General features: G+C 67.7%; 109 protein-coding genes and 1 tRNA gene (1 of these 110 only partly in view). 54 read left to right on the top strand and 56 right to left on the bottom strand.

The features are described 5' to 3' along the window. Window positions 1–105 precede the first annotated feature (105 nt). From OC184_RS01955 to OC184_RS01945, 3 genes are read left to right on the top strand one after another with little or no spacing between them, the layout of a single operon-like run. Window positions 106–1,479, top strand: coding sequence for an MATE family efflux transporter (locus OC184_RS01955; protein ID WP_265505529.1), 1,374 nt, complete (start codon window positions 106–108; stop codon window positions 1,477–1,479). A gap of 23 nt (window positions 1,480–1,502) precedes the next feature. After that, entirely contained in the window at window positions 1,503–1,739 is a 237-nt protein-coding gene (locus tag OC184_RS01950) for an Lrp/AsnC ligand binding domain-containing protein (protein ID WP_103171752.1), read from the top strand. Between the two features lie 43 nt (window positions 1,740–1,782). Then, on the top strand, window positions 1,783–2,886 hold the full coding sequence (locus OC184_RS01945; RefSeq protein ID WP_265505492.1) for a pyridoxal phosphate-dependent aminotransferase: 1,104 nt from the start codon (window positions 1,783–1,785) through the stop codon (window positions 2,884–2,886). Here the strand turns inward: OC184_RS01945 and OC184_RS01940 are convergent. The 3 genes from OC184_RS01940 to OC184_RS01930 are packed head-to-tail and all read right to left on the bottom strand — an operon-like array spanning window position 2,873 to window position 6,830. Further along, window positions 2,873–3,196: a DnaJ family domain-containing protein gene (locus tag OC184_RS01940; protein ID WP_265505528.1), complete on the bottom strand. Its 324-nt coding sequence runs from the start codon at window positions 3,194–3,196 to the stop codon at window positions 2,873–2,875. The two genes, OC184_RS01945 and OC184_RS01940, sit on opposite strands and share 14 nt — an antisense overlap. A 58-nt stretch (window positions 3,197–3,254) precedes the next feature. Beyond that, window positions 3,255–6,344: a valine--tRNA ligase gene (locus OC184_RS01935; protein ID WP_265505491.1), complete on the bottom strand. Its 3,090-nt coding sequence runs from the start codon at window positions 6,342–6,344 to the stop codon at window positions 3,255–3,257. A gap of 54 nt (window positions 6,345–6,398) precedes the next feature. Further along, the gene (locus tag OC184_RS01930) at window positions 6,399–6,830 is read right to left on the bottom strand and encodes an Lrp/AsnC family transcriptional regulator (protein WP_265505490.1); all 432 of its coding nucleotides are present in this window, start codon (window positions 6,828–6,830) and stop codon (window positions 6,399–6,401) included. Window positions 6,831–6,983: 153 nt separating this feature from the next. On the opposite strand from OC184_RS01930, the gene OC184_RS01925 reads away from it, so the two are divergent. Both OC184_RS01925 and OC184_RS01920 read left to right on the top strand, forming a co-directional pair. Further along, window positions 6,984–8,138, top strand: coding sequence for a type III PLP-dependent enzyme (locus OC184_RS01925; protein WP_265505489.1), 1,155 nt, complete (start codon window positions 6,984–6,986; stop codon window positions 8,136–8,138). Window positions 8,139–8,288: 150 nt separating this feature from the next. Further along, window positions 8,289–9,269 (top strand): glycosyltransferase family 8 protein, encoded by a 981-nt coding sequence (locus tag OC184_RS01920; protein WP_265505488.1) that lies wholly within the window; start codon window positions 8,289–8,291, stop codon window positions 9,267–9,269. On the opposite strand, the gene metF is transcribed toward OC184_RS01920, so the two are convergent. Further along, window positions 9,266–10,129 carry a methylenetetrahydrofolate reductase [NAD(P)H] gene (gene metF / locus OC184_RS01915; RefSeq protein ID WP_265505487.1) on the bottom strand — a complete coding sequence of 288 codons (864 nt, stop codon included), beginning with the start codon at window positions 10,127–10,129 and terminating at the stop codon, window positions 9,266–9,268. The two genes, OC184_RS01920 and metF, sit on opposite strands and share 4 nt — an antisense overlap. Window positions 10,130–10,220: 91 nt before the next feature. Here metF and OC184_RS01910 point away from each other — a divergent pair, with 91 nt between their 5' ends. From OC184_RS01910 to OC184_RS01900, 3 genes are all read left to right on the top strand, one after another. After that, complete coding sequence (locus OC184_RS01910) at window positions 10,221–11,135, top strand: LysR family transcriptional regulator (RefSeq protein ID WP_265505486.1); 915 nt, start codon at window positions 10,221–10,223, stop codon at window positions 11,133–11,135. Between the two features lie 58 nt (window positions 11,136–11,193). Further along, window positions 11,194–11,985, top strand: coding sequence for an inositol monophosphatase family protein (locus OC184_RS01905; protein ID WP_265505485.1), 792 nt, complete (start codon window positions 11,194–11,196; stop codon window positions 11,983–11,985). Between the two features lie 92 nt (window positions 11,986–12,077). Next, window positions 12,078–13,028, top strand: a complete 951-nt coding sequence (locus OC184_RS01900) for a DMT family transporter (protein ID WP_322630165.1) — start codon at window positions 12,078–12,080, stop codon at window positions 13,026–13,028. Here OC184_RS01900 and OC184_RS01895 read toward each other — a convergent pair. Continuing rightward, a complete protein-coding gene (locus OC184_RS01895) occupies window positions 12,994–15,060 on the bottom strand; it encodes a lytic transglycosylase domain-containing protein (RefSeq protein WP_265505484.1) in 2,067 nt (688 codons plus the stop codon). The genes OC184_RS01900 and OC184_RS01895 overlap by 35 nt on opposite strands. A gap of 123 nt (window positions 15,061–15,183) precedes the next feature. Between OC184_RS01895 and dapA the strand changes: the two genes are divergently transcribed. Further along, window positions 15,184–16,059: a 4-hydroxy-tetrahydrodipicolinate synthase gene (gene dapA / locus OC184_RS01890; protein ID WP_265505483.1), complete on the top strand. Its 876-nt coding sequence runs from the start codon at window positions 15,184–15,186 to the stop codon at window positions 16,057–16,059. A 62-nt stretch (window positions 16,060–16,121) separates the two neighbouring features. On the opposite strand, the gene OC184_RS01885 is transcribed toward dapA, so the two are convergent. The 3 genes from OC184_RS01885 to OC184_RS01875 form a co-directional block, all read right to left on the bottom strand. Further along, the gene (locus tag OC184_RS01885) at window positions 16,122–17,315 is read right to left on the bottom strand and encodes a UbiH/UbiF family hydroxylase (protein WP_265505482.1); all 1,194 of its coding nucleotides are present in this window, start codon (window positions 17,313–17,315) and stop codon (window positions 16,122–16,124) included. A 62-nt stretch (window positions 17,316–17,377) separates the two neighbouring features. Further along, complete coding sequence (locus OC184_RS01880) at window positions 17,378–17,557, bottom strand: hypothetical protein (protein ID WP_265505481.1); 180 nt, start codon at window positions 17,555–17,557, stop codon at window positions 17,378–17,380. Window positions 17,558–17,598: 41 nt separating this feature from the next. Then, a complete protein-coding gene (locus tag OC184_RS01875; protein WP_265505480.1) occupies window positions 17,599–18,276 on the bottom strand; it encodes a pyrimidine 5'-nucleotidase in 678 nt (225 codons plus the stop codon). 64 nt (window positions 18,277–18,340) lie between these two features. On the opposite strand from OC184_RS01875, the gene OC184_RS01870 reads away from it, so the two are divergent. From OC184_RS01870 to OC184_RS01855, 4 genes are all read left to right on the top strand, one after another. Beyond that, window positions 18,341–18,964, top strand: a complete 624-nt coding sequence (locus OC184_RS01870) for a GntR family transcriptional regulator (protein ID WP_265505479.1) — start codon at window positions 18,341–18,343, stop codon at window positions 18,962–18,964. After that, window positions 18,957–19,589, top strand: coding sequence for a DNA-3-methyladenine glycosylase family protein (locus OC184_RS01865; protein WP_265505478.1), 633 nt, complete (start codon window positions 18,957–18,959; stop codon window positions 19,587–19,589). Before OC184_RS01870 ends, OC184_RS01865 begins: the two co-directional genes overlap by 8 nt. Then, window positions 19,586–20,242 (top strand): alpha/beta hydrolase, encoded by a 657-nt coding sequence (locus OC184_RS01860; protein ID WP_265505477.1) that lies wholly within the window; start codon window positions 19,586–19,588, stop codon window positions 20,240–20,242. The genes OC184_RS01865 and OC184_RS01860 overlap by 4 nt, the downstream gene beginning before the upstream one ends. A 261-nt stretch (window positions 20,243–20,503) precedes the next feature. Next, window positions 20,504–21,103, top strand: a complete 600-nt coding sequence (locus OC184_RS01855) for an HNH endonuclease (protein ID WP_265505476.1) — start codon at window positions 20,504–20,506, stop codon at window positions 21,101–21,103. Between the two features lie 6 nt (window positions 21,104–21,109). Here OC184_RS01855 and OC184_RS01850 read toward each other — a convergent pair whose 3' ends face one another. Beyond that, window positions 21,110–21,277, bottom strand: coding sequence for a hypothetical protein (locus OC184_RS01850; RefSeq protein WP_265505475.1), 168 nt, complete (start codon window positions 21,275–21,277; stop codon window positions 21,110–21,112). A 236-nt stretch (window positions 21,278–21,513) separates the two neighbouring features. Between OC184_RS01850 and OC184_RS01845 the strand changes: the two genes are divergently transcribed. The 3 genes from OC184_RS01845 (at window position 21,514) to OC184_RS01835 (ending at window position 24,729) form a co-directional block, all read left to right on the top strand. Further along, window positions 21,514–21,828, top strand: coding sequence for a DMT family transporter (locus OC184_RS01845; RefSeq protein WP_265505474.1), 315 nt, complete (start codon window positions 21,514–21,516; stop codon window positions 21,826–21,828). A gap of 170 nt (window positions 21,829–21,998) precedes the next feature. After that, window positions 21,999–23,837 carry a dihydroxy-acid dehydratase gene (gene ilvD, locus OC184_RS01840; protein WP_265505473.1) on the top strand — a complete coding sequence of 613 codons (1,839 nt, stop codon included), beginning with the start codon at window positions 21,999–22,001 and terminating at the stop codon, window positions 23,835–23,837. A gap of 7 nt (window positions 23,838–23,844) precedes the next feature. After that, the gene (locus OC184_RS01835) at window positions 23,845–24,729 is read left to right on the top strand and encodes a DMT family transporter (RefSeq protein ID WP_265505472.1); all 885 of its coding nucleotides are present in this window, start codon (window positions 23,845–23,847) and stop codon (window positions 24,727–24,729) included. Here OC184_RS01835 and OC184_RS01830 read toward each other — a convergent pair. Together OC184_RS01830 and OC184_RS01825 are read right to left on the bottom strand one after the other, a co-directional pair. Next, window positions 24,726–25,184: an Lrp/AsnC family transcriptional regulator gene (locus tag OC184_RS01830; protein ID WP_265505471.1), complete on the bottom strand. Its 459-nt coding sequence runs from the start codon at window positions 25,182–25,184 to the stop codon at window positions 24,726–24,728. The genes OC184_RS01835 and OC184_RS01830 overlap by 4 nt on opposite strands. Continuing rightward, window positions 25,181–25,636, bottom strand: coding sequence for an Lrp/AsnC family transcriptional regulator (locus tag OC184_RS01825; RefSeq protein WP_265505470.1), 456 nt, complete (start codon window positions 25,634–25,636; stop codon window positions 25,181–25,183). The genes OC184_RS01830 and OC184_RS01825 overlap by 4 nt, the downstream gene beginning before the upstream one ends. 128 nt (window positions 25,637–25,764) lie before the next feature. On the opposite strand from OC184_RS01825, the gene ilvC reads away from it, so the two are divergent. Next, the gene (gene ilvC, locus OC184_RS01820; RefSeq protein ID WP_265505469.1) at window positions 25,765–26,787 is read left to right on the top strand and encodes a ketol-acid reductoisomerase; all 1,023 of its coding nucleotides are present in this window, start codon (window positions 25,765–25,767) and stop codon (window positions 26,785–26,787) included. A 127-nt stretch (window positions 26,788–26,914) separates the two neighbouring features. On the opposite strand, the gene yghU is transcribed toward ilvC, so the two are convergent. Continuing rightward, complete coding sequence (yghU, locus tag OC184_RS01815; protein WP_265505468.1) at window positions 26,915–27,775, bottom strand: glutathione-dependent disulfide-bond oxidoreductase; 861 nt, start codon at window positions 27,773–27,775, stop codon at window positions 26,915–26,917. Window positions 27,776–27,879: 104 nt separating this feature from the next. Here yghU and OC184_RS01810 point away from each other — a divergent pair, with 104 nt between their 5' ends. Next, a complete protein-coding gene (locus OC184_RS01810; RefSeq protein ID WP_265505467.1) occupies window positions 27,880–28,959 on the top strand; it encodes a PA0069 family radical SAM protein in 1,080 nt (359 codons plus the stop codon). Here the strand turns inward: OC184_RS01810 and bmt are convergent. From bmt to rpsF, 4 genes are all read right to left on the bottom strand, one after another. Further along, window positions 28,956–29,945 carry a betaine--homocysteine S-methyltransferase gene (bmt, locus tag OC184_RS01805; protein ID WP_265505466.1) on the bottom strand — a complete coding sequence of 330 codons (990 nt, stop codon included), beginning with the start codon at window positions 29,943–29,945 and terminating at the stop codon, window positions 28,956–28,958. The two genes, OC184_RS01810 and bmt, sit on opposite strands and share 4 nt — an antisense overlap. 165 nt (window positions 29,946–30,110) lie before the next feature. Then, window positions 30,111–30,695 carry a 50S ribosomal protein L9 gene (gene rplI / locus OC184_RS01800; RefSeq protein ID WP_265505465.1) on the bottom strand — a complete coding sequence of 195 codons (585 nt, stop codon included), beginning with the start codon at window positions 30,693–30,695 and terminating at the stop codon, window positions 30,111–30,113. Window positions 30,696–30,708: 13 nt separating this feature from the next. Beyond that, complete coding sequence (gene rpsR / locus OC184_RS01795) at window positions 30,709–30,936, bottom strand: 30S ribosomal protein S18 (protein WP_042247758.1); 228 nt, start codon at window positions 30,934–30,936, stop codon at window positions 30,709–30,711. Window positions 30,937–30,949: 13 nt separating this feature from the next. Continuing rightward, the gene (gene rpsF, locus OC184_RS01790; protein ID WP_265505464.1) at window positions 30,950–31,381 is read right to left on the bottom strand and encodes a 30S ribosomal protein S6; all 432 of its coding nucleotides are present in this window, start codon (window positions 31,379–31,381) and stop codon (window positions 30,950–30,952) included. Between the two features lie 218 nt (window positions 31,382–31,599). Here rpsF and speB point away from each other — a divergent pair, with 218 nt between their 5' ends. The 4 genes from speB (at window position 31,600) to OC184_RS01770 (ending at window position 35,636) form a co-directional block, all read left to right on the top strand. Further along, on the top strand, window positions 31,600–32,562 hold the full coding sequence (gene speB / locus OC184_RS01785) for an agmatinase (protein WP_265505463.1): 963 nt from the start codon (window positions 31,600–31,602) through the stop codon (window positions 32,560–32,562). A gap of 117 nt (window positions 32,563–32,679) precedes the next feature. After that, window positions 32,680–33,735 carry a peptide chain release factor 1 gene (gene prfA, locus OC184_RS01780; protein ID WP_265505462.1) on the top strand — a complete coding sequence of 352 codons (1,056 nt, stop codon included), beginning with the start codon at window positions 32,680–32,682 and terminating at the stop codon, window positions 33,733–33,735. Further along, on the top strand, window positions 33,732–34,568 hold the full coding sequence (gene prmC / locus OC184_RS01775) for a peptide chain release factor N(5)-glutamine methyltransferase (protein ID WP_265505461.1): 837 nt from the start codon (window positions 33,732–33,734) through the stop codon (window positions 34,566–34,568). The genes prfA and prmC overlap by 4 nt, the downstream gene beginning before the upstream one ends. A 252-nt stretch (window positions 34,569–34,820) precedes the next feature. Continuing rightward, a complete protein-coding gene (locus OC184_RS01770) occupies window positions 34,821–35,636 on the top strand; it encodes a DUF4167 domain-containing protein (RefSeq protein WP_265505460.1) in 816 nt (271 codons plus the stop codon). A 640-nt stretch (window positions 35,637–36,276) separates the two neighbouring features. Here OC184_RS01770 and rsmA read toward each other — a convergent pair. From rsmA to lptF, 6 genes are all read right to left on the bottom strand, one after another. After that, window positions 36,277–37,125 (bottom strand): 16S rRNA (adenine(1518)-N(6)/adenine(1519)-N(6))-dimethyltransferase RsmA, encoded by an 849-nt coding sequence (gene rsmA / locus OC184_RS01765; RefSeq protein WP_265505459.1) that lies wholly within the window; start codon window positions 37,123–37,125, stop codon window positions 36,277–36,279. A gap of 70 nt (window positions 37,126–37,195) precedes the next feature. Beyond that, window positions 37,196–38,161, bottom strand: coding sequence for a 4-hydroxythreonine-4-phosphate dehydrogenase PdxA (gene pdxA, locus OC184_RS01760; RefSeq protein ID WP_265505526.1), 966 nt, complete (start codon window positions 38,159–38,161; stop codon window positions 37,196–37,198). After that, on the bottom strand, window positions 38,158–39,429 hold the full coding sequence (locus OC184_RS01755) for a peptidylprolyl isomerase (RefSeq protein WP_265505458.1): 1,272 nt from the start codon (window positions 39,427–39,429) through the stop codon (window positions 38,158–38,160). The genes pdxA and OC184_RS01755 overlap by 4 nt, the downstream gene beginning before the upstream one ends. A 32-nt stretch (window positions 39,430–39,461) precedes the next feature. Beyond that, entirely contained in the window at window positions 39,462–41,843 is a 2,382-nt protein-coding gene (locus OC184_RS01750) for an LPS-assembly protein LptD (RefSeq protein ID WP_265505457.1), read from the bottom strand. Continuing rightward, on the bottom strand, window positions 41,840–42,949 hold the full coding sequence (gene lptG / locus OC184_RS01745) for an LPS export ABC transporter permease LptG (protein WP_265505456.1): 1,110 nt from the start codon (window positions 42,947–42,949) through the stop codon (window positions 41,840–41,842). The genes OC184_RS01750 and lptG overlap by 4 nt, the downstream gene beginning before the upstream one ends. Next, complete coding sequence (gene lptF, locus OC184_RS01740) at window positions 42,946–44,064, bottom strand: LPS export ABC transporter permease LptF (RefSeq protein WP_265505455.1); 1,119 nt, start codon at window positions 44,062–44,064, stop codon at window positions 42,946–42,948. Before lptF ends, lptG begins: the two co-directional genes overlap by 4 nt. Before the next feature lie 111 nt (window positions 44,065–44,175). Between lptF and OC184_RS01735 the strand changes: the two genes are divergently transcribed. Both OC184_RS01735 and OC184_RS01730 read left to right on the top strand, forming a co-directional pair. Continuing rightward, a complete protein-coding gene (locus OC184_RS01735) occupies window positions 44,176–45,648 on the top strand; it encodes a leucyl aminopeptidase (protein WP_265505454.1) in 1,473 nt (490 codons plus the stop codon). A 79-nt stretch (window positions 45,649–45,727) separates the two neighbouring features. Beyond that, window positions 45,728–46,177, top strand: coding sequence for a DNA polymerase III subunit chi (locus tag OC184_RS01730; RefSeq protein WP_265505453.1), 450 nt, complete (start codon window positions 45,728–45,730; stop codon window positions 46,175–46,177). Between the two features lie 630 nt (window positions 46,178–46,807). Here the strand turns inward: OC184_RS01730 and urtE are convergent. The 15 genes from urtE to OC184_RS01655 form a co-directional block, all read right to left on the bottom strand. Beyond that, complete coding sequence (gene urtE, locus OC184_RS01725; RefSeq protein ID WP_265505452.1) at window positions 46,808–47,515, bottom strand: urea ABC transporter ATP-binding subunit UrtE; 708 nt, start codon at window positions 47,513–47,515, stop codon at window positions 46,808–46,810. Between the two features lies 1 nt (window position 47,516). Further along, window positions 47,517–48,257: an urea ABC transporter ATP-binding protein UrtD gene (gene urtD / locus OC184_RS01720; protein WP_265505451.1), complete on the bottom strand. Its 741-nt coding sequence runs from the start codon at window positions 48,255–48,257 to the stop codon at window positions 47,517–47,519. Further along, window positions 48,254–49,489 (bottom strand): urea ABC transporter permease subunit UrtC, encoded by a 1,236-nt coding sequence (gene urtC / locus OC184_RS01715; RefSeq protein ID WP_265505450.1) that lies wholly within the window; start codon window positions 49,487–49,489, stop codon window positions 48,254–48,256. Before urtC ends, urtD begins: the two co-directional genes overlap by 4 nt. Window position 49,490: 1 nt before the next feature. Next, window positions 49,491–51,416: an urea ABC transporter permease subunit UrtB gene (gene urtB / locus OC184_RS01710; protein WP_265505449.1), complete on the bottom strand. Its 1,926-nt coding sequence runs from the start codon at window positions 51,414–51,416 to the stop codon at window positions 49,491–49,493. A gap of 45 nt (window positions 51,417–51,461) precedes the next feature. Beyond that, window positions 51,462–52,742, bottom strand: a complete 1,281-nt coding sequence (urtA, locus tag OC184_RS01705) for an urea ABC transporter substrate-binding protein (protein WP_265505448.1) — start codon at window positions 52,740–52,742, stop codon at window positions 51,462–51,464. A gap of 182 nt (window positions 52,743–52,924) precedes the next feature. After that, on the bottom strand, window positions 52,925–53,548 hold the full coding sequence (gene ureG, locus OC184_RS01700) for an urease accessory protein UreG (protein WP_265505447.1): 624 nt from the start codon (window positions 53,546–53,548) through the stop codon (window positions 52,925–52,927). Further along, window positions 53,545–54,186, bottom strand: a complete 642-nt coding sequence (locus tag OC184_RS01695) for an urease accessory protein UreF (RefSeq protein WP_265505446.1) — start codon at window positions 54,184–54,186, stop codon at window positions 53,545–53,547. Before OC184_RS01695 ends, ureG begins: the two co-directional genes overlap by 4 nt. Further along, window positions 54,173–54,676 carry an urease accessory protein UreE gene (locus OC184_RS01690; protein ID WP_265505445.1) on the bottom strand — a complete coding sequence of 168 codons (504 nt, stop codon included), beginning with the start codon at window positions 54,674–54,676 and terminating at the stop codon, window positions 54,173–54,175. The genes OC184_RS01695 and OC184_RS01690 overlap by 14 nt, the downstream gene beginning before the upstream one ends. Before the next feature lie 11 nt (window positions 54,677–54,687). Beyond that, on the bottom strand, window positions 54,688–56,373 hold the full coding sequence (gene ureC / locus OC184_RS01685) for an urease subunit alpha (protein ID WP_265505444.1): 1,686 nt from the start codon (window positions 56,371–56,373) through the stop codon (window positions 54,688–54,690). Beyond that, a complete protein-coding gene (locus OC184_RS01680) occupies window positions 56,370–56,675 on the bottom strand; it encodes an urease subunit beta (protein ID WP_265505443.1) in 306 nt (101 codons plus the stop codon). The genes ureC and OC184_RS01680 overlap by 4 nt, the downstream gene beginning before the upstream one ends. A 1-nt stretch (window position 56,676) precedes the next feature. Then, window positions 56,677–57,234, bottom strand: a complete 558-nt coding sequence (locus tag OC184_RS01675; protein WP_265505442.1) for a HupE/UreJ family protein — start codon at window positions 57,232–57,234, stop codon at window positions 56,677–56,679. Next, window positions 57,231–57,545, bottom strand: coding sequence for an urease subunit gamma (locus tag OC184_RS01670; RefSeq protein WP_265505441.1), 315 nt, complete (start codon window positions 57,543–57,545; stop codon window positions 57,231–57,233). Before OC184_RS01670 ends, OC184_RS01675 begins: the two co-directional genes overlap by 4 nt. 5 nt (window positions 57,546–57,550) lie before the next feature. Further along, window positions 57,551–58,366, bottom strand: coding sequence for an urease accessory protein UreD (locus OC184_RS01665; protein ID WP_265505525.1), 816 nt, complete (start codon window positions 58,364–58,366; stop codon window positions 57,551–57,553). A gap of 125 nt (window positions 58,367–58,491) precedes the next feature. Beyond that, a complete protein-coding gene (locus tag OC184_RS01660; RefSeq protein ID WP_265505440.1) occupies window positions 58,492–59,253 on the bottom strand; it encodes a GNAT family N-acetyltransferase in 762 nt (253 codons plus the stop codon). A 75-nt stretch (window positions 59,254–59,328) separates the two neighbouring features. Then, window positions 59,329–60,423 carry an AI-2E family transporter gene (locus OC184_RS01655; RefSeq protein WP_265505439.1) on the bottom strand — a complete coding sequence of 365 codons (1,095 nt, stop codon included), beginning with the start codon at window positions 60,421–60,423 and terminating at the stop codon, window positions 59,329–59,331. 146 nt (window positions 60,424–60,569) lie between these two features. Between OC184_RS01655 and ndk the strand changes: the two genes are divergently transcribed. The 5 genes from ndk to dps all read left to right on the top strand — a co-directional run bounded on the left by ndk (window position 60,570) and on the right by dps (window position 63,902). Beyond that, window positions 60,570–60,992 (top strand): nucleoside-diphosphate kinase, encoded by a 423-nt coding sequence (gene ndk / locus OC184_RS01650; RefSeq protein ID WP_265505438.1) that lies wholly within the window; start codon window positions 60,570–60,572, stop codon window positions 60,990–60,992. 141 nt (window positions 60,993–61,133) lie between these two features. Continuing rightward, a complete protein-coding gene (fabD, locus tag OC184_RS01645; RefSeq protein WP_265505437.1) occupies window positions 61,134–62,060 on the top strand; it encodes an ACP S-malonyltransferase in 927 nt (308 codons plus the stop codon). 63 nt (window positions 62,061–62,123) lie between these two features. Beyond that, window positions 62,124–62,861 carry a 3-oxoacyl-ACP reductase FabG gene (gene fabG / locus OC184_RS01640; RefSeq protein WP_265505436.1) on the top strand — a complete coding sequence of 246 codons (738 nt, stop codon included), beginning with the start codon at window positions 62,124–62,126 and terminating at the stop codon, window positions 62,859–62,861. 171 nt (window positions 62,862–63,032) lie between these two features. Beyond that, a complete protein-coding gene (locus OC184_RS01635) occupies window positions 63,033–63,266 on the top strand; it encodes an acyl carrier protein (RefSeq protein WP_111299847.1) in 234 nt (77 codons plus the stop codon). A gap of 141 nt (window positions 63,267–63,407) precedes the next feature. Continuing rightward, on the top strand, window positions 63,408–63,902 hold the full coding sequence (gene dps, locus OC184_RS01630; RefSeq protein ID WP_265505524.1) for a DNA starvation/stationary phase protection protein Dps: 495 nt from the start codon (window positions 63,408–63,410) through the stop codon (window positions 63,900–63,902). A 52-nt stretch (window positions 63,903–63,954) separates the two neighbouring features. Here the strand turns inward: dps and OC184_RS01625 are convergent, their stop codons facing one another. Further along, entirely contained in the window at window positions 63,955–64,773 is an 819-nt protein-coding gene (locus tag OC184_RS01625) for a sulfotransferase family protein (RefSeq protein WP_265505435.1), read from the bottom strand. A 154-nt stretch (window positions 64,774–64,927) separates the two neighbouring features. On the opposite strand from OC184_RS01625, the gene OC184_RS01620 reads away from it, so the two are divergent. Both OC184_RS01620 and OC184_RS01615 read left to right on the top strand, forming a co-directional pair. Next, window positions 64,928–66,505: a DUF5928 domain-containing protein gene (locus tag OC184_RS01620; RefSeq protein WP_265505434.1), complete on the top strand. Its 1,578-nt coding sequence runs from the start codon at window positions 64,928–64,930 to the stop codon at window positions 66,503–66,505. Window positions 66,506–66,519: 14 nt separating this feature from the next. Further along, window positions 66,520–66,897, top strand: a complete 378-nt coding sequence (locus tag OC184_RS01615) for a histidine triad nucleotide-binding protein (protein WP_265505433.1) — start codon at window positions 66,520–66,522, stop codon at window positions 66,895–66,897. Between the two features lie 21 nt (window positions 66,898–66,918). On the opposite strand, the gene OC184_RS01610 is transcribed toward OC184_RS01615, so the two are convergent. Further along, window positions 66,919–67,842, bottom strand: coding sequence for an ABC transporter ATP-binding protein (locus OC184_RS01610; protein ID WP_265505432.1), 924 nt, complete (start codon window positions 67,840–67,842; stop codon window positions 66,919–66,921). A gap of 148 nt (window positions 67,843–67,990) precedes the next feature. On the opposite strand from OC184_RS01610, the gene OC184_RS01605 reads away from it, so the two are divergent. After that, the gene (locus OC184_RS01605; RefSeq protein WP_265505523.1) at window positions 67,991–68,179 is read left to right on the top strand and encodes a zinc-finger domain-containing protein; all 189 of its coding nucleotides are present in this window, start codon (window positions 67,991–67,993) and stop codon (window positions 68,177–68,179) included. Window positions 68,180–68,225: 46 nt separating this feature from the next. Here OC184_RS01605 and OC184_RS01600 read toward each other — a convergent pair whose 3' ends face one another. Continuing rightward, window positions 68,226–68,405, bottom strand: a complete 180-nt coding sequence (locus tag OC184_RS01600; RefSeq protein WP_265505431.1) for a DUF2256 domain-containing protein — start codon at window positions 68,403–68,405, stop codon at window positions 68,226–68,228. A gap of 79 nt (window positions 68,406–68,484) precedes the next feature. Between OC184_RS01600 and polA the strand changes: the two genes are divergently transcribed. Continuing rightward, window positions 68,485–71,283, top strand: a complete 2,799-nt coding sequence (polA, locus tag OC184_RS01595) for a DNA polymerase I (RefSeq protein ID WP_265505430.1) — start codon at window positions 68,485–68,487, stop codon at window positions 71,281–71,283. A 71-nt stretch (window positions 71,284–71,354) separates the two neighbouring features. Here the strand turns inward: polA and hemN are convergent, their stop codons facing one another. After that, a complete protein-coding gene (gene hemN, locus OC184_RS01590; RefSeq protein ID WP_265505429.1) occupies window positions 71,355–72,707 on the bottom strand; it encodes an oxygen-independent coproporphyrinogen III oxidase in 1,353 nt (450 codons plus the stop codon). A gap of 79 nt (window positions 72,708–72,786) precedes the next feature. Here hemN and fnrL point away from each other — a divergent pair, with 79 nt between their 5' ends. The 4 genes from fnrL (at window position 72,787) to queE (ending at window position 75,347) form a co-directional block, all read left to right on the top strand. Beyond that, window positions 72,787–73,503 carry a transcriptional regulator FnrL gene (fnrL, locus tag OC184_RS01585; RefSeq protein ID WP_265505522.1) on the top strand — a complete coding sequence of 239 codons (717 nt, stop codon included), beginning with the start codon at window positions 72,787–72,789 and terminating at the stop codon, window positions 73,501–73,503. Window positions 73,504–73,585: 82 nt separating this feature from the next. Next, window positions 73,586–74,293 (top strand): 7-cyano-7-deazaguanine synthase QueC, encoded by a 708-nt coding sequence (gene queC / locus OC184_RS01580; protein ID WP_265505428.1) that lies wholly within the window; start codon window positions 73,586–73,588, stop codon window positions 74,291–74,293. Then, on the top strand, window positions 74,293–74,646 hold the full coding sequence (locus OC184_RS01575) for a 6-pyruvoyl trahydropterin synthase family protein (protein ID WP_265505427.1): 354 nt from the start codon (window positions 74,293–74,295) through the stop codon (window positions 74,644–74,646). The genes queC and OC184_RS01575 overlap by 1 nt, the downstream gene beginning before the upstream one ends. Next, window positions 74,643–75,347, top strand: coding sequence for a 7-carboxy-7-deazaguanine synthase QueE (gene queE / locus OC184_RS01570; protein WP_265505426.1), 705 nt, complete (start codon window positions 74,643–74,645; stop codon window positions 75,345–75,347). Before OC184_RS01575 ends, queE begins: the two co-directional genes overlap by 4 nt. A gap of 65 nt (window positions 75,348–75,412) precedes the next feature. Here the strand turns inward: queE and OC184_RS01565 are convergent, their stop codons facing one another. Next, on the bottom strand, window positions 75,413–76,252 hold the full coding sequence (locus tag OC184_RS01565; RefSeq protein WP_265505425.1) for a universal stress protein: 840 nt from the start codon (window positions 76,250–76,252) through the stop codon (window positions 75,413–75,415). Between the two features lie 205 nt (window positions 76,253–76,457). Between OC184_RS01565 and ccoN the strand changes: the two genes are divergently transcribed. Genes ccoN through ccoP form a run of 4 tightly spaced genes read left to right on the top strand, consistent with a single transcriptional unit; the run spans window position 76,458 to window position 80,007 of the window. After that, window positions 76,458–78,062, top strand: a complete 1,605-nt coding sequence (gene ccoN / locus OC184_RS01560; RefSeq protein WP_265505424.1) for a cytochrome-c oxidase, cbb3-type subunit I — start codon at window positions 76,458–76,460, stop codon at window positions 78,060–78,062. Between the two features lie 10 nt (window positions 78,063–78,072). Beyond that, a complete protein-coding gene (ccoO, locus tag OC184_RS01555) occupies window positions 78,073–78,795 on the top strand; it encodes a cytochrome-c oxidase, cbb3-type subunit II (protein WP_265505423.1) in 723 nt (240 codons plus the stop codon). Between the two features lie 7 nt (window positions 78,796–78,802). After that, complete coding sequence (locus OC184_RS01550) at window positions 78,803–78,991, top strand: cbb3-type cytochrome c oxidase subunit 3 (protein ID WP_265505422.1); 189 nt, start codon at window positions 78,803–78,805, stop codon at window positions 78,989–78,991. Further along, window positions 78,991–80,007 (top strand): cytochrome-c oxidase, cbb3-type subunit III, encoded by a 1,017-nt coding sequence (ccoP, locus tag OC184_RS01545; protein WP_265505421.1) that lies wholly within the window; start codon window positions 78,991–78,993, stop codon window positions 80,005–80,007. Before OC184_RS01550 ends, ccoP begins: the two co-directional genes overlap by 1 nt. Before the next feature lie 187 nt (window positions 80,008–80,194). Here the strand turns inward: ccoP and miaB are convergent, their stop codons facing one another. Next, complete coding sequence (gene miaB / locus OC184_RS01540; protein ID WP_265505420.1) at window positions 80,195–81,523, bottom strand: tRNA (N6-isopentenyl adenosine(37)-C2)-methylthiotransferase MiaB; 1,329 nt, start codon at window positions 81,521–81,523, stop codon at window positions 80,195–80,197. A gap of 215 nt (window positions 81,524–81,738) precedes the next feature. Between miaB and OC184_RS01535 the strand changes: the two genes are divergently transcribed. Then, window positions 81,739–83,100 carry an aminotransferase gene (locus OC184_RS01535; protein ID WP_265505419.1) on the top strand — a complete coding sequence of 454 codons (1,362 nt, stop codon included), beginning with the start codon at window positions 81,739–81,741 and terminating at the stop codon, window positions 83,098–83,100. Window positions 83,101–83,383: 283 nt separating this feature from the next. On the opposite strand, the gene OC184_RS01530 is transcribed toward OC184_RS01535, so the two are convergent. Beyond that, window positions 83,384–85,522 (bottom strand): ComEC/Rec2 family competence protein, encoded by a 2,139-nt coding sequence (locus OC184_RS01530; protein ID WP_265505418.1) that lies wholly within the window; start codon window positions 85,520–85,522, stop codon window positions 83,384–83,386. Between the two features lie 106 nt (window positions 85,523–85,628). Here OC184_RS01530 and gltX point away from each other — a divergent pair, with 106 nt between their 5' ends. The 3 genes from gltX (at window position 85,629) to OC184_RS01515 (ending at window position 89,161) form a co-directional block, all read left to right on the top strand. Next, a complete protein-coding gene (gene gltX / locus OC184_RS01525) occupies window positions 85,629–87,023 on the top strand; it encodes a glutamate--tRNA ligase (RefSeq protein ID WP_265505417.1) in 1,395 nt (464 codons plus the stop codon). 69 nt (window positions 87,024–87,092) lie between these two features. Further along, window positions 87,093–88,382 (top strand): citrate synthase, encoded by a 1,290-nt coding sequence (locus OC184_RS01520; protein WP_265505416.1) that lies wholly within the window; start codon window positions 87,093–87,095, stop codon window positions 88,380–88,382. Between the two features lie 113 nt (window positions 88,383–88,495). After that, window positions 88,496–89,161: an SDR family NAD(P)-dependent oxidoreductase gene (locus tag OC184_RS01515; RefSeq protein WP_265505415.1), complete on the top strand. Its 666-nt coding sequence runs from the start codon at window positions 88,496–88,498 to the stop codon at window positions 89,159–89,161. 76 nt (window positions 89,162–89,237) lie between these two features. On the opposite strand, the gene OC184_RS01510 is transcribed toward OC184_RS01515, so the two are convergent. The 5 genes from OC184_RS01510 to OC184_RS01490 form a co-directional block, all read right to left on the bottom strand. Continuing rightward, on the bottom strand, window positions 89,238–91,037 hold the full coding sequence (locus tag OC184_RS01510) for an aminopeptidase P family protein (RefSeq protein WP_265505414.1): 1,800 nt from the start codon (window positions 91,035–91,037) through the stop codon (window positions 89,238–89,240). Further along, the gene (locus OC184_RS01505; RefSeq protein WP_265505413.1) at window positions 91,034–91,726 is read right to left on the bottom strand and encodes a metal-dependent hydrolase; all 693 of its coding nucleotides are present in this window, start codon (window positions 91,724–91,726) and stop codon (window positions 91,034–91,036) included. The genes OC184_RS01510 and OC184_RS01505 overlap by 4 nt, the downstream gene beginning before the upstream one ends. Before the next feature lie 76 nt (window positions 91,727–91,802). Next, complete coding sequence (recJ, locus tag OC184_RS01500) at window positions 91,803–93,539, bottom strand: single-stranded-DNA-specific exonuclease RecJ (RefSeq protein WP_265505412.1); 1,737 nt, start codon at window positions 93,537–93,539, stop codon at window positions 91,803–91,805. Window positions 93,540–93,613: 74 nt separating this feature from the next. Beyond that, window positions 93,614–94,579, bottom strand: coding sequence for a class II fructose-bisphosphatase (glpX, locus tag OC184_RS01495; RefSeq protein WP_265505411.1), 966 nt, complete (start codon window positions 94,577–94,579; stop codon window positions 93,614–93,616). An 81-nt stretch (window positions 94,580–94,660) separates the two neighbouring features. After that, window positions 94,661–94,912, bottom strand: coding sequence for a BolA family protein (locus tag OC184_RS01490; protein WP_265505410.1), 252 nt, complete (start codon window positions 94,910–94,912; stop codon window positions 94,661–94,663). A gap of 81 nt (window positions 94,913–94,993) precedes the next feature. Between OC184_RS01490 and OC184_RS01485 the strand changes: the two genes are divergently transcribed. Continuing rightward, window positions 94,994–95,623, top strand: coding sequence for a J domain-containing protein (locus tag OC184_RS01485; RefSeq protein WP_265505409.1), 630 nt, complete (start codon window positions 94,994–94,996; stop codon window positions 95,621–95,623). 63 nt (window positions 95,624–95,686) lie between these two features. On the opposite strand, the gene lnt is transcribed toward OC184_RS01485, so the two are convergent. Both lnt and OC184_RS01475 read right to left on the bottom strand, forming a co-directional pair. Further along, complete coding sequence (gene lnt / locus OC184_RS01480) at window positions 95,687–97,234, bottom strand: apolipoprotein N-acyltransferase (RefSeq protein ID WP_265505408.1); 1,548 nt, start codon at window positions 97,232–97,234, stop codon at window positions 95,687–95,689. Further along, window positions 97,234–99,276 (bottom strand): DEAD/DEAH box helicase, encoded by a 2,043-nt coding sequence (locus tag OC184_RS01475; protein ID WP_407674384.1) that lies wholly within the window; start codon window positions 99,274–99,276, stop codon window positions 97,234–97,236. Before OC184_RS01475 ends, lnt begins: the two co-directional genes overlap by 1 nt. Before the next feature lie 243 nt (window positions 99,277–99,519). Between OC184_RS01475 and OC184_RS01470 the strand changes: the two genes are divergently transcribed. From OC184_RS01470 to OC184_RS01435, 8 genes are all read left to right on the top strand, one after another. Continuing rightward, window positions 99,520–101,409: a cation:proton antiporter gene (locus tag OC184_RS01470; protein WP_265505407.1), complete on the top strand. Its 1,890-nt coding sequence runs from the start codon at window positions 99,520–99,522 to the stop codon at window positions 101,407–101,409. Between the two features lie 67 nt (window positions 101,410–101,476). After that, window positions 101,477–103,219 (top strand): arginine--tRNA ligase, encoded by a 1,743-nt coding sequence (gene argS, locus OC184_RS01465; protein WP_265505405.1) that lies wholly within the window; start codon window positions 101,477–101,479, stop codon window positions 103,217–103,219. Between the two features lie 72 nt (window positions 103,220–103,291). Beyond that, entirely contained in the window at window positions 103,292–104,443 is a 1,152-nt protein-coding gene (locus tag OC184_RS01460; RefSeq protein WP_265505404.1) for an SPOR domain-containing protein, read from the top strand. A gap of 1 nt (window position 104,444) precedes the next feature. Next, window positions 104,445–105,422, top strand: a complete 978-nt coding sequence (locus OC184_RS01455) for a glycoside hydrolase family 3 N-terminal domain-containing protein (protein WP_378925725.1) — start codon at window positions 104,445–104,447, stop codon at window positions 105,420–105,422. Window positions 105,423–105,493: 71 nt separating this feature from the next. After that, the gene (locus OC184_RS01450) at window positions 105,494–106,294 is read left to right on the top strand and encodes a segregation and condensation protein A (protein WP_265505520.1); all 801 of its coding nucleotides are present in this window, start codon (window positions 105,494–105,496) and stop codon (window positions 106,292–106,294) included. Further along, window positions 106,278–106,937, top strand: a complete 660-nt coding sequence (gene scpB, locus OC184_RS01445) for an SMC-Scp complex subunit ScpB (RefSeq protein WP_265505402.1) — start codon at window positions 106,278–106,280, stop codon at window positions 106,935–106,937. The genes OC184_RS01450 and scpB overlap by 17 nt, the downstream gene beginning before the upstream one ends. A gap of 15 nt (window positions 106,938–106,952) precedes the next feature. After that, on the top strand, window positions 106,953–107,135 hold the full coding sequence (locus tag OC184_RS01440) for a hypothetical protein (protein WP_265505400.1): 183 nt from the start codon (window positions 106,953–106,955) through the stop codon (window positions 107,133–107,135). 41 nt (window positions 107,136–107,176) lie between these two features. After that, window positions 107,177–108,280, top strand: coding sequence for a THUMP domain-containing class I SAM-dependent RNA methyltransferase (locus OC184_RS01435; protein WP_265505398.1), 1,104 nt, complete (start codon window positions 107,177–107,179; stop codon window positions 108,278–108,280). Here OC184_RS01435 and OC184_RS01430 read toward each other — a convergent pair. The 5 genes from OC184_RS01430 to dctP all read right to left on the bottom strand — a co-directional run. Beyond that, a complete protein-coding gene (locus tag OC184_RS01430; RefSeq protein ID WP_265505397.1) occupies window positions 108,277–109,347 on the bottom strand; it encodes a 2'-deoxycytidine 5'-triphosphate deaminase in 1,071 nt (356 codons plus the stop codon). The two genes, OC184_RS01435 and OC184_RS01430, sit on opposite strands and share 4 nt — an antisense overlap. A 66-nt stretch (window positions 109,348–109,413) precedes the next feature. Continuing rightward, a tRNA-Pro gene (locus tag OC184_RS01425) sits at window positions 109,414–109,491 on the bottom strand. A gap of 79 nt (window positions 109,492–109,570) precedes the next feature. Then, entirely contained in the window at window positions 109,571–110,335 is a 765-nt protein-coding gene (locus OC184_RS01420) for a MerR family transcriptional regulator (protein ID WP_265505396.1), read from the bottom strand. A gap of 15 nt (window positions 110,336–110,350) precedes the next feature. Next, window positions 110,351–110,653 carry an integration host factor subunit alpha gene (ihfA, locus tag OC184_RS01415; protein ID WP_265505395.1) on the bottom strand — a complete coding sequence of 101 codons (303 nt, stop codon included), beginning with the start codon at window positions 110,651–110,653 and terminating at the stop codon, window positions 110,351–110,353. Between the two features lie 109 nt (window positions 110,654–110,762). Beyond that, a protein-coding gene (gene dctP, locus OC184_RS01410) for a TRAP transporter substrate-binding protein DctP (RefSeq protein ID WP_265505394.1) crosses the window boundary here: on the bottom strand, window positions 110,763–111,525 show its 3' portion. It continues 323 nt past the right edge of the window; the window shows 763 of its 1,086 coding nt (coding positions 324–1,086); its start codon lies off the right edge, out of view — the gene reads right to left on this strand; its stop codon occupies window positions 110,763–110,765.

Genomic DNA, 111,525 nt, shown 5'->3' with positions numbered 1-111,525 from the left:
GCGGCAAGCGGGCTGCGACCCCAAGGGCGCCGCATCGACGGCGCCTTTCTGCAGGTCGTGCAACTGTCGCTTGCCGTGTCCCGCGGGCGCGGATATGGCGAGGACATGAGCAACAGGTACCGCCCCCACATCCTTGCGACGCTGTCGCTTGGGTTGCCGCTGATCGGCAGCCACCTGGCGCGCATGGCCATCGGCGTGGGCGACACGGTGATGATCGGCTGGTACGGGGTCGAGCCCTTGGCGGCCCTGGTCATCGCCACCTCGTTCTTCTTCATCCTGTTCTTTTTGGGCATGGGCTTCGGCACCGGCGTCATGGGGCTGATCGCCAGCCACATCGCCAGCGGCAACCAGACCGAGGTCCGGCGCGGCGCCCGTATGGCGCTGTGGCTGTCGACGGCCTTCGCGCTGGCCGTGATGCCGCTGATGTGGTTTTCCGAACCGATCCTGCTGGCGCTGGGGCAGACGCCGGCGGTGTCGGCCCTGGCGCAGGATTATCTGCGCATCGCGGGCTGGGGCCTTGCGGTGGTGCTGGGGCAGGTGACGCTCTCGTCCTATCTGGCCGCGCTCGAGCGGACGCAGATCGTCATGTGGGTCACGCTGGCCGGGCTGCCGCTGAACCTGTTCCTGAACTGGGTGCTGATCTTCGGCAACCTCGGCGCGCCGGAGCTGGGCGTGCGCGGGGCCGCCATCGCCAGCGTTACCGTGCAGGTGATCCAGATTGTGCTGCTGGTCGCCTATGCCGCCTGGCTGCCGATGGCGCGGCAATACAACCTCTTCCAGCGCTTTTGGCGGCCGGACTGGCAGGCCATGGGACAGGTCGCCCGCGTCGGCTGGCCGATCGGCCTGACCATGGTGGCCGAGGGTGGGTTGTTCGTCGCCTCGAACGTCATGATGGGCTGGATTGGAACGCCGCAGCTGGCCGCGCACGGGATCGCGCTACAGATCACCTCGATCACCTTCATGGCGCATCTGGGGCTGTCGAACGCGGCCACGGTGCGGGTGGGGCAGGCCAAGGGACGTGGCGACCGCGCCTGGATGCGCGACGCGGCGATAACCGTCATGTGGATGTCGCTGGTCTTTGCCGCCATTGCCATCGCCATCTATCTGCTGTTCGCGGAAGGTCTGGTGCGTCTCTATCTGGACCCGGCCGACCCGCAGGCCCCGCAGATCGTGGCGATCGGCGCCAGCCTGCTGATGTTCGCGGCGCTGTTCCAGCTGACAGATGCGTTCCAGGTGATCGCACTGGGCTTTCTGCGCGGGGTCCATGACACGAACGTGCCGATGTGGATCGCTGGCTTCAGCTATTGGGTCGTCGGCATGCCGGTGGCGTGGGCGCTGGCCTTTCCCCTGGGCCTTGGTCCGGCGGGGCTGTGGCTGGGACTGTGCGCCGGGCTGACCTTCGCGGCGATCCTGCTGATGCGCCGCTTCTGGCGCGGCCACGCGCGCGGGGACTGGACCCGCGCTGCCGCCCCGGTCTAACCTCGCCCCTGAAGGAGAGTGCGATGCGTCCAGTTTTCGTCCAGTTCCGCTGCGAACCCGGCAAGACCTACCAGGTGGCCGAGGCGATCTACGACCGCGAGGTCGTCAGCGAGCTCTACTCGACCTCGGGCGATTACGACCTGATCGCCAAGGTCTATATCCCCGAGGATGAGGATGTCGGCCGCTTCCTGTCGGACCGGCTGTTCGACATCCCCCATATCAGCCGCACGCTGACCACGATGACTTTCCGCGCCTTCTAGGGCGCGCTTGCGGGGCGGCCGCAATCGGGGCAGATTGCGCGCCATGATACGATTTGCCCCCCTGCCTGCGGGCCTTCCCGCCACCGTTCCCTTCATCGGCCCCGAAACGCTGGAGCGTCGGCGTGGCGCACCCTTTGCCGCGCGCCTTGGCGCCAACGAAAGCGCGTTCGGTCCCAGTCCCTTGGCCGCGCGGGCCATGCGAGAGGCTGTGGGCCAGGTCTGGAAGTACGGCGACGCGCCCAGCCACGATCTGACGCAGGCGCTGGCGGCGCATCACCGGATCGCGCCCGCGAACCTGATGATCGGCGAAGGCATCGACGGCTTGCTGGGCAACCTGGTGCGGCTGATGGTGGCGCCGGGCGATGCGGTGGTCACGTCGGATGGCGCTTATCCGACGTTCAACTATCACGTCGCGGGCTTTGGCGGCGTGCTGCACAAGGTCCCCTACCGCGACGACGCCGAGGACCCGCAGGCGCTGCTGGATCGCGCCCATCAGGTCGGCGCGCGGCTGGTCTATCTGGCCAATCCTGACAACCCGATGGGAAGCTGGCACGAGGGGGGCGTCATCACCGACATGCTGGACCGTCTGCCGGACGACTGTCTTCTGGTGCTGGACGAGGCATATGCCGAGTTCGCCCCCGCCGATGCCGTGCCCCGGATCGCTGCCGACGATCCGCGCGTGATCCGCATGCGGACCTTTTCCAAGGCCTACGGTCTGGCCGGTGCGCGCATCGGCTATGCCATCGGCGCGCCCGAGCTGATCGCGGGCTTCGACCGCATCCGCAACCACTTCGGCGTGAACCGCATCGCTCAGGCCGGCGCGCTGGCGGCGCTGGCCGACCAGGGGTGGCTGGCCCATGTCGTGGCCGAGGTGGCGGCCGCCCGCGACCGCATCTCGCACATCGGCGCCTTGAACGGGCTGACCGCATTGCCCTCGGCCACGAATTTCGTGGCGCTGAACACCCACCGTGACGGTAAGTATGCCCGCGCCCTGATCGGCGCGCTGGAGGCCGAGGGCGTCTTCGCCCGGATGCCGGGCGTCGCGCCGCTGGACCGCTGCATCCGCATCAGCTGCGGCCCCGTCACCGAACTGGACGTGCTGGAGGACGCACTGCCGCGGGCGCTGGACCGGCTCAGTCCCGCATGAAGCGGCGGCGCGCCTCCTCGGCGATCGACTGACGCATCTGAAGGCGCGCGATTTCGGCCAGAAGCGCGTCGCGTTCCGGCCCCTCGGGCAGTTCGGCCAAACGTGACTGGGCGGCGATCACCTGCTTCTTCAGGACGATCTCCTCGGGCAGGACGCCGGCCTCGGCCATGATGCGAAAGCCCACGGCCTCACCCGTGTCGCCCACGGGCCGCCGGGGCAGGGGCTGGCCCTCACCCTCAAGGCCCGAAAGCTTACCTTCGGCACGGGCCTTCAGCATCATCCGTTCGGCGATCCGGTCCAGCCAGCCCATTCCGACCCCTGTCGTCGTGGCAGGCCCGCCGCGTGGCGGGCGCCGCCGATGTGCCATCCTACATCGCCGCCAACTGCGCCAGCGCCCCATTCAGCCGCAGGATGTCGTCGTCCAGCGCGGCCAGCTTGTCGCGCGTTTCCTCGATGACCTCGGGTTCGGCATTTTCGGCAAACTTGGGATTGGACAGCCGCTTGCGCAGCCCCTCGGCATCCTTTTCCGTCTTGGCCTTCGCCTTGGTCAGCCGCGCCGTTTCAGCCGGAACGTCGATCACGTCGCCGATGGGCAGCGCAAAGCTGGCGCCTTGCACGGCGACGGCAATCATGCCGCGCCCGGTCGCGCCGTCCAGGGGCGCGTTCACCCGCGCCAGGCGTTCGATCAGCGGACCGTTGGCGGTCAGCGCGGCGCGAGCCGGGGCGTCGGCCTCGGTCACGAGCAGGTCCAGCTTCGCGCCCGCCGGCACGCCCATCTGCGCGCGGGCCGAGCGCACCGCCTCGATCAGGGCGATGACCCAGTTCATCTGCCGGTCCGCATCCGCGTCGATCAGATCGGCGCCCAGCACCGGCCAGTCGCCATGGACCAGCATCTTCGGCCGCTCGCCCGTCAGCGACCACAGCTCTTCGGTGACGAACGGCATGATCGGGTGCAGCATCAGGTAGCACTGGTCCAGCACCCAGCCCATGGTGGCGCGAGTCTCCTCGGCGTGTTCGCCGTCGAAGAGGGGCTTGGCGAACTCGACATACCAGTCGCAGACCTTGCCCCAGACGAAGGCGTACAGCCCCGTCGCCGCATCGTTGAAGCGATAGGATGCCAGCGCCTGGTCCACGTCCATCAGGATGCGCGCGGTCTCCCCGATGATCCAGCGGTTCACGGTATGCGCGGGCGAGGGCCGCGCGCCGCCGCCGCGCACGCCGTTCATCTCGGCAAAGCGCGTGGCGTTCCAGATCTTGGTGACGAAGTTGCGGTTCACCTCGACATGCTTCGGCCCCAGCTTCGGGTCGCGCCCCATCGCCGCCATGCTGGTCAGCGTGAAGCGCAGCGCGTCGGCGCCGTATTCGTCCACCAGCGTCAGCGGGTCGATGACGTTGCCCTTGGACTTGGACATCTTGGCGCCCTTTTCGTCGCGCACCAGCCCGTGGACATAGACGGTGTGGAAGGGCACGTCGCCCACGATCTCCAGCTGCATCATCATCATCCGGGCGACCCAGAAGAAGATGATGTCGAAGCCCGTCACCAGAACGTCGGTCGGGAAATACTTCTGCAACTCGGGCGTGGGTTCGGGCCAGCCGAGCGTGCCGATGGGCCAGAGGCCGCTGCTGAACCAGGTGTCCAGAACGTCCGGGTCGCGCCAGACCGGATAGACCAGGTGGGTCGGGTCCTGCGACAGGTTATAGTCAGCCAATGCGCGGACCAGCATCTCGATGGCCTCGTCGCGGTCCTTGACCTCGACCACGCGGCTGGCCTCAAGCGGCTGCGGCAGGCCCGCGAGGTCGTCGCGGAAGCGGTCGGCCACGGCGTCAAACTGCGGCGCGCAATGCTGACGTTCGCCCGCGTTCACCAGGCCGCCTTCCAGCAGTCGGAACAGTTCGACCTCGTCCAGCGCGCCGTCGCCCTCGTCGTCGTGGAAGCCCGCGACCGACAGGTCGAGGCCATACCACACCGGGATCTGGTGGCCCCACCACAGCTGGCGGCTGATGGTCCAGGGCTCGATATTCTCAAGCCAGTTGAAATAGACCTTGCGGTGCTGTTCCGGCAGGATGCGGGTGCGGCCGTCGCGGACGGCGTCCAGGGCAGGGCCGACGATGCGGGCCGTGTCGACGAACCACTGGTCGGTCAGCATCGGCTCGATCACCACGCCCGAGCGGTCGCCGAAGGGCTGCATGATGGGCTTGGCATCCACCAGCGGGCGCTTTTCCAGATGCTCGGCGCCGGTTTCCTTGTCGATTTCCTTGTGCAGGTAGGTGACGGCCAAGCCCTCGGCTGTGATCGCCTCGATCACCCGCTTGCGGGCCTCGAAGCGGTCGAGGCCGCGCAGATCCTCGGGGACCAGGTTCACGCCTGATACGTCGCCCACGTCCTCTCCCTGTGCCGCGCGGGTCGCGACTTCAGCGCTTTCGGCATAGGACAGACCGTCGGTGCGCATCGCGCCCTTGCCGTCCATCAGCGCGTAGAGCGGGATGCCGTTCCGTATCGACACGCCATAGTCGTTGAAATCATGCGCGCCGGTGATCTTGACCGCGCCCGAGCCGAAGTCAGGATCGGGATATTCATCGGTGATGATCGGGATCAGGCGGCGGTGTTCCTTCGGTCCGACCGGGATCTCGACCAGCTTGCCGACGATGGGGGCATAGCGTGCATCGGACGGATGCACGGCGACCGCACCGTCGCCCAGCATTGTCTCGGGGCGGGTCGTCGCAATGCTGATATAGTCGCGGGTCTCGCGCAGGGTGACGCGGCCATCCTCGTCACGCTCGACATATTCATAGGTTTCGCCGCAGGCCAGCGGATACTTGAAGTGCCACATGTGGCCGGGGGTTTCGCGGTTCTCGACCTCGAGGTCGCTGATCGCGGTTTCGAAGTGCGGGTCCCAGTTCACCAGGCGCTTGCCGCGATAGATGATGCCCTTGTCATAGAGGTCAACAAAGACCCGGATCACCGCGTCATGGAAGTTGCCTTCCTCGCCCTCGGGCGCGTTCGGGGCGCCAGACATGGTGAAGGCGTTCCGGGACCAGTCAAGCGACGCGCCAAGGCGCCTGAGCTGGCCGATGATCGTGTCCCCGGATTCGCGCTTCCAGTCCCAGATCTTCTGCGTGAAGGCCTCGCGCCCGATCTCGCGGCGACCGGGTTCGCCGCGCGCGGCCATCTGGCGTTCGACGACCATCTGCGTGGCGATGCCCGCATGGTCCTGGCCGGGCTGCCACAATGTGTCGAAGCCGCGCATCCGGTGCCAGCGGACTAGGATGTCCTGCAGCGTGTTGTTGAAGGCGTGGCCGATATGCAGGCTGCCGGTGACGTTCGGGGGCGGAATCATCACAGTAAAGGTTTCGGTGCGCGAGGCGTTGGCCCCGGCCGCGAAGGCGTTCGCCCGCTCCCATTCGGCGCTGATCCGGGCCTCGGCGGCCTTGGCGTCAAAGCTCTTGTCCATCGTCATCGCAAATCCCCTTGGTTGAGGGTGGATTAGCGAATGCTGGCGCAAAGGCCAAGATCAGACGGCGCGGTCCAGCTTGCTGGACAGGTGGATCAGGCTTTCCGACGACCTGACGCCCTCGGCCCCGCCGATCCGGTCCAGAAGCTCGTCCAGCTCGGCCGTCGATCCGGCGGCCAGCTGCACCAGCAGGTCCACGCGCCCGCTGGTCGTGTGGATGCGCTCGATCTGCGGGATGACCTTCAGCCGCGACAGGACGGCGGCCTGGGCGCGTGGCTCGATCCCCAGAAGGACGGTGGCGCGGATGCGGGCGCCGCGCGCGGCGTCGCCAAGGCGGAGGGTATAGCCTGCGATGGCGCCATTCCCCTCCAGCCGCTCCAGCCGCGCCTGCACGGTTGACCGTGCGACGCGCAGCCTGCGGGCCAGAACAGCGACCGACATGCGGGCATCGCCCGACAGCTGAGCCAGGATGTTGCGGTCAAGATCGTCCAACTGCGGTGGCTTTCGTCAAAATGACACATGATCGATCATAATAACGTCAGGAAGAGGCGAATCTACCCTTTTCATCGGTGAAATCGGAACCCAAAAGCGCCATTCTGACTTGGACCCCCTCATCCCAACACCGCCTGCGCGAAAGGAACGTCAATGGGACAACAGAAGACCGTCTGGGACAATCCGGCCGAGGTCATCCGACATCTGGCCCCGGAACATCCGGTCATGGTCTTCGCGCCGACGGTGCTGCAGGACCGCGCGCGGCAATTCATCGACGGCTTTCCGGGCCTCGTCACCTATGCGGTGAAGTCGAACCCTGACGAGGCCGTGATCCAGAACCTGGTGACCGCCGGCATCCAAGGCTTCGACGTCGCCTCGCCATTCGAGATCGACCTGATCGGCCGGATGGCCCCGCGCGCCGCGCGCCACTATCACAACCCCGTCCGCGGCCGGACCGAGATCGCCCATGCGGTGGCGCAGGGCATCACGTCCTGGTCCGTCGACAGCCGCTCCGAGCTGGAGAAGCTGTTCGAGCAGGTGCCGACCGAGGTCAATGGCGCGGGCGTCGAGATCTCGCCCCGGTTCAAGCTGCCGGTCCTGGGCGCGGCCTATGATTTCGGCTCGAAGTTTGGCGCCACGCCGGAACTGGCGGCCGAGCTGCTGGCCGAGGTCGACCGGCGCGGCTATGTCGCGTCGCTGACCTTCCATCCCGGCACGCAATGCACCGACCCCATCGCGTGGGAAAGCTATATCCGCGTGGCCAAGGACATCTGCGACATGGCCGGCGTCCGGGCGCGGCGGCTGAACGTCGGCGGCGGCTTCCCCTCGCACAGGGTGGTCGGGGTCGAGCCTGACCTGACCTCGATCTTCCAGGAGATCGGCGACACGGCGACCGAGATGTTCGGCGACGATGCGCCGGCGCTGGTCTGCGAACCCGGCCGCGGCTTGGTGGCCGATGCCTATTCGCTGATCACCCGCGTGAAGGGCATCCGCGACGGAAGCCATGTCTTCCTGAACGACGGCGTCTATGGCGGCTTGGCCGAACTGCCGATCATCGGCAATATCGACCGGATCGAGGTGCTGACCCCGCAGGGGCGGCCACGCAACGGTGATGTCGGCGGCCGTGTCATCTTCGGGCCGACCTGCGATTCCGTCGACCGCCTGCCGGGCGAACTGAGCCTGCCCGAAGATGTGGCCGAGGGCGACTTCGTCATCTTCCACGGCGCAGGCGCCTATTCGACGGTCACGAACACCCGCTTCAACGGGTTCGGCGCCATGACCCACGCGACGGTCATGAACCTGCACTGAACCGCCGACCACACTGGCGCCGTCCCGCGGGCGGCGCCATCGCGCCTGACCGGCAGCTTCGCGGTTGCCCAGGGGACGCAAAACGGTCAAGTTCCTCGCGTATCCATCAGGGGGCGGCGCGTCTCCTCAGCCATTTTTGCGAGTGAACGATTGAAGACGCTGAGCATCCTGATCACCGACATGGGTTTCATCGTGCCGTCGATGCAGATGGCCGAGCAGCTGACGCGTCCCGATCTGGCGCGGCTGACGGATGTGATGGTCTTCGTCCTCGACCCGCCCGAGGGCTTCATCGAGGCGCTGCGCCAGGAGTTCGACAGCCTCTCGATCCGCCTGGTGGGGCTGTCGACGAAGGATTTTGCCGCATCCTCGGACTATGCCAGATACTTCAAGGGCCACGTCCCGCTGGCGGCGCTGGCGCGGCTCGAGATCTGCGACCTGATTCCCGACTGCTATGACCGGGTGATGTATCTGGACGGCGACATGCAGCTGGTCGGAGATATCGCGCCGCTTCTGCAGCTGGATGTCCCCGAGGGCCGGATCGCCGCCGCCGTCGAGAATTTCGTCATGTTCGAAGGGCCGGGGGGCAGGCGCCCCGACTGGCTGGAGAGCTATCTGGCGGCGCTTCAGCTGGACGGCGCGGGTTCCTATTTCAACTCGGGCCTGATGCTTTTCCGCAGGACGACCTGGGCTAAGGTCGCGCCGCGTGCGCTGGACTTCTTCCTGACCCATGCGGACATCTGCGCCCATCACGACCAGTCGGCGCTGAACGCGGTCTGCGCCGGCGACTGGCTGCCGCTGTCACCGGCCTACAATTATCTGACCTTCTATCTGAAGATGGGCGGCCTTGACCGGATGCAGCCGAAGATCCTGCACTTCGCCAGCGCGCCGAAGCCCTGGCAGTCGCCAGAGAGCCTGTGGCCGCCGCGCCATGCCGAAACCTATCGCCGCTTCATGGGCCGCCACCCCGCGCTGCAGGGCAGGCTGACCGTCTATGATCCGGGACAGGTGCCGCCGGCGCCGATGCGCGCGGTCCGGGCCGCCAAGGTCAAGGCGCGGGCGCTGGTCAAGACGCCGGAGCTTGCCCGGAACTTTCGCCGCTATGTGCGGCGTACGCAGTTCCTGCTGGACTAGGCCGCGGCGGTCAGCGGCTCGATGCCCAGGGCCGTGCAGACATCGAAGGTCAGCTCTGGCCGGTTCAGCGTATAGAAATGCAGCCGGCCGACACCGCCGGCGATCAGCTTCTCGCACAGATCGACGCAGAGACCCGTGGCCAGCGCACGCTGTGCCTCGGGTCCGTCCAGCGCGGCCAACTGGAAAGATTCCTCGGCCCAGTCGGGGACGGTGGTGTTGCAGGTCGCAGCAAAGCGCTTGGTGCCGGCCCAGCTTTGCACGGGCAGGATGCCGGGGATGATCGGCACGTCGATCCCGGCGGCGGTGCAGCGGTCGCGGAAGCGGAAGAAGGTGTCAGGCTCGAAGAAGAACTGCGTGATCGCGCTGGTCGCGCCAGCCTCGATCTTGCGCTTGAGCCAGGCCACGTCGGCATCGCCGTCGGCGCTGTCGGGATGGGGTTCGGGATAGGCGCCGCAGCGGATCGTCATGTCGCCGCGCGCGGCGATCGCCTCGATCAGCTCGACCGAATTAGCGAACCCGTCGGCATGTGGCGTGAACCGGTCAGCCCCCTGCGGCGCGTCTCCCCGCAGGGCCACGATCTCGCGGATGCCGGCATCGGCATAGGACTGAACGATCTCCATCGTCTCGGCCCGCGTCGCCTCGACGCAGGTCAGGTGCGCCGCGACCTCCAGCCCGAACTGGCGGTTGATCGTGGTCACGGCCTCGTGCGTCAGCTTGCGGGTCGTGCCGCCCGCGCCATAGGTCACCGACACGAATTCGGGTGCCAGAGGGGCCAGCACCCGCGCGGTTTCCCACAGCTTAAACGACGCCTCCAGCGTCTTCGGCGGGAAGAACTCGAAGCTGATCTTCGGCGGGGTCATGGCAGGTCCTTTCTGTTGGCAGGTCTTGTGCCATGTGCAGCGGCGTGAGACAAATTCATAATCCTCAACATCAAGCTGAGTTTCATTCATCATGCATCTGGAGCTGCGGCATCTTCGAACTGTTCACGCCATCCACGAACAGGGCGGCCTGGCCCGCGCGGCCGAGATCCTGAACATCACCCAAAGCGCGCTGTCCCACCAGGTCAAGGCCTTGGAGGAACAGGCCGGGACCCCGCTGTTCGTCCGTCGCGCCAAGCCCATGCGCCTGTCGGCGGCGGGCATGCGCCTTCTGCGCCTGGCCGAGCAGGTCCTGCCGCTGGTCAGCGCCACCGAGGCCGAGTTCAAGGGCGTCGAGGCGGGCCGCATCGGCCGCCTGCACATCGCGATGGAGTGCCACGCCTGCTTCGACTGGCTGCTGCCGGTGCTGGACATCTTCCGCCGCGCCTGGCCCGACGTCGACGTGGACATCCGCCAGCGCCTGGCCTTCGGCGCGCTGCCTGCGCTGGTGCGAGAGGAGGTGGACCTGGTGATCTCCTCGGACCCCGAGGATCTGCCGGACGTGATCTTCCAGCCGCTGTTCGACTATGCGCCCACGCTGGTCGTGCCGGCGGGCCATCCGCTGGTCGCCAAGGGTCACGCCGACCCCGCCGACTTGGCCGGGGAGACGCTGATCACCTATCCGATGGACCGCGCGCGGCTGGACGTCTTCAGCCAGTTCCTGACGCCTGCCGGTGTCGAACCCGCCCGCCAGCGCACGGTCGAACTTACGGCCGTGGCGCTGATGCTGGTCGCCTCGGGGCGCGGCGTCGCGGTCATGCCCGACTGGGTCCTGCGGCGCGAGGCCGCGAACCCTGAACTGGCGATGCTGCCTTTGGGGCCGCAGGGCATCCGGCGCAGGCTTTACGCGGCGGTGCGGGCGAACGACCTGTCGCAGCCCTACATGGCCCATGTTCTGCGCCTGTCGCGGACCGAGCCCCTGCGGATGCTGCGCGGTCCCGCGGCGTGATGCTTGGCATTCCGGGCCGGCTGGCCTATGACGCGCCCAACCCCAATTCCCGGAGCATGTGATGGCAAGCGCCAATCTGAACGTCATGATCAAGGCCGCCCGCAAGGCCGGGCGCGGCCTCGTCAAGGATTTCCGCGAGGTCGAGAACCTTCAGGTCAGCGTCAAGGGCGCCGGCGACTTCGTGACCCGCGCCGACCGTGAGGCCGAGCGAGTCATCAAGGAAGAGCTGATGAACGCCCGACCCAGCTATGGCTGGCTGGGCGAGGAGACCGGCGAGGACGCGGGCGACGACCCGACCCGCCGCTGGATCGTCGACCCGCTGGACGGGACCACGAACTTCCTGCACGGCCTGCCGCACTGGGCGGTCTCGATCGCGCTGGAGCACAAGAAAGAGATCGTCGCCGCCGTCATCTTCGACGCCGCCAAGGACGAGATGTTCGTGGCCGAAAAAGGTAACGGCGCCTTCATGAACGACCAGCGCCTGCGCGTGTCGGGCCGCACCCGACTGGCCGATTCGGTCTTTGCCACCGGCATCCCCTTCGCCGGGCGCGGCCCGCTGCCCGCCGCCCTGCAGGACCTGGCGCAGCTGATGCCGGTCACGGCCGGCGTGCGCCGCTTCGGCGCCGCGGCGCTGGACTTGGCTTATGTCGCGGCCGGACGCTTTGACGGCTACTGGGAACGTGGCAACAAGCCCTGGGACGTGGCGGCCGGCATCCTGCTGGTGCGCGAATCCGGCGGCTTCGTCCAGGGGATCCGTGAAAACGACGACCCGCTGGAATCGGGCCGGATCATCGCAGCGAACCCGACCCTGCTGGAGCCCTTCGCCAAGATCATCCGCGCCCGCGACTGATGATGCTTCGACCGGGTTGCAGATCATGCAGCCCGGCCGCTTGACCTTGCCACGGGCAAGGCGCAACAGGGGGCACCAGAGACAGGCCCCCCATGCCCGACGACCAGCCCCATCCGCCCTATGCCGCCTCTGCGGCCGTCTCGGCACCGCCGATGACTCCGAACGCGCCCGTGCCTCTGCGCGACCGCACCGGGTTGGCGATCCTGATGATGTGCGTGGTCAGCTTCATCTTCGCCCTGCAAGATGTCTTTTCACGCATGCTGGGCGAGGCCTATCCCCCGGTCCTGATCGTGATGATCAGGTATTGGGTTTTCGCGCTGTTCGTCATCGCGCTGGTGTCGCGACAGCAGGGCGGCCTGCGCCGGGCGATCCGCACGAAACGGCCCCTGACGCAGATCGCACGTGGTGCGATCCTTGCGCTCGAGGTGCTGTTGATGGTCGAGGCCTTCATACGCTTGGGCCTGATCGAGACTCATGCGGTCTTTGCTGTCTATCCGCTGCTGGTGGCGGCACTGTCGGGTCCCATCCTGGGCGAAAAGGTCGGCTGGCGCCGCTGGACCGCCATCGGCATCGGGTTCCTGGGCATCCTGGTGATCCTGAACCCGGGCGGCGGGGTCGTCACCACGGCCGCGCTGCTGCCGTTCGGGGCGGCACTGATGTTCGCGCTTTATGGGCTTCTGACGCGGCACGTGTCGCGCGACGATCCGGCGATGGTCAGCTTCTTCTGGACCGGGATCTCGGGCGCAATGGCGATCACATTGGTGGGCATCTGGGACTGGCAGTTGCTGGCGCCGGTGGACTGGATCTGGATGGCATGTCTGTGCGTCTGCGGGATGTCGTCGCATTACCTGATGATCCGCGCCTATGAACTGGCCGAAGCCTCGGCCCTGCAGCCCTTCGCTTATACGCAGCTGGTCTGGGTCAGCATCCTGGGCGTCTGGCTCTTTTCCGAAACGCTGCGGCCCAACGTGGTCGTCGGCGGCGCAATCGTGGTGGGGGCGGGCATCTTCACTCTGTGGCGACAGCGGCGGCGGTCGCGTTGAACCAACCGTCAGGCAGGCGCGGGCCGATGAAGGGCTTGGGCTGCGGCTTGGCCGACAGCGCCAGCGTCAGGCGCGCCTCGGGCGGCGGCACCTGGCCACCGCCCGACAGGTCCCACCGGGTCACCACTGGCGCCGGCGCCCCGTGGATGCGGGAGCGATAGATCGGCAGCGCCTCGGCCACGCGCATGACATAGTTGCGCGTCTCGTCGAAGGGAATCAGCTCGACCCAGTCGATCGGGTCGGCATCGCGGCGCAGGTCGCCGAAATCGCCCAGCCAGCGGGCCGGACGCCCCGGCCCGGCATTATAGCCCGAGGCGATCAGCGCCACCGAAGGCCCGAAGCGGTCGGCCAGCCCGGTCAGGTATTGCGACCCGATCCGCGCGTTATAGCTGGCGTCGCTGGACAGGCGGCCCAGATCGTAGGGCAGGCCGATCTGCCGGGTCACCTGCTCAGCCGTGCCGGCCATGACCTGCATCAGCCCCTGCGCGCCCACCGGGCTGCTGGCGGTATGGTTGAATTCCGATTCCTGACGGGCGATGGCCATGACCAGTTCGGGCGGCGGGCCCAGATCCTCGCGCTCAAGCCCGGTCAGCGGGAATTGCGCGACGGGCCAGACGACGCCTTGGTTGGCCGAATACTTGGCCAGCCGAAGGCCGTGCCAGGGGGCACCCGATTCGAACATCAGCCGCGACATGCGGGCGATGTCCTCGGGCGCGGCGGTTTCGGCCAGGTGCAGGAAGAACCGCTGCGCGTCGTCGCGCCGCCCGCTGGCGATCAGCCACAGCCCGGCGCGGAAGATCTCGTTCTCGCGCAGCGCGCTGCCGCGCCAGTCTGGCAGCGTCTCGATGGCCGGATCCGGGCGGGCATAGTCGGCGGGCAGGGCGGCGCCGGTCTTTTCCATCGCCAGCTGCCCGTAGTAGACACCCGGATAGGCGGCCGCGGCGTCATAGGCCGCTCGGGCCGCATTGGGATCGCCAAGCGCCTCATGCGCGCGGCCCTGCCAATAATGGGCACGGGCCTTGCTGATCGCGCTGCCAACGACGGTTTCCAGGTGCAGGAGGTGCTCCAGTGCGCGGGCCGGATCGCCGGTCTTCAACGCCGCGAAGCCGGCCAGCCATTCCAGATCGCTGTAGTGGTGATTGTCACGCGGCAGAAAATGCGGATGCGCCAGCTTCAGGGCACGGGACCAGTCGCCGCTGCGCATCGCAAGCCGCGCGTAATCGACCCGCATCTGCGCCCACTGGGCCGGATCGCGCAGCGCGCGGGCATCGGTCGAGGCCTCAAGCATCAGCGCCTGTGCGCCGTCATGCTGCTTGGCGCGGACGCGCCAAAGAAAGCGGTCCATGGTCAGGCCCGGATCGGCGCGGCTTTCGTCCGGCAGCGCCAGAATCAGATCGTCCACCCCGGCACGACCGGCCTGCAGCGCGATGCGGGCGGCGGGCAGGGCGCGATCGGGCTCGGGCAGCCGCGGCAGCAGGCGCTCGGCCTCGGCCCATTCGCCGGCGTCGAGCATGGCAGAAACTCGCGCGGGAATCAGTGCGGCCAGTTCGGGATGCGCGGACAGGAGCGCGGCCTCGTCTTCGACGGGCATCGGACGGGCGGTGAAGAACGCCGCGCGCGCGGCCTGCGCATCGGAGTCGGGCAGAACTGCGGTCCATGCCTCCAGTGCCGCCACGGTGGACGGCGCGCGCCCGTCGAACCACAGGCGCAGGTCATCGGCGTCGGCGCCCGGCTGCAGCTTCGCCTCTCCCTGGCGGATCAGCAGGTCGAGGCCGGGCCAGTCCGGGTTTTCACGCAAAAAGGCGGCGTAGTCGGCGAAGTCGCCAAATCCCGCGCGAAGGGCGTTCCAGCCGACCAGAGCCTCGGCCAGGGGACCGGCGCGGCGGGCGGCGTCGCGGGCGGTCACCCAGTCCTGCACGTCGGTGGCGGCCAGGGCCAAAGCCATGGCGCCAGGATCCTCGGCCCGCGCGGGGGTTGCAAGGGGAAGGGCCAGCAGAAGGCCCGCGGTCAGCATGTCGCGCAGAAGTCGCATCACCACCCTGTGTCATCGTCATGGCCGACGGACGCAATTCACAACCTTGGCAAGTTCCCCGCCCGGCGCTAGGGAGGGGCCGCAGAATTGCATCTTATGCCAGAATTCACCAAGGAGCGTGTCATGTTCAAAGGGTCCCTGCCAGCCCTCGTCACGCCGTTCGACCAGGACGGCGAGCTGGATCTGGACACGCTCAAGAAGCTGGTCGAATGGCATGTGGACCAGGGGACGCACGGGCTGGTGCCGGTCGGCACCACCGGCGAAAGCCCCACCCTGACCCATGATGAGCATCGCACCGTCATCGAGGAGGTCGTGCGTGCGGTGAATGGCCGCATTCCGGTGATCGCCGGCGCGGGGTCGAACTCGACGCGGGAAGGGATCGGGCTTCTGAAGCACGCGGCCAGCGTCGGCGCCGACGCGGCGCTGGTGGTGACGCCCTATTACAACAAGCCGACGCAGGCCGGACTGATCGCGCATTACACCGCGCTGACCGATGCCTGCGATCTGCCAATCATCATCTACAACATTCCCGGCCGCTCGGTCGTCGACATGATGCCCGAGACGATGGGCGTTCTGGCGCAGATCCCGTCGATCATCGGCGTCAAGGACGCGACCGGGCGGTTGGAGCGGGTCAGCTGTCAGCGCATGACTTGTGGTGCCGATTTCGTGCAGCTGTCCGGAGAGGACGCGACGGCGCTTGGCTTCAACGCCCATGGCGGCGTGGGCTGCATCAGCGTGACGGCGAACGTGGCGCCGAAGCTGTGCGCCCAGTTCCAAGAGGCGACGCTGCGCGGCGACTATGCCGAGGCGTTAAAGCTGCAGGACCGGCTGATGCCCCTGCACCTGGCGATCTTCGTCGAGCCGGGGCTGGTCGGGGCCAAATATGCGATGTCGCGGCTGGGGCTGTGCCACGAGCGGGTGCGCCTGCCGCTGACCCCTCTGACCGAACCCACTCGGCGGCTGATCGATGCGGCGCTGGAGCATGCCGGGCTGATCTGACGCGGGCCGGGCGCGTTGCCCCCCATCGCCTGCGGCGATTCTATGTTCAGGACCAAAGCAGCCTAGTCGAGGCCGAGACCCGTGCGCATCAGCAGGCGGCGCACCGGCGCGATGCCGTAGAGGCCGCCGAGCGCCGCTGCCCGCAGGTCGCGCAGCGGGCGCAGTCCGGTCTGGCTGGCACGGTTCAGCGCGTCGATGCCCAGAAGCCGTGCATAGGCTTCGGGGCGGCGGGTGCGTTCGTAGCGGGCAAGCGATGTCCGGCCGCCGGGATCGGTGGCGCTGAGGTCCAGAAGGGCGCCCAGATCGGCGAGGCTCATGTTCAGGCCCTGCGCGCCGATGGGTGGCAGGACGTGGGCGGCTTCGGCGATGAGGGCGGTGCGGGGGCCGGTGAAACGATCGGCGATCTGGCTGATGATCGGCCATTCGGTCAGCTGCGTCGCCAGTGTCAGGTGGCCCAGAACGCCGGCCGAGCGGGCGTTCAGTTCCGCCTCGAACGCGTCGGGGGGCAGGCTGCGCAGGCGCGACGTTTCGCGGCCGTTCTCCATCCAGACCACCGCCGAGGAATGCTTCCCGTCGCGGTCCGGCAGGGGGACCAGCGTGAAGGGGCCGCCGGAGCGGTGCACCTCGGTCGAGACGTTGTGGTGGGGCTGGTCATGGGTGACGGCGAAGGCCAGCGCCTTCTGACCATAGCGGAAGGTGCGTACCCCGATCCCCAAGGCCTGCCGGACCGGCGAATTTCGGCCATCGGCGCCGATCAGCAGCCGCGTCCGCAGGCGGCTGCCGTCGGTCAGGGTCACGATCGCGCCTTCGTCTCGCGCCAGGACGGCCGCCGTCCCGGTGCCCGAGAGGAAGCTGACATTCGGCAGGCTGTCCAGCTGGGCCGAGATTTCGCGCCGCAGAAGCCAGTTGGGCAGGTTCCAGCCAAAAGGCTGGTCGCCGATCTCGGACGCGTCGAAGTCTCGGGTCAGGCGCGGTATGGGATCGGCACCGCCGGCATCGACGATCCGCATGATCTGCAGAGCCGTTGCGTGCGGCGCCAGCCGTGGCCAGAGGCCGATCCGATCCAGCAGCTTGACCGACGGCGTCAGGAACGCGGTCGACCGCAGGTCGGCGCCGTCGGCGGTCTCTTCGGTGACGGGGGGGGCTGGGTCGACGCAGACGGTCGAGAAGCCCCGCGATCCGAATGCGGTGGCGGCAATCATCCCGGCGATGCCGCCGCCCGAGATCAGGATGTCGATGTCGCGGAGATCGGTCATGGTGCAGCCTTTCGCTTTGGCGCCACCATGCCCCCTGCCGCAGGCCGGGGGAAGTGGCGGCTTCAGTTCCCCGCGGTGAAGGCCAGCATGACGGCGAAGACCGCCAGCGTCAGGACCAGCCCCAGGATGCCCAGGACGGCCAGTCCGAAATGCGCGACGATGGCGACGGCCAGCACGGCGACTGCAAGAAGCGCGATCACCAGCAGGTGGAAGACGGGGCGGGAGGGCGCGGTATGGTTCATGATGGTGATCCGGTTCGATGTGGCGCGCGTTCGCCCTGACCTTAGTTCGGCTGAAGCTGCGGTGCGATGCGGCACAGGAACGCAGTCAGGTCGTCGGTATGGTAATGCACATGCGCGCCGGGATCACCCTGCAGCGCGTCGGGGCCATGGCGGCCCGAACCCACCAGCACCGTGCGCATTCCAAGGTCATGGGGAACCTGGAGGTTGCGGGGGTCGTCCTCGAAGAAGGCGGCCTGGCGGGGGTCGATGCCCGATGCCGCAATGACGCGGGCGAAGGCCTCGGGCACGGGCTTTGGAAGGAAGCCCGTTTCCTCGATGCCGTAGACCGCGTCGAAGAGGTCCTGAAGCCCGCGGGCGGCCAGCACGCGGCGGGCATAGGCGGCGTCGCCGTTCGTGTGGACGATCCGCCGGCCGGGCAGGGCCGCAATGGCGCGCGCCAGATCCGGTGCGGGATCGAGAACCGAGAAGTCGATGTCGTGGACATCTGCCAGATAGGCCTGCGGGTTGATCGCATGTTCGGCCATCAGCCCCGCCAGCGTCGTGCCGTGCAGCCGCCAGTATTCGGCCCGCAGCCGGTCGGCATGGTCCTGCGGCACGCCCAGCAGGCGCATCATCCAGGCGGTCATCCGCGTCTCGATCTGCGCGAACAGCTGTGCCTCGGGCGGGTAGAGGGTATTGTCCAGATCGAAGATCCAGACGCGAACATGAGAGAAATCCATGGGTGGGGCTTAGCGCGGGCCGCCCGCGCTTGCAATTCGGCGCGGCGCGGCCAATCGTGCGGCCATGAAGGACGCTTATTCCCTGATCCTGACCGCCATCGAGGGCGGCACCTATCGCCCCGGCGACCGGCTGGTTGAATCCGAACTGGCCGAGCGGTTCGGCGTCAGCCGCACCCCCGTGCGTGAGGCGCTGCAGCGGCTGGAGACGCAGGCGATGCTGGTGCGCGACGGGCGCAGCCTGATCGTCGCCTCTCTGGACCACAACCAGCTGGCCGAGCTCTATACCGTGCGGGCCGAGCTTGAGGCGCTGGCTGGCCGGCTGGCTGCCCGCCACGCCACCCCCGAGGAGGTGCGCGTCCTGGCGCAGATGGTCGAGGAGGACCGTCGCGCCAAGGGCGACCCCGAGGTTCTGGCACGGACGAACAAGCGGTTCCATCGGCAGATCCATCTGGCATCTCACAACCGCTATCTGGTCCAGCAGCTGGACCTGGTGCACAGGACCATGGCGCTGATGGCGCGGACGTCGCTTGCGGCCGAGGGGCGGAGCGAGACGGCGCTGGCCGAACACGCGCGCATCGTCGACGCCATCGCGGCGGGCGACGGGGCGGCGGCGGACAAGGCGCTGCGGCAGCACATCTCGATGGCGTGGGAGACGCGGCTGAAGCTCGAGGCGCAGGCGGGTGGCTGAGCGCCGCCTGATCCTGACCGAGGACGATCTCGCCGAGGGCTGCGCCCATCTGGCGGCGGTTTGCCTGGTCTGGGCGCGGGTGCTGCCGAACCTGGAGCCTCTGCCGCTGCGGCGACAGGCCGACGGGTTTGCGGCCATGGCGCAGGCAATCGTCGGTCAGCAGGTCTCGGTCGCGGCGGCGGCGGCCATCTGGGCGCGGCTGGAGGCGGCGGGGCTGACCGACGAGGCGGCGCTGCGCGGGGCCAGCGACGACGAATTGCGTGCGGCGGGCCTGTCGCGACCCAAGGCGCGCTATCTGCGCGGCATTGCCGAGGCGCGGCTGGATTGGGAGGGTCTGCGAAATCTGCCCGATGACCAGGCCATCGCGCAGCTGGTCGCGCTGCCCGGCATCGGCGTCTGGACGGCCGAGATCTATCTGAAGTTCGCACTGGGGCGCGCAGATGTGTTCGCCGCGGGGGATCTGGCGCTGCAGGAGGCGGCGCGGATGATGTACGACCTGCCGGCACGCCCCGGCCCGGCGGCGCTGCGCGAGCTGGCGCTGCCCTGGAGCCCCTGGCGCGCGGTTGCGGCGCGGGGGCTGTGGTCCTATTACCGGTGGTCCAAGGGACGCGAGGGAGTGACATGACCGAACAGCTGACATCCGACCGCAAAGGTCCCGCCAAGGCATCCTCGGTCGTCGTCTTCCTGCATGGCTATGGCGCGGACGGCAACGATCTGCTGGGGTTGGCCGAGCCGCTGACGCCGCATCTGCCGGACACGGCCTTCTATGCGCCGAACGCGCCTGAGCCCTGCCGCAACAATCCGATGGGCTATCAGTGGTTTCCGATCCCCTGGCTGGACGGATCGTCGGAAGCGGACGCTCGGTCCAGCGCGATGCGGTCCTTCGGCCTGCTGAACGACTTTCTGGACCGGGTGCTGGCGGACGAGGGCCTGGCCCCTGACCGGGTGGTGCTGGTCGGGTTCTCGCAGGGGACGATGATGGCGCTGCATGTGGCGCCGCGGCGGGACCGGGCCGTGGCGGGCGTCGTTGGATTCTCCGGCCGGCTGCTGGAGCCGCAGCTGCTGGCGACCGAGGCGAATGTGAAGCCGCCGGTGCTTCTGATCCACGGCGATCAGGACCAGATGGTGCCGTTCGAGGACATGGGCCTGGCAGGACAGGCGCTGCAAGAGGCAGGCTTCACCGTCTATGGCCATGTCATGGAGGGGACCGGGCACGGGATTTCTCCTGACGGGCTGTCCGTGGCGCTGGCCTTTCTGCGCGAGCGTCTGGAGGCCTGATCGCCCCCGGCCTTGTGCCAAAGCGTCGGAGGAGTTTGCCGACCCCAAAGGGGTCGGCGGTGGCGGGGCCCTGACGGGCCCCGCGGGCGTTTCAGGCCGCGAGCGTTGGTCGTCATGCTGCTGTCACGGCGGGCTGTTACCCCCTTGGAATGACCCCGGATAGATACGGGGGCTTGCCAGACGGCCGACGCGATATATAGTCTGGTTGACGGATGAGACGGGCGCCCCGGTCAACCCCACGGGGCAGACGGGGAAGGCGCTATGCTGGACGACCATCATCAGACCGACTTCAGGACCCAGTTCGTGCGCGAGCCCGCGAACTTGCGCCACTATCCGGCGCTGGTCCTGAATGCTGATTACCGGCCGCTGAGCTATTATCCGCTGTCCCTTTGGCCTTGGCAGGAGGCGATCAAGGCCGTCTTTCTGGACCGCGTGTCGATCATCGCCGAATACGACCACGAGGTGCGAAGTCAGAGGCAGGCCTTCCGGATCCCTTCGGTCGTTGTCCTCAAGGATTTCGTCAGACCTCAGAAGCGCGTGGCCTTCACGCGCTTCAATCTTTTTCTGCGCGACGAATTCTGCTGCCAATACTGCGGCGCCAAGGGCGATCTGACCTTCGACCATGTCGTGCCGCGGTCGCGCGGCGGGGTGACTAGCTGGGAAAATGTCGTTGCCGCCTGTTCGCCCTGCAACCTGAGGAAGGCGAACCGCAGCCTGCGCCATTCCGGCATGCATCTGCGCAAGCCGCCCCGCCAGCCGTCGGTAGAGGAGATGCACGCCGTCGGGCGGCGATTCCCGCCAAACCACTTGCACGATAGCTGGATGGATTTCCTCTATTGGGATGCCGAGCTGGAAAGCTGACCCGGATCAGTGATCGTGCCCGTCGCGGTGGCCCAGATGGACCAGGAGCGCAGCGCTGAGCGCCAGGAGGAGGATGGTGACGACCGGCAGGCCCGCCGCAACACCGGCCCAGAGCGTCAGCGCGGCGCCCACGACCACGGCGCAGATGAGCATAAGGAAATGGGTCAGCGGCATGGGTCTCTCCTTCTCCTGCCACCAGTATGGGGGTGGCGGTGGCGCTTGGGAAGCCTGCGAGAGTCAATGTCCCGCAGCCTGCGCGGGTTCCTCCCCAGTTTCGCGCGGTTTTGTCACAGCCCATGCCGGTAGCGCTTGATCCAGGGGGTTGCGCGTCCTAGATCTGTCGCTGAGGACGACCTCGGCCGAGACGGCATCATTTCCGGGACGACCCGGACGGACAGGCGAGGTTGTCGATGCCCTGGTTTCTTATTTCCGTCGCCGGACTGCTGGAAGTGGTCTGGGCGCTTGCGATGAAACAGTCGCAAGGCTTCACCCGGATCGGGCCCACTGCGATCATGGTGGTCGGCATGATCGGTTCATTCTGGTTGCTGGCGCTGGCGATGCGCAGCCTGCCCTTGGGAACGGCCTATACCGTCTGGACCGGGATCGGAGCCGTCGGAGGCTTCCTGGTTGGCATTACCATTTTGGGAGAGCCGGTCACGCCGCTTCGGCTGCTGGCTGCGGGGCTGATCGTCGCAGGGATCGTGACGATGAAGCTGGCATCATAACCGCGGGTGCGGAAGTGCGTCCCGCCACGGCCGGGGGCGCTGCGCCCCCCGGACCCCCCGCGGGCGTTCCTGCTCTTGGACGACATGAAACCGACGCCGGCCCGTCGCAGGGGCAATTTCCTTTCGATGCGCGTGGTGTTAAACGCAGTTTCAGCCAAAGGAGATCAGCCATGCCCGCCTATCGTTCCCGCACAACCACCCACGGTCGCAACATGGCCGGCGCGCGCGGTCTGTGGCGCGCGACGGGCGTGAAGGACAGCGACTTCGGCAAGCCGATCATCGCCATCGTCAACAGCTTCACCCAGTTCGTGCCGGGCCATGTCCACCTGAAGGACTTGGGCCAGCTGGTCGCGCGGGAGGTCGAGGCGGCCGGCGGGATCGCCAAGGAATTCAACACGATTGCCGTCGATGACGGCATCGCGATGGGCCATGACGGGATGCTCTATTCGCTGCCATCGCGCGAGGTCATCGCTGATTCGGTCGAATATATGGTCAACGCCCATTGCGCCGACGCGATGGTCTGCATCAGCAACTGCGACAAGATCACGCCGGGCATGCTGATGGCCTCGCTGCGGCTGAACATCCCCACCGTCTTCGTGTCGGGCGGACCGATGGAGGCGGGCAAGGTCGTCCTGCAGGACGGCAAGGTGAAGGCCCTGGACCTGGTCGATGCGATGGTCGCGGCGGCCGATGATTCGGTCTCTGACGCCGATGTTCAGGCGATCGAGCGGTCGGCTTGTCCGACCTGCGGGTCGTGCTCGGGCATGTTCACGGCCAACTCGATGAACTGTCTGACCGAGGCGCTTGGCCTGTCGCTGCCCGGCAACGGATCCACCCTGGCCACCCATGCCGACCGCAAGCGCCTGTTCGTCGAGGCGGGGCACCTGGTCGTTGACCTTGCGCGGCGCTATTACGAGGGCGATGATACCAGCGTGCTGCCGCGCAACGTCGCCAGCTTCGCCGCCTTCGAGAACGCGATGACGCTGGACATTGCCATGGGCGGGTCCACCAACACGGTCCTGCACCTGCTGGCCGCGGCCCACGAGGCCGAGATTGACTTCACCATGTCCGACATCGACCGGCTGTCGCGCAAGGTGCCGGTCCTGTGCAAGGTCGCGCCCGCCAAGTCCGACGTCCACATGGAGGACGTGCACCGCGCCGGCGGCATCATGGCGATCCTGGGCCAGCTGGATCGGGCGGGGCTGCTGGACACGACCGTGGGCAGCGTCCATTCCGGCACGCTGGCGCAGGCGCTGGATCGGTGGGACGTGTCGCGGACCGAGGCCGCGTCCGTCCACGACTTCTATCGTGCGGCGCCTGGCGGCGTGCCGACGCAGACGGCGTTCTCGCAGGACCGCCGCTATGACAGCGTGGATCTGGACCGCGAATCAGGCGTGATCCGCAGTGCCGAGCATGCCTTCAGCAAGGACGGCGGCTTGGCGGTGCTTTACGGTAATCTGGCCGAGGACGGCTGCATCGTGAAGACCGCCGGCGTCGACGAATCGATCCTGACCTTCGAAGGCCCGGCTCATATCTTCGAAAGCCAGGACGACAGCGTCAGCGCCATCCTGACCGGCAAGGTCAAGCCCGGAGAGGTCGTGCTGATTCGCTATGAGGGGCCGCGCGGCGGGCCGGGCATGCAGGAGATGCTGTATCCGACCAGCTACCTGAAGTCGAAGGGGCTGGGGAAGGCCTGCGCGCTGGTGACGGACGGACGTTTTTCGGGTGGCTCTTCGGGGCTGTCGATCGGCCATGTCTCGCCCGAGGCGGCCGAGGGTGGGACGATCGGCTTGGTGGAACAGGGCGACCTGATCCGCATCGACATCCCGAACCGCAGGATCGAGCTGGTCGTGGACGACGCCACCCTGGCCGCGCGCCGCGAAAAGCAGGATGCGCAGGGCTGGAAGCCCGCCAAGCCCCGTCAGCGCAAGGTCTCGACGGCGCTGCGGGCCTATGCGGCCATGACCACCAGTGCCGCCAGGGGCGCGGTTCGCGTCATTCCCGACTGATTCCGGCGTGACGCCACGGGATCATCCCGGCCTCGGCATGGGCGTCATGGCGCTGGCCATGCTGCTTCTGCCGATGGGCGACGCCATCACCAAGGCTCTGACCGCGGTCGCACCGCCATTCGAGGTGACGGTCTGGCGCGCCACGGCGCAGGCGCTGTGGTTCGTGCCGGTGGCGCTGGTCCTGCGCCGCCGCCTGGGCGGGCCGCTGGTGACGCGGGCGGCGGTCCTGTCGGGGGTCTGCCTGATCGGTGTGTCGTTCTGCCTGATCTCGGCCTTCCAGCACATGCCGATCGCAACGGCCATCGCGATCTTCTTCCTAGAGCCTCTGCTGCTGACGCTGCTGGCAGGCCCGCTTCTGGGCGAGGTGCCAGGCCCCCGCCGGCTGGCCGCTGTGGGCCTGGGGCTGGTCGGTGCTTTGGTCGTGATCCGTCCGAACTTCGCCGTCTACGGGCCGGTGACGCTGATGCCGGTGCTGGCGGCGCTGCTCTATGCGCTCAACGTGGTGGTGATGCGCAGCGCCACCCGGCGCCAGTCGGCATTGAGCCTGCAGATCGGCGCGGCCGCCTGCGCGGCGGTCCTGGGGCTGGCGGCGCTGGCGGGGGCGTGGGCCTTGGGCCGAACGCCGGCGAACCTGATGCACGCCCCGTCTTGGGCGCAGTTCGCGATCGTCGGCGCAGGCGCGTTGGCGGCGGTGACCTTCCTGATGATCACGCAGGCCTTTTCGCTGGCCGAGGCCAGCATGCTGGCCCCCCTGCAATACCTCGAGATCGTCGGCGCGACCGTGATTGGCTGGCTCGTCTTTGGCGACCTGCCGGACGGCTGGACCTGGGTCGGCACGGCGATCATCCTGTCGGCAGGGCTTTACGTCTGGCACCGCGAACGGCAGGCCTAGCCGAGGGGGCCGGGGCGGCGTTCCTCGGACAGCATGACGTTCGCCTCGACCTGTCCGACGCCCGGTAGGGTCATAATCCGGCGGCGCAGGATGCGTTCGAAGTCGCTGATGTCGCGCGCCGTGATCCGCAGGCGATAGTCGAATTGGCCCAGCACGTGCTGGACCAGCTGCACCTCGGGGATGGCGGTCACGGCTCGCTCGAAATCCTCCAGCCCTGTGCGGCCCTTGGCGGCCAGCTTGATGCCCAGGAAGACCGTCACGCCGAAACCCAAGGCGGCCTGGTCCAGCACCACGCGGCGCCCCGCGATCACGCCCTGGTCAGTCAGCCGCTTCACGCGTCGCCAAGCCGCGGGCTGCCCGATACCTATGGCCCGGCCGATCTCGGCGGCGCTGCGAGTCGCGTCCTGCGCCAACAGCCGCAGGATTGCCAGGTCGGTCGCATCCAGATCGATCACAGCGGCAGCTCCGCGCTGTCCTTGATGGTGGCGACCAGCATCAGCGCATCGAGGTCCGAGATATGCGGCAGCGTCAGGATGCGGTCACGATAGACCTGCTGCCAATGCGCCATGTCCCGCGCGATGACCGAGGCGCGCCAGTCCACGCTGCCCAGGAAGGACTGGATCTCGATCACTTCGGGGACCTTGCGCAGGGCCGCCAGGAATTCGTCGAAGGCGCGCGGGTTGGTCTTGTCGAGCGTGAACCGCAGGCTGACCTCGACCGCCCAACCCATCGCACGCCAGTCGATCCGCGCCTGCACGCCCTTCAGCACTCCCGCTTCCCGCATCCGCTCCAGCCGCCGCCAGAAGCTGGCAGCCGTGACGCCGGATCGTTCGGCCAGAAGTGTATTCGTCGCCTCGGGTTCGGCCAGAAGCTGCCGGAGAATGCGTCGATCGGTGCTGTCAGGCATGAAATTCATGAAAACACCGCTAACTGAGAATGATCTTTTCGTAAAGGCTGCCAATCCAATCCGGATTGCGCGGTGACCTCGTGCCGCCAACCGGTAGAATTGTGGCATCATATCGGAAGGATACCCCTATGCGCGTCTACTACGACCGCGATTGCGACGTGAACCTGATCAAGGACAAGAAGGTCGCGATCCTCGGCTATGGCAGCCAAGGCCATGCTCATGCCCTGAACCTGCGCGATTCGGGCGCCAAGAACGTCGTCGTCGCCCTGCGCGAGGGCAGCGCGTCGGCCAAGAAGGCCGAGGGCGAAGGCCTGAAGGTGATGGGCATTGCCGAAGCGGCCGCCTGGTGCGACGTCATCATGTTCACCATGCCGGACGAGTTGCAGGCCGAGACCTACAAGAAATATGTCCACGACAACCTGCGCGAAGGCTCGGCCATCGCCTTCGCCCACGGCCTCAACGTCCATTTCGGCCTGATCGAACCGAAGCCCGGTGTCGACGTCATCATGATGGCGCCCAAGGGCCCCGGCCACACGGTCCGCGGCGAATACGTCAAGGGTGGCGGCGTGCCTTGCCTGGTCGCGGTCCACCAGGACGCATCGGGCAAGGCGATGGATATCGGCCTTTCCTACTGCTCGGCTATTGGCGGCGGCCGTTCGGGCATCATCGAGACGAACTTCCGCGAAGAGTGCGAAACCGACCTCTTCGGCGAGCAGGCTGTGCTGTGCGGCGGCCTGGTCGAGCTGATCCGCATGGGCTTCGAGACCCTCGTCGAGGCCGGCTACGAGCCCGAGATGGCCTATTTCGAATGCCTGCACGAGGTGAAGCTGATCGTCGACCTAATCTACGAGGGCGGCATCGCGAACATGAACTACTCGATCTCGAACACGGCTGAATACGGCGAATACGTGTCCGGCCCGCGCATCCTGCCCTACGACGAGACGAAGGCCCGCATGAAGGCGGTCCTGCGCGACATCCAGTCGGGCAAGTTCGTGCGCGATTTCATGCAGGAAAACGCCGTTGGCCAGCCTTCGTTCAAGGCCACCCGCCGCATCAACGACGAGCACCAGATTGAACAGGTGGGCGCCAAGCTGCGGGAGATGATGCCCTGGATCAGCAAGGGCAAGATGGTAGACCGCGCCCGCAACTGATCGGACGCCGTACCGGGGGTTTCACACCCCCGGACCCCCGTGGGGTATTTCGGCAAAGAAGAAGTTGTTCTCTTTTGTGCAAATACCCTGGGGGAGTCCGAAGGACGGGGGGCAACGCCCCCCTTTCTCATGCCTGCAGCTTGTCCTGGGTCTTCGTTAGGAAATCCGACGCTTCGTGGCGTTCGTGCAGCTGCTTTTCCGGATCGCCGGACACATTGTTGACCATGATGCCCCGTTGCACGGCCGGTCGCGATGCGACCTCGTCCTGCCAGCGGTGCAGGTTCTTGTAGCTTGCCGCATCAAGGAAGGTCGCCGCGTCGCCATAGGCGCCGCCGGTGATCAGGCGACCGTACCAAGGCCAGATTGCCATGTCGGCGATGGTATAATCCTCGCCTGCGATGAAGCGTGCCTCGGCCAAGCGCTTGTCCAGCAGGTCAAGTTGGCGCTTGACCTCCATCGTGAAGCGGTCGATCGCGTATTCGATCTTTTCGGGGGCATAAGCATAGAAGTGGCCGAAGCCGCCGCCCAGATAGGGTCCAGCGCCCATCTGCCAGAACAGCCAGTTCAGCGTCTCGGTCCTGGAGGCGGGGTCCTTCGGCAGGAACGCGCCAAATTTCTCGGCCAGGTAAAGCAGGATCGATCCGGACTCGAAGACCCGCTGCGGCGGGTTGGTCGAATGGTCCATCAGGGCCGGGATCTTGCTGTTCGGATTGACCGCAACAAAGCCGCTGCCGAACTGATCGCCATCGCCGATGCGGATCAGCCAAGCGTCGTATTCGGCGTCGTGGCCTGCCTCGAGCAGTTCCTCGAGCATGATGGTCACTTTCTGGCCGTTCGGCGTGGCCAGTGAATAAAGCTGCAGCGGGTGCTTGCCGACCGGCAGATCCCGTTCATACTGCGCGCCGGCGGTGGGCTTGTTGATGCTGGCGAACTTGCCACCATTTTCCTTGCCGGCGGTCCAGACCTTGGGCGGTGTGTAATCGTTCATGGCGGATCCTGTGCTTGCCTTGCCCAAAGATGTGAGCCGGCTGACGAAACATCAAGCCGCGATCGGACTTGGCACATGTTCGCCATGTGTTCTATGATGCACCCATGCTGCCGCCCCGCAATCCCGACCAGCGCCTGAAGGCCCGAGGTGCCGATACCCGGCCCGAAGGACGCTTCGAATCCAAGCACCGCATCCGCGAAAGCGACGGCTGGGATATCCCCGAGGAACAGGACCTGCTGCGGACCGAGGTGACGACAGAGAGGCCACGCAGCATCATCACCCGCAACACCTCGCCCGACATCAGCTTTGACCGGTCGATCAACCCCTATCGCGGCTGCGAGCATGGGTGCATCTATTGCTATGCCCGGCCCAGCCACGCCTATTTTGGCCTGTCGCCCGGCCTGGATTTTGAAACGCGGATCATTGCCAAACCCGAGGCGGCGGAGCTGCTGGAGCGGGAATTGGGGCGGCCATCCTATCGGCCGGCGCCGATCGCGCTGGGGACGAATACCGACCCCTATCAGCCGGTCGAGGCGAAGCTGGCGATCATGCCTGGCATCCTGCGGGTGCTGCGCGACTGGAACCATCCTGTGACGCTGGTGACGCGGGGCCAGATGGTGTTGCGCGACCTGGACCTGTGGGCCGAGATGGCCGCGCGCGACCAGGCGGCGGTCGGCGTCAGCCTGACGACGCTGGATGCGGACCTGGCGCGGGCGCTGGAGCCGCGCGCGCCGGCGCCCGCCACCCGGCTGCGGATGATCCGCGAACTGTCGCGCGCGGGCGTGCCGGTGCGCGTGATGATCGCCCCAGTCATCCCCGTCCTGACCGAGCCCGAGATCGAGCGCCTGCTGGCCGCCGCGGCCGAGGCGGGCGCCACCACCGCCAGCATGATCCCGCTGCGGCTGCCCCATGAGGTCGCGCCGCTGTTCCGCGACTGGCTGGAGCGGCACCGGCCCGGCATGGCGGCACATGTCATGAACCGGGTGCAGGCGATGCGCGGCGGGCGCGACAACGATCCGCGCTTCGGACACCGCTTCAGGGGCGAAGGCATCGAAGCGCAACTGGCGCTGCAGCGTTTCCGTCTGGCGCGCAGGCGGCTGGGATATCGAGAGGGCAGCCCGGCGCTGGACTGCTCTCGTTTCGGGCCGCCGCCGCGCGCCGGGGACCAGCTGTCGCTATTCTAGTGCCGCCGCCCGATCGTCAGCCCGTCGCCGCTATCGGCGCTGCTGAAGGCCCCAAGACGCGCGGTGATCTGCTCCAGCGTGGGACGAAGGCCTCTCGGCCGCGTCTCAAGCGCCTCGTGCATGGCGCGCAGATGGTCGGGCATGGTGCCGCAGCAGCCGCCGATCACTCGAACGCCCATGTCACGGGCCAGGCAGGCATAGTCGGCCATCAGCTGAGGAGTGCCATCATAATGGATGTGCCCGTCCTTCAGGTGCGGGACCCCGGCATTGCCCTTGGCGATGATCGGACGCTCGTTCCCCGAGGCCATGAAGCTTGCCACGGTCCGCAGCAGGTCCGGCACCCCGACCCCGCAATTGGCGCCATAGGCGACGGGCGGGTTCGGCAGGCGTTCGACCGCGGCGGAAAGCTGGATGGGCGTCGCGCCCATGATCGTGCGGCCTGCCGTGTCGAAGCTGAGGCTGCCGCACCAGGCCATGCCGGTCAGGCGGGCGGCCTCGGCCGCGGCCCGCAGCTCCTCGATCGAGGAGAGGGTCTCAACCCAGAGGATGTCCGCGCCGCCGTCGCGCAGCGCCTCGGCCTGTTCGTGGAACATCTCGACCGCGCGGGCATGGGTCAGGCCCCCGACGGGGGCCATGATCTCTCCGATCGGGCCGATGCTGCCCGCGACGACGACAGGCCTGCCGGCGCGGTCGGCCTGGTCGCGGCCGATGCCGGCGGCGGCGCGGTTCAGTTCGGTCACGCGGTCGGCGGCACCGTGCAGGCGCAGACGGCTGGCATTGGCGCTGAAACTGTTCGTAAGGAACAGGTCCGACCCGGCCTCGATGGCGCTGCGGTGCAGGGCGGCAATCCGGTCGGGATGGCTGAGGTTCCAAAGCTCTGGCGGGGTGCTTCCATCCAGGCCCATGTTGAACAGTGCCGTGCCCGTGGCGCCATCCGCCAGAACGACGTCGCGCGCGGACAGCATCCGGCTGAGCGCGTCTGTCATCCCCACGTCCCTTTCTGGCAGGCAAATCGGCCCGGCATCGGCAGTTCCAATCATCAGGTCCATGTCGTCGAATCTGTCCCGCATGTACGGTTTTCAGATGAACGAATGAAAAACCGCGCCGGTTTCCCGGCGCGGCAAATATCCCCTGATCCCGAAAGGTTGGGATCAGTTGCGGTCGTCGCCCTCGTCGTCCGAGGCGCCGCCGATGTCGTCGAACAACTCGGCGATCTCGAATTCGGCTTCGGCATCGGCTTCCGCGGCCAGATCCTGGATGGACTTGCCCTGCGCCTGCAGCTCGGCTTCTTCGTTCGAGCGGGCGACGTTCATGGTGATCGTCGCCTCGACTTCGGGGTGCAGCACGACGGTGACGTCATGCAGGCCCAGATCCTTGATCGGCGCGCGCAGGACGACCTGCTTGCGGTCGACGGTGAAGCCGGCCTCGGTCGCGGCATCGGCGGCGTCACGCGTGGTGACCGAGCCGTAGAGCGCGCCCGAATCGGATGCCGAACGGATGACCACGAAGGTCTGGCCGTCCAGCTTTTCGGCGACCTTCTGGGCCTCGGCCTTCGATTCGGCGTTCTGGGTTTCCAGTTGGACCTTGCGGGTCTCGAACGACTTGATGTTCGCGTCCGAGGCGCGCAGCGCCTTGCCCTGCGGCAGCAGGAAGTTGCGGGCGTAGCCTTGCTTGACGTTCACGACGTCGCCCATCTGGCCCAGCTTGGCCACGCGTTCCAGCAGGATGACTTGCATCTTTCAGGTCTCCTTACTTCACGACATAGGGCAGCAGGGCGAGGAAGCGGGCGCGCTTGATCGCACGGGCCAGCTCGCGCTGCTTCTTGGCCGAAACGGCGGTGATGCGCGAGGGCACGATCTTGCCGCGTTCCGAGATGTAACGCTGCAGCAGGCGCGTGTCCTTGTAGTCGATCGCGGGCGCATTATCGCCCGAGAACGGGCAGACCTTGCGGCGGCGGAAGAACGGTTTGTTCGCCATGGTTCAGATCCTCTCAGTTCCGCTCGCGGCGTTCGCCGCGGTCGCCGCCCCGGTCACCGCGATCACCGCGGTCGCCACGATCACGGTCGCCACGCGGACGATCGCCGCGGTCGCCACGCTCTTCGCGCTTCTGCATCTGGACCGAGGGGCCTTCCTGATGCTCGTCCACGCGGATGGTCATCACGCGCATGACGTCGTCATGAAGGCGGGCCAGGCGCTCCATCTCCTGCACGGCGGCCGAGGGCGCGTCCGAGCGCAGAAAGGCATAGTGGCCCTTGCGGTTCTTGTTGATCTTGTAGGCGAGGGTGCGGACACCCCAGTATTCGTGGTCGACGACCTTGCCGCCGTTGTCGGCGAGGATGGTCGAGAAGTGTTCGATCAGCCCTTCGGCCTGCGTGTTCGACAGGTCCTGGCGGGCGATCAGCACATGCTCATAGAGAGACATGGCGATCCTTTCGATATGGTGCGCATTTCATCGACGGGCCGTCCCTTCCGCACCCGTCACGAGAGGCTGCGCCGTTGAAACAAGAAGCAGGCGGAAGGATGGCGTTCCATAGCAGCAATTCCTGGGGATGCAACCTGATTCGGGGTGGCGGCGGCGCGTGGGGCCTTGCGGTGGCTGGAAGCCGCGGGCAGTCTGTCGCCGCAACAAGGGGGGCCGGCATGGCGCTGGAAGACGCGAAGACTCAGGTGGATCAGGCCTTCACAAGGCGGGACCTGCGCGGGCTGTCCTTCGAGAACGCCTTCGGCGGCGCGACCAGCTTTCTGCGCCGGCGATACACCAAGGACCTGGCCGGGGTCGATGTGGCGGTGACCGGCGTACCCTTCGACCAAGCCGTCACGCACCGGCCGGGCACGCGGTTCGGTCCGCGGGCGATCCGCGAGGCATCGGCCCTGCAGGCCTTCGACGCGCCCTATGGCTGGGGTTATGACCCGCTGTCCGTGCTGGACGTGATCGATTATGGCGACATGGCCTTCGATTATGCCGACACGCGCGGCGTGCCGGGGCGGATCGAGGCGCATATCGGCGCGATCATGGATGCCGGTGCGGCCCCAATCACGCTGGGGGGCGATCATTCGATCACGCTGCCGATCCTGCGGGCGGTGGCGGCGCGGCGCGGGCCGGTGGCGCTGATCCAGTTCGATGCCCATTCCGACACCTGGGCCGACGACGATCCCGACCGGATCGATCACGGCACGTTCCTCTACAAGGCAATCCGGCAGGGGATCGTCGATCCGGCGGCAAGCGTATCGATCGGCATCAGGACCGACAATCCGGACACCCTGGGGGTGAGCATCCTGGATGCGGCCTCGGTCCACCGCGACGGGGTCGCGGCGACGCTGGCGCGGGTGCGCGAAGTCATCGGCGACCGCCCGGTCTATGTGACCTTCGACATCGATGCGCTGGACCCGGCCTTCGCGCCCGGCACGGGAACGCCGGTCTGGGGCGGGTTGGCCAGCTGGCAGGCGGCGGCGCTGCTGCGCGGGCTGGCGGGGATCGACCTGATCGGCGGCGACGTGGTCGAGGTCTCTCCCCCCTATGACCCGACGGGAGCGACCGCGATCGCGGGGGCCCATGTAGCGGTCGAGCTGATCGCGCTGCTCGGCTGGAACCGGCGTGGCTGAGTTGCGTCCTGCGACGGCCGGGGGCGCTTCGCCCCCCGGACCCCCCGAGGGTATTTTGGCAAAGAAGAAGCCGGCGGGTGGCTTGTTCCGGGGCGGGGCCGGGGGTATGGCGCGGTGATGTTGCCAGAAGATCGCCTGAGCCAGATCGTCCAGCGGTTCGAGTTTCTCGAGGCGCAGCTGAATGCCGGGGTTGCGCCGGACCAGATCACCAGGATCAGCCGCGAATACGCCGAACTGAAGCCGGTGGTCGAGACGGTCGGCCATTGGCGCGCCGCCCAGGCCGGGCTGGCCGAGGCGCGGGCGATGCTGGACGACCCCGAGATGCGGGCGCTGGCCGAGGACGAGTTGCGGCGGCTGGAGGATGAGATGCCTGCGCTGGAGCAGGCGCTGCGGATCGCCATGCTGCCCAAGGATGCGGCCGATGCGCGTCCTGCGATCCTGGAGATCCGCCCGGGCACTGGGGGGGACGAGGCCGCCCTGTTCGCGGGAGATCTGCTGTCGATGTACCGCCGGCACGCCGAGGCACAGGGGTGGAGCTTTCAGTTGCTGGAGCTGACCCAGACCGAGTTGGGGGGCGTCAAGGAGGCCATTGCGCGGATCGAGGGCGAGGGCGTCTTTGCGCGGCTGAAATACGAGTCGGGCGTCCACCGCGTCCAGCGCGTCCCCGAGACGGAATCCGGCGGCCGCATCCATACCAGCGCCGCCACCGTGGCCGTCCTGCCGGAGGCGGCCGAGGATGCCGAGATCGACATTCCCGCGGGCGACATCCGCATCGACACGATGCGTGCCAGCGGGGCAGGCGGCCAGCATGTGAACACCACAGATTCGGCCGTGCGGATCACTCACCTGCCGACAGGCATCGTGGTGACCAGCAGCGAGAAGTCCCAGCACCAGAACCGCGCCAACGCGATGGCTGTGCTGCGGGCGCGGCTTTACGACATGCAACGCGCGGCGGCGGATGCCGAGCGGGCCGCCGACCGCAAGAGCCAAGTCGGCAGCGGCGACCGCAGCGAGCGCATCCGAACCTATAATTTTCCGCAGGGCCGCATGACGGATCATCGCATCAACCTGACGCTCTATGCGCTGGACCGGATCATGGCGGGCGATCTGATCGAGATCATCGACGCGCTGACGGCGCATGATCAGGCCGCGCGGCTTGCGGTGGCGCCATGATGCTGTGGCAGGCCCAGGCCGAGGGGGCGGCCCTGCTGCGCGCGGCCGGGATCGACGGCGCCTCGCGCGATGCGGACCGCATCCTGGCGGCGGCTCTGGGGATCGAGCCCGGCCAGCTGCGCATTACCGACGATCGCGCGCTGACCGGGGAGGAGGCCGGACGGTTCCATCGGGGCATTGCGGCCCGAGCGATGAACCAGCCCGTCGCGCAGATCGTGGGCTTTCGCGATTTCTGGGCGCATCGCTTCAAGGTCACGCGCGACACGCTGGACCCGCGGCCCGAAACGGAGGCCCTGGTCGAGGCCGCGTTGATGCGGCCCTGGCGCAGCGTTCTGGACTTGGGAACGGGGACGGGGGCGATCCTGATCTCGCTTCTTGCGGCACGGCCGGGGGCGACTGGGACCGGGACCGACATTTCGGAGGCCGCGCTGCAGGTGGCACGCTTCAATGCGCGGCAGGTGGGGGTCAACGCGCGCTTCCGGCAGGCCGACTGGTATCAGGGCATCACCGGAGCGTTCGACCTGATCGTGTCGAACCCGCCCTATATTGCCGCAGCCGAGATGGCCGGCCTGTCGCCCGACGTGCGCGACTGGGAGCCCCGGACGGCGCTGACGGACGGGGCCGACGGGCTGAGCGCCTATCGTGCGATTGCGGCCGGTGCGCGGGGACTGCTGGCGCCCGGCGGGGCGGTCCTGGTCGAAATCGGTGCGACGCAGGCCGATGATGTTGTCGCCATCTTCCGCGCGAGCGGTGCGGAAACGCGTGTCCTGAAGGATCTGGACGGCCGCGATCGCGTCGTGGCGGCGGATATTCCCGGAATTGCGGCGAAATGACACCGGCGGGCGGGCAGGTTTCTCAGTTTCCGCTTGTCTTGGCCGGCATGACGTGATTAGTCACCCATGTGCGACAGGCCCATGCCGTCGCTCGGGTCAGCCTGACACTGCCGATTCCGATGGGGCGCAAGCTGCGCCTCAACCTGGACGAGGCGGGGCTGAACGGAGAGGTCACCCGCCCCCGTAGCCGTCCGACACCGCCGTCCAGTTCAATCTGGCACCCTGACGATCAGTAACATTACAGACAGACGGATGAGATCATCAAAATCCCGCTCGCGTAGCAAATCGAACCGCCAGCGCTCGCTGGGGAATATCGTCAATCGCGTCTTCGACAGCTCGGGTCCGGAAGGAAAGGTGCGCGGCACCCCCCAGCAGATCATCGAGAAGTACCTGACGCTGGCCCGCGACGCACAGCTGTCCGGGGACCGCGTGGCGGAGCAGAGCTTCCTGCAGCATGCCGAGCATTATACGCGCATGCTCGGGGAGGCGCAGCGCGAGATGGCCGAGCGGCAGGCCCAAGGGCATTCGCAGGGTCGGCAGTCGGACGACGACAACGGTTATTCGAACCACGGCTATGGCAACGGCGGGAACAGCCACGGCTATCACGGCGGCGGGCAGGGCGATGGCCAGGGCGGCCAGAACACGCGTCGCGACGGAGCCCGGGACCAGCAACCGCGCGACCAGCAGCCTCGTGATCAGCAATCGCGCGACCAGCAACCGCGTGATCAGCAGGGCAGGGACCAGCGGCCGCCGCGCGAAACCCGCCCCGAGCCGTCCGAGGTCCCGCAGCCGGACGACGCCCCGAGCCTGCCCGAAGTCGTGCAGGCCGGTGACGGGAACGCCGCCGAGCCTGTCAGCACCCCCGAGGCCGAGGCCAAGCCCGCGCGCAGCCGGACGTCCCGGCCCCGCACCCCGCGTGCCCCTGCAGCCGAGAAAGCGGCGGGCGAGACGGCAGAGCGCAAGCCCCGCAGCCGCCGCAAGCCCGCTGCGGATGCCGCGCCGTCGGATCCGGCGGTCGAACAGCGTCAGGTCGACAGCACCGCCCCCACCGGCGGTGACCAGGACTGACCCTCGTTGCCACGAACCTGTCGCGGCTTCTCCGCGGCAGGATATCGTGGCGGCTTGATCCATGATCCCTTCCCTGCATGACAGGTGGGGAATGTGACGGACCCACCGCGTACCGATAGCTCGTCAATGACATGATGATCCTAAGGACGACTTCAGAGGTTCGTCCCGCGGTGCTGAGGCCATGGTGGTGATCACGGCAGGTCGGGGGAGCCTCGGGCCAGCTGGCAAACGGGGCAAAGCGCAAGCTCGGCTTGAACTGTCCGCTCGGCGGAGTTGCAGGTTAACATCGCTTCTTCATCTGCGGCGTCCTGCATGAGCGGTTTTTGCGGGCAGAGAAGGCTGTGGGGTGGTGGAGAGGATGCGGCCTGACATCCGGCAGGCGCACCATATCCAGACCTGATGATGCCGGGTGCTTGCGAAGATTGCCGACGCGCAGAAATTTGATTGCCGGGCTGTTCGACAAGCATTTCTGGAAGCACCCAGATTTCTTCCAAAGCCGTGCGCCTTGCCGACCAAACGCGCTTCTTGCCGCTGGAATATTGACAAGTCCATCGCCGCGCTGGTTACAAAGCCTGTCAAATATGACCTCCTAAGCGGACGGGGCCACAGCTTTTTGGACGTGTCGTGAGACGTTTGTTGCTTAGCCTGCCGATCGTGCGTCGGCCAAGGCACGGGCGAGGGCGCAGAACCGCTGAAGGTCGATTTCCTCGGCGCGGGCGGTCGGGGGGATGTCCACCGAGAGCAGAAGGTCTTCGATCTGCGGATGCAGCCCCTTGAGGCTGGCCCTGAGCATCTTGCGACGCTGGTTGAAGGCCGCCGCGGTGATCTGGGCCAGCACCGCCGGATCGGCCAGAAACCTGGGCCGGGGCAGCGCCGCCAGGTGGACGACGGCGGAGTGGACCTTCGGGGCCGGCACGAAAGCTTCGGGCGGAAGGGACATGACGATCCGCGCGTCGGCGCGCCACTGCGCCAGAAGCGCCAGTCGGCCGTAAGCCTTGGACCCCGGCGTGGCGACGATCCGCTCGGCCACCTCTTTCTGGAACATCAGCGTCAGCGACTGCCAGAACGGCGGCCACTTGCTGGGCGTCAGCCAGCGGATCAGAAGCTCTGTCCCGACATTGTACGGCAGGTTCGCCGCGATGCGGATCGGCGGGGTCAGATGCGCCAGCGGGTCGATCTGCAGCGCGTCGCCGTTGATGACGGTGAGGCGGCCCGGGTAGGCATCTGCGATCTCTTGCAGCGCGGGCAGGGCGCGGGGGTCCTTTTCGATGGCCAGGACGTGGCGGGCGCCTTCGGCCAGAAGGCCGCGGGTGAGACCGCCGGGACCAGGGCCGACTTCGAGCACGTCGCAGCCGGACAGGTCACCCGCCTGCCGGGCGATCTTCGAGGTCAGGTTCAGGTCCAGAAGAAAGTTCTGGCCGAGCTGCTTCTTGGCACGCAGATCATGGGTCGCGATGACCTCGCGGAGCGGGGGGAGCTTGTCGATCATGATGCGGAGCGAGGCGCCGGGGGCGTTCCGCCCCCGGACCCCCTGAGGGTATTTGGGCAAAGAAGAAGCGTCATGCACGGGCCTTGGACATGTCGCGCGCCAGTTTCAGCGCGGCGAGGGTCGAGGAGGGGTCCGCCAACCCGCGGCCGGCGATGTCGAAGGCGGTGCCATGGTCCGGCGAAGTGCGGATGAACGGTAGGCCGAGCGTCACGTTGACCCCGCCCGAGAAGTCGAGAGTCTTCACGGGGATGAGGGCCTGGTCGTGATAGGCGCAGACGGCGGCGTCCCATGTGGCGCGTGCAGGGGCGTGGAACATGGTGTCGGCGGGTAGGGGGCCGGCGAGGTTCAGCCCCTCGGCGCGGAGGCGGGCGATCAGGGGGGCGATGATGTCCCGGTCCTGGCGGCCCATCGTGCCGCCTTCGCCTGCATGGGGGTTCAGGCCTGCGACCGCGATGCGCGGTGCGGCAATGCCAAAGTCGCGGATCAGGCCGGCATGGGTCAGGCGGATGGCCTGTTCCAGCGCCTGCGGGGTCAGCGCAGCGGGCACGTCCTGCAACGGGATGTGGATCGTGGCCGGCACCACCCGGCAGGATGGCGTCACCGTGGTCGAGGCCAGCATCATCGCCACGGGCACGTCGCCTGCCAGATGCGCCAGATATTCGGTATGGCCGGGGAAGGCGAAGCCAGCGCCCTGCTTCAGCGCCTGCTTGCTGATCGGGGCGGTGGTGATGGCGGCGACCTGGCCGGTCATCGCCAGTTCGACCGCGCGGGCGATGACGGCGATGACGTCGGCTGCATGGGCAGGATCCGGCGTGCCGGGGGTTGCGGGGCCGGCAAAGTCGTGGCGCAGCACCGGCAGGTGGCCGGGCTGAACCGGGTCCGATGGCGACTGCACCTCGGTCCAGGCGGTGCCAGGCGGCAAGTGGCGCGGGTCGCCCAGCCAGACCGTGTCCACGCCCGAGGCGAGCGCGAATGGCGCCAGCTCCGGCCCGATGCCCGCGGGTTCGCCGCAGGTCAGCAACACCCGTGCCATCAGGGGCGCCGGATCACGGCATCGGCGCGCAGATCGGCCAGAAGCCCGTCTGCGGCCGCGTTGATCTTGGTGTTGAACAGTTGGTCGCGGACGGCTTCCCTTGTCGGGATGCCCGGCGCCTCGGACTGCGGGACCGCGGCCTCGACCCCGTCATCGGGAAGGGCAGTCGTCGCGACATCGGCCTGCGCGGCCAAGGCCGGCTGGCGCGAGCAGAGGACGACCAGCTGGGCTGCGGCGCCGGTAGGCACAACGCCCGCCTCGCCGGCATCCAGCGAGGCGAGGCGGGTGGCGATCAGCGTCGGGATCTGTGCCTGCGACACGGTCTGGCGTTGGACACGGGCCGAGGCTTCGGGTCCGGCCTGAACGTAAAGGTCGTCGCAGCCTCGGGTGCGCGCGGCCAGCGATGCCGCATCAGTCACCGACGCCATCGGCAGGGTCAGGTATTCGAGGACCTGCTCCTGCGCGCCGGGGCGCATGGTGCCCTGGGCGTCGCGCAGGAAGAACAGCACCACGGCGCCCTCGACCGGCAGGGGGCGCGTCACCTGACCGGGCTGCAGCGCCGTCACGATGGGGCGCAGGCTGGGCGCCAGGTTGTCCAGCGCCAGCATTTCAAGCCGGCCGCCGGCTTCGGCCGAGGGGACGGCGGAATACTGGCGCGCGGCTTCGGCGAACTGGGCCTCGGTCGGGCGGGATGCGGCGATGCGTTCGGCCAGCGCCAGGGCCTGGCCCTCCTGACCCGGCGGGGCGGGAATGATCAGTTCGGACAGAAGGACGCGGTCGATGACCGGTGTCTCGATAGCGCGCTGCAGGGCTTGGTCGACCTCGGCGTCCGAGATCTCGATCTGCGGCAGAAGCCGGGCGCGGACCACCTGTCGCCAGGCGGTGCCAGCCTCGACGAAGTCGCGGAAGACCCCCGGTTCGATCCCGGCACGTTCCAGCTGCGCGGTGAAGCTGGCGGCGTCGAGGCCGGCGCGTCCGGCGAATTCCTCGAGCCCCTGTTGCAGCTGTTCTGGCGAAACCTCGACCCCGATCTCTCGTGCGGCCTGGATGCGCAGGCGGTCGTCGATCAGCGCCTGTTCGGCGGCCTGGGGGGTGGCGTCGGGCGCGCCGATGACCTGCAGGAAGCGGACGCGCTGGTCGACCTCGTACCGGGTGACGGCGCTGTCGTTCACATAGACGACCGGCGCGAACAGGTTCTGCGCCGATGCGGGGGCGATGGCGCCCGTGGCCATCACCGCCGCCAGGGCGATACCCGATAGGAAGTGCCGCATTGCTGCCCTCATCTTGGTTCTTGGCGCGCAGACTAGCGCATGCAGGATCGGCGCGCCACCGTGCCCGGTGCGTCCTGACGCTGGCCGAAGCCTTCGAGCCGGACCGACAGGTCGAAGCTGGTTTCCGGCCTGACCAGGTCGGAGGTCGTGAAGCGCCGTGACAGACCCGATTCGACCGTGATGCATTCGTTGCGATAGGCCACCTGCAGCGATGCCCGCTGCGCCCGGTCGGCCGAGAAGTCATAGCGGGTCTCGGCCTCGCCCCACCAACCGTCGGCGATCTGCCAGCCGACATTACCGATCAGTTCGCTGGCGTCGGCCGGGCGGCCCTCGTCCTCGTCGCGGTCGATCCACAGATAGCCGGCCGAGACCTGCAGGTCCGGCCGCAGCCAGCCGACCCGCAGCTCGTTGCGCGAAATCCCGAAGCTGTCGTCGAACAGGGCGCGGTTGGCGACGGCCAGGCCGGTGCCGCTGTCGTAGTTCGCTGACAGAAGCCAGTCAGAGCTGCGACCGCCCAGGGGCGAATCGTCGGCGAAGTTGTCGGCGTCGCGGCTGCGCAGGACGCGCCCGCCGGTCACGCCAATCGACCATCCGGTGGGGTCGAGGCGGGTCCAGGTGACGCCGACATTGGCGCGCAGCCCCGTCTCTCGCACGTCCCAGCCGGGGAAGCGGTTGTCGGAAAAGAGGTTCCCCTCGTCGAACTCGATCAGGCGGCTGTCCTCGTTCGGGATGTCGTCGTCGCGCCCGCGCGGGGTGTAGAGGACCTGGACGACGGGCTCGACCATGTGGGTGGCGCCGCCGCGGGCGGTTGCCAGGGGCCAGCGCAGCTCGACACCGACCTTGGGGTCGACGCGGGTCACGATGTCGTCGAAGCGGTCGTCCTGCGCGACACGATAGACGTCGGCCTCAAGCCCCGCCAGCGCCGCGCCCACCACGCCGCCCGGCAGGATCCGGCTGCGCCGCCAGTCCAGTCCGACCGAGGCCCGCGCCATGTCGCGTCCGATCCGGTCCGCGTCGGATGGACGGCGGTGGGCATGGGCCGACCATTCCAGCACCGCCTGCCCGCCGATGAGGCGCGGCGAGAACCGGCGCATCCAGATCACGTCGGCCACCTGCGCGGGCGAGGTCGCGCCATCCTCATCCTCGCGCAACGTCTCATAGTTGCCGACCCTGCCCCAGACCAGCTTGTCGCGGCGCACCCGTTCCAGGGTCAGCCCGCTCCACAGGCGGTCGGCATCGGTGACGTCATAGTCCAGCAGATAGGCCCGGTCCGAGGCCGACTGCACCTGCATGCCAAGACGATAGCCGCGCGGCAGATCGAAGCGCGCGACGCCGAAGACATAGCCGCGCGTCTCGCCCTCGCGAAGGTCGTCGCGGCTGATGGCGCCGTTCCACTCCGTCGCGCCGTTGGCGAAGGCTTGTCGATAGCGCAGCTCCAGCGTCCGGGTGCGGTCCAGCGACAGGTAGGGCGTGAAGGTCAGGTCGGCGCTGTCGCCCAGGGTCTGGAAATAGGGCAGCTTGACGCCGAATCCCAGGCCCGAAGTCGTGCGGATCTCGGGGCGCAGAAACCCCGACCGGCGTTCCACCGTGGGATCGGGCGCGGTCAGCGCGAAGGGCGCATAGGCCAGCGGCACCCCAAAGGCGCGCAATTGCGGGTGGTCGAAGGTGATCAGCCGGGTCTCGGCGTCGTGAGTGATGCGGCGGGCCCTGATCTCCCACAGGGGCGTCGGGTCGCTGGCGCAGATCTGGCACGACGAGGCGACGACCTGGCTCAGCTCGCTGATGCGTCCGTCGTCGCGGCGTTCCAAGCGGGTGGCGGCCAGTTGCAGTTCTCGCGCCAGGACAAGGCGCGCGCCCAGGATGATCCCGTTCTGCAGGTCCTGGTCCAGCTGGGCCGAATCGGCGATCAGCACGGCCTCGCTGTCGGGGTCGGCGCCGGGGCGGGACAGGTGGATCGGCCCCTCGATGGTCAGTGCGCCGGTCTGGCCGTCGACGATGACGCGGGACGCGATCAGCCGTGCCCCCTGGTGCCAGATGACGACGCCGCCCGCCGCGATCAGCGTCCGGTCGTCGCGCAGCACGACGTTATCAGCCAGCACTGTGGCGGGGCTGGTCTCGTCCTCCGACAGGTCGGTACCGGGCAGGGTCAGGCGGGCTTCGGGCGCGACGCTGGCCGGCGTGATGGTCAGGGGCGTGCGGTCGCCCACCGGGTCGCTGCCCAGACTGGGCGCGGCAGGCGCCAGCGCCGAGCCGTCGCGATCCGTCACCGGCGCTCCGGGCATGTTCGGCATGACCGCCCCCGGCGCATCGAACAGCGTCTGCGCGCCGGCCGGCAGGGCCAGCGCCGTGGCACCGGCCAGCGCCGCGGCCAGCATCCTTGCCCGATCAACGGTCTTCTGCACGCGCGGGGTCATCCATCCTCTCGTTTCAGGATCAGGGCCATGGCCAGCAGGGCGCCGACGATGGGCGGGGTCCAGGCCGCCATGGCCGGCGTGATCTGACCATTATCCCCCAGAACCTGCGCCAGGTTGCGCAGAAAGAACAGTGCAATCCCCGCACCGAAGGCCAGAAGGACCGCAGTGCCGGTGTTGCGGCCCCGGACATGCTGCATGGTGAAAGCGGCGGCGATCATCACCATCGCGGCCATCAGGAACGGTCGCGCCAGCTCCATCTGGAACCAGACGCTGTGGCGGGCGGCGGAAAAGCCCGCACGCTCCAGCCCGGCGATGAAGGCCGGCAACTGCCAGACCGAGACCGATTCGGGCCGCCCGAAGCCTTCGCGGATGCGCTGCGCGGTCAGGTCGGACGCCAGCGTCAGGCTCTGGCTGCGGGTAACCTCGGCCTGGGGATTGGGGCGGTCCAGCGGGAAATCGGCGACATCGCTCAGGATCCACGCGCCGGGGGTCAGGCGGGCCTGGCGCGCCTCGATCCGGCGGACGGGGCCCGCATCGGCGTCGAAGACCAGGAAGCTGGCATCATAGAGCGTCACGGCATCCGGGCTGGCCCGGCTGGCACGGATGACGATCTGGCCGGCTTCCTCGCCGCCTTCCTGCACGGCCTGGCGCAGCCAGACGGCGCTGTCGCCGACGCTGACGGTCTGGCTGCCGGCGCGGTCGATCTCGGCCACGGCATCGTCGAACAGCGCCTCGGTCGCCGCCACCAGCGGGTTGAGCAGCCCGACCGTCAGCGCGCCGACCGCCACCGCCGTCAGCGCGGGGGCCGTGATCACCCGCAGCGCCGACCGCCCGGAGGCGCGGATCGCCACCATCTCAGAACTGCGGGCAAGGCCCAGGAACAGCGCGATCCCTGCCAGCACGGTCATCAGGGGCAGAATCGAATAGAAGCTGCCGGCGATGTTCAGCGCCGCCAGCCGCGCCGCGCCGCCAAGACCGATGCCGCGGTCCGAAAAGCGGCGGATCATCTCGATCATGTCGATCAGGAACAGGATCAGCAGGAAGACGCCAGCGATCAGCAGGAAGCTGCGCAGGAAGCGTTTAGCGACATAGCTGGCCAGAATCATGCCGCGCCCCTCGGGCCGCGCGGACGCGCCGCGATCCACAGAAGGCCCGCAGACAGCGCCGCCCCCGCCAGCGCGGGCAGATAGAGCACCGGCCACAGCGCCGGGTTGCGCCCGACCTGGTTGGCCGCCGCGTTTGAAAGGAACTGCACCAGGATCAGCCCAAGGATGGCCCAACCCACCTGCCGCCACACGCCAAAGCGTGAAAAGCTGCCGATCATCAGCGTGGCAAAGCCGATCATCGCAGCGACCGGCGACAGCAGGGGCTGGGCGATGCGCTCGTGCGCCTCGCGGCGGGCGTCCTGGGGCGTGGCGCCGGTCGCCTCCAGCAGCTGGGCGTCGGGATCCAGCAGCCGCAGCGTGCCATAGTCGCGAAGGTCGCGCCCCCGGTTGCCGCGTCCGCCGAACATCGCCCCGATGTCATAGCTGAATTCGTCGAACCTGGTCACCGCCATGCGGGGGCCGCCCGGGTCCTGGCGCAGGTTCTGGCTCATCCCCTCCAGCAGGACAAGGACGGGGCCGGTGTCGGTGCGCACCACGAGCGCCTCTTGCGCTGTATAGGTCACGCGGTCATCAGGGTTTCGCGCATCCTCGATGAACAGGTCCAGAAGGCGGCCGTCGGCGGCAACGTCGCGGATGAACAGCGTCACGTCGCGCGTGGGATACTGGAACGATCCCGGCCGCAGGAACTGTGCGGTCACGTTCTCGGCAATCTCGGCCGACCGGTCGGCCAGCCGGGCCCGCGCCATCGGCACCAGCCCGTGGACCAGCACCGCGACCATCAGCCCCACCGCGACCCCGAAGACCAGGACCGGCCGCGCCAGCCGCCAGGGCGACAGGCCTGCCGACTGCATCGCCACCAGCTCGGATTCGCCGGACAGGCGGTTCGTGCCGTAGGCGGTCGCGGCGAAGGCCGCCACCGGCAGCACGACCGAGATCACCAGCGGCAGCGTCAGCGCCGTGAACTCCAGCACGACCAGCGCGGTCTGGCCGTCGTTCAGCAGGTCGTCGAACAGGCTGACCGCCCGGTTGATCCAGTAGACCGACACCAGCACCAGCGCGAAGAAGCCGAACAACGTCAGCAGCTGGCCAAGAATATAGCGGTCGATCCGGGGCATGGGCTGCCTTCTTCGCGTGACGTTTCGCCTTGCTTAGCCGCAAGGGCGGCTCTGGAAAAGGGCCGGGCGGGGGGCTAGGGTCGGCGCAACCAGACGAGAGGACCGTTCCAGATGACACAGCCTGTCGAAATCAGCTTCACCGAAATCGCCCCCGAGAAACTGGCCGAGCATCAGGGCCGTGTCGCGCTGATCCTGACGGCCGGCGACAAGCTGCCCGGCAAGCTGCCGCGTGCCACGCGCGAGGCGGCGGCGCGCGCGCTTGCGTCGAAAGCGGGGCAGGCGCTGAAACCGGGGCAGGCGCTGGAACTGGCCTTTCCCGCCGGCATGGCCGCCGAGGCGCTGGTGCTGGTCGTGCTGCCCAACACCGCCACCCAGGCCAAGGCGCGCCGCGCCGGCGCCGCCATCGGCGCCAAGCTGGGGCACGTCCACACGCTGGTTCTGGCGGGCAGTCACAAGCTGGCCGACCAGGTGGCGCTGGGGCTGGCGCTTCGAGGCTATGACTTCGACGCCTACAAGACCAAACCCGAGGACGAGAAGCCCGGCGGCCGTTCGCGCGTGACCTTCATGGTCAAGGATCCCGAGGCACTGGCCCGCAGCGCCTCGGATTCGGCTGCCTTGGCCGAAGGCGTGTTCTTCACCCGCGACCTGGTGAACGAACCTGCCAACATCCTGACCACCAGCGACTTCGCCGACCGCCTGCTGGCCATGCAGGAGATCGGCCTGGAGGTCGAGGTCCTTGACGAGGACCAGCTGCGCAAGCTGGGCATGCGCGCGCTTCTGGCCGTGGGCCAGGGCAGCGAAAGCCCCTCGAAGATGGTCGTCATGCGCTGGAACGGCGGCGGCGACGAGGCCCCCCTGGCCCTTGTCGGCAAGGGCGTCGTCTTCGACACCGGCGGCATCTCGATCAAGCCCGGCGCGGGCATGGAGGAGATGACGATGGACATGGGCGGCGCAGGCGTCGTCGCGGGCACCATGCGCACCCTGGCCCTGCGCCGCGCCAAGGCTAACGTCGTGGGCCTTGTCGGACTGGTCGAGAACATGCCGGACGGCGGCGCCTATCGCCCCGGCGACATCCTGAAGTCCATGAAGGGCGACACGATCGAGGTCGTGAACACCGACGCCGAGGGTCGGCTGGTTCTGGCCGATGTCCTCTGGTACGCGCAGGACCGCTTCAACCCCAAGGCGGTGATCAACCTGGCGACCCTGACCGGCGCGGTCATCGTCGCGCTTGGGCACGAACATGCCGGCATCTTCTCGAACGACGACTCGCTGGCCAACGAGATCCTCGCGGCCGCGCGCGCCGAGGGCGAGGGCGCTTGGCGGATGCCGCTGGCCCCGGCCTATGACACGCTGATCAAGTCACGGCTGGCCGACATGAAGAACTCGGGCGGCCGCGCGGCCGGGTCGATCACCGCGGCGCAATTCCTGCAGCGCTTCATCAAGGAGGGGCAGCCCTGGGCGCATATCGACATCGCCGGGGTGACGTTGCCGCCGCAGGCCACCGACCTTGCGCCCAAGGGGGCGACGGGTTGGGGCGTCATGACGCTCGATCGGCTGGTGCGCGACGAATACGAGGGCCGGTGACCCGCCGCCGTGACCCGAGTGGCGCGCCCATCGCGCCCGCGGCGCGCCGGTTTCGGCCGGCTGCGGTCGGGGCCGCTTGATGGGCAAGGCGCTGTTCTATCACCTCACCCGCTCGCCGGCCGAGGCGCTGCTGCCCGTCCTTCTGACGAAGGCGCTTCAGGCCGGCTGGCGCGTCGAACTGCGCGGCCCCGATCCGGCGCGGCTCGATCGGCTGGACCAGCAGCTGTGGCAGGGTGACGGCTTCCTGCCGCATGGCCTCGCCGGGGGGCCGCACGATCTGCGCCAGCCGGTGCTGCTGACGGTGCCGGGGCAGCCTGCGGCGAATGCGCCGTCCTGCCTGATGGCCATCGACGGTGTCGACGTCGCCCCGCCCGAGGCGGTGGCGCTGCAGCGGACCTGCATCCTCTTCGACGGCGGCGACAGCGGCGCGGTCGCCCGCGCCCGCGAGCAGTGGCGCGCCCTGACCGGCGCCGAGGTCGAGGCCGAATACTGGTCCGAGGAATCCGGCCGATGGGAGCGTAAGCGCTGAGTTAGCGCGGATGCCAGTGGTTCGCGACCGCCAGTGACAGGGTGTCCTGAACGCTGCGTGCTCGCCATCCTTGATGGGTGACGGGGGCCAGAGCCGGGCTAGCTGGCGAAGAAAGTTTGGATCGCCCGTTCAGACCGTTCGCGTCGAACCGCTATTTTCGTGCATCAGCCCTTATCGATCCCTATCCCATGTGCCACGCGCCACCTCTGCTCATCTGCATCGCGCTGCCGCACCGAAACATGCACATGGTGGATCGTGTCGAGAGGAACGTCCCAGTATCCGCCATGAGGCAGGCAAGAAGGAGCGCTGCGTCCCGGATCAGTCAGTCAGAAGCAACGAAGGCTGGTCGATGGGCAGGTGCTGAAACACCTGGGCGAGGGCGCCGTATCAATGGCCGTGGCCTCTCCGACCGGCTGTTGAAAGCCTCCCATGCGGCGTCTTCGGAGGCATATCGCCGAGCCGGGATTGGGCAGCTCCATCATCGAAGCCCGCGTCCGCGTAAAGCGATCACCGCGGGCCTGCGACACGCCGCATTTGCTTCGGGTCATTGCGCGGCCGAAGGACCTGGATGCTGCGGCGCCAGAGCCGGGTTGGAGCTGCGGCGCGGGTCGGGGGACCGCCACATTGATGTCAAGCGGCGGCATGGCCTGCCAGGCGGGCGTGCAGGTCCTCTCGGCGCAACGAGGATTTCGGTCCCTGCATGACCGCCCGGCCGCGTTCCATGACAAGGAAATCGTCGCCCAGGTCCCAGGCGAAGTCGAAGAACTGCTCGACCAGGACGATCGCCATGTCGCCTTGGTCGCGCAAAGCGGCGATGACGCGGCCGATCTGGGCAATGATGTTGGGCTGGATGCCCTCGGTCGGCTCGTCCAAGAGCAGGATGCGGGGCCGGGTGATCAGCGCGCGGGCGATGGCCAGCTGCTGCTGCTGGCCGCCGGACAGGTCGCCGCCGCGCCGGTGCGCCATCTCGGCCAGGACTGGGAAGCTCTCGAAGATCTCGTCGGGAATGCGACGGTCGGCGCGGGGCAGGCAGGCAAAGCCCGTCTCCATGTTCTCGCGCACGGTCAGCATCGGGAAGATCGCCCGCCCCTGCGGCACATAGCCGACGCCCATCCGCGCCATCTTCTGCGCCGACAGGCGGCCAAGCGGCTTGCCGTCCAGGACGACCTCTCCGCCTGTCCGGGGATGTCGCCCGGCGAGCAGGTTCATCAGTGAGGTCTTGCCGACGCCGTTGTTGCCCATCACGCAGGTGACGGCGCCCAGGCGGGCGGTGATGTCGATGCCGTGCAGGATCTGGCTGCCGCCGTAATGAAGGGTTAGGTTCGTCGCGGTCAGCATCCTATCGCCCCAGATAGACGTCGATGACGTTGGGATTGCGGGTCACGTGGTCCAGGCTGCCCTCGGCCAGGACTGACCCCTGGTGCAGCACCGTGACCTTGCAGTTCAGGCGGCGCACGAAGTCCATGTCGTGTTCGACGACCACGACCGCCCGCGTCTCGGCCAGCTTGCACAGCAGCGTGGTCGTCTGTTCGCGTTCCGCCAGCGTCATGCCGGCGGCCGGCTCGTCGACCAGCAGCAGGCGGGGGGCTGAGGCCAGCAGCATGCCGATCTCGAGCCATTGCTTCTGGCCGTGGCTCAGCTCTCCGGCGCGGCGGGTCAGCTGGGCGGACAAGCCGACCTCGTCGGCCAAGGCCAGAACGCGCGCCTGCGATTTGCGCGACGGTCGCCAGCCCAAGACGGCGAAGGGGTTGCGGTCGGCCTTCAGCGCCATGGTCAGGTTGTCTGCGACGGTCTGGTCCTCGAAGACGGTGGGACGCTGGAACTTGCGGCCGATGCCGGCGCGGGCGATCTGCGCCTCGTTCATCTTCAGCAGCGACCGGCCATTTTCGCCAAAGCGGACCTCGCCGTCATCGGGCGTGGTCTTGCCGGTCACGATGTCCATGAAGGTGGTCTTGCCGGCGCCGTTCGGGCCGATGACGGCCCGCAGCTCAACCGCGTTGATCGAGAACGACAGGTTGTTGATCGCCTTGAACCCGTCGAAGGACTTGCTGATGCCGCTGACCTCCAGAAGGGCGCTCATGCCTTTGCCTCCTGTTCTTGCAGGGCGCCCTGATCGGCTCCAAGGTCGAGGCCGCGCCGACTGGGCGGCATGACGCCCGCCAACCGGTCGAAGATGCCGGCGATGCCCTTCGGCGCGAACAGCGTGACCAGTACGAAGGACAGGCCAAGCGCCACCTGCCACCAGTCCACCCAGTTCACGACATAGACGCCCAGGTTCAGGTCGGGCGCCCGACCGCCGGTGAACCAGCTGGACAGAAGCGACACGACCACGGCCCCGATGACCGCCCCGTAAAGCCGGCCGCGGCCGCCGATGGCGACCCAGACCGCCAGATAGATTGAGGCGATGGGCATCAGTTCGGCCGGGTTGATGATGCCCGCCTGCGGATAGTAAAGCGCGCCCGCCACGGCGGTGATCATCGCGGCCAAGGTGAAGACGACCAGCTTGAAGCCTTCGACCGGGTAGCCCAGGAACCGCACGCGGGTTTCGTCGTCGCGGATCGCGCGGATGACGCTGCCGAACTTGCCGCTGACCACCCAGGCCGCCAGCAGGTAGAAGACCCCAAGCGCCGCGGCGGATGCCCAGAGGAACCAGACCGACAGCGTCGCCTGGTCCACGCCCTCCAGCCCCGGCAGGTTCTGCAGGCCCGACAGCCCGTTGTTGCCGCGAAAGCCGCTGTCGTTCTGGAACAGCCACAGCGCCAGGGCCAGCGTCATCGCCTGCGTCAGGATCGACAGATAGACGCCGTTCACCCGGCTGCGGAAGGCCAGCCAGCCGAAGACCAGCGCCAGAAGGCCCGGCACCACGACAACCAGCAGCATTTGCAGCGGCAGGGAATGGGCGAAGGACCAGACCAGCGGCAGGTCGGCGCTGCCGACGACGCCGAAGATCTGGTTCGCCACGGCCTCTTGCAGTTCCAGCGCGGTGGGCGGGATCGGGCTCTGGGCCAGCTGAACGGCGACGATGCTTTCCGTCCGGGCGTACATCAGCCACTGCCCGATCATGTAGCCGCCAAGCGCGAAGAACGCCATCTGCCCCAGGGACAGGATGCCCAAATAGCCCCAGACCAGGTCCATCGCAACGGCGGCCAGCGCCAGACACAGCGTCATGCCGAAGACCTTGACCGTCGAGGTCGGGATGACGCCCGACCCATAGGCGTGGCTGAGCACCGTGACCGCGACGGTGAAGACCGCCAGCACCGCCAGGACGACCAGGATCGAAGGGCTCTGCAGGATGAATGGCTTGCGGGTCATGTCACGCCTCGGCTGCGCGGCCGCGCTGCGGGATGATCCCGCGCGGACGGAACTGGATGAAGATGATGATGAAGAGAATCATGAAGGTCTGCGCCGCCAGCGTGTTCGCGGGGTTCAGCGATTCGATGACCTTGGACAGACCGCCGATCAGCGTGGCCCCGGCCAGCGTACCCCAGATGTTGCCCACGCCGCCCACGACCACGGTCATGAAGCTTTGCACGATGTAGCCTTGGCCCAGTTCGGACGTGACCTGCGCGAAAAGCCCGATGGCGATGCCCGCGATGCCCGCGATGCCTGACCCCAGGCCAAAGGTCAGCATGGCGATGCGGTCGGGGTTGATGCCCATGCTGGCGGCCATGCCGGGGTTCTGGGTGACAGCGCGCACCTCCAGCCCCAGGCGCGTGCGCTTCATGATGAACAGGAACAGGCCCAGGAACATCAGCGCCAGCACGAAGATCGCCACGCGGATCGAGCTGACGCCGATCACGTCGTTGACCGTGATCGACCCCTCCAGCCAGGCGGGCGAGGTCAGGGGGCGGGCCTGTGTGCCGAAGATGTTCTTGGCCAGCTGCTGCAGCGCGATGGACACGCCGAAGGTCGCCAGCAGCGTTTCCAGCGGGCGATGGGCCAGGTGGCGGATCACCAGCCGGTAGAGGACCACTCCCGCAACGAAGGTCATTGCGAAGGCCAGGGGCAGCGCCACGATCAGCGACAGCGTGCGGTCCGCGATCAGCGTCTGCACGGTGTATCCGGTATAGGCGCCCATCATGATGAATTCGCCATGCGCCATGTTGATCACGCGCATCACGCCAAAGGTCACCGCCAGCCCGATGGCGGCCAAGAAATAGATCGAAGCCAGCGACAGCGCGTCCAGACCCAAATCGATGGTGGTCATCGCGGCCAGCCGGACCTGAGCGCGGGTCTGCGCGGCGGCGGCGGCATCCGTCACGGCCGGATCGGTTTCGGCATAAAGCTGGAAGAAGCGGTTCGCCTCCAGCGCGGCCTCGGCCTCGGCATCGGTGGCGGCGGGGGGGACGGTGCCGGCGGCTTCCAGAGCCTCATAGGCGCGGTCGCGGGCGTCGGGCGACGACAGATCGGCCACAGGGATGCCGCCCACCTTTCCGTCGACGATATGCTGGGCCAGAACGCCGCGTAGCCCATCGCGGGTCAGCGGCGGCTGCAGCAGGTCCTGCTGGACCAGCTGCGCCAGCGCCGCATCGCGGGGAAGGTCGTCGCCGCCCGGCGTCAGTTCGCGCGCGACGTTGGCGCCGTCCGGCGGTTCGGGCGCGGCGACGGTCCGCGTTGCCAGCAGCGGGTTCAGCGCGGCCCTGAAGTCCAGCCCGACGTCGCCCGCCAGGTCGTTGATGGCATTCACGCGGGCAGCGTTGTCCTCGCCCACTTGGATGGTCAGCAGGCGCTCCAGTCGCGCCTTGCGGGCGGCCAAGGCAGGGTCGGGATCGTCCAGCGCTCCGCGGAGCGCCTGCAGCTGTTCGAAGGTGCCGCCGCGGGCCAGCGTGTCCAGCGCCGATGCCCGCCGTGCCGGGTCCGGGTCCGACAGAAGCCCCGTCACCAGCGCCGATTCGATCACGCCGCGCACGCCAGAGTTCGGGCGCAGCGCACTGCCCTCGGCGCCGGGCGCCAGGTCGCCAGTCACCGCGTCGAGGGGCGGGTCGCCCGCGATCAGCAGCCGACCGTCATCGGTCAGCGACAGGTCGCGGCCCGCCCATGCCTGCAGCAAGGCCAGCCCCTCGGGCCCGGTTGCGGCGATTTCGGCCACCAAGGGGCCGACGGTCAGTCGCGAGGGGCGCTCGATCTGGTCGATATTGCCGTCAACCACCGCCTGAAGCGCGGGATTGGCCAGCGCCGGGATGGGCAGGATCAGCGCAAGAGCGCAGGCAAGCAGGCGGAACCGGGTCACGCAGGGCATCCTTTCGGGAGAGGGCCGGGCCGCGAAAGCCGCCCGGCCGTCAGGTCAATAGTTCGACTGAACCTGAACGCAGGTCTGCGTGTCGGTGTTGAACATGCCGCAGTCCTTGCCCGGCCAGTCGGCATCCAGCACCGCCGATTCGGGCAGGAAATCCGTCCAGGCGTCGCCCGGCACGGGGTCGGTCTGGCTGACGATGTCGAACTGGCCATCCTCGCGGATCTCTCCGATCAGGACGGGCTTGGTGATGTGGTGGTTGGGTAGGACGGTGGCAGTGCCACCGGTCAGGTTCGGGACCTCGACGCCCACGATCGCGTCCAGCACCGGGTCCACATCGGTGGTGCCCGCCTTTTCGACAGCCGCGACCCAGGCGTTGAAGCCGATCATCGTCGCCTCCATCGGGTCGTTCGTCACCCGTTCGGGGTTGGTGAATTCGTGCCAGCCGGTGATGAAGTCCGTGTTCGCGTCGCTTTCGGCGGTCTGGAAATAGTTCCAGGCGGCCAGGTGCCCGACAAGGTTCGCGGTATCCAGGCCCGACAGCTCCTCCTCGCCCACGGAGAATGCCATGACCGGGATGTCGTCGGCGCTGACGCCCGCCGCGGCCAGCTCTTTGTAAAAACCGACGTTCGCGTCGCCGTTGATGGTCGACACCACGCCGACCTTCTTGCCGTCGGCGCCGAGCGCGACCACGTCGGCCACGATCTTGGACCAGTCGCTGTGGCCGAAGGGGGTGTAGTTGACGAAGATGTCCTCTTCGGCCACGCCATTGTCCTTCAGGTAGGCGTCGAGGATGTTGTTCGTCGTGCGCGGATAGACATAGTCGGTGCCCAGAAGCGCCCACTTCTCGACACCCAGCTCGTCGCGCATGTAGTCGACCGCCGGGATCGCCTGCTGGTTCGGCGCGGCGCCGGTATAGATCACGTTCTTCGAGGATTCCTCGCCCTCGTATTGCACGGGATAGAACAGCAGGCCGTTCAGCTCCTCGATCACCGGCAGGACGGATTTCCGGCTGACCGATGTCCAGCAGCCGAAGATCGCGTCCACGTCGCTGACGGTCAGCAGCTCTCGCGCCTTTTCGGCAAACAGCGGCCAGTCCGAGGCAGGGTCCACCACCACCGCCTCGAGCGGGCGGCCAAGGACGCCGCCCTTGGCATTCTGCTGTTCGACCAGCATCAGGACGGTGTCCTTCAGCGTGGTTTCCGAAATCGCCATGGTTCCCGACAGCGAATGCAGGACGCCGATCTTGATCGGCTCTCCCTCTTGGGCGTGGGCGGTCTGGGCCAGCGCGACGGCGCTGGTCAGCATCAGGATCTTGGTCAGCTTGCTCATCTTTTCCCCTTGGCCGGGCGGCCGGTGTCCCTGTTGTTCATTGGGGGCGCGGCCCCCGCACCAGCAGACTGAGCGCAAATTTTGCCCATTGGACAGGAAAGCGGCAGCTTCGGGACGGTCGGCGCAGGGCTTGGCGCAAGCTTGGGCAGCCGTCGGCGCCCCTGCCTTCTACGCGGGCAATCTCAAGCCGGCTGCAGCGTCAGCCCGCCCTGCGTCACCAGGAAATCGACGATCTGCTGCACGCCCTTGCCGTGGCGCAGCTGGGCCATGACGACGGGGCGGGGGCCGCGTGCCTCATGTGCATCCTTTTCCAGCAGAACCGCATCGACGCCGACATGAGGGGCCAGGTCGGTCTTGTTGACGACCAGCAGGTCGGACCGTGCCAGTCCCGGCCCGCGCTTCCTTGGGATGTCCTGCCCTGCCGCCGTGTCGATCACATAGATCGTCAGGTCTGCCAGTTCCGGACTGAAGGTCGCGGCCAGATTGTCGCCGCCCGATTCGATCAGGATCAGGTCCAGATCTGGAAAGGCCGCGTTCAGGTCGGCGATGGCGGCCAAGTTGATGCTGGCATCCTCGCGGATGGCGGTATGGGGGCAGCCGCCGGTCTCCACCCCGCGGATGCGTTCGGCGGGCAGGACCTGGGCGCGCATCAGCGCCTCGGCGTCCTCGCGGGTATAGATGTCGTTGGTGACGACGGCCATCGACAGGCGGGGGGCCAGCGCGCGGGCCAGTTGTTCGGTCAGCGTCGTCTTGCCGGCGCCGACAGGGCCGCCGATGCCGACGCGGAGGGGGCCGTGCTGGCTCATGAACGGAAGATCCTTGTGGTCATGGTTTCGTGGCGCATCGTGGCGATGTCCGCGCCCCAGGCCGCGCCGGCCAGATCGTCCTCGGACGCGTCCAAGGCGATCAGCGCCCGCGCCAGGATGCGCGGCTGCAGGTCGGCCAGCATGTGCTGCCCCTCGACGGGGCCCAGGGGCAGAAAGCGGACGGCGGCGCTGACAAGGCTGGCGGCCTGGGCCTGAAGGAAGGCCGCGACAATCTCGGCCGCGGGCAGGGGCATTGCGGCGCAGGCGCGGCCGAAAGCCACGGGCAGTGCCGCCGGGTCCTGCGCGCGACCCGACAGCGCCGTGACGTTGGCCGCGAAGGCCGCGCCCTGTTCGGCCGTTTCGGTCAGGCGCTGGCTTGTCGGGCAGGCCGCGCGGGCCAGATCGTCCAGCGCCTGGTGGTCGGCGCCGGGTCGCAGCGACAGCGCGACCAGCACGGCATCGGTCCAGCCCGCGCCGTGGTCCAGCCAGTCGGCCAGCCATTGCGGCAGCGTCCGGCGCGTGGCCAGCCCCTGGTCCATCGCCCATTCCAGACCCTGCGACCAGGCAAAGCCGCCGATCGGAAAGGCGGGCGACAGCATCTGCGCCAGTTGCAGCCGGGCGGCCTCAGGCGTGGTCATGGGCGTGGCTGTGTTCGTGATGGTGCTTTCCTTGGTCATGGCCGTGCGAATCGCCGTGATCGTGACCGAAGGTGCGGCCGTGGCCATAGGCGCCGCCTTCCGGACTGAAGGGCAGCAGCGCGGGCTGCGGGTCGGCGCCCAGCTGGCGCAGCATCGCCTCCAGCACATGGTCCTGGCGGATGATCAGGCGGTCGGGCTCGATCCGGCAGGGCGTGTGGCGGTTGCCGATATGCCAGGCCAGGCGCGGCAGGTCGCCCGTGATGACCAGCACCGGTTCCGCGGCGGCGTGCACGACGATGCTGCGCCCGTCCGACAGCGCGAAGGCGTCGCCGTCGTTCAGGCTGGTCACCTCGGGCAGGTCCACCAGGAAGTCGCCGCCGTCGCAGGCCAGCCGCTTGCGGCGCAGCAGGCGGCCTTCGTAATCCAGCGCGATTTCGCCCTGGAAGGGGCCGGTGGCCTTACGGGTGACGGAATGGGCGTGGGAGATCATGGGGGGCCTTTTCAGAACAGGAAATAGCGTTGCGCCAGCGGCAGGTCGTCTGCAGGCTCGCAGGTCAGAAGTTCGCCGTCGGCGCGGACCTCATAGGTCTCGGGATCGACCTCGATGGCGGGCATGGTGGCGTTCAGCACCATGTCGACCTTGCCGATGTCGCGGGTGTGTTCGACGGCGATCAGCGCCTTCGACAAGCCACTGCCTGCCCCGGCCTCGAGCCCCGCCCGACTGACGAACAGGGCCGAGGCGCGGCGGTTGTGCCCCCACATGGGCCGCGAGAAGATCGGCTGCACCGGGATCGAGCCGTTGGGATCGCCCATCTGCGCCACGCTGATCTGCCCGCCGACCAGCACCATCTCGGGCGTGGCGGCGAAGAAGGCCGGCGACCACAGCACCAGATCGGCGCGCTTGCCGGGCGTGACCGAGCCGATGTGCTGGCTGACGCCATGCGCGATCGCCGGGTTGATCGTGTACTTCGCGATATAGCGCCGGGCGCGCAGGTTGTCGTTGTGGCCCTGTTCGCCGGGCAGGGGGCCGCGCTGCCGGCGCATTTTCGATGCGGTCTGCCAAGTGCGGATGATCACCTCGCCGATCCGGCCCATCGCCTGGCTGTCGGAAGAGATCACGCTGAACGCGCCCAGATCGTGCAGGATATCCTCGGCGGCGATGGTTTCCTTGCGGATGCGGGATTCGGCGAAGGCCACGTCTTCGGGGACACGGCGGTCCAGGTGGTGGCAGACCATCAGCATGTCGAGATGCTCTTCGACCGTGTTTGCCGTGTAGGGCCTAGTCGGGTTCGTGGACGAGGGCAGGACATTCGCCATGCCCACCATGCGGATGATATCGGGGGCATGGCCGCCACCCGCGCCCTCGGTGTGATAGGCGTGGATGGTGCGGCCGCCGATGGCGGCCATCGTGTCCTCGACGAAGCCCGATTCGTTCAGCGTGTCGGTGTGGATCATCACCTGCACGTCCATCGCGTCGGCTACGGACAGGCAGGTGTCGATGGCCTTGGGCGTGGTGCCCCAATCCTCGTGAAGCTTCAGCGCACAGGCGCCGGCGCGCACCTGCTCTTCCAGCGGCGCCTTGAGGCTGGCATTGCCCTTGCCAGCGATGCCGATGTTGACCGGCAGATCGGCGCAGGCTTCCATCATCCGGGCGATGTGCCAAGGCCCGGGCGTGCAGGTCGTGGCCAGCGTTCCATGCGCGGGGCCGGTGCCGCCGCCCAGAAGCGTGGTGACGCCGGAATGCAGCGCGTGGTCCACCTGCTGCGGGCAGATGTAGTGGATGTGGCAGTCGAAGCCGCCGGGTGTCAGGATGCGGCCCTCGCCGGCGATGATCTCGGTGCCGGGGCCGATGATCAGGGTGACGCCGGGCTGGGTGTCGGGGTTGCCGGCCTTGCCGATGCCGGCGATGCGGCCGTCGCGCAGCCCGACATCGGCCTTCACGACGCCCTGATGGTCAAAGACCACGACGCCGGTGATGACCGTGTCCATCGCGCCGTCGGCCCTTGTGACTTGCGACTGGCCCATGCCGTCGCGGACGACCTTGCCACCGCCGAACTTGACCTCCTCTCCGGCGATGGTCAGGTCGCGTTCGACCTCGATGATGATTTCTGTGTCCGCCAGGCGGATGCGGTCGCCGGTGGTGGGACCATAGAGCGCCGCGTAATCGGCGCGGGAGAGGGTCGTCACAGCGCGCCCCCGATCTGGCCGCGAAAGCCGTGCACTGTCCGGTCACCCGCGTAGCCCACCAGCGTCACCTGCCGCGACTGGCCGGGCTCGAAGCGGACGGCGGTGCCGGCGGGGATGGCCAGACGCATGCCGCGTGCGGCGGCGCGGTCGAAGTCCAGCGCGGGATTGGTTTCGGCAAAGTGATAGTGGCTGCCGACCTGGATCGGCCGGTCGCCGGTATTCGCGATCATCAGCGTAATCATGTCGCGCCCCTCGTTCAGGGCGATCTCGCCATCGGCGGGGAAGATTTCTCCTGGGATCATGTCACGCCACCGCCAGCGCGATGCCCGCCAATGCGGTCCCGCCGCCGAGGACACGCAGCTCCAGCCCTCGCGCCAGCAGGCGGCCGAAGGCGATGCCGCCCAGGTGCAGCGCCAGGGTCGCCAGTGCGAAGCCTGCGGCGTAAAGCGCCAGTCCCGTCGCCGGGCCTTCCGTCCCGTGCGCCCACCCATGGGCCGCGCCGAAAGCTGCCACCATCGGCAGAAGCGCGGCCAGCGGCAGGCGCACTGCCATCGCCACCAGCACGCCCAGGATCACGACCGAGGCGAGGATCATCGGCTCGACCGCCGGAAAGCCCGCGCCGCCTGCGCCCATCGCGCCGCCCGCCAGCATCGCGCCGACGAAGGTCGCGGGCAGCGCCCAAGCCGCGCGCCCGCCCAGCTGCGCGGCCAGAAGCCCGAGCGCGACCATCGCCAGCAGGTGATCGGCGCCGCCGACCGGGTGGGCCAACCCGTGCAGGAACTGGCCGCCTTCCTGGACATGGCCGGGATGGGCCAGCGCGGCAGAGGGGGCCAGCATGGCGGCAGGAAGCAGTCGTTTCATTCGGAAGCCTCGCGGATGGGGTGGTGGACGGTGACCAGCTTGGTGCCGTCGGGGAACGTCGCCTCGACCTGGACGGATTCGATCATCTGCGGGATGCCGGGCATGCACTGGTCTGCGGTGATGACATGGGCGCCCGCCTGCATCAGGTCGGCGACCGACCGGCCGTCGCGCGCACCCTCGACCACGAAGTCGGTGATTAGGGCGATCGCCTCGGGGTGGTTCAGCTTGACGCCGCGTTCAAGGCGGCCGCGCGCCACCATGGCGGCGACCGAGACCAGCAGCTTTTCGCGTTCGCGGGGGGAAAGGTTCATTGTCGTCAGACCTGCCAGATGCGGGGAAGGGGATCAGGGCGCAGGACGCGGAGCAGCCGATTGATCTGCCGCCGCAGGGGCCAACCGTCGTCGGCCAGCATCCGCAGGACCAGCCGCCCGGGCGGCGCGCTTGCGGCGGCGGTGACGCCGGGTTCGTCAAGGACCGCGCGGGCCGGGGTCAGCAGATCGGGCGCATGGGGGGCGACCATCGCCAAGGTCGCCACTGCGCGCGCCCCGTTCAGCAGGGCCGGGCCGCTTAGCCGGGTCAGGGCAGCATCGTCTAGGGCCAGCGAGTCGTGATGCACGACCCGGCCGCCACGGCGCACGATCCTGCGGTCGCGAAGCTGCAGGCGCTGCGGACGTTCACCCATGGCGAGGCGACCGAGGACCAGGATCTCGAGAAGCAGGCAGCCCGCGTCCGGCGCAAGGGTGACGGTCGTTTCTCGCTCAAGCCGGGCGCCGTCATAGAGGATCGTTTCCTGCGGCAGCCAGTCCAGCCAGCCACCCGCGCCCACCGACAGGGCGACCTTCGCCCGGGCAGGACCCTGCTGCGCGCGATAGGCGCGTTCCGCGGTCTGCGTCGTGGCGACGGCGCGGGTGCCCGGTCGCAGATCGACGGCGAAGGACAGGCTGTCGCCCGAGGCCAGCCCGCCAGAGGTGTTCAGGAACACGATCTCGGGCAGGCCGGCGGTCATGCGGGGCAGCATCGCCTTGGCCGATCCACGTTGCGACAGGTCGATCAGGCCGCGCGGCCCCATGACCACCTGCGCCGCCCCGTGGCTGCGCTGCATGCGGATCTGGCTGGTGGCGCTGTCGAACATGTGGGCATGGGTTGCCAAGGAAGCGGCAGCGTCAACGGCATCTGCCGACGCACGTGCTTTGAAGGCAGGCAAGGAGAGTTCGATTGCACGCGGATCGGGCAGAATGCGCGGCGAACAGGCAGTTTTCAGGTCAGCCCGGCCATCGTGTCCAGCAGCCGCCGTCGCGCCGCGGGAATGGCGCGGATCTCGACCCCGGTGAAGACATGCATGGTCTTCAGCGCTTGATCGACGACGGCATGGTCGCTAACCCAGCCGCCCATCGCCAGATAGCTGCGCAGCAGCGGCGGCATGGCGGCCATTGCGCGCCGGGGGTCTGGCTGGCGCAGGCGCAGCACGCGGGCAAAGCGGAACACGCTGGGCGCCTTGACGCGCGGCCACCAGCGTCGCGGCGCCAGATGGCGGTCCTTCAGCATGGTGAAGGCCTCGGCATGCGCGTCAGGATCGCAACCAAAGAAGCTCGAACAGCCGAACAGCATCTCGACCCCGGTGTCGTCGACATGCCGGGTCAGCGCCGCCCAGGCCGTGCGCAGGATGTCCGGGTCACGGTGGTCGGGGTGAATGCAGAAGCGCCCCATCTCGACCATGGGGCCGTCGAAGCGGCCAAGCGCGGCGAGGTCATAGTGCCGGGCCGAATAGCTGCGCGCGATCTGAGAGCCATCCGCCAGCGGCAGGAAGCGGAAGCTGCAGACGAGCGTCCCCGACGCCGCCTCCTCGATCAGCACATGCTGGCAGGCGGCGTCCATGTCGTCGGCGTCAAGGCGATGGCCGTCATCGACCTCTCCGGTGCGAGCCAGAAAGCACTGCCATCGCAGCCGTTGCGAATCGCGCAGGTCTTGCTCAGTGGCGGCCAGTCGCGCGCGATAACGTCCCCTGGACAGCGGTTCCATCCTGACAGACCTCTGTTGGACCCCCGGACATCATAGGATCTTCCTGTGACGGAATCATCAAGACATCGTCCTTTCTCATTCGACGTCCGGGTCGCCCAGGGTGTCCTGCACGTAAAGGCGGCGGATCAGCAGCAGCGCGACGATCAGCAGCGGCGTCGCGAGCACCACGCCGACGAAACCGAAAAGGCCGCCGAAGGCCACGATGGCGACGATGGTCAGCGCGGGCGGCAGCTGCACCGCATAGCGCTGGATCAGCGGCATCAGGACGTCGCCCTCGAAGGTCTGGATGGCCAGGAACAGAAGCGCGACGTAAAGCGCCGTGTCCACGCCCTGCGGCAGCGCCACCAGCACCGCGATGGCGCCCGAGAAGACCGGCCCGACGATCGGCACGATGTTGGTGACACCTGCGATCAGCGCCAGGATCAGCGTCAGCGGCACCCCCAGCAGCCACAGGCCCAGACCGGCCAAGATCGCGACCACGACCATGTCCAGCGCCTGTCCCGCCATCCAGCGGGCCAGCTGGCCGCCCAGTTCGTCCGTAATCTCCAGGGCGCGGCCCCGGTGGCGCAGCGGCACCAGCCGGATCGCCCCGTCGCGATAGAGACGCGCCTCCATCGCCAGGTAGACGGCCGTGATCAGCATCAGCAGGACCGAGGACAGGCTGCCCAGAACCGTGTTCACCGCGCCCGTCACGAGGCCCATCAGGTCTGGCAAACGCTCGGCCAGGCGTTCGGCCCCGGCCTCCACGTCCTGGGGCAGCTGGTCCTCGACCGTCTCGCCCAGAAGGTCGCCCGGCAGCCACCCTGTCAGCGCGTCCCATGACTGCGGCAGCGCGTCCAGAAGGTCGCGGAACTGCGCGCCGATGGACGACCCGGCCAGCCAGATGCCGCCGGCCACCACCCCGATCACGGCCACCACGACCAGGATCACGCCCAGTTTGACGGGCAGGCCCATCAGCCGGTGCAACCCGTTGCCCCCCGCGCGCATTGCGATCGCCACCAGGATCGAACCGAAGACCAGCAGAAGAACATGCGACCACGCCAGCGCCGCGCCCAGCAGCAGCAACAGCAGCGCCGTCCGGAACAGCGTGCCGTTGGTCAGCGCCCGGTCGATCCCCGCGCCTGAGGCGGTCTGGGGCCGTGCGGGCGGGGTCTGGCGCGGGTCTGTCATGGGATCTCCTGTGCTGGATGATCAAGCCGGCTGCCCAAGCGCCGGTTCCGCCGCGCCTTCTTGCCGGGGGCGGCCAAGCCTGCTAACCGGGCGCGGATTTCCGTGAAGCGCGGGCCAGGCCCGCCGATCAGACAAGGTAACGACCCATGGCCACCGAACGCACCCTTTCGATCATCAAGCCCGACGCGACCCGCCGCAACCTGACCGGCAAGATCAACGCCAAGTTCGAGGAGGCCGGCCTGCGCATCGTCGCGCAGAAGCGCATCAAGCTGTCGGCCGAGCAGGCGGGCAAGTTCTACGAAGTCCACAAGGACCGTCCGTTCTATGGCGAGCTGGTCGAGTTCATGGCTTCGGAGCCGGTCGTCGTGCAGGTCCTGGAAGGCGAGAACGCCATCGCCAAGAACCGCGAAGTGATGGGCGCGACCAACCCCGCAAATGCCGACGAAGGCACGATCCGCAAGGAATTCGCGCTGTCGATGGGCGAAAACTCGGTCCACGGGTCGGACGCCCCAGAGACCGCCAAGGAAGAGATCGCGTTCTTCTTCTCGGGTCTGGAACTGGTCGGCTGAGACCGGCAGGACAGCATTGACAGATTGAAAGGGGCCCTTGAGGCCCCTTTCTTCTTGCGCGCGTTCCGGGTGCCATCGGTTGCGGCAGGCGGAAGCAACGGCTATGCCCAGTGACAACGCAATGATTTTGGGGAGGATGCCATGCGGGCATTCGTGTTTCCGGGGCAGGGTGCGCAGACGATCGGCATGGGACGCGAACTGGCCGAAGCCTGGCCGGCCGCACGCGACGTCTTCGACGAGGTCGACGAGGCTTTGGGCGAGAAGCTGTCGGAGCTCATCTGGGAAGGTGATGCCGACACCCTGACGCTGACCCGCAACGCGCAGCCGGCGCTGATGGCCACCTCGATCGCGGCCTTTCGCGCGATGGAGGCCGAGGGCATCAACATCCATGACGCCGACTTCGTCGCCGGGCATTCGCTGGGGGAATATTCGGCGCTTTGCGCGGCTGGATCGCTGACGCTGTCCGACACCACGCGCCTGCTGCGCCTGCGCGGCCAGGCCATGCAGGATGCGGTCCCGGTGGGCGTGGGCGCGATGGCCGCGATCCTCGGCCTGGATTTCGAGACGGTGGACCGCATCGCCCGCGAAATCGGCGGAGACGAGGTCGTGCAAGCCGCCAACGACAACGATCCGGCACAGGTCGTGATCTCGGGCCACAAGGGTGCGGTCGAGGCCGCGGCCGAGGCGATGAAGGCTGCCGGCGCGAAGCGGGCGCTGATGCTGCCGGTCTCGGCCCCGTTCCATTCGGTGCTGATGCAACCCGCGGCGGCGGTGATGGCCGACGCGCTGGCGGGGGTCGACATCCAGCCGCCAGCCGTGCCGCTGATCGCCAATGTCCGCGCCGAGGCGGTGATCGAACCCGGCGCCATCCGCCGCCTGCTGGTCGAGCAGGTGACAGGCACTGTCCGCTGGCGCGAATCCATCGCCAACATGGCCGAGGCCGGCGTGACCGAGTTCTGGGAGATCGGGGCCGGCAAGGCGCTGTCGGGCATGATCAAGCGCATCGCCAGGGACGTCACCGTCCGCAACGTGGGCGTGCCGGGCGATATCGCCGCGCTGAAGGGCTGAGCGGCGGACCGGGGCGCCGCCCCGGACCCCGAGGGTATTTGGACAAAGAAGAAGAGGCTTGGGATGTTCGATCTGACAGGGAAGGCGGCGCTGGTAACGGGCGCCTCGGGCGGGATCGGCGGCGCCATCGCCGAGGCGCTGCATGGGGCGGGCGCGACGGTGACGCTGTCGGGCACGCGCGAGACCCCTTTGCGCGAACTTGCCGACAGGCTGGGCGATCGGGCCCATGTCGTGACGGCGAACCTGGGCGACGCCGAGTCGCTGGCCGCGCTGCCGAAGGCCGCGGCCGAGGCGATGGGATCGCTGGACATCCTGGTCAACAATGCCGGCATCACGCGCGACAACCTGTTCATGCGGATGTCTGACGACGAATGGGCGCAGGTGCTGGACGTGAACCTGTCCAGCGTCTTCAAGCTGTCGCGCAGCGTCCTGCGCGGCATGATGAAGTCGCGCTGGGGGCGGATCGTCAACATCACCTCGGTCGTGGGTGCCACTGGCAATCCGGGGCAGGGGAATTATGCCGCCGCCAAGGCGGGCCTTGTAGGCATGTCGAAGTCGCTGGCCTACGAGGTCGCCAGCCGGGGGATCACCGTGAACTGCGTGGCGCCTGGCTTCATCGCGACGGCCATGACCGACAAGCTGAACGACGAACAGAAGGGCAAGATCCTGGGCCAGATCCCCGCGGGCCGCATGGGCAGCCCCGAGGAGATCGCCGCAGCCGTTCTTTATCTTTCCAGCCCCGAGGCGGCCTATGTCACCGGCGCCACATTGCATGTCAACGGCGGGATGGCGATGATCTGAGGCGATCTGTCGCGGCGGCAACGCGCGGCAGGAATCGTTTCGAAAGCGGTTGCATGACCGTTCATGGGTGCTATATCCCCCGCTTTAGCAGCAGGGGAACCGCCCTGTGCTGAACCGGACCGCGTGTCCGCGCAAAAGTTGGGCGGATGCCCGCGAGAATGAGGATATGACATGAGCGATATCGCTGATCGCGTGAAGAAGATCGTGGTCGAGCATCTGGGTGTCGATGAGGACAAGGTGGTCGAATCCGCTTCGTTCATCGACGATCTGGGCGCCGACAGCCTCGACACCGTCGAGCTGGTCATGGCTTTCGAGGAAGAGTTCGGGATCGAGATTCCCGACGACGCCGCCGAAACCATCCAGACCGTCGGCGATGCGGTGAACTTCATCAAGGGCGCGGTCTGATCCGAAGCCTTTCGGCCGCGCGCCACAGCGCGGCGGCCAGACGGCGCCCCCGGATCGGGAGGCGCCGTTTTTCATGGGCGGCCCCGCATTCGGGCGCATTGTGGAACCTGAAGGCCAAGCACCCTGTTATAGCGGCGAAACATCCGCAAGCAGGAGGCTTCCATGGCCGTGAACGTGAAGGGGCTTGAAGACAACGCCCGCAAGACATCCATTGAAACGCTGAATGCCCGCGTCTCGGACAGCATTGCCTTGGGCCTTGCCGTGAAGCAGGCGCATTGGAACATGAAGGGCCCGAACTTCATTGCCGTTCACGAATTTCTGGACGCCGTCTATGCCCGCGTGCTGGCGCATACCGACGTGATGGCGGAACGCGTGCAGATCCTTGACGGGCGGGCTATGGGCACCGCCGAGGTGGTGAAGGACTCGACCACGCTGAAGCCCTATCCGACCGACGTGACCAAGGTGCAGGACCACCTGAAAGAGCTTTGCGACCGCATCCGCGATCATGGCGAGAAGGTCCGCAAGGCCATCGACAGTACCGACGATTCCGGCGATGCCGACACGGCCGATCTGCTGACCGGCGTCTCGCGGGAGCTGGACAAGGACCTGTGGTTCCTGGAGAGCCATCTGGAGTGACCGGCGCCCGACACGCCGCCACGACGGGCGCCTTCGGGCGCCCGTTTCGCGTTCAGCGACCCAGCTTGGCGTGAACCTCGTCCAGGTCGACCTCGGCCAGGGGCATCTTGTTGTCGGGGTTGTTGAAGTCATAGCGGAACAGCTGGAAATCGTCCTTGTAGATTTCCCACACCAGGTGGCGCGACAGGTCGTCGAAATAGTCGCTGACCCTGTGCGCCCGCTTGGGCCCGTGACCTTCCGATTCGTTGAAGCGCGGCACGTCGGCCAGATCCAGCGCCACCCGCGTGTCCGACTCTGCCAGGACCTGCCCCATTCCTTCGTCGAATGTTTCGGTGAAGAAGATGCGGTCATAGCGGCCGCCGTTCACGATGAAGGTCGAGATGTGGCCGGACATGGCCGACCAGTGGATGTCGGGCTCCATCGGCTTGCGGAAGCGGATCGTGTCGCGGGCGAACAGCAGGAAGCGGCGGAAGCTGGCGATCTGGTCGAACTGGAAGCCATTTTCCGGGCTGCCGACGTCGATGCCATAGCGCTGCACCAGCTGCGGCACCAAGTTGCCGCGATAGCGTCGCCCGTTGCGCTGGATGCCGGCGATCTTGTCGAAGAACGACGACAGGATGCGCGCATAGGGGTTGCGGACGCAGGTGAAGGTCAGCGCGTCATGCGACTGCACGGCGCGTTCGATCGGGCCCTGGCTGTGGTCCAGCGACCACTTGTGCAGCCCTTCGGTCGCATCGTGGATGTCGCCGTCGAAGAACCGGCCGTGATCGGAGTAGTACATGATCTGGCCGATGGTCGAGCAGGCGCATTTTGGCACCACCCGATAGATCATGCTTTCGCTTTCGGTCATCCAGACGCCGGGAAACCCCATCACTCTCTCCGATTGCGCGGCCGATGACGAAGTCGGGGCCGTCTTGCTTGTTCCGACGCTAAAATCGGTTACACACACAAAGCAAAACGCGGGGATGAATACAACGCCTTGCGGCGGGCTGCGTTAATTCGATGGGACGGACACTACAAGGCTCATGGCTCGGATCGCGTTCATCCTGCTGACCCACAAGGACCCGCAGGGGGTCATCGACCAGGCGAGGCGGCTGACGGCAACGGGCGATTTCGTGTCAATCCACTTCGACAAGAGCGCGCCGCCGGCGATGTTCCAGCAGATCAGGGACGCGCTTGGCGATCATCCCGGCGTGGTCTTCGCGCCGCGCCGGCGCAAGTGCGGCTGGGGCGAGTGGTCCCTGGTCGCCGCCACCCTGGAGGCGCTGCGCGCGGCCGAGGCGGCGTTTCCGCAGGCCACGCATTTCTACATGCTCTCGGGCGACTGCATGCCGATCAAGTCGGCAGAGTTCGCCAGGTCGTTCCTTGATGCCGAGGATTGCGACTTCATCGAAAGCTTCGACTTCTTCGAAAGTGACTGGATCAAGACCGGCCTCAAGGAAGAGCGCCTGATCTATCGCCACTGGTTCAACGAACGCAGCCAGCAAAAGCTGTTCTATGCCTCGGTCAAGCTGCAGCAGCGGCTTGGCCTGGCTCGAGAGGTCCCGCGGGACCTGCAGGTGATGATCGGGTCGCAGTGGTGGTGCCTGCGCCGCCAGACGGTCGAGGCGATCCTGGACCTGATCCGCCAGCGCCCCGAGATCGTTCGCTTCTTCAGCACCACCTGGATTCCGGACGAGACGTTCTTCCAGACGCTGGTGGCCCATCTGGTTCCGCGAACGCAGATCCGCACGCGGACGCTGACCTTCCTGATCTTCACGGATTACGGGATGCCGGTGGTCTTCTGCAACGACCACTACGACCTGCTGTTGCGGCAGGATTACCTGTTCGCCCGCAAGATCAGCCCCGAGGCGCTGGAACTGCGCGAACGGCTGGGGGCCTTGTGGCAGAGCACCGGCCTTGACTTCCCGATCGCGGCCGAGGGGCGGCGGCTGTTCGCGTTCCTGACCGGGCGCGGGCGCATCGGCCGGCGCTTCGCCCCGCGCTTCTGGGAAGCCGACGGCAGCCTGGGCGCCGAGCGTGTGGTCCACATGATCGTCGCCAAGAAGTGGCATGTCGCCAAGCGCCTGGCAGCCGCGATCCGACACCACACGCCTGTCCCAGCCGTCGACTATATCTTCAACGAGCTGGACGCGAACCTGCCCGAGATGGGCCGCGTGGCGTCGTCGCTGAGCAAGCGGGAACGTCACCGACGCGCGCTGGTCAAGCTGCTGTTCGACGAATTCGAGACCAACCGGCTGGTCTTCTGCGTCGACCCTTCGGCCCTGAACTTGGTCGCGGATTTCGAGAAGGACCGGGCCGAGACGCGGGTGCTGTTCATCGACAGCCGCTTCGACGACGACTATGTCCGCGGCCATATGGGACGGATCGGGCTGGTCGGCGCGGACGCGCCCGACGATGTGCTGGCCCGGCTGCTGCCGGTCATGCGCAGCGACCTGGAACACGAGGCCGACCGGCTGAAGGAGGCGGGCTTTGCGCAGCTTTCGGTCGTGTCTGACGCTGCGCCGCCGGACCGCAACGCCGCGGCGATCGCCGCCTTCCTGGACCTGGACTGGGGCGTGGCGCAGAAGATCGCGGAGACCCCGCATCTGTTCACGGATTGAAAGAAAGGACGCCCATGGCCTTCACCTATGACGACAGCAACATCTTCGCGCGTATCCTGCGGGGCGAAATTCCCTGCGACAAGGTGGCCGAGAATGACCACGCCCTGGCGTTCAGGGACATCGCGCCAAAGGCACCGGTCCATGTCCTGGTGATCCCGAAGGGCAAATATGTCAGCTTCGACGACTTCGCGGCCAATGCCGCCGAGGGCGAAATCGCCGGCCTGATGCGGCTTTGCGCCGAGGTCTGCGCGGCCGAGGGCATCGGGCTGGAAGAGGGGCAGGGCTTCCGCGCGATCAGCAATGCTGGCTCGCACGGCGTGCAGGAGGTGCCGCATTTCCACCTGCACATCATGGGTGGTGCGCCGATGGGGCCGATGAGCGGCGCCCGCTGAACCGCGCCGCGCGGATGGCGATCAGGCGCGGGTGAGTTCCACGAAGACGTCCTCGAGGTCGGGCTGTTCGGTCGCGACGTCGAGGATCGGGATGCCCGCGCCGCGCAGCGCGTCGAGGATCTGGTCGGCGCGCAGGCGCGAGGGCGGATAGGTGATGGCCAGCCGTCCGTCGGGACGGCGTTCCTGGCGCACGCCCTCCGGCAGCGGCGGCAGGGTCGCCGGGCCTCCCGTGTCCAGCACCAGCGTCTTGCCGTCGGTGCGCGAGAGCAGGTCGCGGGTGTTCTGGCGAATGACCACTTCGCCGTGGTTGATGATGGCGATCTCGTCACACATCTGCTCGGCTTCCTCGAGATAGTGCGTCGTCAGGATGATCGTCATCCCCTGTTCGTTCAGCTTGCGGACGTTGGCCCAGAGCATTTCCCGCAGGTTGATGTCGACGCCGGCGGTCGGCTCGTCCAGCACCAGGATCTGCGGGCGGTGGACCAGAGCCTTGGCCAGAAGCAGCCGCCGCTTCATCCCGCCGGACAGGTTCCTGGCATAGGCGTTGGCCTGATCGGTCAGGCCGACCAGGGCCAGAAGCTCATCCGTCCAGCGTTCGGCCTTTGGCACGCCGTAGAGACCCGCCTGCACCTCGAGGCTGGCGCGGGGGGAAAAGAACGGGTCCATGTTCAGCTCCTGCGGCATCACCCCGATGGCGGCGCGGGACTGGCGCGGGTTGCGGTCCTGATCAAAGCCCCAGATCGTCACCTGGCCCGACGTCTTGTTCACCAGGCCGGCCAGGATGTTGATCAGCGTGGATTTCCCCGCGCCGTTCGGTCCCAGAAGGCCGAAGATGCTGCCCGAGCGGATGGTCAGGTCGACACCCTTCAGCGCCTCCTTGGCGGGGGCATTGCCTTGGGCCGCATACGTCTTGCGAAGACCGGTGATCTGGATGGCGTCTGACATGGGGTTTCCTTGGCAATGCTTGCGAAGGCAGGCGGCGCTGCGCTAATGGGGGTTAGACCAGATGATGCAAGCCGCCACAAGAAGGCCAGCCATGACGCAGCACGTGACACCCGAGACGCCTCTGTCGACCGAAACCGGCATGGAGGCGCTGTCGCGCCCTGCGCCCGTGACCGAGGTCGTGACGCGCTGGCGCGTCAGCTGCGACGGCGACGATGCGGCGGGGCTGGGTCATCCGCGCGTGTGGCTGGCCATCGCACCCGAGGCCGGTTTTGTCGACTGCGGCTATTGCGACAAGCGCTTCGTAATCGACCGGGACCACGCCCACGACGACCACTGACACCCGACGGACCGTGACGGCTTGACGGCCCCCATTGAGGGGGCGGTCAAACCGGGGCGGCCTTGCCGCCCGCGCCGTGGTCCGATGCCTTGGCCCTGCGGCAGCGATCCGAGCAGTAGCGGACGCGGTCCAAATCCCGTTCCCATTTCTTGCGCCATGCGAAGGGCAGCCCGCAGGCGGCGCAGGTCTTCGTGGGCAGGTCAGACTTGCGGCGCATCTTCGGCATGACGGTTCTTCGGCATCCTTCTGGAAGATCGGCTCGGGTCGTGGCAAAAGGCAGCCCTGACCAGCAAGGATAGGTGATCATGGGCGAGCGTTTCGGCAAGGGCTGTCATCTGCATCTGATCGACGGATCGGCCTTCATCTTCCGCGCCTATCACGCGCTGCCGCCGCTGACGCGGAAATCCGACGGACTACCCGTAGGCGCGGTCGCGGGGTTCTGCAACATGCTGTGGCGCTATGTTCAGACTGATGACGGCCACACCGCGCCAACTCATGCGGCGGTGATCTTTGATCATTCGTCGAAGACCTTCAGGAACGAGATCTATCCCGCCTACAAGGCGCAGCGCCCCGAGCCGCCCGAGGATCTGCGCCCGCAATTCCCGCTGACCCGCGACGCGACACGCGCCTTCAACATCGCCTGCATCGAGACCAAGGGCTATGAGGCCGACGACATCATTGCGGCCATGGCCTGCGCGGCCCGCAACGCCGGAGGCACGGCCACGATCATCAGCAGCGACAAGGACCTGATGCAGCTGATCGGCGACGGTGTCGACATGCTGGACCCGATCAAGAACAAGCTGATCGGCCCCGACGAGGTGTTCGAGAAGTTCGGCGTCGGTCCCGACCGCGTGGTGGATGTGCAGGCGCTGGCAGGAGACGCGGTCGACAACGTGCCGGGCGCGCCTGGCATCGGCATCAAGACCGCTGCCCTGCTGATCCAGGAATACGGCGACCTGGAGTCGCTGTTGGAGCGGGCAGAGGAGATCAAGCAGCCGAAACGCCGCCAGACCCTGATCGAGCATGCCGAGCAGATCCGCATCAGCAAGCGGCTGGTGACGCTGGACTGCGACACGCCGCTGGACGTCCCGCTGGAGGATCTGGAGGTGAAGGCCCCGGATCCCGACCGCCTGCTGGCCTTCCTGTCCGAGATGGAGTTCCGGACCCTGACCAACCGCGTGGCCGAGAGCCTCGGCACCGAGGCCCCCGCGGTGCAGGCGGCGCCTGCCAGCGACGCGCCGGCCGCACCGGAACAGCCAGCCATCGACACCGCCGCCTATGAAACCGTGTCGACCCCTCAGGCACTGGACGTTTGGATCGACGCGATCCGCGAGGCGGGGCAGGTGGCGATCGACACCGAAACCACGGGCCTTGATGAGATGCGCGCCGATTTGGTGGGCATCAGCCTTGCCGTTGCGCCGGGCCTGGCCTGCTATGTTCCCGTGGGCCACGTGGCGGGCGGCGACGACCTCTTCGGCCAGTCCGCGCGGGTGGAAGGTCAGATGGACCCCGCGACCGTGCTGGCCGCGCTGAAGCCGGTGCTGGAGGACCCGTCCATCCTCAAGATCGGCCAGAACCTGAAATACGACTGGAAGATCCTGGCCCGCCACGGCGTCCATATGACACCGGTCGCCGACACGATGCTGATGTCCTATGCCCTGAACGCCGGCACCCACAATCACGGCATGGACGAATTGGCGGAACGCTACCTCGGCCACAAGTGCATCCCCATCAAGGACCTGATCGGATCGGGCAAGAGCCAGATCCACTTCGGCCAGGTGGCGATCGACAAAGCCGCCCCTTATGCGGCCGAGGATGCGGACGTCACGCTGCGTCTCTACCGGCACTTTGCGCCGATGCTGTCGGTGGAAAAGGTCACCACCGTCTATAACACGCTGGAACGCCCGATGATCCCTGTGCTGGCGCAGATGGAGATGGCGGGCGTGCGCATAGACACCGAGGTGCTGAAGCGCATGTCGAACGCGTTCTCGCAGAAGATGGCGGGCCTCGAGGACGAGATCTACGGCCTTGCGGGCCAAAGCTTCAACATCGGCAGCCCCAAGCAGCTGGGAGAGATCCTGTTCGACAAGATGGGTCTGGCGGGCGGCAAGCAGGGTAAGACCGGCGCCTTTTCCACCAGTGCCGACGTGCTGGAGGACCTGGCCGCCGAAGGTCACGACCTGCCGGCGCGGGTGCTGGACTGGCGCCAGATCAGCAAGCTGAAATCGACCTATACCGATGCGCTGCCGACTTATGTTCACCCGGATACGGGGCGGGTGCACACCTGCTATTCGATTACCGGGGCACAGACAGGGCGGCTGTCATCGACCGATCCGAACCTGCAGAACATCCCGATCCGGACCGAGGAAGGCCGCCGCATCCGCCAGGCCTTTGTCGCGCCGGATGGCTACCGCATAGTCAGCCTCGACTACAGCCAGATCGAGCTGCGCATCCTGGCCCATGTGGCGGACATCCCGGCGCTCAAGCAGGCTTTCCGCGACGGGATCGACATCCATGCCATGACCGCCAGCCAGATGTTCGGCGTCTCGGTCGAAGGCATGGACCCGATGATCCGGCGCAGCGCCAAGGCGATCAACTTCGGCGTGATCTACGGCATCTCGGGGTTCGGCCTGTCGCGCAACCTGCGCATCCCGCGGGCCGAGGCGCAGAGCTTCATCGACACCTATTTCGAACGCTTTCCAGAAATTCGCGCCTACATGGACAAGACGGTGGCCGACGCCAAGCGCGACGGCTTTGTCACGACGCTCTTCGGGCGGCGGATCAACACGCCGGGCATCAACCAGTCGGGTCCCGCGGCGGGCGGAGCACGTCGTGCGGCCATCAACGCGCCGATCCAGGGCGCGGCCGCCGACATCATCCGCCGCGCGATGATCCGCATGCCGGACGCGATTGCCGACCTGCCCGCGCGGATGCTGTTGCAGGTCCATGACGAACTGGTCTTCGAGGTGCAGGAAGACGCCGTGGACGACCTGATCGCGCGTGCGCGCGGCATCATGGAGGGTGCCGCCGAACCGGCCGTGCGCCTGTCAGTCCCGCTTGTGGTCGACGCGGGCGCTGGCGCCAACTGGGCCGAGGCACACTGACCCCCTCCTGCGGCGGTCCACAAATATCCCACGGGGGTGCGGGGGTGTGAAACCCCCGCCAGCACCACGCGTCAGATCGCGACTGAATGGCTGCCCTCCGGCGCGCCATAGGCATCCAGCGCCTGAGCGATCAGCCGCGTCAGCGGGCGCCCTTCTGGCATGATCTCAAGAATCGGGCCATGCAGCCGCAGCACGTTTGCGAACCGCGACAGGATCGGCCCGAACAGGTCCATCTGTGCCTCAATGGAAAGGCCGAACCGCTGCGTGATCTCGGTCATGTCGATGCGGAAATCGCACATCAGCGCCTCGATCATCCGGCCGCGGCAGGCGTCATCAGAGGTCAGCGCGTGGCCGCGGACGGCGGGGATGCGTCCCTCGCGCACCGCAGCCGTATAGGCGCCCGTCGCCGGCGCGTTCTGCGCATAGCCTTGCGGATAGCGCGAGATCGACGACGCCCCCAGACCGATCAGCACCTGCGCAGGATCATCGGTATAGCCCTGGAAATTCCGCCGCAGCCGCCCTTCGGCGGCAGCCTTCGCCAGCCCGTCGCCGGGCCGTGCGAAATGGTCGATGCCGATCGCCTGAAAGCCGTCGTCAATGAACAGCTCGGATGCGGTGTCGAACAGCGACAGGCGCGCCTCGCCGTCGGGCAGGGCCTCGGCCGGAATCATCACCTGCCGCTTCGACATCCAAGGGACATGCGCATAGCCGTAAAGGGCCACCCGGTCGGGCGACAGGGCCAGCACCTTCTGCACCGTGTCAGCGATACCCGGCAGGGTCTGGTGCGGCAGGCCATAGAGGATGTCGGCGTTCAGCCCGCCAATCCCATGGTCGCGGATCAGGCGGACCGCCTCGGCCGTGATCTCGAAGCTTTGCGGGCGGCCGATGGCGTCCTGGATTTGCGGGTCGAAGTCCTGGATGCCAATCGACGCCCGCGTCATCCCCGCCTTGGCCAGGGCCGCCATGCGCGGGGCGTCGATCTCGGACGGGTCGATCTCGACCGAGAATTCTCCGCCCTCTTCCAGCGGGAACAGGTTGAAGACCGCGCCGGCCAACTGGCAGATCAGGTCGGGCGGCAGCAGCGTCGGCGTCCCGCCGCCCCAGTGCAGGCGCGACAGCCCGATGCCGGGCGGCAGCCGGTGGCGCAGGGCCAGAAGCTCGGCCTGCAGCGTGGCGACATAGGCGCGGACCGGCTCGACGCTCTGGGTGCCCTGGGTGCGGCAGGCACAGAACCAGCAGAGCCTGCGGCAGAACGGAATGTGGATGTAAAGCGAGATCCGTGCCCCCTCCGGCACGGCCGCCATCCACCCGCCGACAAGGTCGGCGTCGACCGCCTTGAACTGCGTCGCCGGCGGATAGCTGGTATAGCGGGGCGCCCGTGACTGAAACAGGCCGGCGCGTCTGAGTTGCGAAAGATGCTCCATGCGCCTATCCTTGGGCAAGATGCGCACACCTGCCTTGACCCAGATCAAGCCCGGTTCGAAGGGCACAACGCATGAGGACATGCGCTGCACGGACTGTCCGATCAGGTACAGGGCCGTCTGCGCCCATTGCGAAGGCGAGGAGCTGAGCAATCTCGAGGAGATGAAGTTCTATCGCACCTACGAGGCCGGCCAGCCGATCGTGTGGGAAGGCGACCGCATGGACTTCGTCGGCTCGGTCGTGACGGGGGTGGCCTCGCTGACGCAGACGCTGGAGGATGGTCGCACCCAGATGGTGGGCCTTTTGCTGCCAAGCGATTTCCTCGGCCGTCCGGGGCGCGATCAGGCGGCGTACAACGCGACGGCGGCGACCAAGGTCGTGCTGTGCTGTTTCCGGCGCAAGCCCTTCGACCAGATGATGCGTGCGACCCCGCATCTGGCGCATCGCCTGCTGGAGATGACGCTGGACGAGCTGGACGCGGCCCGCGAATGGATGCTGCTTCTGGGGCGAAAGACGGCGCGGGAAAAGATCGCGTCGTTCATTTCGATCATCGCGCGGCGTCAGGCGGCGCTGCACAAGCGCCAGCCCGGCGGGCGGATGGTGCTGGAACTGCCGCTGACCCGAGAGGCGATGGCGGATTACCTGGGCCTGACGATCGAAACCGTCAGCCGCCAGATCACCGCGCTGAAACGCGACGGCGTGATCGAGTTGGAGGGGAAGCGCGGCGTCATCCTTCCTGATTTCGCCCGTCTGGTCGAGGAATCGGGCGACGATTCGGACGGCGGCCTGCCCGCCTGACCCTTCACATCCGGCATCGCTGATGATAACCGGGCGTTTCCCGGTCGCAGCCTACCCGGGTCACAAAAACAAGGGTCACAGGATGAACACCACGCTTGTCTGCTCTGGCGGACTCGATTCCGTATCGCTGGCGCATGTGCTGGCATCGCAGGGGCGCCTGTCGCGCATCGTCAGCTTCGATTACGGCCAGCGCCATCGCAAGGAACTGGATTTCGCCGCCGCATGCGCGCGGCGGCTGCAGGTGCCGTTCCACCTGGTCGATCTGTCGGGCCTGGGGGCGGCCCTGTCGGGGTCAGCGCTGACCGACGACGTGGCCGTGCCTGACGGCCACTACGCCGAGGAGACGATGCGCGTCACCGTGGTGCCGAACCGCAACCCGATCATGCTGACGATCGCCTTCGGCATTGCCGCCGCCAATGGCGACGCGGCGGTCGCGGCGGCGGTGCACGGGGGCGACCATTTCATCTATCCCGACTGCCGCCCGGCCTTCACCGACGCCTTCGGCGAAATGCAGCGGGCGGCGCTGGACGGCTATGCCGATGTCGCGCTGGACGTGCCCTTCGTGCGCGCGACCAAGGCCCACATCGTGGCGGCGGGGGCTGCTGCCGGGACGCCCTTCGCGCAGACTTGGTCCTGCTACAAGGGTGGGGCGCGGCATTGCGGGCGCTGCGGCACCTGCGTCGAGCGGCGCGAGGCGTTCCACTTGGCTGGCGTGGCCGACCCGACCGACTACGATGATCCCGATTACTGGAAGGCCGCCGTCGCCGCCCATGCGGCAGAGGGCGCGTGATGTTCCGCATCAGCAAGGAGTTCCACTTCAGCGCCTCGCACCGGCTGGATCATCTGGCGCCCGATCACCAATGCGCGCGGCTGCACGGCCACAACTATGTCGTGGTGGTGGAGCTGGCGGCGCCGGATCTGAACGCGGACGGCTTCTTGCGCGACTATCACGAACTGGCGCCGCTGAAGGCCTATATCGACGAAAGCTTTGATCACCGCCACCTGAACGACGTGCTGGACGGGCCGACGACGGCCGAGAACCTGGCGCGGCATTTCTTCCTGTGGTGCCGCTCGCGATGGCCGGAGGTCAGCGCCGTGAAGGTCAGCGAGACGCCGAAAACCTGGGCGGAGTTTCGGCCATGAGCCGCCTGCGCATCGCCGAGATCTTCGGCCCGACCATCCAGGGCGAAGGCGCGCTGATTGGCCAGCCGACGGTCTTCGTCCGCGCCGGCGGCTGCGACTATCGCTGTTCCTGGTGCGATTCGATGCACGCGGTGGACAGCGCCTTCCGCGACACTTGGGCCGCGATGGAGAGCGGAGAGGTCATGGACCGGGTGCGGGCGCTGTCGGGCGGGCGGCCGTTGACGGTGTCGATTTCCGGTGGCAATCCGGCGATCCAGGATTTCGGGCCGCTGATCAAGGCGGGGCGGGCCGAGGGATACGCCTTCGCGCTGGAGACCCAGGGGTCTATTGCGCGGGACTGGTTCGAGGATCTGGCGATGCTGGTCCTGAGCCCCAAGCCGCCCTCCAGCGGCGAGCAACCCGATTGGGCGGCGTTTGAGGCGTGCATTGCGGCAGGGGCCCCATGGATGGCGCTGAAGATCGTGATCTTCAATGAGACGGATTATGCTTGGGCGCAGGAGGTGGCGGGCAGGTATCCTGACCTGCCGCTCTATCTGCAGCCGGGCAATCCGCAGGTTGATCCGGCAGTGCCGGTGGCGGCGCAGGATGTGGCCGACCGCGTCCTGTGGCTGGTCGAGAAGGTCTGCGCCGACGGCTGGTTTGCAGCGCGCGTCCTGCCGCAGCTGCACGTGATGCTGTGGGGCAACAAGCGCGGGGTATGATTGCGTCCCGCGACGGCGGGGGGACTGGCCGTCCCCCCGCACCCCCCTGCGCGTCGTGACAACCCTCAGCGGGCCATGAAGACCGGCACCCGCGCCTGTTCCAGCATGTTCCGCGTCGCGCCGCCCAGGATCGCCTGCCGCAGTCGTGAATGGCCATAGGCGCCCATGACGACCAGATCGGCGCCGATCTCGATCGCGCGGCGGTTGATCTCGGCGCTGATCGTGGGGGCGGTGCGGGCCAAGATCGCGATTTCGGCCCGGACGCCGTGGCGGGTCAGCATCTGCGTCAGCGCGCCACCGGGGTCCGAGCGCTCGGGCCCGGTGCGGCCGGGGTCGATGCAGGTTACCTCGACCGCATCGGCGGCCTGAAGCAGCGGCAGCGCGCGGCGGATGGCGGTCAGCGCCTCGGCCGACTGGTTCCAGGCGACCAGCACGCGGCGCGGCGGCAGGGCGGGGGCCTCGGCCTTCGGCAGAACGAGGATAGGGCAGGAGCCTTCGAAGAGCGCGGCTTCAGTGATGGTTTCGGCGTCGCCGGGCTGACCCTCGGCATAGGGGCTGGCCAAGACGGTGAGGTCAGAGAAGCGCGCCCGCAGCCCCACGAGGCCCGCAATGCTGCCTGACTGCGCCACCGCCGATTCTGTGGCCCAGCAAAGGTCGGACGCGCCGGCCATGTGCTGGCGGATGCCATGCTCCAGCGTTTCGGCGTCGGACATCGCCGTGTCGATGGCTTCCTGCAGCCCGTAAGCCGCGCCGCCGGGAAAGTAGTAGCCGGGCTGGCTGTGGTCGATCCCCAGGCAGAGAATGTCCAGATGCGCGTCCTGCGCCGCCGCCAGCGCGGCAGCCGCATCCAGTTGCGGCAACTGCGCCTGGTGGCTGAGGACGGTCAGGATCGTCTTGTAGGCCATGGTCGCCTCCGTGGTGTCTGATGCCCCGACGATGGGCCGGTGTCCGGCTGCACGCCTTGATTAGGATCAACTCGAACCTTGACGCAGATCAAGGTCCGCCCCGCCGCCGTTCCCTTATTTCCGGCGTCATCGACTGCCCCGGAGTGCCGATTCGCCCTCTGGCGGGCGGAGACCGGGATGCGAGGCTGATGGGCACGGGGACGCCATGTGGAATTACGTGAGACTGATGGGGTTGGGCGGTATTGCGCTCTTCGCCGCGATTGGGGCCAACCTGGCGCGTGATCCGGCCTATATGGTTAACGCGCTGACGGTGATGCTGGTGGCGGGCGGCCTGTTCCTGTGGATACTGCGCCGCATCGACGAGCCGGTGCCGGTCGTCGACCCGAACGAATACCTGGACGGACCGGTCCGCTTCGGCGTCGTGGCCACCGTCCTCTGGGGCGTGGTGGGCTTTCTGGTCGGCACCTTCATCGCCTTCCAACTGGCCTTTCCGTCACTGAACCTGTCCGATCTGACTCAGGGCTACCTGAACTTCGGCAAGCTGCGCCCGCTGCATACCAGCGCGGTGATCTTCGCCTTCGGCGGCAACGCGTTGATCGCCACCAGCTTCTATGTCGTGCAACGCACCTCGGCGGCGCGGCTCTGGGGCGGAAACGCCGCGTGGTTCGTCTTCTGGGGCTATAACCTGTTCATCGTGCTGGCCGCGACCGGCTATATCCTGGGCGCCACCCAGTCCAAGGAATATGCCGAGCCGGAATGGTACGTGGACTGGTGGCTGACCGCTGTCTGGCTGGTCTATCTGGCCGTCTTCCTGGGCACGATCATCAAGCGCCGCGAGCCGCATATCTATGTCGCGAACTGGTTCTATCTGGCCTTCATCGTGACCATCGCAATGCTGCACGTCGTCAACAACCTGTCGCTGCCGGTCAGCATCTGGGGGTCGAAGTCCGTGCAACTCTTCAGCGGCGTGCAGGATGCGATGGTGCAGTGGTGGTACGGCCACAACGCGGTCGGCTTCTTCCTGACGGCGGGCTTCCTGGGGATGATGTATTACTTCATCCCGAAACAGGCCGAGCGTCCTGTCTATTCATACAAGCTGTCGATCATCCACTTCTGGGCGCTGATCTTTCTCTATATCTGGGCCGGCCCGCACCACCTGCACTATACCGCGCTGCCCGAATGGGCCGCGACACTGGGGATGGTGTTTTCGATCATGCTGTGGATGCCCAGCTGGGGCGGCATGATCAACGGCCTGATGACGCTGTCTGGCGCCTGGGACAAGCTGCGGACCGACCCGATCATCCGCATGATGGTCGTCGCGGTGGGCTTTTATGGCATGGCGACCTTTGAAGGTCCGATGATGTCGATCAAGTCCGTGAACAGCCTGTCGCATTATACGGACTGGACCATCGGGCATGTCCATTCCGGCGCGCTCGGCTGGAACGGGATGATCACCTTCGGGGCGCTCTATTACCTGACGCCGCGGCTCTGGGGGCGGGAACGGCTCTACAGCCTGTCGCTGGTCAGCTGGCACTTCTGGTTGGCGACGATCGGGATCGTCCTCTACGCCAGCTCGATGTGGGTCACCGGCATCATGGAAGGCCTGATGTGGCGCGAGGTCGACCAGAACGGCTTCCTGGTCAACGCCTTCGCCGACACCGTCGCCGCCAAGTTCCCGATGTACGTGGTGCGGGGCCTCGGTGGGGTCCTCTACCTGGCGGGCGGCATCATCATGGCCTGGAACCTGTGGGCGACCGTCGCCCGCCAGCCCAAGGCCGCACCCACCGCCATCGCCGTTCCGGCCGAATAAGGGGCAGATCATGGCCATCCTGGAAAAACACAAGATCCTGGAAAAGAACGCGACGCTGCTGCTGATCTTTTCCTTCCTGGTCGTCACCATCGGCGGCATCGTCCAGATCACCCCGCTGTTCTACCTGGAGAACACCATCGAAGAGGTCGAGGGCGTGCGTCCCTATACGCCGCTGGAACTGACCGGCCGCGACATCTATGTCCGCGAGGGCTGCTATGTCTGCCACAGCCAGATGATCCGCCCCATGCGGGACGAGGTCGAGCGCTATGGCCACTACAGCCTTGCGGCGGAATCGATGTACGACCACCCGTTCCAATGGGGGTCCAAGCGCACCGGCCCCGACCTGGCGCGCGTCGGCAGCCGCTATTCGGACGAATGGCACATCGACCACCTGCGCGACCCGCGATCCGTGGTGCCGGAATCGATCATGCCCAGCTATGGCTTCCTGCTGGACCGGATGATCACGCCCGACCACATCCGCGACCGCCTGCGCACCGACAGCGCCGTGGGCGTGCCCTATACCGAGGAGATGCTGCAGAACGCCGTGGCCGATTTTCGCGCCCAGGCCGACCCGTTCGGCGACCCGGCCCTGCAGGAGCGGTATCCTGGCGCGCAGATGCGCAACTTCGACCGCCAGCCCCAGCTGACTGAGATGGACGCCCTGATCGCCTATCTGCAGGTCCTGGGCACGATGGTCGATTTCTCGACCTTCGAACCCGACCCGAACCGCTGAGGCCGCCATGGAAACCTACAGTTTTCTTCGCACGCTGGCCGACAGCTGGGTCCTGCTGGCGCTGACCGTGATCTTCGTGGGCGTGATCCTCTTCGTGTTCCGCCCCGGCGCACGCCGCGTTCAGAGGGACGCCGCCGAGAGCATCTTCCGCAACGAAACCCGTCCGGCCGAGGACAAGACTAAGGAGGACCGCTGATGTCCGACGAGCCCCGGAAACCGGCGGATGACGCCGACAAGATCAAGCTGCGCCGCGCCGCCGCCGATGTCGAACATGCCGCCAAGCTGGCGGGCGACATCCCGCCCCGGCCGGCCCCCGACCAGCCCGTCACGCCCAAGACGCGCCGCAAGGGGCGGCACGGGGTGGCGCTGCAGGAAACGCCCTCGACCGGGCACGAATGGGACGGGATCACCGAATACGATAACCCGATGCCGCGCTGGTGGCTGTGGACGTTCTATGCCACGATCATCTGGTCCGTCGGCTATGTCCTCGCCTATCCTGCCATCCCGCTGGTGACCCAGGCGACCCAAGGCCTTCTGCAGACCGACACCCGGCAGGAGGTCGCGGCCGAGATCGACCGGTTCGAAGCCGCCAACGCCCCCGTCCAGGCCGCCCTGGTCGCAGCGCCGCTGGAGGAGATCCCGTCGGACCCGCAATTGACCGGCTATGCGACCAATGCGGGCGCCGCGCTCTATCGCAACTGGTGCGCACAGTGCCACGGGGCCGGCGCGGCAGGGGGGACGGGCTATCCGAACCTGTTGGACGACAGCTGGCTGTGGGGCGGCAGCCTGGCCGACATCCACCAGACCCTGCAGCACGGCATCCGCGACCCACTCGACCCCGAGACACGCTATTCCGAGATGCCGCGCTTCGGTACCGACGGGCTGCTGGACCAGGCGCAGATCGTGCAGGTCACCGACCACGTGCTGTCGCTGTCAGGCCTGCCCCACAACGCCGAACGTGCGGCCGAGGGCGCGGCGGTCTTTGCCGACAACTGCGCCGCCTGCCACATGGAGGACGGCAGCGGCAACCGCGATCAGGGCGCGCCCGCGCTGAACGACCAGGTCTGGCTCTATGGCAGCGACCGCGACACCCTGACCCGGATCATCAGCGAGGGCCCCTACGGCGTGATGCCCGCTTGGTCCAGCCGTCTGTCCGAGGCCGAAATCCGCGCCCTCGCGGTCTATGTCCACGGGCTTGGCGGCGGCGAATAGCTGCCCTTGGCCCCCCGGTTTCCGTGCCAGCGCATCGGCACGGAAAAGTCCGGTCCCCCGTCCTGTTCGCGCGTTCCTCGGGGGACCGGCACCTTCTTCGCGGCCTTGTGCCGCAACTAGGCTTTCGCGCTGGCCCGACCGCGTGAAAGAGCGGCCCCCGACCACGTGCGCCCGGTCGGGGGCCGACTTACGCCAGCTCTCCGCGTAGAGAGTTCGGGGCGCTTTCCACGATCCTGACCTGCACCAGATCGCCTACCTGGGCATCTGGCGCCTCGACAAAGACCGAATGCAGATAATCGGATTTGCCGACCATCTGGCCTTGGATGCGTCCCGGCTTTTCGAACAACACGCCAAGCGTGCGGCCGACCATCGACTGCTGCGCGGCCTTTTGCTGGCGGGTCAGCAGGGCCTGCAGTTCCTGCAGGCGGGCATCGGATACATTGCCCTCGACCTCGGGGCGGTCATAGGCGGGTGTGCCGGGACGCGGCGAATACTTGAAGCTGAAGGCCGTGCCGAAGCCCACCTGCTCCACCAGCCGCAGCGTGTCGGCGTGGTCCTGATCCGTCTCTCCGGGGAAGCCCACGATGAAGTCGCTGGTCAGCAGGATGTCGGGCCGCGCGTCGCGGATGCGGTCGATCAGGCGCAGGTACTGGTCGGCCGTGTGCTTTCGGTTCATCGCCTTCAGGATGCGGTCGCTGCCCGACTGCACCGGCAGGTGAAGATAGGGCATCAGCGCGGGGATGTCGCGATGCGCCTCGATCAGGTCGTCGGCCATGTCGTTGGGGTGGCTGGTGGTATAGCGGATGCGGTCCAGCCCCGGAACCTCGGCCAGGGCGCGGATCAGCCGGCCAAAGCCCCATTCGCCACCCTCGCCAGCCCCGTGCCAGCCGTTGACGTTCTGGCCCAGCAGGGTAATTTCCCGCACGCCCCGGTCGACAAGGTCGCGGGCCTCTCGCAGGATGCGGTCCACTGGCCGGCTGACCTCGGCCCCGCGGGTATAGGGGACCACGCAGAAGGCGCAGAACTTGTCGCAGCCCTCCTGCACGGTCAGGAAGGCCGCAGGTGCACGCCGGGTGGCGCGGCGTTCCGGCAGGTGGTCGAACTTGTCTTCTTCGGGAAAGTCGGTGACGATCCGCGGCGCTTCTCCGCGCACCATGGCGGGCAGGCGGTGATAGGTCTGCGGGCCGACGACCAGATCGACCAGCGGCATCCGGCGGACGATCTCCTCGCCCTCGGCCTGTGCGACGCAGCCGGCGACCCCGATCTTCAGGTCCGGCTTCTCCGCCTTCAGCGGCTTCAGCCGGCCCAGGTCGGAATAGAGCTTCTCGGCCGCCTTTTCGCGGATGTGGCAGGTGTTCAGCAGGACCATGTCGGCGTCCGCCTGGTCCTCGGTCAGGACATAGCCCTCGGCGCCCATGGCCTCGGCCATGCGCTGACTGTCATAGACGTTCATCTGGCAGCCATAGGTCTTGATGAATAGCTTCTTGACGGCCTTCGACGGGGCGTTCTGGGTCATGACATGCAGTCCTTGGAATCCGCGTGCTGTTACAGCAAACCGTGCGCCTTGGAAAGGCGTCAGGCCGCCGCGTCCGTTGCTTCGCCTGCGCACCGCACCATCGCCGCCGCATGAGGTTCGGTGCAAAGAGGCTGCCTTGCACCCGCGTGGGCGGCCATTGAACGTGGCGGTTGGGACGGCTAGCCTGTGGCCAAACCGGTTACAGGAGCATCACGATGACGACCCCGCAAAGCTGGGAAGCCCGCGCCGACGAATATTCGCTCTACGGGTTCACCGACCTGCCAAGCGTTCACAAGCGCGGTGCCGTCGTTCTGACGCATGGCGAGGGGCCTTATATCGTGGACGTAAACGGCAACCGCTACCTCGATGCCAATTCCGGCCTGTGGAATATGGTCGCGGGTTTTGACCACAAGGGTCTGGCCGAGGCCGCCAAGGCGCAATACGACCGCTTCCCCGGCTATCACGCCTTCTTCGGCCGGATGTCCGACCAGACGGTGATGCTGTCCGAAAAGCTGATCGAGGTGTCGCCCTTCGCACGCGGCAAGGTGTTCTACACCAACTCCGGCTCCGAGGCGAACGACACCATGGTCAAGATGCTGTGGTTCATGCACGCATCCGAGGGCAATCCGCAGAAGCGCAAGATCCTGACCCGCTGGAACGCCTATCACGGCGTGACGGCGGTCTCGGCGAGCATGACCGGCAAGCCCTATAACGAGGTCTTCGGCCTGCCGCTGCCGGGCTTCATCCACCTGACCTGCCCGCATTACTGGCGCTATGGCGAGGAGGGCGAGACCGAAGAGCAGTTCACCGCGCGCCTGGCGCGCGAGTTGGACGAGACGATCGAACGTGAGGGCGCCGACACCATCGCCGGCTTTTTCGCCGAACCGGTGCAGGGGGCAGGGGGCGTGATCCCGCCCTCCGCGGGCTATTTCCAGGCCATCATGCCGGTCCTGAAGAAGCACGGCATCCCGATGATCGCGGACGAGGTCATCACCGGCTTCGGCCGCACCGGGAACACCTGGGGCAGCCAGACCTATGAGTTTGAACCCGACGCCATCATCAGCTCCAAGAACCTGACGGCGGGCCTGTTCCCGATGGGCGCGGTGATCCTGGGGCCCGAGCTGACCGACCGCCTGCAGGCCGCCATCGACCGGATCGAGGAGTTCCCGCACGGCTTCACCGCCTCGGGTCATCCGGTCGGTTGCGCAGTGGCGCTGAAGGCCATCGACGTGGTCATGAACGAAGGGCTGGCCCAGAACGTCATCGACCTGGCCCCGCGCTTCGAGGAGGGGCTGCGCCAGCTGGCCCGGAACCCGAACATCGGCGAATATCGCGGCGTGGGCTTCATGTGGGCGCTGGAGGCGGTGCGCGACAAGGCGACCAAGACCCCGTTCGAGGGGCACCTGTCAGTCAGCGAACGCATCGCCAACACCTGCACCGACATGGGCCTGATCTGCCGTCCCTTGGGCCAGTCGATCGTCCTCTGCCCGCCATTCATCCTGACGCCCGCCCAGATGGACGAGATGTTCGAAAAGCTGGACAAGGCGCTTGGCAAGGTTTTTGCCGAGGTGGCCTGAAGACGGCAGGGCCGGCAGGAATTGCCGGCCCCTTGCGTTGCCGGCCACTCGACTGCCGCCGCTGCGCTGGCGCCGGGCGGGCCCCTGACCTTACGGGAATAGTGAAGTGGCCGGGCCTCACAACGCAACGGATGGCATGCGGTGCTTGAGCCGCGAGAGAGACGTTGTCCGAGTTTTTGGTTCGCCCCTGTTGGCGGCCTTCCAAGGTGGCGCTGACCCTGCGCCGGGTGCGCATTCCGCGACCGGCCCTGCGGTGTCAGCCGCCCGGATCAGCATGTGATATCTAGCGTCGCAGCTCCAGCGGGGCAGCGTGGTGCAGGATCGGCACGTCTTCCCGAAAGTCGATCGATGCCGCGCCCGTCGCCTTCAGCCGCTGCGGGTCCAGAAGCAGGCAGCGCGGCGCGGCGTCGAGATCCACGGGCTCGGATGCGACGACGATGCGCAGTGGACGGCAAGCGGTCGCCGCGCGTTCGCCCGAACCCTTGCCGGTGAAGTGCCACACCTGCCAGCCCGCCGCCAGGTCCGCGACCCTGTCGCGGCGGTCGCCTGTCCACGCAGGGCGCGCGGCGGCGTCTTCCTGGCTGGCCATGTCGCCGTCCTCCTGCAGCCATGAGGAGACGACGAAGGCCCCGCCGGAGGGCTTCGAGATGGCCCGCCCCAAGGGCGTCATCAGCCCCACGGCCTCGCCTTCCGGGGCGATCAGCAGCAGCGGCCGACGCGCCGTGATCCAGAGCGCCGCTGCCGCGGCCATCAGCGCCACGCCCAGACCCAGCCCGGCCGAGGTGGGCCCCCTGCGCCAACGGCCGCGCCAGCAGAGAATGGCCAGGATCGCCCCGAACTCCATCATCGGCACCACGGCGGCCGGCGGAAGCGCGATGGCCGTCACCGCCCCGCCCAGGTTCGCGACATGTTCGGCCACCAGCAGCATCCATTTCGTGCCGATCCCCATGATCCAGAGCGCCGGCGCCTCGAGCCCCACCAGGGCCAGGATCGCCCCGATCACGCCCGCCGGCATGACCAGCGTGCCCATCACCGGCACCGCCAGCAGGTTCGCCAGCAGCCCGTATTGCGCCATACGGTTAAAATGCGCCGCCGCGATGGGCGATGTCGCAACCGCCGCCACCAGCGAGGACACGATCAGCATCGCGACCGGGCGCAGCCACCAGGGAATGTGCGGCGCGACGCGCGACCAGGGGCCATAGGACAGGATCAGCGCAATGGTGGCGGCAAAGCTCATCTGGAAGCCGGCGCCGGTGACGACTTCGGGGCTGTAGATCAGGATGATCGTCGCCGCGACCGCCACGGTGCGCAGCGAAATGGCGCGGCGGTCTGCCATGATCGCGCCCAGCATGACGGCGACCATGATGAAGGCGCGCTCGGTCGCGACGCCGCCGCCCGACAGCCACAGATAGGCCGCCGCCGCCACAAGCGCCCCGCCGGCCGCCGCCTTGTGCAGCGGCCGGCCAAGCCCGATCCCCGCGCCCTGAACCAAAACCGTCGCCAGCCGGAGGCCGCCATAGACGAAGCCTGCCAGCATCCCCATGTGCAGCCCCGAGATGGAGATGATGTGATAGAGGTTCGACGCCCGCATCACCTCGTTCGTCTGTTCGGAAATGCCCGAACGGTCCCCTGTCATCAGCGCCGAGGCGACCGCCCCCGCCTGGCCGCCGATGCGGTCCTGGATCGCCCGGCTGATCGCCATGCGGGCGCGGTGCATCCACCAAATGCCGCCTTCGGGCGGGGCGACGGACATGATCGGGGTGCGGGTATAGCCGACGGCACCCAGCCCCTCGAACCAGGCGTGCAGGCGGAAATCGAATCCGCCCGGCGAGGCCGGGGCAGGGGGCGGTCCCAGATGCGCGGTCAGCATCACCCGCTGGCCCAGGGGCGGCAGGTCGTCATCGCCCATCAGCGACAGGCGCACCCGCGCGGGCGTCCGGTCGGGCGGCAGGTCGCGCAGCACGACATGGTCCAACGTCAGCCGCATCCGATCGCGGCCCGATCGGTCGATCTCGACCACGCGACCCTCGACCGGGCCATAATAACGCCATTCCAGCACGGGGGCGGCGACATTGGCGGCGCGGAACCCGGCCAGGGCGGTGCCGCAGGCGATCAGGCAGACCGCCAGGGCCGCCAGGTGCAGGCCGTCTGCGGCGCCCCAGCCGATCCGCCCCCGCTCCGCCCAGACCGGAGCCAGGCGCGCGACTGCGAAGGCCGCCAGCGCCACGCCGGCCACGGCCGCCCATTCCTGCCAGGCCAGCAGCGCCGGTCGCAGGAACCACAGCCCGATGCCCGCCGACAGGCATACCGGCACCCATGGAAACAGCCCCGCGCGCACGGCCGCGGCAGGGCGGGGCCGTGGCACGACACGCGGCTGCACCGCGGCAAGACCCTGGGGCAACGCGCCCGATTGGGGCAACATCCTTGTCCTTTCCAAGGCCGTTGATTATCACAAGGCACAAGATTGGCATGGCGATGGTTACCGAACCGTTAATGCCTGCCAGGATCCGTATCTGCCGAAGGCCCTCATGTCCCAGATCCCCGTCGTTACCCGCTTCGCCCCCTCTCCGACCGGCTACCTGCATGTGGGGGGCGCGCGGACGGCGCTGTTCAACTGGTTGTTCGCGCGGGGCCGTGGCGGCAGGTTCCTGCTGCGGATCGAGGATACCGACCGCGCCCGCTCCACCCCCGAGGCGACCGAGGCGATCCTCAAGGGCCTGACCTGGCTGGGCCTGGACTGGGACGGAGAGCCCGTCAGCCAGTTCGCCCGCAAGGACCGCCACGCGGAGGTCGCCCGCCAGATGCTGGCGAACGGCAGCGCCTACAAGTGCTTCTCCACGACCGACGAAATCGCCGCCTGGCGCGAGCAGCACCCGCGCCAGCCCTTCGTCAGCCCGTGGCGTGATGCCACTGACCTGCCCGACGCACCCTTCGCGATCCGCCTGAAGGCGCCGCGCACCGGCGAGACGGTGATCGACGACCAGGTGCAGGGGGAGGTGCGCGTTGCCAACGACCAGCTGGACGACATGGTCCTGTTGCGTAGCGACGGGACGCCCACCTACATGTTGGCCGTGGTGGTGGACGATCACGACATGGGCGTGACGCATGTGATCCGCGGCGACGATCACCTGACGAACACCGCGCGGCAGATCCAGATCTATGACGCGATGGGCTGGGATCGTCCGGTCTTCGCCCATATCCCGCTGATCCACGGGGAGGACGGCAAGAAGCTGTCCAAGCGCCACGGGGCGGTGGGCCTGCACGAATTTGCAGCGCTCGGCTATCCGCCGGCGGCGATGCGCAACTATCTGGCGCGGCTTGGCTGGAGCCATGGCGACGACGAGCTGTTCGACGACGCGCAGGCCTGCGAGTGGTTCGATCTGTCAGGCATCGGCCGGGCGCCGGCGCGGCTAGACTTCAAGAAGCTGGAGCATGTCAGCGGCCATCACCTGGGCACGATGAGCGACGATGCCGTCATGGCCGCGCTGCAGGACTACGTCGCGGAAACGGGCGGCGCACCCCTGACGGGAGTCCAGCGAGACCGGATCATGGGCGCGATGGGGGCGCTGAAGGACAAGGCCAAGACCCTGCCTGCGCTGCTGGATCAGGCACGCTTCGCGGTGGTCGAACGGCCGCTGCAAATCGATGAAAAGGCGACCAAGTCCCTGGATGCGGTATCCCGTGGTATGCTGAAATCATTGACTGCCGCAGTGCAGAATGCTAGCTGGACGCGTGACGATCTGGAGGGCGCGGCCAAGCGGGTTGCCGATGAAAACGGCGTGGGGCTTGGCAAGATCGCGGGCCCCCTTCGGGCAGCCTTGGCAGGGACCAGCGCGACCCCCAGTGTATTCGACATGATGACTGCGCTTGGCCGCGACGAAACGCTGGCCCGGCTTCAGGACCAGACCGATTTGGCAGGCTGAAGCCTGTCGCAACGTGCCCGGTCCCTTCAGCGTGCGAAGGGCCAGGCCTAGCCGGAAAGGACGCACAGGATGGCGGACAAGACAGCCAAACTGCGAATCGACGAACGGGAATTCGACCTGCCGATCCTCAGCCCGACCCAGGGACCCGAGGTTCTGGATATCCGCAAGCTCTATGGTCAGGCGGATGTGTTCACCTATGACCCTGGCTTCACCTCGACCGCCAGCTGCGATTCGACGATCACCTATATCGACGGTGACAAGGGAGAGCTGTGGTATCGCGGCTATCCGATCGAGCAGCTAGCCGCCAAGTCGAACTATCTGGAAGTGTGCTTCCTGCTGCTCTACGGCGAACTGCCGACGGCCGAGCAGATGGCGGATTTCCAAAGCCGCATCACGCGCCACACGATGGTGCACGAGCAGATGCACAACTTCTTCCGCGGCTTCCGCCGTGACGCGCATCCGATGGCAACGATGGTGGGCGTCGTGGGGGCCATGTCGGCCTTCTATCACGACAGCACCGACATCAGCGATCCCTGGCAGCGCGAGGTCGCCTCAATCCGGCTGATCGCCAAACTGCCGACCATTGCCGCGATGGCTTACAAGTATTCGATCGGCCAGCCCTTCGTTTATCCGCAGAACGAGCTGGATTACGCGTCGAACTTCCTCAACATGTGCTTTTCGGTCCCGGCCGAGAAATACAATGTCGATCCGGCTCTGGCCCGCGCCATGGACCGCATCTTCACGCTGCATGCGGATCACGAACAGAACGCCTCGACCTCGACGGTGCGTCTGGCCGGATCGTCGGGGGCGAACCCGTTCGCCTGCATCGCGGCGGGCATCGCCTGCCTCTGGGGTCCCGCACATGGCGGCGCCAACCAGGCCTGCCTGGAGATGCTGCGCCAGATCGGCACTGTGGACCGCATCCCGGAATTCATCGCCCGCGCCAAGGACAAGGATGATCCGTTCCGCCTGATGGGCTTTGGTCACCGCGTCTACAAGAACTTCGACCCGCGGGCGAAGGTCATGAAGGAATCGGCGGACGAGGTTCTGGACCTTCTGGGCGTGGCCGACAACCCGACCCTGCAGGTCGCCAAGGAGCTGGAGCGGATCGCGCTGGAGGACGAGTACTTCGTGTCGAAGAAGCTCTATCCGAACGTCGACTTCTATTCGGGCATCATCCTCGAGGCGATGGGCTTCCCCACCTCGATGTTCACGCCGATCTTCGCGCTGTCGCGTACGGTGGGCTGGATCGCCCAGTGGAAAGAAATGATCGGCGATCCGCAGAACAAGATCGGCCGCCCGCGCCAGCTTTATGTGGGCAGCGACAAGCGCGACTATGTGGACGTGAGCAACCGCTGATCGAAGGGCCACGACATGAAGCCCTGCCGCCTGACGGTGGCAGGGCTTTTGCCTGTCCGTGTGCCACGGAACGGCACTTGCAAGGCGGGCGGCACGGTGGCAAGTGAGCCGGTATGAATGACCAAGATCAGGCAGGGGCGCCGCGGCTGGCGCTGGTGACAGGGGCTTCCCGAGGGCTGGGAGCGGCGCTGGCCGAAGGGCTTGCGCGGCGGGGTTCTCACGTGATGGCGGTGGCCCGCACGGTCGGCGCGCTGGAAGAGCTGGATGACAGGATCCGGGCCGATGGCGGGCAGGCCACTCTGGCACCGATGGATGTGACCGATCCGGCCGCGATGCAGCAGATGGTGCAGGCGATCCATGCTCGCTGGGGCGGGCTTGCCCTTTGGGCGCATTGCGCGGTCCATGCCGCGCCGCTGGCCCCGGCGCCGCAGATCGAAGGACGCGACTGGTCCAAGTCGATGCTGACGAATGTCGAGGTCACGCGCGGACTGATCGCCCTGCTGGAGCCTTTGCTGCGTCTGGGCAACGGCACGGCCCTGTTCTTCGACGATGCGCGCGGCGGGCAAAAGTTCTTCGGGGCCTATGGCGCCACCAAGGCCGCGCAGATTGCACTGGCCCGCAGCTGGCAGGCCGAGACGGTGCAGACAGGACCACGGGTTGTCATCGACGCGCCGGCGCCGATGCCGACGGCGGTTCGCGCCAGGTTCTATCCGGGCGAGGATCGCGGCGCATTGACACCCTGCCGGGACGAGGCGGCGCGGATTCTGGACAGTCTCTGACCCGACACTTGGAATTGCGTCCCGCGACGGCGGGGGGCTGCTCGCCCCCCGCGCCCCCCGGTCGGCGCGCGGAACCTTACGCCAAGGGAGCGGTCGCGGCGTCGAGCCAAGCCTGTTCGGCTGGGTCCAGGTGATCGCGCAGTTCCTGCCGCACCCAGGCGTGATAGTCGTCGAGCCAGGCCACCTCATTCGCGGAGAAGGCGGCGCGATCGATCAGGCGGCGGTCGATGGGGCAGAGCGTCAGCGTCTGGAAGCCCAGCATCTGGCGGCCGGGCTCTGCGTCAGCCTCTGCGACGACGATCAGGTTCTCGATCCGGATGCCGAAGCTGCCCTCGCGGTAATACCCGGGCTCGTTCGAGAGGATCATCCCCGATTCGAGCGCCATGTCGCTGGCGCGGCTGATCCGCACTGGGCCTTCGTGAACGCAGAGCGCCGCGCCCACGCCGTGGCCGGTGCCGTGGTCGAAGTCGAGCCCCTGCTGCCACAGGAACTGCCGCGCCAGCGCGTCCAGATGCGCGCCGGCGACGCCCTTTGGAAACTTGGCCCGACTGAGGGCGATCATCCCGCGCAGGACGGCGGTGAATGGCTGGACGGCATCGGGCCTGACCTGGCCGAGCGCCACCGTGCGGGTGATGTCGGTCGTGCCGTCGGCATACTGCCCGCCGGAATCGATCAGCAGAAGCTCTCCGCCCGACAGGCGGCGGTTCGTCATCTCGGTGACGCGATAATGGACGATGGCGCCGTTCGGTCCCGCGCCCATGATCGTGTCGAAGCTGATGTCGAGGATACCGGCGTCCCGGCGCAGATCCTCAAGACGGCGGACGACGTCGATCTCGGTCAGAGAGGCCGGGTCCTGCGCGTCCAGCCAAGCCAGCAGCCGCACCATCGCGATCCCGTCACGGTGATGGGCGGCGCGCATGCCGGCAAGTTCGGCCGCGTTCTTCCGCGCCTTGGGCAGAATCGCGGGGTCGGGTCCGCGCATAACATCGGTGCCGGCGTCGTCCAAGATGCGGAACGCCGCTTCCGGTGCACTGCCCGGATCCAGGCGGACCGGACCTTCCAGGTCGATTAGCGCGGCTGAGAGCGCATCGTGCGGCAGGATGCTGACCTCGTTGCCGAGATGGGCACGCAGGTCGTCGTCGAACTTGGCGGAGTCGGCGAACAGCGCCAGGTGGCCGCTGTCCGACAGCACAGCGAAGGACTGGACCACCGGGTTCTTGGGCAGGTCGCTGCCCCGGATGTTCAGAAGCCACGAGATCGAATCCGGCAGGGTCAGCAGCGCCGCCGCCTGGCCCGCCGCCTTCAGTTCGGCAGCCAGCCAGGACCGTTTCTGGGCAGAGGTTTCCCCGGCAAGCTCGGTCGGATGGATGCGCGCGGCTCCGACCGGGGGGGCGGGGCGATCCGGCCAGATGGCATCGACCGGGTTGCCCTCCAACGCGATCAGCGCGATCGAGCTGCCTTGCAGGGCGGTCTCCATGGTCTCGATCTCTCGCCGCGTGTGCAGCCACGGATCGAAACCGACGCGCCCGCCCTGCGGCAGCGCCTCTCGCAGCCAGCCCGACGGGCGCGTCTCGGGCCAGTCGACGGGGGTGAAGTGGCGCAGGTCGATCTGGCCGCGGACCTGCACCCGATAGCGGCCGTCCACGAACACGCCGGCGCGGTCCAGCGTCGCGATGGCAAAGCCCGCGCTGCCGGTGAAGCCGGTGAGCCACGCCAGTCTTGCGTCTGCCTCGGCCACATATTCGCCTTGGTGGACGTCGGCGCGGGGCACGATGATGGCCGAGAGATCCTGATCGCGCATCACGTCCCTCAGGGCCTGAAGCCGGGCCGCGTGGTCGCCGCCGCCGGCGGGGTCTTCGAAGGTCTGGAAGCTCACAGTGCGATGGCCTTCATGATTTTGGGTTCGATGACCTGAACGCCCGGCAGGCCGGCGGCCAGTGCACCCGCATCCTGTTCCAGCGCGGGGAAGGTCTTGTAGTGGCAGGGAATGACGGTCTTGAAGTTGAAATAGCGCCTGGCCGCGTAGGCCGCGCGGGTCATGTCCATGGTGAAGTGGCCGCCCGCACACAGGATTCCGATGTCCGGCTTGTGCAGGTCGCCCATCCACTCCATGTCCGCCATGATGTCGGTGTCGCCCGAGACGTAGATTACCCGCCCCTCGCCAGCGATCATGTAACCCGATTCGTGGCCCGCATAGATCGGCCCCTGAGGTCCGTTGATCGAACTGGAGTGCGAGGCATTGACCATCGTCACCTGCGCGCCGCCCAGATCGACCGTGCCGCCCTTGTTGAAGCCCGTGCCCTCGATGCCTTCAGATTCCTGCCAGAAACTGATCAGGTCGAAGATGCCGACGACCGGGATATTCAGCTCCTTGGCGATCGAGAGCGTGTCGCCGCTGTGGTCGCCATGTCCATGGGTCAGAAGGATGTGCGTCGCACCCTTGATCGCATCCTCACGCGCGCCGTCAGGGAAGGCGGGGTTGCCCGTCATCCAGGGGTCGATCAGGATCACGGCGTTTTCGATTTCCAGCCGGAAGCCGGAATGGCCAAGCCAGGTCAGGTTCATCGGGTCCTCCTTGATGGTCAGGTTAGCGGCCGCTTCGGGCACTGACCAGAACCCCCCGCAGGGGGCGCGGGTTGCGTCAGACCGCTGCGGCGTCGTCCAGGCGCAGGCGCAGGCGTTCGCGCCCGCCCCAAGTGGACAGCTCCAGCTTGCCGGCCAGGTGGAAACGCCGCCCCTTCGCGCCGATCAGGCCCGGTCCCAGAGGTCCATCCATGGCGCCCCAGGCCACGGCCTCCAGCGCCGGCGCGCCGGGGCTGCGGAAGGACAGGCGCAGGTGCCGGTCGCCCATCGTGGCCGCGCTGTCGATCAGCTGGTCGGCAAAGGCAAAGCGTGGGGCAGGGGCGGCCTGTCCATAGGGGCCCGCATCCTCCAGCATCCGGTACATCTGCGGCGTGGCGCCCGACCCTTCCAGCAGCCCCGAGATGCGCAGGTCGCGCGTTGCGCTGCGTCCGGCCAGGTCGCGGCCGATCAGCTCGGCCAGACGCTCCATCGCGGGGGCGATTTTCGCCTCCTCGACGGTCAGCCCGGCGGCCATTTCGTGACCGCCGCCCTTCAGGAGCAGCCCCTCGCGCGCCAGCCGCTGAATGGCGCGGCCCAAGTCGACACCCGGAACCGAACGGGCGCTGCCCTTTCCGATGCCGCCTTCGACCCCGATGACGACCGACGGCAGGTCCGTCGCCTCTTTCACGCGGGCGGCGACGATGCCGACGACGCCGGGATGCCAGCCGGCGCCGGCTGCCCATGACAGCTGGGCGCTTCCACGTGCCTCGACCTGCGCCAAGGCCTCCAGCCGCACGGCAGCCTCGATGGCGCGGCGGTCGCGGTTCAGGTCGTCCAGCTGCCGGGCCAGATCCGCGGCCTGGTGCGGATCGCGGCAAGACAGGCAAAGCGCGCCCAGGTCGGCCCGCCCGACGCGCCCGCCAGCGTTGATCCGCGGGCCCAGCAGGAAGCCCAGGTGAAAGGCGGCCGGCGGCCCGTCCAGCCGCGCGACATCCGACAGCGCAACCAGGCCTATACGCTGCCGCCGCGCCATCACCGCCAGCCCCTGCCGAACGAAGGCGCGGTTCACACCGACCAGCGGTGCCACATCGGCGACGGTCGCCAGCGCCACCAGGTCCATCATCGCCATCAGGTCGGGTTCCGGCAGCCCCCTGGCCCGCAACAGCCGCCCGGCCTGCACCAGTGTCAGGAAGACCACCCCGGCCGCGCACAGGTGGCCCAGGCTGCCGTCCTCGTCAGCGCGGTTCGGATTCACGACGGCCAGCGCCGGCGGCAGCGTCTCGCCGCCCAGATGGTGGTCCAGCACGACGACGTCACACCCCTGGGCGGCGGCCAGCGCATCATGGCTCAGCGTGCCGCAATCGACGCAGACGATCAGGTCGTGGCCTTGGGCCAGCGCCTCCATCGCAGGAACATTCGGCCCATAGCCCTCGTCGATGCGATCCGGGATATAAAGCGTCGCCTGCCGACCCATCTGGTGCAGCCAGTCGATCAGCAGCGCGGCCGAGGAACCACCATCGACGTCATAATCGGCAAAGATCGCGATCCGCTGCCCCGCAACGGCCGCCTGGACCAAGCGCTCTGCCGCCGCGCCCATGTCGCGCAGCAGCAGCGGGTCCGGCAGCAGGTCGCGCAGCCTGGGCGTCAGGAAGCCTGCCGCCTCGGCCGGCTCCACCGCGCGCTCGGCCAGTACCCGCGCGACCGGCAGCGGCAGCGCCGCCTGCTGCGCCAGGCCCTCGGCCCGCCGCTCGAGCGCCGCATCCGGGCCGATCCAGCGCCGCCCCGTCAGCGAGCTGTCGATTCCCAGAAACGCCACTCTGCCTCTTCTTCTTTGTCCAAGTACCCCAGGGGGAGTCCCGGAACGGGACGGGGGGCAGCGCCCCCCATACCTCACTTGATCGGATTGCGATAGATCATCCGCCGCACCGATCCGGTCTTGGACCGCATCAGGATCGTCTCGGTCGTCAGATAGCCGGGCTCGCGCTTGACGCCGGCCACGATCGACCCGTTGGTGACCCCGGTCGCCGCGAAGATCACGTCGGCCGTCACCAGATCGTCGCGGGAATAGATGCGATCCAGGTCGGTGATCCCGGCCTTGCGGGCGCGGCCCTTCTCGTCGTCGTTGCGGAACAGCAGCCGGCCCCACATCTGGCCGCCCATGCATTTCAGCGCCGACGCCGCCAGGACGCCCTCGGGCGCACCGCCCGATCCCATGTACATGTCGATGCCGGTCAGTTCGGCCTCGGCCGTGTGGATCACGCCGGCCACGTCGCCGTCGGTGATCAGGCGGATCGCGGCGCCTGTCTCGCGGACCTCGGCGATCATGTCCTCGTGCCGAGGGCGTTCCAGGATGCACACCGTGATATCACCGGGATTGACGCCGCGTGCCTTTGCCAAAGCATGGACCCGCTCGGCCGGGCTCATGTCCAGGCTGATCACGTCGGTCGGATAGCCCGGACCGATCGCCAGCTTGTCCATATAAACGTCTGGCGCGTGCAGCAGCGTCCCCCGCGGCGCCATGGCGATGACGGTCAGCGCGTTCGGCATGTCCTTGGCGGTCAGCGTGGTCCCTTCAAGCGGGTCCAGCGCGATGTCAACTTCGGGGCCGTCGCCGGTGCCGACCTCTTCGCCGATGAACAGCATCGGCGCCTCATCGCGCTCGCCCTCGCCGATGACGACGACGCCCTTGATGTCCAGCATGTTCAGCTGGTCGCGCATGGCGTTGACGGCGGCCTGGTCGGCGGCCTTCTCGTCGCCGCGGCCGATCAGGCGGGCCGAGGCGTGGGCTGCGGCCTCGCTGACGCGGGCGAGGCCCAGTGACAGCATCCGGTCGTTGAAATCCTTGGGCGCGGTCATGTGGCTGGTCCCTCTCTCCTTGCCTTCATCGGTGTCTTAGGGGGCCGGAAAGGGGGCGGCAAGGGTGACGGCGCTAACGCGTCAGCTTTCAGACAAATCCAGCGACAGAGCATGGATCTGCGGCACGATGTCGCCAAGCGTGGCATGGACCAGACGGTGCTGCTGCAGCCGCGACATCCCCTTGAACATGGGCGAGGCGATGCGGATATGGAAATGGCTCTCTCCGCCCTCACGAAAGCCTGCATGCCCGCGGTGGCTTTCGCTGTCGTCACGAATCTCCAGCGTGGTGGGGCGCAGGGCGGCCAGTCTAGTGCGCATCTTGTCGGCGATCATCCGGTCATCCTTTCGTCAAGGCCTTTCATGTGCCGCCAAATACCCTAAACTGCCGCCTCCGAGTCGCAAAGGTGCCCCTCCATGAGCAAGAACGACCCGTTCGGTTTCGACATTTCCGCCGCCAAGGACAAGAAGCGCAAGACCAAGGGGCGGCGCGGGATGTCCGGCGCCTTCGAGACATCGACCCGCATCTGCGAACGCGAGGGCTGCAACGAGCCCGGCCAGTACCGCGCACCCAAGAACCCTCGCAACCTTGATGACTATTTCTGGTTCTGCAAGGAACACGTGCGCGAATACAATGCGAACTGGAACTATTTCCAGGGCCAGTCCGAGGAAGAGTTCCAGCAGTTCATCGACAACGCCACGGTTTGGGAACGTCCGACCAAGCCCTTCGGCAAGTCGGCCCAGGAGGACAAGTGGGCCCGTCACGGGGTCAGCGACCCGCTGGAAATCCTGGGCGCAAACGGCACCGCGCCCGAGGCCCGCGCCCAGTCGGCGGCCCGCAAGCTGCCCCCGACCGAGCGTCGGGCGCTGGACATCCTCGAGGCGAAGGACAGCTGGACGCGCACGGAAATCCGCAAGCAGTACAAGTCGCTGGTCAAGGACCTGCATCCCGACATGAACGGCGGCGACCGGTCGGACGAGGATCGCCTGTCGGAGGTGGTCTGGGCCTGGGATCAGATCAAGGACAGCCGATTCATCCGCGATTGATCCGCTGGGACAAGGGCAAGGGGGCTGCCGCCCCCGTCGCTGCGCGACTCCCCGGCGGATATTTCAGGACCGACGCAGGACCGGGCGGCGTGCAAGACCGATGATCAGCAGGATCAGGGTCAGCGCTGTCACGACCGGAATGTTGCCCCAGCGCATCCACGGCGTCGGCGGCAGGGCGCTCGGCAGTCGCGCGTCGATCTTGCCCTGCGTGTTCAAATCAAGGCTGTCGCGGATCGTGCCGCGGGAATCGACGACCGCGCTGACGCCGGTATTGGCGGCACGGATCAGCGGCAGGCCCGTCTCGATCGCGCGCATTCGGGCCTGGGCAAGGTGCTGGTAGGGGCCAGAGATGCGCCCGAACCAGGCATCGTTGGTCGCCTGCAGGAGCCAGCCGGGCCGGTCGTCGAGGCCGCGGAGATGCTGTGGGAAGATCGCCTCGTAGCAGACCAGCGGCTGGAAATCAGGAACACCCGGCGCCGAGAGGATCGCCGGCCCCGGGCCGGCGGAATAGCCGTTCCCCTGCTGGGCGGCGAAGGCGCTTATCCCTACCCGCGACAGCGCATCCCCCCAGGGGATGTATTCGCCAAACGGGACGAGATGGAACTTGTCGTAGATCTGCCCGACCCGGCCGCCTTGCCCGATGACAGCCAAACTGTTGTAGAACCGGCTGCCATCGCGGCGCTGGATGCCCATGACCAGCGGGGCGCCCGCGGCGTCGGACATCGCAGGCAGCACGGCGCCGGCCTCGTCCAGAAGAAAGTTCACCGCGGTCTCGGGCCAGATGACCAGATCGCGGGGGCCGGGTTCGGCCGAAAGGTCGATGAGCCGCTGGAAGAAGACCTGCGACCATTCGGGGTCCCACTTCAGGTGCTGCGTGGCGTTGGGCTGGACAATCCGCAGCATGACGTCGGTGTCGGCGGGGCCGGGCGCGGCCAATCGTGACAGGCCCGCCGCCCAGGCCGCCCCAGTCACGAGCAGCGCCAAGGCCAGACCCGGCAGGATGGCGGCGACGCCGGTCGCGGCCCCGCGTCGCGCCAGGTGCGGCAGCAGCGCCAGCGCCATTGTCAGCGCCCCAAGCCCCGGCGCACCGAACCAGGCCGCCAGTTGGGCGACCGGAGTGTCGATCCAGGCATGGCCGATCAGCGCCCAGGGAAAGCCGGTGAAGATCCAGCCTCTCAGCCAGTCGGACAGGATCAGGGCGGCCGCGACGGCCAACAGGCGGCTGCGGCCCGAGGAAAAGCCGGCGGCGGCCCAGGACGGCAGCGCCCAGAAGAGTGCTCCGCCAAGGGCCATCAGCAGCAGGGCGAAGGGCGCCATCCAGCCATAGATTTCGGGCTCGACCAGGAAAGGCTCGACGATCCAGGACAGGGCCAGCGCGAACCAGCCGAAGCCGGCTGCCAGTGCGTGCCAGAAAACCGCCCCCGGACGGGCCGCCATCATGCGCCACAGAAGGATGGAGAATGCGACGGGGGTTATTGCCCAGAGTCCGAAAGGCGCAAGGCCCAAGGCCGCGATGGCCCCCAGTCCGGCGTCAGACAGAAGTCGGCGCAGGGGCGGGCGGCCCCTGCGCGTCAGTCGTGGCAGGTAGAGGCTTGAGCCGGCGCCAGCCATCACGCCTCGGCGTCGGCATCCCGCGTCTGTTCGGCGGCAGGCTCGGCCTCGGCCTTCTTGCGGCGGGTGCGCTTGGGTTTCTCGGCCGGCTCCTCGGCTGCGGCTTCGGGTTCGGCCTTCTTGCGGCGGGCGCGCGCGGGCTTAGGTGCCTCGGCTTCGGGGGCGGCGGCATCGTCGGCCTTCTTGCGGCGGGTGCGCTTGGGCTTCTCGGCCGTCTCCTCGGATGCCGCCTCGGGTTCGGGCTTCTTGCGGCGGGTGCGCGCTGGCTTGGGCGCTTCGGCTTCGGGAACCGCGTCGTCAGTCTTCTTGCGACGCGTGCGCTTGGGCTTCGACGCGACCTCGGCGGCGGTTTCTGCCGCTTCGGCGGCCGGAGCCTCGGCCTGGGCGGGCGTTTTTTCGACGATCACCGCTTCAGGCTGGCGCGCAACCTCGGGCGCGGCTTCGGCGGCGGGCGCCTCGGGCTTGCGCCGACCACGGGACCGGCGGCTGGCGGGCTTGGCTGCAGATTCCGCCGGCGCCGGCTGCGGTTGCGTTTCGGCCACAGGGTCGGCGGCGGGCTCTGATGACGCAAGCTCGGTGCGAAGCTCGACCAGCATGAACTGCGGGACGTGATCGCCCATGCCGACGATCGGCTGGCCACGGTCTTGGCCGCGGCCGTCCTGATCGCGCCCGCGCCGACCATCTCGGCGGTCGCCCCGACGATCATCGCGGCGCGGCTCTTCCCGGCGGGGTTCGGGCCGAGCTTCGGCGCGCGGACGCGCGGGTTCGGGCGCGGCTTCGGCGGCAACCTCGGGCCGGTCGTCGTCGCGGCGGCGGCGGCGGCTGCGGTCGCGCGAGCCGCCCTTGCGGCCTTCGCGTTCGGCCGGTGCGGCCTCGGACCCGGCGGCGGTGAAGCCGGCCGGCGCCTCGGCCCGCGGCAGCGAGGTCTTCAGCAGCCCTTCGATGGCTGTCAGATACTTCTCGTCCGAGGGGGTCGAGATGCTGACGGCGGTTCCCAGGCGACCCGCACGGCCCGTGCGGCCGATGCGGTGGACATAATCCTCGGCATGGCTGGGCAGGTCATAGTTGAAGACGTGGCTGACCGCCGGGATGTCGAGGCCCCGCGCCGCCACGTCGGACGCGATCAGCAGGCGCAGCTTGCCGTCGCGGAAGGATTCCAGCGTTCGGGTCCGCTGGCTCTGGTCCAGATCGCCGTGGATGGGGGCGGCGTCATAGCCATGTTTGGCCAGCGACTTGGCGACGATGTCAACGTCAGTCTTGCGGTTGCAGAAGACGATGGCGTTGGTCAGCCCCTCGCCCTCGGCGTCGATCAGGGCGCGCAGCAGGTCGCGCTTCTGCTTGGCAGCGGCGTCGCGACGGGCCGGCGCGATCTCGATCAGGCGCTGCGTGATCGTCTCGCTGGCGGTGGCCTGGCGGGCGACCTCGACCCGTTCGGGCGAATGGAGGAAGGTGTTGGTGATGCGCTCGATCTCGGGGGCCATGGTGGCGCTGAAGAACAGCGTCTGGCGCGTGAAGGGCGTCAGCTGGAAGATCCGCTCGATATCGGGGATGAAGCCCATGTCCAGCATGCGGTCAGCCTCGTCCACGACCATGATCTGCACGCCGGTCAGAAGCAGCTTGCCACGTTCGAAATGATCCAGCAGCCGGCCCGGCGTGGCGATCAGCACGTCCACGCCGCGGTCGATCAGCTTGTCCTGTTCGCCGAAGCTGACGCCGCCGATCAGCAGCGCCTTCGTCAGCCGGGTGTGCCTGGCATAGACGTCGAAGTTCTCGGCCACCTGGGCGGCCAGTTCGCGGGTCGGGCAGAGGACCAGCGACCGCGGCATCCGCGCACGCGCCCGGCCGCGACCCAGCAGGGTGATCATCGGCAGCGTGAAGCTGGCCGTCTTGCCCGTTCCGGTCTGAGCGATCCCCAGCACGTCGCGGCCTTCCAGCGCCGGCGGAATCGCGCCTTGCTGAATGGGCGTCGGGCTTTCGTAGCCGGCTTCGTGCACGGCCTGCAGCACCTTGGGGTCAAGCTTCAGATCAGCGAATTTCGTCATTCGGGGCTTTCCAATAAGCCGCGCCGGTTTCTGGCGCGATGCGTTCCATGCCGCGCGCGTCCTGCGCCTGGCGGCAAAGTTGGGACGCAGTCTTCGACGCCCCGCCTTCATGCCTGCCGGATGCAGGCCCGCGTTCCCTAAACGAAAGACGTTGCCACGTCAATCTTTTGCGTCGGCGGGCCTGATCGGAACCACTGGCCCCGGAACGCGCTTGTCAGCGACGGTGCAAGCGAAGGAGCCCGGATGGAAGGCGAAGTCATTCAGGGCCTGAGCCCGGTGCAGGTGGTGGCGCTGGTGGGTGTCCTTGGGGTGGGCGCGCAGTGGCTGGCTTGGCGGATGCGGCTGCCCGCCATCGTGCTGATGCTGGGCATCGGCCTGCTGGTCGGCCCCGTGCTGGGCTGGTTCCTGCCAGAGCGCGACCTTGGCCCGATCTATCGCCCGCTGATCGCCGTGGCGGTCGCCATCATCCTGTTCGAGGGCGGCCTGACCCTGGATTATGCCCGACTGCGCGACGCGCGCGCGCCGGTGCGGCGGCTGGTCTTCGTCGGCGCACCACTGGGCTGGGCGCTGTCCGCGCTGGTCCTGTGGCTGGCGGTCGGGCTGTCCTGGCAGTCGGCGGCGGTCTTTGGCGGCGTCATGGTGGTGACCGGCCCTACGGTGATTGCGCCCATGCTGCGCCAGGCTCGCCTGCGCACGCGCCCCGCACAGGTCCTGCAATGGGAGGCGATCCTGAACGACCCGATTGGCGTCCTGATCGCGGTTCTCGTGCTCGAGGTGGTGCTGGTCCTTGAAACCGGCGTCTCGGTCGGCGCGGCGGCCTGGCTGCTGGGCACCGGGATCGGCTTTGCGGCGGTGACGGGCTGGGTCGCGGGCAAGGGCATGGCGCTGGCCTTCGCCCGGGCCTGGGTGCCGGAATACATGAAGGTGCCGGTGCTGTTCGTCAGCGTCATCGCTGTCTTCGCGGCCACCGACAGCGTGCTGCATGAAACCGGCCTTCTGGCGGTGACGATCATGGGCATGATGCTGGCGAATGCCAAGCTGTCTTCCTATGTCGAGCTGCACCGTTTCAAGGAACATGCCACGGTCCTGCTGGTGTCGGGTGTCTTTGTTCTGATGGCCGCATCGATGGACTTCGCAACCCTGGGGCAGCTGACCTGGCGGGCCGCGCTGTTCGTGGTATTCACAGTGGCGCTGGCGCGTCCGCTGCAGGTGATGCTGCCGCTGATCGGCACGCAGCTGCCGATGAAGGAGCGCTGGCTGATCGCCCTGACGGGGCCGCGCGGCGTCGTCATGGTCGCGGTCTCGGGCCTCTTCGGGGCCAAGCTGGTCGAGGCGGGGATCGAGGACGGCGCGACGCTGGCGCCCCTGTCATTCATCATCGTGCTGGCGACCGTGATCATCCACGGCTTCACCCTGGCGCCCATGGCGCGGCGGCTTGGCCTGTCGGGACCCGAGCGTCCGGGCCTCTTGATCGTCGGCGGATCGCCATTCGCCGTGGCGCTGTCGCAGGCGCTTGAGAAAGCGGGCGTCGACACGCTGATCGCCGACACGAACCGCCAGCACCTGACGCCTGCCCGCAACGCCGGGCTTCAGACCTACTATGGCGACATCCTGGGCGAGGCCGCCGAGCATCAGGTCGAATTCATCGCCTATCCGGTCGTTCTGGCCGCGTCCGACAACGACGCCTACAACACCCTGGTCGCCACCGACCTGGGGCCGGACCTGGGCCGCGACGCCGTCTGGCAGATCAGCCGCGTGCGCGACCGCTCGCGCCATGCGTTGCCGGCGCAGCTGGGCGGACAGCGCCTGGCAGGCCGCCCCACCTTCGAGGCCGTGAACCAGCGCCTGGCCGAGGGCTGGACGCTGCGCAGCACGCGACTGTCCGAGGAATACGACATGGACGACTGGCAGGCCGAACGTCCCGGCGCCGAGCCCTTCGCAGTAGTCACCAAGGCGGGCGTGCTGCGCTTTGCCGGTCCCGACCAGCCGGTGACGGTGCAGGCCGGCGACTGGATCACGGCGTTCCTGCCGCCCGAACTTTCCGAACCCTCGGATGCGCCCGATCCGGAACTGGCGGCCGAGGCCGCCGATGTGGCACGCGAACGGCGCGAGAGGGGTGAAACTGGCAGCTGAGGGGGCTTTCGGTTGACCTCGGGCGACCTCTGGCGTTAACCCGCGGGGGTCAATCAGGAAGCTTCACATGAACCTTTTCACGGATCTCCGCGGCGTCGTCGTCGAGGCGCTGGATCAGATGGCCGCCGCGGGCGAACTGCCCGCAGGCCTGGACACCGCCAATGTTACGGTCGAGCCACCGCGCGATCCGGCGCATGGAGACATGGCCACCAACGCCGCGATGGTGCTGGCCAAGCCCGCCGGCATGAAGCCGCGCGACATCGCCGACAAGCTGGCCGCGCGCCTGACCGACCGGCGCATCGCCGCCGCCGAGGTCGCGGGGCCGGGCTTCCTGAACCTGCGGCTGTCGCCCGTCGTGTGGCAGGACATCGTCAAGGCGGCATTGAAGGCCGGGACGGAATTCGGACGCTCTGACCTGGGCGCGGGGCAGAAGGTCAACGTCGAATTCGTCAGCGCCAACCCCACCGGCCCGATGCATGTGGGCCATGTCCGCGGCGCGGTCTTCGGTGATGCCCTGGCGCGGCTTCTGGCCTTTTCCGGGCATGACGTGACGCGCGAATACTACATCAACGACGGCGGCGCGCAGGTCGACGTGCTGGCGCGGTCGGCCTATGAACGCTATCGCGAGGCCAACGGGCTGGAGCCCGAGATCCGCGAAGGGCTCTATCCGGGCGACTATCTGATCCCGGTCGGAGAGGCGTTGAAGGTCGAATATGGCGACAGCCTGCTGGACCGCCCCGAGGAGGAATGGCTGGCACCGATCCGCGAATTCGCCACGCAGGCGATGATGGCCGAGATCCGCGGCGACCTGGCCGCGCTCGGCGTGGAGATGGATGTCTATTCCAGCGAAAAGGCGCTTTACGGCACCGGCCGGATCGAAGCCGCGATCGAGCGTCTGCGCGGCATGGACCTGATCTATCGCGGTGTCCTGGAACCACCGAAGGGCAAGCTGCCCGAGGACTGGGAAGAGCGTGAGCAGCTGCTGTTCCGGTCGTCCGCCCATGGCGATGACGTCGACCGTCCGATCCAGAAGTCCGACGGGGCCTGGACCTATTTCGCACCCGACATCGCCTATCACTGGGACAAGATCGACCGCGGCTTCGATCAGCTAATCGACGTCTTCGGCGCTGACCACGGCGGCTATGTCAAGCGGATGCAGGCGGCGGTGAAGGCGCTGTCGAACAGCCGCGTGCCGCTGGACATCAAGCTGATCCAGCTGGTCAAGCTGTTCAAGAACGGCGAGCCGTTCAAGATGTCCAAGCGCGCCGGCACCTTCGTCACGCTGCGCGACGTGGTCGAGGAGGCGGGCGCCGATGTCACCCGCTTCATCATGCTTACGCGCAAGAACGATGCGGCGCTGGATTTCGACTTCGCCAAGGTGCTGGAGCAGTCGAAGGACAACCCCGTCTGGTATGTCCAGTACGCCAGCGCCCGCGTCCATTCCGTCCTGCGCCGCGCGTCCGAGGCGGGAATCGACGTGAGCGACGCCGCGCTGGCCGGGGCCGACCTGTCGGTCCTGTCGCACCCGGCGGAACTGGAACTGGCGCGCAAGGTCGCCGAATGGCCGCGTCTGGTCGAACATGCCGCCCGCGCCCATGAACCGCACCGGGTGGCCTTCTTCCTCTATGACATCGCGTCGGACCTGCATTCGCTGTGGAACCGCGGGAACGAGGACCTGTCGCTGCGCTTCATCCAGGATGGCGATCCGGCCACGTCGCAAGGAAAAATTGCGCTCGTCCGGGCTGTTGGCGTTGTGATTTCAAGCGGGCTTGGTATTCTTGGGGTCACGCCGGCGGAAGAGATGCGCTGATCAACAGCGCCACTGCCGGCCGTGGTTGAAGCAGGCAAAAGTGAACCCGGAACAACCGGCAGGCAGGCAGACATGGCAGTAATGGACTTCCGCGAAGGCGGCTATGTGTTCTCGCGTCACAAGGTGAAGCGCGAATTCTCGTATGACCAGGCGGGCTGGACCGACAGCCGCGACGCGGATCGCACCGGGCTGCGGCACGAGGCTGGCCCCGCGCCGGACAGCCTGTCGGCACGGCTGGCGCGGCTGACGCATTACGTGGGCGCCGTCGCCTCGGTCGCGCTGATGGTGGTGCTGCTCGCCTGGGGTTGGCAGCTGGTATCGCGGGACGTGTCCGCCGTCCCTGTCATCCGCGCGGTCGAAGGCGAGGCCCGAACCACGCCCGAAAACCCCGGCGGAGAGCTGACGAACCACACGGGCCTGGCCATCAACACCGTTGCTGGCGGCGAAGCCGCGGCGCCGATCGACCAGGTCGCCATCGCCCCCGCCGCCGTGGGGCTGGCCGAGGATGACGTCGCCATGGGCGAACTTGGCGCGACCGCGCACGAACCGGCGAACCCGTCGGAAACGCCGCTGACCTTCGCCGGAGATCCGGTGATGCCCCTTTCCGACAGCGAAGCCCGCGCCATGGCCGAGGCCGAGGCCGCCGCCGCTGCCGAACGCGCGCTGGCAGACGAGGCGGTCGATCAGGCCGCGATCATCGACGCGCCCGCGACCGAGGGCCCGGTGACCGAAGTCGTCACCGACGAGAATGGCCAGCCCGCCCAGGCCGCCGCCATCGCCGAGGCGCTGGCACAAGCCCAGGCTCAGGCCAACCCCGGCATCCTGGTCGCCTCGCCCCGCCCGGCTCCGCGCCCGCGCGTTGTGCAGGTTGCTGCAGCCTCCGCCGCCGCGCCGACACCCGCGCCGGCCGCCGCCGCCCCGGCACCTGCGCCTGCCTCAGCCCCAGCACCTGCGCCCGCTCCCGCCGCCAGCTCGGCCAGCGGACCGGTCGTGCAGGTTGGCGCCTTTGACAGCAATGACATCGCCCAAGGCGAATGGCAGCGCCTGTCGGGCCGCAACGGGTCGCTGTTTTCGGGAAAGGCACCGGTCATCCAGGAACACCAGTCGAACGGCCGCACCTTCTGGCGCCTGCGCGTGGCGGGCTTCGGTTCGATCAGCGAGGCGCGGCAGTTCTGTTCGGCGCTGCAATCCTCCGGAACCGACTGCCTGGCGCTCGGCGGCTGATGTGGCGGCGAATGCCACGATCCTGGGGGGGATCGGCGGGCTGACGCTGTCGCCCGACGAAGCCGCCTTCTTCCGCGATGCCGATCCATGGGGGTTCATCCTCTTCGGGCGCAACGTCGACAACCCGCAACAGCTCTTGCGCCTGACCTCGGACCTGCGCGATGCCGTCGGCCGAGAGGCGGTCATCACCGTCGACCAGGAGGGTGGACGCGTCCAGCGCCTGCGCGGCCAGCACTGGGCGGACTGGCCCGAGCCCCTGGACCAGGCACCGGCGGGTGCTCGGGCGATGTGGCTGCGCTATCACTTGATCGCGCAGGAACTGCGTGCGGTGGGCATCGATTCGAACTGCGCGCCGACGCTGGACGTCGCGCAGGCAGAGACCCACCCGTTCCTCCGCAGCCGCTGCCTTGGCATGGATCCGGCGACGGTCGCCGAACTGGGTCGTGCCGCCGCCGATGGCATGCTGGCGGCGGGCGTCCTTCCCGTGATGAAGCACATGCCGGGTCACGGCCGCGCCGTGGCCGACAGCCACCACGATCTGCCCGTGGTCGATGCGCCAGAAGAGGAGCTGGAGCGTGACTTCGCGCCGTTCCGGGCGCTGAACGACCTGCCGATGGGAATGACGGCCCACATCCGCTTCACGGCGCTGGACGGTGCGCCGGCGACGGCCTCTGCCCGCATGATCGGCCTGATCCGCGACCGGATCGGGTTCGACGGGCTGTTGATGACGGACGATATCACCATGAACGCCCTGTCGGGGACTGAACCCGAGCGTGCCGCCGCGGCCATCTCTGCCGGTTGCGACCTGGTGCTGCACTGCAACGGCACGGTGGCGCAGATGCAGCCCGTGGTCGCCGCCGCGGCCGCGATGTCGCCCGAGGCCTGCCGCCGGGCCGATGCGGCGCTGGCGCTCCGCTGCCCAATCCAGGCGACCGACATCACCGCTCTGACGGCCGAGCTTCGCGCGCTGCTGACTTGACACGGGAACGCCGCGGCAGAACCCTTGGGCGAAGCAAGGAGCGCCGCTTGGCCAGACCCGACGTGCCCTACCTGACCCCTGTTTCACGGGACGGACTTGATGCCGACCAAGTCGCGCAGCGCCGCGCCGAGGAGGCGCTGATCGTCGATGTCGACGGCTATGAAGGCCCCTTGGACCTGCTGCTGACGCTGGCTCGCACGCAGAAGGTCGACCTGCTGAAGATCCGCGTGCTGGACCTCGCGGAGCAGTACCTGGATTTCGTCGAACGCGCCCGCGCCCTGCGGATCGAACTGGCGGCCGATTACCTGGTCATGGCGGCCTGGCTAGCCTTCCTGAAATCCCGGCTGCTGTTGCCCCCGGACCCCGAAGCCGAAGGCCCCTCGGCCGAGGACATGGCCCAGCACCTCGCCTTTCAGCTAGAGCGTCTGGCCGCCATGCGCCGTGTGGCCGCGCAACTGATGGGCCGCGACCGGCTGGGGCAATCGCGTTTCCCGCGTGGCGCGCCCGAAACCGTCGCCAGGACTCGGCGGACCCAGTGGCAGGCGGGCCTGATTGACCTGATGCGCGCCTATGCGCGTTTGAAGACGAAGGACGAATTTCGCCCGTACGCGTTTGACCGCCATGACGTCTTCACGATGGAACAGGCGCTGGAGCGGCTGCGGCGCCTGATCGGCTTCACCGGCGAGTGGACCGATCTGTCGGTCTTCCTGCCCGAGGGCTGGGCCGGCGATCCCAAGCGCCGCCGCAGCGCAACTGCCGCGACCTTCGCGGCCTCGCTGGAGCTTGCACGGCAGGGCCGGCTGGAGATACGGCAGGCCGACACCTTCGCGCCCATCAGCTATCGGCACAGACCCCATGACGACCGCGCCTGACTTTCCGCCCCCGCCCATGCCCCAGCAGGAACGCATGGTCGAGGCGATCCTGTTCGCCAGCGCCCAGCCCATGACTGTGCGCGACCTCGCCGCCCGCCTGCCGTATGGCTGCGACCCGGCCGAGGCGCTGGCGGGCCTTCGCCGCGCGTATCAGGGTCGCGGCGTGGTGCTGGAGCGGATCGGCGACGGCCACGCCTTTCGCACCGCCCCGGACCTTTCGTTCCTGATGCAAACGGAGACCGTCGAGAGCCGCCGCCTGTCCCGTGCGGCGGTCGAAACGCTGGCGATCATCGCCTATCACCAGCCGGTCACCCGCGCCGAGATCGAAGAGATCCGCGGCGTCGCCGTCAGCCGCGGCACGCTGGACCAGCTGATCGAGATGGAGTGGGTGCGCGTGGGGCGGCGGCGGATGACGCCCGGCCGCCCGGCGACCTATGTCGTCACCGAGACGTTCCTCGACCACTTCGGCCTTGAATCAGCGCGCGACCTGCCGGGACTGGCCGAACTGCGGGCCGCTGGCCTGCTTGAATCGCGGCCGCCGGCCGAGGGGCTGGGCCTGCCCCTTGCAGGCACGGGGGACGCCCCCGATATCGAGGAGGACGAGCCGGATCATCCGGCCGAGGACCTCTTCGAGGAGGAGTGAAAGGCGCCGATGAATATGAACCAGCTGTTCAACATGTTCACCCGTCTGATCGCGCGCCGCGCGATGAACTGGGGGATCAACAAGGGCATGGATACCCTGTCCGGCAAGAAGCCGGGACAGCGGGGCCAGCGCCGGGACAAGCAGACCCGAGATCTGGCCCGCAAGATGCGCACGCTGAGCCGCCTGACCCGCCGCTGACGCCCCTCGCCATTCCCGGCGGCACAGGCTAGGGCTGCAGGATGAGCGATACCGAATTCGACATCTTCCTCGTCGCTACGCCGGGCCTCGAGGCGCCGCTGGCGGCCGAGGCCGCGGCCCTGGGTTGGCATGGCGTGATCCAGCCCGGAGGCGTCACCATCCGCGGCACCTGGCCAGACGTCTGGCGCGCCAACCTGATGCTGCGCGGCGCGACGCGGGTGCTGGCGCGCATCGGCGGATTCCGCGCGATGCACCTGGCGCAGCTGGACAAGCGGGCGCGCAAGTTTCCATGGGCTGACCTGCTGCGCCCCGACGTGCCGGTGAAGGTGGAAACGGTCTGCCGCGCCTCGAAGATCTATCACGCGGGCGCGGCCACGCAGCGGATCGAGCGCGCCATCTCGGAGGAACTGGGCGCACCCATCGCGGCCGATGCCCCGGTGACTCTCAAGGCGCGGATCGAGGATGACTTGGTCACCTTCAGCATCGACACGACCGGCGGGTCGCTGCACAAGCGCGGCCACAAGGAGGCCGTCGCCAAGGCCCCCCTGCGCGAGACCATGGCCGCGATGTTCCTGGCCGAGATGGGCTTCGACGGCAGCCAGACCGTGCTGGATCCGATGTGCGGCTCGGGTACCTTCGTCATTGAGGCTGCCGAGATCGCTTTGGGATTGGTCGCCGGACGCAGCCGCGGGTTCGCGTTCCAGAAGCTGGCGAATCACGACCCCGCGACCATCGCCCGCCTGGTATCCGCGACGCGCCGCGACACCCCAACCCGCTTCTTCGGTAGCGACAGGGACCCTGGCGCCGTCAGGATGAGCCGCGCCAATGCGGACCGCGCCGGCGTCGGGCAGATCGCCAGTTTCGATGTCGGCCAGATCGCCGACCTGCAACGACCCGACTGCCCCCGCGGCATCGTCATCCTGAACCCGCCCTATGGCACCAGGATCGGCAACAAGGGGCCGCTGTTCGGCCTGCACGCACAGATGGGCGAGGTGTTCCGCACCCGCTTTCACGGCTGGCGTATCGGCATCGTGACCAGCGAGGCGGGGCTGGCGAAGGCGACCGGGCTACCCTGGCAGGCGCCGGGGCCGATCGTGGCGCATGGCGGTCTGAAGGTCCGCCTGTGGCAGACCGGCCCGCTCTAGCGGAACTGCTTGGCGAGCTTGAGGCCCTGACCCTGATAGTTGGACTTGATGCCCTCGCCATAGAGGCGGTCGGGACGGGCGGCCATGCGTTCATAGACGAGGCGCCCGACGACCTGTCCATGTTCCAGCACGAAGGGCGCTTCATGGCAGCGAACCTCAAGAACGCCGCGCGCGCCGGTGCCTTCCTGTCCGATGCCGAAGCCAGGGTCGAAGAAGCCTGCGTAATGGACGCGGAATTCGCCCACCATGGCCAGATATGGCGCCATCTCGGCCGCGTAATCGGCGGGAATCGCAACCGATTCGCGGCTGACGAGGATGTAGAACGCGCCAGGGTCGAGGATCAGCCTGCCATCGGTCGTGTGAAGCTCGTCCCAGAAGTCGCGGGCCGAATAAGCGCCGATGCGGTCGAGGTCGATGACCCCGCTGTGCGGACGCGCGCGGTATCCGACCAGATCGCCCGCGGATGGCCGCAGATCGACGGAAAAGCCCAGCCCCTGGTCGATTAGCACGGGGCCGCCGCCGACAAGGGGTTCCTGGTCGTTCAGGGCGACCAGCTCACCATCAGTCAGCACCGCCTGGCCCCGGCGCAGGCGCAGCTGGTTCAGCCGCATGCCGGGGCGCACCAGCACCGAAAAGCTGCGCGGGCAGATCTCGGCATAGAGCGGGCCGTCATAGCCCTCTGGCAGGCGGTCGAACTCGGTCCCGTCGTCGGTGACCAGCCGCGTCAGCAGGTCCAGCCGGCCAGTCGAGGATTTCGCGTTCGCCACGGCTGACAGTCCGAAGGGCAGGGCGATGCCTTCCTGCAGCGGCACAAGATAAACGCAACCTCGTTCCAGGACCGCGCCGGCGGTCAGGTCCATCTGGTGCATCTGAAAGTCCGCCAGACGATCGACGATGCGCCGTCCGCGCCCGGCCAGAAAGCTGGCTCGCAGGCGATAGGCCGTCGCCCCAAGTCGCAGGTCGAGCGAGGCCGGCTGGATCTGTTCGGCCAGGATCGGGGCATCCGACCGGATCGCGCCCGTCCCGATCAGCTTGCGGATCTCGCTGTCGGGCAGAACACCGTTCATCCTGGACTCTCTCGGCTGCAGATAAGGGAAACGCCCATCCCCGCAAGAGGACAGGCGTTTTCGGAATGGTCGGGCCGGAGAGATTCGAACTCTCGGCCTTCCGCCCCCCAGACGGACGCGCTAACCAGGCTGCGCCACGGCCCGACGCGCACCGTATAGAGCGATCCAGCAGGCCGGCACAAGGGCCAGAATGCGGAAATCTGCGCCGAATGTCGCGAAGCCGTCACGAAAGTCGAAGCATCGCCTGAAGAAGCCGGAAGCCTTGCGCCTGCACCGCATCCGGCGCCAAAGTATGGACCTGCTGCAGGCGACGCGCCAGATGTGTCAGACGGTGCAGCCAAAGCGCCGGTGCCTGATCCGAGGCCTGGGCAAGCAGATCCGAACTCCCATTCGGGGGATTTTTCTGCAGCACCGTTCCGGCGTCCGGTTTGGACGACAGGTCTGACGCAGATGCGTCGACCGGGGCGGCTGTCACAGGCATGGCGGCCGGTTCGCCAGCCGTCAGCGAGGGGTCAGCGGCATGAAAAACCGGCGCCTGCACCACGCCTGGTTCCTGAACCTCCGACCGGGCGCCTGCCTCGGCGGCGCTCAGGGGCATCAGGTGGTCGGAAAGTGCAGTTGCAGGTTCGTCCTGAAATACACCCTCGCCGCCAGACGCGAGATTGTCGGGCATTGTGGCGATTTCAGCCGGTATGTCCGCCGCCAGACTGGAAAGACGCGCAAGCCCGCGGGCGCGCACGGCCTCTCCGCGGTCGGGGGCCAGCGCCATGCGGGCGCCGCGGATGGTCAGGCCCTCGTCCCGCAGCAGCTCGACCAGCCCGGCGGCCAGGGCCAGGTCGGCCGGTCGATAGTAGCGGCGCCCGTCGGGGCGTTTCATCGGCCGCAGCAGCGGGAACTGCGTTTCCCAATACCGCAGGACATGGGGCGCGACGCCGATCAGCTTGGCGACCTCACCGATCGACCGAAATGCCTCGCTGCCCTTTGCCATCCTGCCCGGGTGATCCTATCGCTTGTTGCCTGCGGCCACGCGATCCTTCATCAGATGCGACGGACGGAACGACAGGACGCGGCGGGGGGTGATCGGCACCTCTTCCCCGGTCTTGGGATTGCGGCCGATCCGTTCGTTCTTGTCCCTGACCGAGAAGGTCCCGAAGGACGAGATCTTGACCTGCTCGCCCCGCACCAGCGCGTCGGAGATGTGCCCCAGCACGCTTTCGACCAGCTGCGCCGATTCGTGGCGCGACAGGCCGACGTCGCGGAACACCGCCTCGGCCAAGTCCATCCGGGTCAAGGTCTTGTCGCCCATGGTCGTCCTCTTGATTACGGGAAGGATGGTTGTCTTTGCAGTCCCTGTCAACGAGGCGGGCGGGGAAATCGTTCCCCGCCCGTGACTTGTCCGTTCCGTCAGCCGGATGTCAGTTGGCGCATTCCTGGATCGCCGCCAGGTCGGGGCCATTCGGCGTCCGGCCCAGATTGAACGGCGCCGAGGCATCGCGCCAGGTCGAATAATCCTGCAGATAGCTCAGCTGGCTGGCATAGACCTTGGCCGACAGCGGGTTTTCGCAGGCGACCTCGGTGATCGTCTCGTTGGCCAGCTGCTGCACCTGCTCCAGCGCGGCGTCGTCCAGGCGGGTGATCTCGGTACCGGCCTCTTGGAACTGGCCATAGGCCTCGGTCGCGCGCTTCTCGGTGAAGGACAGGCTCCAGAGCATGGTGGCATCGGCGGCGATCTTCAGCCGCTCTTGCGTTTCCTCGTCCAGCGCATCCCAGGCGGCCTTGTTGATCATCACGCCGAAGACCGACGACGACTGGTGCCAACCGGGCGTGGACCAGAAATCCGTCACCTGCTGGAAGCCGCCCGAATAGTCCACGTTGGGCGTCGAGAACTCGGCCCCGTCGATCACGCCGCGTTCCAGAGACTGATAGATCTCTCCGCCGGCCATGCTGACCTGGTTGCCGCCCAGCTTTTCCAGCAGCTTGCCCTGCTCCAGCCCCGACAGGCGCAGGCGAAGGCCCTGCAGGTCCTCCAGCGTGCGGATCGGCTGGCTGACGGTGCGGAAGCCTGACTCGTTGTTAGTTACGCCATAGGGCAGGTAGACCATGCCGAACTTGCCGTAGACCTCGTTATAGAGCTCTTCTCCGCCCCATTCCTGGATCCAGTTCACATAGTCGACCGCG

The sequence above is a fragment of the Paracoccus rhizosphaerae genome (assembly GCF_026162645.1).
GTDB classification, from domain to species: Bacteria; Pseudomonadota; Alphaproteobacteria; order Rhodobacterales; family Rhodobacteraceae; genus Paracoccus; species Paracoccus rhizosphaerae.
The sequence above is the reverse complement of the archived record's forward strand: the minus strand, read 5'-3'. Positions and strand labels throughout refer to the sequence as shown.

Excerpts from the sequence above, each read along its gene's own strand:
- OC184_RS01530 (WP_265505418.1), bottom strand. The coding sequence starts at position 85,522 with ATGTTGCCCCAATCGGGCGCGTTGCCCCAGGGTCTTGCCGCGGTGCAG.
- OC184_RS01935 (WP_265505491.1), bottom strand. The coding sequence starts at position 6,344 with ATGACGATGGACAAGAGCTTTGACGCCAAGGCCGCCGAGGCCCGGATC.
- lptG (WP_265505456.1), bottom strand. The coding sequence starts at position 42,949 with ATGATTCTGGCCAGCTATGTCGCTAAACGCTTCCTGCGCAGCTTCCTG.
- OC184_RS01900 (WP_322630165.1), top strand. The coding sequence starts at position 12,078 with ATGCCCGACGACCAGCCCCATCCGCCCTATGCCGCCTCTGCGGCCGTC.
- rplI (WP_265505465.1), bottom strand. The coding sequence starts at position 30,695 with ATGCAAGTCATCCTGCTGGAACGCGTGGCCAAGCTGGGCCAGATGGGC.
- OC184_RS01475 (WP_407674384.1), bottom strand. The coding sequence starts at position 99,276 with ATGACGAAATTCGCTGATCTGAAGCTTGACCCCAAGGTGCTGCAGGCC.
- OC184_RS01675 (WP_265505442.1), bottom strand. The coding sequence starts at position 57,234 with ATGAAACGACTGCTTCCTGCCGCCATGCTGGCCCCCTCTGCCGCGCTG.
- OC184_RS01825 (WP_265505470.1), bottom strand. The coding sequence starts at position 25,636 with ATGCCTGACAGCACCGATCGACGCATTCTCCGGCAGCTTCTGGCCGAA.
- OC184_RS01485 (WP_265505409.1), top strand. The coding sequence starts at position 94,994 with ATGAGCAAGAACGACCCGTTCGGTTTCGACATTTCCGCCGCCAAGGAC.
- OC184_RS01435 (WP_265505398.1), top strand. The coding sequence starts at position 107,177 with ATGAGCGATACCGAATTCGACATCTTCCTCGTCGCTACGCCGGGCCTC.
- rsmA (WP_265505459.1), bottom strand. The coding sequence starts at position 37,125 with ATGATCGACAAGCTCCCCCCGCTCCGCGAGGTCATCGCGACCCATGAT.
- OC184_RS01895 (WP_265505484.1), bottom strand. The coding sequence starts at position 15,060 with ATGCGACTTCTGCGCGACATGCTGACCGCGGGCCTTCTGCTGGCCCTT.
- OC184_RS01750 (WP_265505457.1), bottom strand. The coding sequence starts at position 41,843 with ATGACCCCGCGCGTGCAGAAGACCGTTGATCGGGCAAGGATGCTGGCC.
- OC184_RS01680 (WP_265505443.1), bottom strand. The coding sequence starts at position 56,675 with ATGATCCCAGGAGAAATCTTCCCCGCCGATGGCGAGATCGCCCTGAAC.
- ccoO (WP_265505423.1), top strand. The coding sequence starts at position 78,073 with ATGGCCATCCTGGAAAAACACAAGATCCTGGAAAAGAACGCGACGCTG.
- ndk (WP_265505438.1), top strand. The coding sequence starts at position 60,570 with ATGGCCACCGAACGCACCCTTTCGATCATCAAGCCCGACGCGACCCGC.
- OC184_RS01655 (WP_265505439.1), bottom strand. The coding sequence starts at position 60,423 with ATGACAGACCCGCGCCAGACCCCGCCCGCACGGCCCCAGACCGCCTCA.
- polA (WP_265505430.1), top strand. The coding sequence starts at position 68,485 with ATGGGCGAGCGTTTCGGCAAGGGCTGTCATCTGCATCTGATCGACGGA.
- OC184_RS01735 (WP_265505454.1), top strand. The coding sequence starts at position 44,176 with ATGACACAGCCTGTCGAAATCAGCTTCACCGAAATCGCCCCCGAGAAA.
- OC184_RS01515 (WP_265505415.1), top strand. The coding sequence starts at position 88,496 with ATGAATGACCAAGATCAGGCAGGGGCGCCGCGGCTGGCGCTGGTGACA.
- OC184_RS01635 (WP_111299847.1), top strand. The coding sequence starts at position 63,033 with ATGAGCGATATCGCTGATCGCGTGAAGAAGATCGTGGTCGAGCATCTG.
- urtE (WP_265505452.1), bottom strand. The coding sequence starts at position 47,515 with ATGCTGACCGCGACGAACCTAACCCTTCATTACGGCGGCAGCCAGATC.
- urtD (WP_265505451.1), bottom strand. The coding sequence starts at position 48,257 with ATGAGCGCCCTTCTGGAGGTCAGCGGCATCAGCAAGTCCTTCGACGGG.
- OC184_RS01950 (WP_103171752.1), top strand. The coding sequence starts at position 1,503 with ATGCGTCCAGTTTTCGTCCAGTTCCGCTGCGAACCCGGCAAGACCTAC.
- OC184_RS01420 (WP_265505396.1), bottom strand. The coding sequence starts at position 110,335 with ATGGCAAAGGGCAGCGAGGCATTTCGGTCGATCGGTGAGGTCGCCAAG.
- OC184_RS01490 (WP_265505410.1), bottom strand. The coding sequence starts at position 94,912 with ATGATCGCCGACAAGATGCGCACTAGACTGGCCGCCCTGCGCCCCACC.
- OC184_RS01565 (WP_265505425.1), bottom strand. The coding sequence starts at position 76,252 with ATGGCCTACAAGACGATCCTGACCGTCCTCAGCCACCAGGCGCAGTTG.
- OC184_RS01910 (WP_265505486.1), top strand. The coding sequence starts at position 10,221 with ATGCATCTGGAGCTGCGGCATCTTCGAACTGTTCACGCCATCCACGAA.
- OC184_RS01850 (WP_265505475.1), bottom strand. The coding sequence starts at position 21,277 with ATGCCGCTGACCCATTTCCTTATGCTCATCTGCGCCGTGGTCGTGGGC.
- lptF (WP_265505455.1), bottom strand. The coding sequence starts at position 44,064 with ATGCCCCGGATCGACCGCTATATTCTTGGCCAGCTGCTGACGTTGTTC.
- fabD (WP_265505437.1), top strand. The coding sequence starts at position 61,134 with ATGCGGGCATTCGTGTTTCCGGGGCAGGGTGCGCAGACGATCGGCATG.
- OC184_RS01690 (WP_265505445.1), bottom strand. The coding sequence starts at position 54,676 with ATGATCTCCCACGCCCATTCCGTCACCCGTAAGGCCACCGGCCCCTTC.
- prfA (WP_265505462.1), top strand. The coding sequence starts at position 32,680 with ATGTTGCCAGAAGATCGCCTGAGCCAGATCGTCCAGCGGTTCGAGTTT.
- prmC (WP_265505461.1), top strand. The coding sequence starts at position 33,732 with ATGATGCTGTGGCAGGCCCAGGCCGAGGGGGCGGCCCTGCTGCGCGCG.
- OC184_RS01880 (WP_265505481.1), bottom strand. The coding sequence starts at position 17,557 with ATGAACCATACCGCGCCCTCCCGCCCCGTCTTCCACCTGCTGGTGATC.
- urtA (WP_265505448.1), bottom strand. The coding sequence starts at position 52,742 with ATGAGCAAGCTGACCAAGATCCTGATGCTGACCAGCGCCGTCGCGCTG.
- ureG (WP_265505447.1), bottom strand. The coding sequence starts at position 53,548 with ATGAGCCAGCACGGCCCCCTCCGCGTCGGCATCGGCGGCCCTGTCGGC.
- OC184_RS01770 (WP_265505460.1), top strand. The coding sequence starts at position 34,821 with ATGAGATCATCAAAATCCCGCTCGCGTAGCAAATCGAACCGCCAGCGC.
- OC184_RS01670 (WP_265505441.1), bottom strand. The coding sequence starts at position 57,545 with ATGAACCTTTCCCCCCGCGAACGCGAAAAGCTGCTGGTCTCGGTCGCC.
- rpsF (WP_265505464.1), bottom strand. The coding sequence starts at position 31,381 with ATGTCTCTCTATGAGCATGTGCTGATCGCCCGCCAGGACCTGTCGAAC.
- OC184_RS01470 (WP_265505407.1), top strand. The coding sequence starts at position 99,520 with ATGGAAGGCGAAGTCATTCAGGGCCTGAGCCCGGTGCAGGTGGTGGCG.
- OC184_RS01625 (WP_265505435.1), bottom strand. The coding sequence starts at position 64,773 with ATGGGGTTTCCCGGCGTCTGGATGACCGAAAGCGAAAGCATGATCTAT.
- OC184_RS01520 (WP_265505416.1), top strand. The coding sequence starts at position 87,093 with ATGGCGGACAAGACAGCCAAACTGCGAATCGACGAACGGGAATTCGAC.
- OC184_RS01845 (WP_265505474.1), top strand. The coding sequence starts at position 21,514 with ATGCCCTGGTTTCTTATTTCCGTCGCCGGACTGCTGGAAGTGGTCTGG.
- OC184_RS01955 (WP_265505529.1), top strand. The coding sequence starts at position 106 with ATGAGCAACAGGTACCGCCCCCACATCCTTGCGACGCTGTCGCTTGGG.
- OC184_RS01620 (WP_265505434.1), top strand. The coding sequence starts at position 64,928 with ATGGCTCGGATCGCGTTCATCCTGCTGACCCACAAGGACCCGCAGGGG.
- OC184_RS01610 (WP_265505432.1), bottom strand. The coding sequence starts at position 67,842 with ATGTCAGACGCCATCCAGATCACCGGTCTTCGCAAGACGTATGCGGCC.
- OC184_RS01870 (WP_265505479.1), top strand. The coding sequence starts at position 18,341 with ATGAAGGACGCTTATTCCCTGATCCTGACCGCCATCGAGGGCGGCACC.
- urtB (WP_265505449.1), bottom strand. The coding sequence starts at position 51,416 with ATGCCCTGCGTGACCCGGTTCCGCCTGCTTGCCTGCGCTCTTGCGCTG.
- OC184_RS01660 (WP_265505440.1), bottom strand. The coding sequence starts at position 59,253 with ATGGAACCGCTGTCCAGGGGACGTTATCGCGCGCGACTGGCCGCCACT.
- OC184_RS01430 (WP_265505397.1), bottom strand. The coding sequence starts at position 109,347 with ATGAACGGTGTTCTGCCCGACAGCGAGATCCGCAAGCTGATCGGGACG.
- OC184_RS01600 (WP_265505431.1), bottom strand. The coding sequence starts at position 68,405 with ATGCCGAAGATGCGCCGCAAGTCTGACCTGCCCACGAAGACCTGCGCC.
- OC184_RS01755 (WP_265505458.1), bottom strand. The coding sequence starts at position 39,429 with ATGCGGCACTTCCTATCGGGTATCGCCCTGGCGGCGGTGATGGCCACG.
- lnt (WP_265505408.1), bottom strand. The coding sequence starts at position 97,234 with ATGGCTGGCGCCGGCTCAAGCCTCTACCTGCCACGACTGACGCGCAGG.
- OC184_RS01860 (WP_265505477.1), top strand. The coding sequence starts at position 19,586 with ATGACCGAACAGCTGACATCCGACCGCAAAGGTCCCGCCAAGGCATCC.
- OC184_RS01730 (WP_265505453.1), top strand. The coding sequence starts at position 45,728 with ATGGGCAAGGCGCTGTTCTATCACCTCACCCGCTCGCCGGCCGAGGCG.
- OC184_RS01925 (WP_265505489.1), top strand. The coding sequence starts at position 6,984 with ATGGGACAACAGAAGACCGTCTGGGACAATCCGGCCGAGGTCATCCGA.
- rpsR (WP_042247758.1), bottom strand. The coding sequence starts at position 30,936 with ATGGCGAACAAACCGTTCTTCCGCCGCCGCAAGGTCTGCCCGTTCTCG.
- OC184_RS01665 (WP_265505525.1), bottom strand. The coding sequence starts at position 58,366 with ATGTTCGACAGCGCCACCAGCCAGATCCGCATGCAGCGCAGCCACGGG.
- OC184_RS01550 (WP_265505422.1), top strand. The coding sequence starts at position 78,803 with ATGGAAACCTACAGTTTTCTTCGCACGCTGGCCGACAGCTGGGTCCTG.
- OC184_RS01940 (WP_265505528.1), bottom strand. The coding sequence starts at position 3,196 with ATGGGCTGGCTGGACCGGATCGCCGAACGGATGATGCTGAAGGCCCGT.
- OC184_RS01505 (WP_265505413.1), bottom strand. The coding sequence starts at position 91,726 with ATGAACCTGACCTGGCTTGGCCATTCCGGCTTCCGGCTGGAAATCGAA.
- miaB (WP_265505420.1), bottom strand. The coding sequence starts at position 81,523 with ATGACCCAGAACGCCCCGTCGAAGGCCGTCAAGAAGCTATTCATCAAG.
- bmt (WP_265505466.1), bottom strand. The coding sequence starts at position 29,945 with ATGACAGACGCGCTCAGCCGGATGCTGTCCGCGCGCGACGTCGTTCTG.
- OC184_RS01440 (WP_265505400.1), top strand. The coding sequence starts at position 106,953 with ATGAACCAGCTGTTCAACATGTTCACCCGTCTGATCGCGCGCCGCGCG.
- queE (WP_265505426.1), top strand. The coding sequence starts at position 74,643 with ATGAGCCGCCTGCGCATCGCCGAGATCTTCGGCCCGACCATCCAGGGC.
- OC184_RS01885 (WP_265505482.1), bottom strand. The coding sequence starts at position 17,315 with ATGACCGATCTCCGCGACATCGACATCCTGATCTCGGGCGGCGGCATC.
- OC184_RS01695 (WP_265505446.1), bottom strand. The coding sequence starts at position 54,186 with ATGACCACGCCTGAGGCCGCCCGGCTGCAACTGGCGCAGATGCTGTCG.
- gltX (WP_265505417.1), top strand. The coding sequence starts at position 85,629 with ATGTCCCAGATCCCCGTCGTTACCCGCTTCGCCCCCTCTCCGACCGGC.
- glpX (WP_265505411.1), bottom strand. The coding sequence starts at position 94,579 with ATGACCGCGCCCAAGGATTTCAACGACCGGATGCTGTCACTGGGCCTC.
- ccoP (WP_265505421.1), top strand. The coding sequence starts at position 78,991 with ATGTCCGACGAGCCCCGGAAACCGGCGGATGACGCCGACAAGATCAAG.
- OC184_RS01855 (WP_265505476.1), top strand. The coding sequence starts at position 20,504 with ATGCTGGACGACCATCATCAGACCGACTTCAGGACCCAGTTCGTGCGC.
- fnrL (WP_265505522.1), top strand. The coding sequence starts at position 72,787 with ATGCGCTGCACGGACTGTCCGATCAGGTACAGGGCCGTCTGCGCCCAT.
- ccoN (WP_265505424.1), top strand. The coding sequence starts at position 76,458 with ATGTGGAATTACGTGAGACTGATGGGGTTGGGCGGTATTGCGCTCTTC.
- OC184_RS01615 (WP_265505433.1), top strand. The coding sequence starts at position 66,520 with ATGGCCTTCACCTATGACGACAGCAACATCTTCGCGCGTATCCTGCGG.
- OC184_RS01535 (WP_265505419.1), top strand. The coding sequence starts at position 81,739 with ATGACGACCCCGCAAAGCTGGGAAGCCCGCGCCGACGAATATTCGCTC.
- dapA (WP_265505483.1), top strand. The coding sequence starts at position 15,184 with ATGTTCAAAGGGTCCCTGCCAGCCCTCGTCACGCCGTTCGACCAGGAC.
- fabG (WP_265505436.1), top strand. The coding sequence starts at position 62,124 with ATGTTCGATCTGACAGGGAAGGCGGCGCTGGTAACGGGCGCCTCGGGC.
- scpB (WP_265505402.1), top strand. The coding sequence starts at position 106,278 with ATGACGACCGCGCCTGACTTTCCGCCCCCGCCCATGCCCCAGCAGGAA.
- OC184_RS01460 (WP_265505404.1), top strand. The coding sequence starts at position 103,292 with ATGGCAGTAATGGACTTCCGCGAAGGCGGCTATGTGTTCTCGCGTCAC.
- OC184_RS01810 (WP_265505467.1), top strand. The coding sequence starts at position 27,880 with ATGCTGCCGCCCCGCAATCCCGACCAGCGCCTGAAGGCCCGAGGTGCC.
- hemN (WP_265505429.1), bottom strand. The coding sequence starts at position 72,707 with ATGGAGCATCTTTCGCAACTCAGACGCGCCGGCCTGTTTCAGTCACGG.
- OC184_RS01945 (WP_265505492.1), top strand. The coding sequence starts at position 1,783 with ATGATACGATTTGCCCCCCTGCCTGCGGGCCTTCCCGCCACCGTTCCC.
- ihfA (WP_265505395.1), bottom strand. The coding sequence starts at position 110,653 with ATGGGCGACAAGACCTTGACCCGGATGGACTTGGCCGAGGCGGTGTTC.
- speB (WP_265505463.1), top strand. The coding sequence starts at position 31,600 with ATGGCGCTGGAAGACGCGAAGACTCAGGTGGATCAGGCCTTCACAAGG.
- urtC (WP_265505450.1), bottom strand. The coding sequence starts at position 49,489 with ATGACCCGCAAGCCATTCATCCTGCAGAGCCCTTCGATCCTGGTCGTC.
- queC (WP_265505428.1), top strand. The coding sequence starts at position 73,586 with ATGAACACCACGCTTGTCTGCTCTGGCGGACTCGATTCCGTATCGCTG.
- OC184_RS01575 (WP_265505427.1), top strand. The coding sequence starts at position 74,293 with ATGTTCCGCATCAGCAAGGAGTTCCACTTCAGCGCCTCGCACCGGCTG.
- yghU (WP_265505468.1), bottom strand. The coding sequence starts at position 27,775 with ATGAACGATTACACACCGCCCAAGGTCTGGACCGCCGGCAAGGAAAAT.
- ilvC (WP_265505469.1), top strand. The coding sequence starts at position 25,765 with ATGCGCGTCTACTACGACCGCGATTGCGACGTGAACCTGATCAAGGAC.
- OC184_RS01875 (WP_265505480.1), bottom strand. The coding sequence starts at position 18,276 with ATGGATTTCTCTCATGTTCGCGTCTGGATCTTCGATCTGGACAATACC.
- metF (WP_265505487.1), bottom strand. The coding sequence starts at position 10,129 with ATGACCCCGCCGAAGATCAGCTTCGAGTTCTTCCCGCCGAAGACGCTG.
- ilvD (WP_265505473.1), top strand. The coding sequence starts at position 21,999 with ATGCCCGCCTATCGTTCCCGCACAACCACCCACGGTCGCAACATGGCC.
- argS (WP_265505405.1), top strand. The coding sequence starts at position 101,477 with ATGAACCTTTTCACGGATCTCCGCGGCGTCGTCGTCGAGGCGCTGGAT.